The organism is Paraherbaspirillum soli (assembly GCF_042654985.1).
Taxonomy (GTDB): Bacteria; Pseudomonadota; Gammaproteobacteria; order Burkholderiales; family Burkholderiaceae_D; genus Paraherbaspirillum; species Paraherbaspirillum soli.
This window is the reverse complement of record NZ_JBHSMT010000029.1, coordinates 281609-396951: the sequence shown is the minus strand read 5'-3', so window position 1 is coordinate 396951 and position 115343 is coordinate 281609. Positions and strand designations below refer to the sequence as shown.

Annotated in this window: 104 protein-coding genes, 1 tRNA gene and 1 other RNA gene (1 of these 106 cut by a window edge); 55 read left to right on the top strand and 51 right to left on the bottom strand. The window is 58.1% G+C overall.

Features of this window, described 5'->3' with window-relative positions:
* The 8 genes from ACFPM8_RS19435 to ACFPM8_RS19400 form a co-directional block, all read left to right on the top strand.
* A protein-coding gene (locus tag ACFPM8_RS19435; protein ID WP_379000026.1) for a sugar transferase crosses the window boundary here: on the top strand, positions 1-394 show its 3' portion. It extends 167 nt beyond the left edge of the window; only the last 394 of its 561 coding nucleotides appear in the window; its start codon lies off the left edge, out of view; its stop codon occupies positions 392-394.
* Positions 395-468: 74 nt separating this feature from the next.
* Entirely contained in the window at positions 469-2403 is a 1935-nt protein-coding gene (locus tag ACFPM8_RS19430) for a polysaccharide biosynthesis protein (RefSeq protein WP_379000023.1), read from the top strand.
* 205 nt (positions 2404-2608) lie between these two features.
* Positions 2609-2929: an H-NS histone family protein gene (locus ACFPM8_RS19425; protein WP_379000021.1), complete on the top strand. Its 321-nt coding sequence runs from the start codon at positions 2609-2611 to the stop codon at positions 2927-2929.
* Between the two features lie 164 nt (positions 2930-3093).
* Entirely contained in the window at positions 3094-4482 is a 1389-nt protein-coding gene (locus ACFPM8_RS19420; protein ID WP_379000019.1) for a phosphomannomutase/phosphoglucomutase, read from the top strand.
* Between the two features lie 63 nt (positions 4483-4545).
* Positions 4546-5547 carry a lipopolysaccharide heptosyltransferase I gene (gene waaC, locus ACFPM8_RS19415; protein ID WP_379000018.1) on the top strand — a complete coding sequence of 334 codons (1002 nt, stop codon included), beginning with the start codon at positions 4546-4548 and terminating at the stop codon, positions 5545-5547.
* A gap of 78 nt (positions 5548-5625) precedes the next feature.
* Complete coding sequence (locus tag ACFPM8_RS19410; RefSeq protein ID WP_379000016.1) at positions 5626-6507, top strand: Kdo hydroxylase family protein; 882 nt, start codon at positions 5626-5628, stop codon at positions 6505-6507.
* Complete coding sequence (gene waaA, locus ACFPM8_RS19405) at positions 6504-7832, top strand: lipid IV(A) 3-deoxy-D-manno-octulosonic acid transferase (RefSeq protein ID WP_379000014.1); 1329 nt, start codon at positions 6504-6506, stop codon at positions 7830-7832. Before ACFPM8_RS19410 ends, waaA begins: the two co-directional genes overlap by 4 nt.
* A gap of 43 nt (positions 7833-7875) precedes the next feature.
* Positions 7876-8637 (top strand): YdcF family protein, encoded by a 762-nt coding sequence (locus ACFPM8_RS19400; protein ID WP_379000012.1) that lies wholly within the window; start codon positions 7876-7878, stop codon positions 8635-8637.
* Between the two features lie 63 nt (positions 8638-8700).
* Here ACFPM8_RS19400 and ACFPM8_RS19395 read toward each other — a convergent pair whose 3' ends face one another.
* Genes ACFPM8_RS19395 through ACFPM8_RS19385 form a run of 3 tightly spaced genes read right to left on the bottom strand, consistent with a single transcriptional unit; the run spans position 8701 to position 14506 of the window.
* Positions 8701-10128: an efflux transporter outer membrane subunit gene (locus ACFPM8_RS19395; protein ID WP_379000010.1), complete on the bottom strand. Its 1428-nt coding sequence runs from the start codon at positions 10126-10128 to the stop codon at positions 8701-8703.
* Positions 10121-13273: an efflux RND transporter permease subunit gene (locus ACFPM8_RS19390; protein WP_379000008.1), complete on the bottom strand. Its 3153-nt coding sequence runs from the start codon at positions 13271-13273 to the stop codon at positions 10121-10123. Before ACFPM8_RS19390 ends, ACFPM8_RS19395 begins: the two co-directional genes overlap by 8 nt.
* Before the next feature lie 12 nt (positions 13274-13285).
* Entirely contained in the window at positions 13286-14506 is a 1221-nt protein-coding gene (locus ACFPM8_RS19385; RefSeq protein WP_379000007.1) for an efflux RND transporter periplasmic adaptor subunit, read from the bottom strand.
* A gap of 364 nt (positions 14507-14870) precedes the next feature.
* On the opposite strand from ACFPM8_RS19385, the gene ACFPM8_RS19380 reads away from it, so the two are divergent.
* A complete protein-coding gene (locus ACFPM8_RS19380) occupies positions 14871-15506 on the top strand; it encodes a TetR family transcriptional regulator (RefSeq protein ID WP_379000005.1) in 636 nt (211 codons plus the stop codon).
* Between the two features lie 18 nt (positions 15507-15524).
* Here the strand turns inward: ACFPM8_RS19380 and ACFPM8_RS19375 are convergent, their stop codons facing one another.
* The 3 genes from ACFPM8_RS19375 to ACFPM8_RS19365 all read right to left on the bottom strand — a co-directional run bounded on the left by ACFPM8_RS19375 (position 15525) and on the right by ACFPM8_RS19365 (position 17894).
* Positions 15525-16832 carry a TolC family outer membrane protein gene (locus ACFPM8_RS19375; RefSeq protein WP_379000003.1) on the bottom strand — a complete coding sequence of 436 codons (1308 nt, stop codon included), beginning with the start codon at positions 16830-16832 and terminating at the stop codon, positions 15525-15527.
* Between the two features lie 73 nt (positions 16833-16905).
* Positions 16906-17229, bottom strand: coding sequence for a rhodanese-like domain-containing protein (locus ACFPM8_RS19370; RefSeq protein WP_379000001.1), 324 nt, complete (start codon positions 17227-17229; stop codon positions 16906-16908).
* Positions 17230-17234: 5 nt separating this feature from the next.
* Positions 17235-17894 (bottom strand): protein-L-isoaspartate O-methyltransferase family protein, encoded by a 660-nt coding sequence (locus ACFPM8_RS19365; RefSeq protein ID WP_378999999.1) that lies wholly within the window; start codon positions 17892-17894, stop codon positions 17235-17237.
* A 296-nt stretch (positions 17895-18190) separates the two neighbouring features.
* On the opposite strand from ACFPM8_RS19365, the gene ACFPM8_RS19360 reads away from it, so the two are divergent.
* The 4 genes from ACFPM8_RS19360 to recQ are packed head-to-tail and all read left to right on the top strand — an operon-like array spanning position 18191 to position 21873.
* On the top strand, positions 18191-18460 hold the full coding sequence (locus tag ACFPM8_RS19360) for a YkgJ family cysteine cluster protein (RefSeq protein ID WP_378999997.1): 270 nt from the start codon (positions 18191-18193) through the stop codon (positions 18458-18460).
* Between the two features lie 52 nt (positions 18461-18512).
* Complete coding sequence (locus ACFPM8_RS19355) at positions 18513-19085, top strand: DUF1439 domain-containing protein (protein WP_378999995.1); 573 nt, start codon at positions 18513-18515, stop codon at positions 19083-19085.
* A 60-nt stretch (positions 19086-19145) separates the two neighbouring features.
* Positions 19146-20018: an undecaprenyl-diphosphate phosphatase gene (locus ACFPM8_RS19350; protein ID WP_378999994.1), complete on the top strand. Its 873-nt coding sequence runs from the start codon at positions 19146-19148 to the stop codon at positions 20016-20018.
* 16 nt (positions 20019-20034) lie between these two features.
* Complete coding sequence (gene recQ, locus ACFPM8_RS19345; RefSeq protein WP_378999993.1) at positions 20035-21873, top strand: DNA helicase RecQ; 1839 nt, start codon at positions 20035-20037, stop codon at positions 21871-21873.
* A gap of 202 nt (positions 21874-22075) precedes the next feature.
* On the opposite strand, the gene ACFPM8_RS19340 is transcribed toward recQ, so the two are convergent.
* Both ACFPM8_RS19340 and ACFPM8_RS19335 read right to left on the bottom strand, forming a co-directional pair.
* Entirely contained in the window at positions 22076-22300 is a 225-nt protein-coding gene (locus ACFPM8_RS19340) for a hypothetical protein (RefSeq protein WP_378999990.1), read from the bottom strand.
* 190 nt (positions 22301-22490) lie between these two features.
* Complete coding sequence (locus tag ACFPM8_RS19335) at positions 22491-23669, bottom strand: FAD-dependent oxidoreductase (protein ID WP_378999989.1); 1179 nt, start codon at positions 23667-23669, stop codon at positions 22491-22493.
* Positions 23670-23880: 211 nt separating this feature from the next.
* Between ACFPM8_RS19335 and ACFPM8_RS19330 the strand changes: the two genes are divergently transcribed.
* Positions 23881-26199, top strand: a complete 2319-nt coding sequence (locus ACFPM8_RS19330) for an NADP-dependent malic enzyme (RefSeq protein ID WP_378999987.1) — start codon at positions 23881-23883, stop codon at positions 26197-26199.
* 166 nt (positions 26200-26365) lie between these two features.
* A complete protein-coding gene (locus ACFPM8_RS19325) occupies positions 26366-28018 on the top strand; it encodes a 3-(methylthio)propionyl-CoA ligase (RefSeq protein WP_378999986.1) in 1653 nt (550 codons plus the stop codon).
* A gap of 344 nt (positions 28019-28362) precedes the next feature.
* Here ACFPM8_RS19325 and ACFPM8_RS19320 read toward each other — a convergent pair whose 3' ends face one another.
* Positions 28363-29298, bottom strand: a complete 936-nt coding sequence (locus tag ACFPM8_RS19320) for a 5'-nucleotidase (RefSeq protein WP_378999983.1) — start codon at positions 29296-29298, stop codon at positions 28363-28365.
* A 218-nt stretch (positions 29299-29516) separates the two neighbouring features.
* On the opposite strand from ACFPM8_RS19320, the gene ACFPM8_RS19315 reads away from it, so the two are divergent.
* Positions 29517-30203 carry a DUF2968 domain-containing protein gene (locus tag ACFPM8_RS19315; protein WP_378999981.1) on the top strand — a complete coding sequence of 229 codons (687 nt, stop codon included), beginning with the start codon at positions 29517-29519 and terminating at the stop codon, positions 30201-30203.
* Between the two features lie 177 nt (positions 30204-30380).
* Here ACFPM8_RS19315 and ACFPM8_RS19310 read toward each other — a convergent pair.
* The 6 genes from ACFPM8_RS19310 to trxA form a co-directional block, all read right to left on the bottom strand.
* A tRNA-Leu gene (locus tag ACFPM8_RS19310) sits at positions 30381-30467 on the bottom strand.
* An 83-nt stretch (positions 30468-30550) separates the two neighbouring features.
* On the bottom strand, positions 30551-31870 hold the full coding sequence (locus ACFPM8_RS19305; protein WP_379000264.1) for an MATE family efflux transporter: 1320 nt from the start codon (positions 31868-31870) through the stop codon (positions 30551-30553).
* 96 nt (positions 31871-31966) lie between these two features.
* The gene (locus ACFPM8_RS19300) at positions 31967-33685 is read right to left on the bottom strand and encodes an ArnT family glycosyltransferase (RefSeq protein WP_379000262.1); all 1719 of its coding nucleotides are present in this window, start codon (positions 33683-33685) and stop codon (positions 31967-31969) included.
* A gap of 151 nt (positions 33686-33836) precedes the next feature.
* Positions 33837-34106 (bottom strand): type B 50S ribosomal protein L31, encoded by a 270-nt coding sequence (locus tag ACFPM8_RS19295; protein WP_378999979.1) that lies wholly within the window; start codon positions 34104-34106, stop codon positions 33837-33839.
* A 205-nt stretch (positions 34107-34311) separates the two neighbouring features.
* Positions 34312-35574, bottom strand: coding sequence for a transcription termination factor Rho (gene rho / locus ACFPM8_RS19290; RefSeq protein WP_378999977.1), 1263 nt, complete (start codon positions 35572-35574; stop codon positions 34312-34314).
* Between the two features lie 118 nt (positions 35575-35692).
* Positions 35693-36025 (bottom strand): thioredoxin TrxA, encoded by a 333-nt coding sequence (gene trxA, locus ACFPM8_RS19285; protein WP_378999975.1) that lies wholly within the window; start codon positions 36023-36025, stop codon positions 35693-35695.
* Between the two features lie 326 nt (positions 36026-36351).
* Here trxA and ACFPM8_RS19280 point away from each other — a divergent pair, with 326 nt between their 5' ends.
* Both ACFPM8_RS19280 and ACFPM8_RS19275 read left to right on the top strand, forming a co-directional pair.
* Positions 36352-39072 carry a PD-(D/E)XK nuclease family protein gene (locus tag ACFPM8_RS19280; RefSeq protein WP_378999973.1) on the top strand — a complete coding sequence of 907 codons (2721 nt, stop codon included), beginning with the start codon at positions 36352-36354 and terminating at the stop codon, positions 39070-39072.
* A complete protein-coding gene (locus tag ACFPM8_RS19275) occupies positions 39072-42407 on the top strand; it encodes a UvrD-helicase domain-containing protein (RefSeq protein WP_378999971.1) in 3336 nt (1111 codons plus the stop codon). The genes ACFPM8_RS19280 and ACFPM8_RS19275 overlap by 1 nt, the downstream gene beginning before the upstream one ends.
* Positions 42408-42567: 160 nt before the next feature.
* Here ACFPM8_RS19275 and ACFPM8_RS19270 read toward each other — a convergent pair whose 3' ends face one another.
* The 5 genes from ACFPM8_RS19270 to ACFPM8_RS19250 all read right to left on the bottom strand — a co-directional run bounded on the left by ACFPM8_RS19270 (position 42568) and on the right by ACFPM8_RS19250 (position 47249).
* Entirely contained in the window at positions 42568-43311 is a 744-nt protein-coding gene (locus ACFPM8_RS19270; protein ID WP_378999969.1) for an amino acid ABC transporter permease, read from the bottom strand.
* 184 nt (positions 43312-43495) lie between these two features.
* Positions 43496-44293, bottom strand: a complete 798-nt coding sequence (locus ACFPM8_RS19265; protein ID WP_378999967.1) for a basic amino acid ABC transporter substrate-binding protein — start codon at positions 44291-44293, stop codon at positions 43496-43498.
* A 115-nt stretch (positions 44294-44408) separates the two neighbouring features.
* A complete protein-coding gene (locus tag ACFPM8_RS19260) occupies positions 44409-45194 on the bottom strand; it encodes a basic amino acid ABC transporter substrate-binding protein (protein ID WP_378999965.1) in 786 nt (261 codons plus the stop codon).
* Positions 45195-45222: 28 nt separating this feature from the next.
* Positions 45223-46008 carry a basic amino acid ABC transporter substrate-binding protein gene (locus ACFPM8_RS19255; protein WP_378999964.1) on the bottom strand — a complete coding sequence of 262 codons (786 nt, stop codon included), beginning with the start codon at positions 46006-46008 and terminating at the stop codon, positions 45223-45225.
* A 164-nt stretch (positions 46009-46172) separates the two neighbouring features.
* Positions 46173-47249, bottom strand: coding sequence for a substrate-binding domain-containing protein (locus tag ACFPM8_RS19250; RefSeq protein WP_378999962.1), 1077 nt, complete (start codon positions 47247-47249; stop codon positions 46173-46175).
* A gap of 148 nt (positions 47250-47397) precedes the next feature.
* Between ACFPM8_RS19250 and ACFPM8_RS19245 the strand changes: the two genes are divergently transcribed.
* From ACFPM8_RS19245 to ACFPM8_RS19220, 6 genes are all read left to right on the top strand, one after another.
* Positions 47398-49035, top strand: a complete 1638-nt coding sequence (locus tag ACFPM8_RS19245) for an OFA family MFS transporter (protein WP_378999960.1) — start codon at positions 47398-47400, stop codon at positions 49033-49035.
* A 3-nt stretch (positions 49036-49038) separates the two neighbouring features.
* On the top strand, positions 49039-49866 hold the full coding sequence (gene fdhD, locus ACFPM8_RS19240; RefSeq protein ID WP_378999958.1) for a formate dehydrogenase accessory sulfurtransferase FdhD: 828 nt from the start codon (positions 49039-49041) through the stop codon (positions 49864-49866).
* A 138-nt stretch (positions 49867-50004) separates the two neighbouring features.
* Complete coding sequence (locus ACFPM8_RS19235; RefSeq protein WP_378999956.1) at positions 50005-50220, top strand: DUF904 domain-containing protein; 216 nt, start codon at positions 50005-50007, stop codon at positions 50218-50220.
* Positions 50217-50528, top strand: a complete 312-nt coding sequence (locus tag ACFPM8_RS19230) for a cell division protein ZapA (RefSeq protein WP_378999954.1) — start codon at positions 50217-50219, stop codon at positions 50526-50528. Before ACFPM8_RS19235 ends, ACFPM8_RS19230 begins: the two co-directional genes overlap by 4 nt.
* A 111-nt stretch (positions 50529-50639) precedes the next feature.
* Positions 50640-50820: non-coding RNA, 6S RNA (ssrS, locus tag ACFPM8_RS19225), on the top strand.
* A 90-nt stretch (positions 50821-50910) separates the two neighbouring features.
* A complete protein-coding gene (locus ACFPM8_RS19220) occupies positions 50911-51375 on the top strand; it encodes an EVE domain-containing protein (protein WP_378999952.1) in 465 nt (154 codons plus the stop codon).
* 171 nt (positions 51376-51546) lie between these two features.
* On the opposite strand, the gene ACFPM8_RS19215 is transcribed toward ACFPM8_RS19220, so the two are convergent.
* The 4 genes from ACFPM8_RS19215 to ACFPM8_RS19200 all read right to left on the bottom strand — a co-directional run bounded on the left by ACFPM8_RS19215 (position 51547) and on the right by ACFPM8_RS19200 (position 55181).
* Positions 51547-53085: a malonate--CoA ligase gene (locus tag ACFPM8_RS19215; protein ID WP_378999949.1), complete on the bottom strand. Its 1539-nt coding sequence runs from the start codon at positions 53083-53085 to the stop codon at positions 51547-51549.
* 31 nt (positions 53086-53116) lie between these two features.
* Positions 53117-53950 carry a prolipoprotein diacylglyceryl transferase gene (lgt, locus tag ACFPM8_RS19210; RefSeq protein ID WP_378999946.1) on the bottom strand — a complete coding sequence of 278 codons (834 nt, stop codon included), beginning with the start codon at positions 53948-53950 and terminating at the stop codon, positions 53117-53119.
* The gene (locus ACFPM8_RS19205) at positions 53951-54847 is read right to left on the bottom strand and encodes a LysR family transcriptional regulator (RefSeq protein ID WP_378999944.1); all 897 of its coding nucleotides are present in this window, start codon (positions 54845-54847) and stop codon (positions 53951-53953) included.
* A 97-nt stretch (positions 54848-54944) separates the two neighbouring features.
* On the bottom strand, positions 54945-55181 hold the full coding sequence (locus ACFPM8_RS19200) for a TIGR04438 family Trp-rich protein (RefSeq protein WP_378999942.1): 237 nt from the start codon (positions 55179-55181) through the stop codon (positions 54945-54947).
* Between the two features lie 171 nt (positions 55182-55352).
* Here ACFPM8_RS19200 and ACFPM8_RS19195 point away from each other — a divergent pair, with 171 nt between their 5' ends.
* On the top strand, positions 55353-55661 hold the full coding sequence (locus tag ACFPM8_RS19195) for a c-type cytochrome (protein ID WP_378999940.1): 309 nt from the start codon (positions 55353-55355) through the stop codon (positions 55659-55661).
* 158 nt (positions 55662-55819) lie between these two features.
* Here the strand turns inward: ACFPM8_RS19195 and ACFPM8_RS19190 are convergent, their stop codons facing one another.
* From ACFPM8_RS19190 to ACFPM8_RS19180, 3 genes are all read right to left on the bottom strand, one after another.
* A complete protein-coding gene (locus ACFPM8_RS19190) occupies positions 55820-56947 on the bottom strand; it encodes a branched-chain amino acid ABC transporter substrate-binding protein (RefSeq protein ID WP_379000260.1) in 1128 nt (375 codons plus the stop codon).
* 337 nt (positions 56948-57284) lie between these two features.
* A complete protein-coding gene (locus ACFPM8_RS19185) occupies positions 57285-58412 on the bottom strand; it encodes a branched-chain amino acid ABC transporter substrate-binding protein (protein WP_379000258.1) in 1128 nt (375 codons plus the stop codon).
* A gap of 272 nt (positions 58413-58684) precedes the next feature.
* Positions 58685-59836: a branched-chain amino acid ABC transporter substrate-binding protein gene (locus ACFPM8_RS19180; protein WP_378999938.1), complete on the bottom strand. Its 1152-nt coding sequence runs from the start codon at positions 59834-59836 to the stop codon at positions 58685-58687.
* Between the two features lie 151 nt (positions 59837-59987).
* Between ACFPM8_RS19180 and ACFPM8_RS19175 the strand changes: the two genes are divergently transcribed.
* Positions 59988-60497 carry an Lrp/AsnC family transcriptional regulator gene (locus ACFPM8_RS19175; RefSeq protein WP_378999936.1) on the top strand — a complete coding sequence of 170 codons (510 nt, stop codon included), beginning with the start codon at positions 59988-59990 and terminating at the stop codon, positions 60495-60497.
* 115 nt (positions 60498-60612) lie between these two features.
* Here ACFPM8_RS19175 and ACFPM8_RS19170 read toward each other — a convergent pair whose 3' ends face one another.
* From ACFPM8_RS19170 to folD, 6 genes are all read right to left on the bottom strand, one after another.
* On the bottom strand, positions 60613-61929 hold the full coding sequence (locus ACFPM8_RS19170) for a D-amino acid dehydrogenase (RefSeq protein WP_378999934.1): 1317 nt from the start codon (positions 61927-61929) through the stop codon (positions 60613-60615).
* A 144-nt stretch (positions 61930-62073) separates the two neighbouring features.
* Entirely contained in the window at positions 62074-62487 is a 414-nt protein-coding gene (locus tag ACFPM8_RS19165; RefSeq protein ID WP_378999933.1) for a hypothetical protein, read from the bottom strand.
* A 34-nt stretch (positions 62488-62521) separates the two neighbouring features.
* The gene (locus ACFPM8_RS19160) at positions 62522-62947 is read right to left on the bottom strand and encodes a DNA polymerase III subunit chi (protein ID WP_378999931.1); all 426 of its coding nucleotides are present in this window, start codon (positions 62945-62947) and stop codon (positions 62522-62524) included.
* A 195-nt stretch (positions 62948-63142) separates the two neighbouring features.
* Positions 63143-63757, bottom strand: a complete 615-nt coding sequence (locus tag ACFPM8_RS19155) for a glutaredoxin family protein (protein ID WP_378999929.1) — start codon at positions 63755-63757, stop codon at positions 63143-63145.
* A 68-nt stretch (positions 63758-63825) separates the two neighbouring features.
* Positions 63826-65910 (bottom strand): M3 family metallopeptidase, encoded by a 2085-nt coding sequence (locus ACFPM8_RS19150; RefSeq protein ID WP_378999927.1) that lies wholly within the window; start codon positions 65908-65910, stop codon positions 63826-63828.
* Between the two features lie 5 nt (positions 65911-65915).
* On the bottom strand, positions 65916-66761 hold the full coding sequence (gene folD, locus ACFPM8_RS19145; RefSeq protein WP_378999926.1) for a bifunctional methylenetetrahydrofolate dehydrogenase/methenyltetrahydrofolate cyclohydrolase FolD: 846 nt from the start codon (positions 66759-66761) through the stop codon (positions 65916-65918).
* Positions 66762-67059: 298 nt separating this feature from the next.
* Between folD and gshA the strand changes: the two genes are divergently transcribed.
* The 3 genes from gshA (at position 67060) to ACFPM8_RS19130 (ending at position 69948) form a co-directional block, all read left to right on the top strand.
* Positions 67060-68643: a glutamate--cysteine ligase gene (gshA, locus tag ACFPM8_RS19140; RefSeq protein WP_378999924.1), complete on the top strand. Its 1584-nt coding sequence runs from the start codon at positions 67060-67062 to the stop codon at positions 68641-68643.
* Positions 68644-68884: 241 nt separating this feature from the next.
* Positions 68885-69376, top strand: a complete 492-nt coding sequence (locus tag ACFPM8_RS19135) for a MarR family winged helix-turn-helix transcriptional regulator (protein ID WP_378999922.1) — start codon at positions 68885-68887, stop codon at positions 69374-69376.
* 146 nt (positions 69377-69522) lie between these two features.
* Entirely contained in the window at positions 69523-69948 is a 426-nt protein-coding gene (locus ACFPM8_RS19130; protein ID WP_378999921.1) for an organic hydroperoxide resistance protein, read from the top strand.
* A 65-nt stretch (positions 69949-70013) separates the two neighbouring features.
* Here ACFPM8_RS19130 and ACFPM8_RS19125 read toward each other — a convergent pair whose 3' ends face one another.
* Positions 70014-70232, bottom strand: coding sequence for a glycine zipper 2TM domain-containing protein (locus ACFPM8_RS19125; RefSeq protein WP_378999919.1), 219 nt, complete (start codon positions 70230-70232; stop codon positions 70014-70016).
* Positions 70233-70427: 195 nt separating this feature from the next.
* Here ACFPM8_RS19125 and ACFPM8_RS19120 point away from each other — a divergent pair, with 195 nt between their 5' ends.
* On the top strand, positions 70428-71162 hold the full coding sequence (locus ACFPM8_RS19120) for a Crp/Fnr family transcriptional regulator (RefSeq protein WP_378999918.1): 735 nt from the start codon (positions 70428-70430) through the stop codon (positions 71160-71162).
* A 200-nt stretch (positions 71163-71362) separates the two neighbouring features.
* Positions 71363-72445, top strand: a complete 1083-nt coding sequence (locus ACFPM8_RS19115; RefSeq protein ID WP_378999917.1) for an aromatic ring-hydroxylating dioxygenase subunit alpha — start codon at positions 71363-71365, stop codon at positions 72443-72445.
* Between the two features lie 60 nt (positions 72446-72505).
* Here ACFPM8_RS19115 and ACFPM8_RS19110 read toward each other — a convergent pair whose 3' ends face one another.
* Genes ACFPM8_RS19110 through ACFPM8_RS19080 form a run of 7 tightly spaced genes read right to left on the bottom strand, consistent with a single transcriptional unit; the run spans position 72506 to position 79001 of the window.
* Positions 72506-72691: a rubredoxin gene (locus ACFPM8_RS19110; RefSeq protein WP_378999915.1), complete on the bottom strand. Its 186-nt coding sequence runs from the start codon at positions 72689-72691 to the stop codon at positions 72506-72508.
* A 21-nt stretch (positions 72692-72712) separates the two neighbouring features.
* Positions 72713-73630, bottom strand: coding sequence for an alpha/beta fold hydrolase (locus tag ACFPM8_RS19105; RefSeq protein ID WP_378999912.1), 918 nt, complete (start codon positions 73628-73630; stop codon positions 72713-72715).
* A gap of 25 nt (positions 73631-73655) precedes the next feature.
* The gene (locus ACFPM8_RS19100) at positions 73656-74756 is read right to left on the bottom strand and encodes a fatty acid desaturase (RefSeq protein WP_378999910.1); all 1101 of its coding nucleotides are present in this window, start codon (positions 74754-74756) and stop codon (positions 73656-73658) included.
* Between the two features lie 32 nt (positions 74757-74788).
* Positions 74789-75130: an acyl carrier protein gene (locus ACFPM8_RS19095; RefSeq protein WP_378999909.1), complete on the bottom strand. Its 342-nt coding sequence runs from the start codon at positions 75128-75130 to the stop codon at positions 74789-74791.
* Positions 75131-75162: 32 nt separating this feature from the next.
* A complete protein-coding gene (locus ACFPM8_RS19090) occupies positions 75163-76137 on the bottom strand; it encodes an acyl-CoA desaturase (protein ID WP_378999907.1) in 975 nt (324 codons plus the stop codon).
* Positions 76138-76154: 17 nt separating this feature from the next.
* Positions 76155-77105, bottom strand: coding sequence for an acyl-CoA desaturase (locus tag ACFPM8_RS19085; protein ID WP_378999905.1), 951 nt, complete (start codon positions 77103-77105; stop codon positions 76155-76157).
* 3 nt (positions 77106-77108) lie between these two features.
* A complete protein-coding gene (locus tag ACFPM8_RS19080) occupies positions 77109-79001 on the bottom strand; it encodes a fatty acyl-AMP ligase (protein WP_378999903.1) in 1893 nt (630 codons plus the stop codon).
* A 229-nt stretch (positions 79002-79230) separates the two neighbouring features.
* Between ACFPM8_RS19080 and ACFPM8_RS19075 the strand changes: the two genes are divergently transcribed.
* Positions 79231-79683: a MarR family winged helix-turn-helix transcriptional regulator gene (locus tag ACFPM8_RS19075; RefSeq protein WP_378999900.1), complete on the top strand. Its 453-nt coding sequence runs from the start codon at positions 79231-79233 to the stop codon at positions 79681-79683.
* A gap of 142 nt (positions 79684-79825) precedes the next feature.
* On the opposite strand, the gene ACFPM8_RS19070 is transcribed toward ACFPM8_RS19075, so the two are convergent.
* The gene (locus ACFPM8_RS19070) at positions 79826-80338 is read right to left on the bottom strand and encodes a PaaI family thioesterase (protein ID WP_378999898.1); all 513 of its coding nucleotides are present in this window, start codon (positions 80336-80338) and stop codon (positions 79826-79828) included.
* Between the two features lie 677 nt (positions 80339-81015).
* On the opposite strand from ACFPM8_RS19070, the gene ACFPM8_RS19065 reads away from it, so the two are divergent.
* Entirely contained in the window at positions 81016-82425 is a 1410-nt protein-coding gene (locus ACFPM8_RS19065) for a DHA2 family efflux MFS transporter permease subunit (protein WP_378999896.1), read from the top strand.
* A gap of 58 nt (positions 82426-82483) precedes the next feature.
* Here ACFPM8_RS19065 and ACFPM8_RS19060 read toward each other — a convergent pair whose 3' ends face one another.
* Positions 82484-83623 carry a thiolase family protein gene (locus ACFPM8_RS19060; RefSeq protein ID WP_378999895.1) on the bottom strand — a complete coding sequence of 380 codons (1140 nt, stop codon included), beginning with the start codon at positions 83621-83623 and terminating at the stop codon, positions 82484-82486.
* Positions 83624-83677: 54 nt separating this feature from the next.
* On the bottom strand, positions 83678-84259 hold the full coding sequence (locus ACFPM8_RS19055) for a TetR/AcrR family transcriptional regulator (protein WP_378999894.1): 582 nt from the start codon (positions 84257-84259) through the stop codon (positions 83678-83680).
* 392 nt (positions 84260-84651) lie between these two features.
* Between ACFPM8_RS19055 and ACFPM8_RS19050 the strand changes: the two genes are divergently transcribed.
* Together ACFPM8_RS19050 and ACFPM8_RS19045 are read left to right on the top strand one after the other, a co-directional pair.
* A complete protein-coding gene (locus ACFPM8_RS19050; protein ID WP_378999892.1) occupies positions 84652-86322 on the top strand; it encodes a methyl-accepting chemotaxis protein in 1671 nt (556 codons plus the stop codon).
* Positions 86323-86585: 263 nt separating this feature from the next.
* A complete protein-coding gene (locus ACFPM8_RS19045; protein WP_378999891.1) occupies positions 86586-86750 on the top strand; it encodes a hypothetical protein in 165 nt (54 codons plus the stop codon).
* 561 nt (positions 86751-87311) lie between these two features.
* Here the strand turns inward: ACFPM8_RS19045 and ACFPM8_RS19040 are convergent.
* Positions 87312-87572: a hypothetical protein gene (locus ACFPM8_RS19040; protein WP_378999890.1), complete on the bottom strand. Its 261-nt coding sequence runs from the start codon at positions 87570-87572 to the stop codon at positions 87312-87314.
* Positions 87573-87948: 376 nt separating this feature from the next.
* Between ACFPM8_RS19040 and ACFPM8_RS19035 the strand changes: the two genes are divergently transcribed.
* The 20 genes from ACFPM8_RS19035 (at position 87949) to fliR (ending at position 107666) form a co-directional block, all read left to right on the top strand.
* Positions 87949-89751, top strand: a complete 1803-nt coding sequence (locus ACFPM8_RS19035) for a methyl-accepting chemotaxis protein (protein ID WP_378999888.1) — start codon at positions 87949-87951, stop codon at positions 89749-89751.
* A 174-nt stretch (positions 89752-89925) separates the two neighbouring features.
* Positions 89926-90810: a CheR family methyltransferase gene (locus tag ACFPM8_RS19030; protein WP_378999886.1), complete on the top strand. Its 885-nt coding sequence runs from the start codon at positions 89926-89928 to the stop codon at positions 90808-90810.
* Positions 90810-91427 carry a chemoreceptor glutamine deamidase CheD gene (gene cheD / locus ACFPM8_RS19025; protein WP_378999883.1) on the top strand — a complete coding sequence of 206 codons (618 nt, stop codon included), beginning with the start codon at positions 90810-90812 and terminating at the stop codon, positions 91425-91427. Before ACFPM8_RS19030 ends, cheD begins: the two co-directional genes overlap by 1 nt.
* Before the next feature lie 12 nt (positions 91428-91439).
* Positions 91440-92534: a protein-glutamate methylesterase/protein-glutamine glutaminase gene (locus ACFPM8_RS19020; protein ID WP_378999882.1), complete on the top strand. Its 1095-nt coding sequence runs from the start codon at positions 91440-91442 to the stop codon at positions 92532-92534.
* Positions 92535-92637: 103 nt separating this feature from the next.
* Positions 92638-93036, top strand: a complete 399-nt coding sequence (gene cheY / locus ACFPM8_RS19015) for a chemotaxis response regulator CheY (RefSeq protein ID WP_378999880.1) — start codon at positions 92638-92640, stop codon at positions 93034-93036.
* 1 nt (position 93037) lies between these two features.
* Positions 93038-93679 carry a protein phosphatase CheZ gene (gene cheZ, locus ACFPM8_RS19010; RefSeq protein WP_378999879.1) on the top strand — a complete coding sequence of 214 codons (642 nt, stop codon included), beginning with the start codon at positions 93038-93040 and terminating at the stop codon, positions 93677-93679.
* A gap of 447 nt (positions 93680-94126) precedes the next feature.
* Positions 94127-94282: a hypothetical protein gene (locus ACFPM8_RS19005; RefSeq protein ID WP_378999878.1), complete on the top strand. Its 156-nt coding sequence runs from the start codon at positions 94127-94129 to the stop codon at positions 94280-94282.
* Positions 94283-94340: 58 nt separating this feature from the next.
* Positions 94341-95225 (top strand): alpha/beta fold hydrolase, encoded by an 885-nt coding sequence (locus ACFPM8_RS19000; protein WP_378999877.1) that lies wholly within the window; start codon positions 94341-94343, stop codon positions 95223-95225.
* A gap of 205 nt (positions 95226-95430) precedes the next feature.
* Positions 95431-96573 (top strand): flagellar biosynthesis protein FlhB, encoded by a 1143-nt coding sequence (gene flhB, locus ACFPM8_RS18995; protein WP_378999875.1) that lies wholly within the window; start codon positions 95431-95433, stop codon positions 96571-96573.
* A gap of 59 nt (positions 96574-96632) precedes the next feature.
* Positions 96633-98681: a flagellar biosynthesis protein FlhA gene (gene flhA, locus ACFPM8_RS18990; RefSeq protein WP_379000256.1), complete on the top strand. Its 2049-nt coding sequence runs from the start codon at positions 96633-96635 to the stop codon at positions 98679-98681.
* Positions 98678-101173 carry a flagellar biosynthesis protein FlhF gene (gene flhF, locus ACFPM8_RS18985; protein ID WP_378999874.1) on the top strand — a complete coding sequence of 832 codons (2496 nt, stop codon included), beginning with the start codon at positions 98678-98680 and terminating at the stop codon, positions 101171-101173. Before flhA ends, flhF begins: the two co-directional genes overlap by 4 nt.
* A 5-nt stretch (positions 101174-101178) precedes the next feature.
* Positions 101179-102021 (top strand): MinD/ParA family ATP-binding protein, encoded by an 843-nt coding sequence (locus ACFPM8_RS18980; RefSeq protein WP_378999872.1) that lies wholly within the window; start codon positions 101179-101181, stop codon positions 102019-102021.
* 45 nt (positions 102022-102066) lie between these two features.
* On the top strand, positions 102067-102810 hold the full coding sequence (locus ACFPM8_RS18975; RefSeq protein WP_378999870.1) for an RNA polymerase sigma factor FliA: 744 nt from the start codon (positions 102067-102069) through the stop codon (positions 102808-102810).
* 300 nt (positions 102811-103110) lie between these two features.
* Entirely contained in the window at positions 103111-103593 is a 483-nt protein-coding gene (fliL, locus tag ACFPM8_RS18970) for a flagellar basal body-associated protein FliL (protein ID WP_378999869.1), read from the top strand.
* 30 nt (positions 103594-103623) lie between these two features.
* Entirely contained in the window at positions 103624-104628 is a 1005-nt protein-coding gene (fliM, locus tag ACFPM8_RS18965; protein WP_378999867.1) for a flagellar motor switch protein FliM, read from the top strand.
* Positions 104621-105070, top strand: coding sequence for a flagellar motor switch protein FliN (gene fliN, locus ACFPM8_RS18960; RefSeq protein ID WP_378999865.1), 450 nt, complete (start codon positions 104621-104623; stop codon positions 105068-105070). The genes fliM and fliN overlap by 8 nt, the downstream gene beginning before the upstream one ends.
* A complete protein-coding gene (gene fliO, locus ACFPM8_RS18955; protein WP_378999863.1) occupies positions 105067-105597 on the top strand; it encodes a flagellar biosynthetic protein FliO in 531 nt (176 codons plus the stop codon). Before fliN ends, fliO begins: the two co-directional genes overlap by 4 nt.
* A 105-nt stretch (positions 105598-105702) precedes the next feature.
* Positions 105703-106386, top strand: coding sequence for a flagellar type III secretion system pore protein FliP (fliP, locus tag ACFPM8_RS18950; RefSeq protein WP_379000254.1), 684 nt, complete (start codon positions 105703-105705; stop codon positions 106384-106386).
* A 216-nt stretch (positions 106387-106602) separates the two neighbouring features.
* The gene (gene fliQ, locus ACFPM8_RS18945) at positions 106603-106872 is read left to right on the top strand and encodes a flagellar biosynthesis protein FliQ (protein ID WP_378999862.1); all 270 of its coding nucleotides are present in this window, start codon (positions 106603-106605) and stop codon (positions 106870-106872) included.
* The gene (gene fliR / locus ACFPM8_RS18940) at positions 106872-107666 is read left to right on the top strand and encodes a flagellar biosynthetic protein FliR (protein ID WP_378999861.1); all 795 of its coding nucleotides are present in this window, start codon (positions 106872-106874) and stop codon (positions 107664-107666) included. Before fliQ ends, fliR begins: the two co-directional genes overlap by 1 nt.
* A gap of 179 nt (positions 107667-107845) precedes the next feature.
* On the opposite strand, the gene ACFPM8_RS18935 is transcribed toward fliR, so the two are convergent.
* From ACFPM8_RS18935 to flgK, 6 genes are all read right to left on the bottom strand, one after another.
* Positions 107846-108397: an inclusion body family protein gene (locus ACFPM8_RS18935; protein WP_378999859.1), complete on the bottom strand. Its 552-nt coding sequence runs from the start codon at positions 108395-108397 to the stop codon at positions 107846-107848.
* Positions 108398-108664: 267 nt separating this feature from the next.
* Positions 108665-109216 carry an inclusion body family protein gene (locus ACFPM8_RS18930; protein WP_378999857.1) on the bottom strand — a complete coding sequence of 184 codons (552 nt, stop codon included), beginning with the start codon at positions 109214-109216 and terminating at the stop codon, positions 108665-108667.
* A gap of 771 nt (positions 109217-109987) precedes the next feature.
* Complete coding sequence (locus ACFPM8_RS18925; RefSeq protein WP_378999855.1) at positions 109988-110869, bottom strand: DMT family transporter; 882 nt, start codon at positions 110867-110869, stop codon at positions 109988-109990.
* 146 nt (positions 110870-111015) lie between these two features.
* A complete protein-coding gene (locus tag ACFPM8_RS18920) occupies positions 111016-111360 on the bottom strand; it encodes a fucose-binding lectin II (protein WP_378999853.1) in 345 nt (114 codons plus the stop codon).
* A gap of 304 nt (positions 111361-111664) precedes the next feature.
* Positions 111665-112876 carry a flagellar hook-associated protein FlgL gene (flgL, locus tag ACFPM8_RS18915; protein ID WP_378999852.1) on the bottom strand — a complete coding sequence of 404 codons (1212 nt, stop codon included), beginning with the start codon at positions 112874-112876 and terminating at the stop codon, positions 111665-111667.
* Between the two features lie 27 nt (positions 112877-112903).
* Positions 112904-114874, bottom strand: coding sequence for a flagellar hook-associated protein FlgK (gene flgK, locus ACFPM8_RS18910; protein WP_378999850.1), 1971 nt, complete (start codon positions 114872-114874; stop codon positions 112904-112906).
* Positions 114875-115343: the final 469 nt, after the last annotated feature.

Sequence of the window (115343 nt, the reverse complement as noted above, 5' to 3'; positions counted from 1 at the left end):
TACTATGTTGACCAATACGCCTGCCGTTGCGACGCATTTATTATCCGATCCTAAAAAATTCCTGACGCCGATAGGATCTTTTTTGCGCAAATCAAGTCTTGATGAATTGCCGCAGCTATGGAGCATCCTAAAAGGCGATATGAGTTTTGTTGGTCCTAGACCTGCATTATTTAATCAAGAAGATTTGATCAAATTGCGTACAGAACATGGTGTAGATGAATTGGTACCTGGACTGACGGGATGGGCGCAAATTAACGGGAGAGATGAATTGCCAATCTCTGAAAAAGTAAAATTGGATACTGAATATCTACATAAGCAATCTTTTTTTCTCGATATTAAGATTATTTTTCTGACTTTTCTGAAGGTGATGCGAAGAGATGGGGTGACGCATTGAATGCCTTTCGGGTCGCATCTACTATCTCCAGTGGCGTTTACTTTCCGTATAATGTAAATTGATTGAATTCGTATATGACTTCATTCCTCAGCTTGTCACGGCTCTACAAACAGCTCATTGCTGCGGCATTGGATGTGTTTTTCTTGCCACTAACATTTTGCTTGGCGATTTGGTTACGTTACGATGGGTTGAATAGTTTTCTGTTGCATCAATATGCATTATTGATGATCGTGGCGCCGTTGATTTCCATCCCGATATTTATTAGATTGGGGTTGTATCGCGCTGTTATTCGCTTTATCGATCACAAGATTGTGTATGTAGTGGTATTCGGTGTGACGCTTTCTGTCGTCGCGTTGGGGGCGCTCGGTACTTTTACCCAAACAAATGGCTATTCACGTGCGGTGTTCGGCATCTATTGGGTCAGTGCGATTTTGTATGTGGCCGCCAGTCGCTTTTTAGCGCGTGGTTATTTTCTCCATATCAGTGGGGTAACTGGTGGGGTGCGCGTGGCGATCTACGGCGCTGGTCAGGCAGGCTCGCAGCTGGCAAGCGCATTGAGGTCGAGTAACGAATATGCCCCAATGGCGTTTATTGACGACAAGAAGGAGCTGCATCGGGCGACTATCGCTGGCATAAAGGTATTTCCCGCCAATGATCTTCCTGACTTGATTGCGCGGTATGACCTGAGGGAAGTGTTGTTGGCGATGCCGTCGCAAACCAAGGCTCAGCAAAAGCGCATTCTTGATCAATTGGAACCGCTTAAGGTCAAAATCAAGGTAACGCCACCAATCAAAAGTTTGATTAATGGCGAGTTGCGGGTACAGGATGTTCGAGAAGTTGAAATCGAAGATTTACTTGGGCGTGACCAGGTGGACCCCAATCCGGAGTTGATTTCGGCCTGTATCGTCAATAAGTCGGTGATGGTAACCGGTGCGGGCGGATCGATTGGTTCAGAGTTATGTCGTCAGATTATTCGTCAACATCCATCACGTTTGATTTTGCTCGAAATGTCCGAGTTTGGCTTATATTCGATAGAGCAGGAATTGCGAGAGCTGCAAAAGAGTCTGGGTTTAAATATAGAATTGCTGCCGTTCCTGGGCTCAGTGCTTGAAACCGAAAAATGCGAACGTATCATGCATACCTTTTCTATCGAAACGGTTTATCACGCAGCGGCATATAAACACGTGCCGCTGGTGGAACATAATCCAATCGAGGGTATTCGCAACAACGTGTTCGGTACCCTGAGCGTTGCCAAGGCGGCGATGGCTGCCGGGGTTAAATCGTTTGTATTGATTTCGACCGACAAAGCGGTACGGCCAACCAATGTAATGGGTTCTACCAAACGCTTCGCCGAACTGATATTGCAGGCGTTCTCACGTTTGCAAGCCAAGCAGGCATCGCGGACACGGTTCTGCATGGTGCGGTTTGGTAACGTGCTCGGCTCGTCGGGGTCGGTGGTGCCGCTGTTTCGCAAGCAGATCATGGCAGGAGGGCCGATTACATTGACCCATCCCGAGATCACGCGCTATTTCATGACGATTCCTGAAGCTGCGCAGTTGGTTTTGCAGGCGGGAGCGATGGGTGAGGGCGGCGACGTGTTCGTGCTGGATATGGGCGAGCCGGTAAAGATTGTCGATTTGGCGAAACGGATGGTGCATTTGAGCGGGCTCGAAGTGATGTCTGATATGACTCCTGACGGCACGATCGAGATTAATCATGTCGGTTTGCGCCCTGGCGAAAAATTATATGAAGAGCTATTGATTGGCGAAAATGTGGAGGGGACCGAACATCCGCTGATCATGCGCGCGCAAGAGGTCGAGATATCGTGGGCAGTTTTACAGCAGTTGCTGGCAGAACTGGACGATGCTTGCAACAGGTTCGCTTATGAAGAAGTCCGCGCGCTGCTGTTGAAGACGGTGGCGGAGTACACGCCACAGTGTGGAATCGAAGATTTTATTTGGCGCGCCAAGCGTCAAGTACCAGATGCGGGTGAGGCAACTTTGCATTGATATGTTTGGGTACCCCTAAAAATCTACTGCGCGGCCCAATCTCGGGGCTGCGATGCTCAACCGTACCTCCGTACGGCTGCGCTTCTCGCCCCGACCTTGGGCCGCTCGCTACGGTTTTTAGAGGTGCCCGTTTGGTTGCATTTGCTATAGGTTTGCATGGAGTGCCAAAGTAATATTTGGCTGAATTTACTTAAATGGGGGTGGTATGGATTTATCGGGATTATCAGTTGCGGATTTGCGTGCGTTGCAAGACGATGTCAAGCAGGCGCTGAAAGATCGTGAACAGCAGGAACTCGCCAAAGCACGCGAGCAGATCCTGGCAATTGCCCAAGGCGCTGGCATTTCCTTGAAAGATTTGCTGGGCGCGCAGTCGCGTGGCAAGAGTGGTGTCGCCAAGAATAAAGTGGCGGTGCGCTATCGCCATCCGTCGGATGCCTCCTTGCAATGGACCGGTCGTGGTCGTCAGCCAAAATGGGTTCAGGATTGGCTTGCGTCAGGTAGTTCCATGGACGCGATCCGCGTATAACGACTTCGGTTCGTCTCGCTGAACGCCGCTGCTTCGACGCGGCTTGTTTCAGCACGATATGAGGGTGTTTGAAAGTGGGCGCCTGAGCCCAACGACGTAGGGGCGCCCGTAGGTATGGCCTGCACCATGCCTACGGGCGCCTACATTTCTAGCAAGACCAAATTATGCTTCCTCTCTCGAATTCCATATTCAAAGCCTACGACATTCGCGGCATTATCGGCAAAACGCTGGATGCCGGCATTGCCCGCCAAATCGGCCTGGCGTTCGGCACCGCAGTCCGCGCCAAGGGCGAACAGGTGGTCGTTGTCGGTCGCGATGGACGCTTGTCCGGGCCGGAACTGACGGCCGCCTTGGCAACCGGTCTGCAGGATGCCGGTGTCGATGTTATCGATTTGGGAGTGGTGGTTACCCCGATGGTGTATTTCGCCACGCATGTGCTGGGCACCCAGTCGGGCATCATGGTGACCGGCAGTCACAATCCGCCCGATTACAACGGCTTCAAGATGGTGCTGGCCGGCGAGGCGATTTACGGCGAGACGATCCAGCAGTTGTATCAGGCGATCGTCAGCGGCAGTACGCAATCGACAGTAGCGGCGCCTACCGGCAGTTATCGCACGCATGACATCAAGGACGCTTACCTGCAGCGCATCCTCGGCGATGTGAAATTGGCGCGGCCGATGAAAATTGTCGTGGATTGCGGTAATGGCGTCGCCGGTGCTTTTGCCGGCGAGTTGTATCGCGCGCTGGGTTGCGAGGTGCAGGAATTGTTTTGCGAGGTGGACGGTACCTTCCCCAATCATCATCCCGACCCGGCCCATCCGGAAAATCTACAGGATGTCATCCGCGCATTGCAAACGACCGATGCTGAAATCGGCCTGGCGTTCGATGGCGACGGCGACCGCTTGGGGGTGGTCACCAAGGATGGCCAAATTATTTACCCGGATCGCCAGCTGATGCTGTTTGCGGCTGATGTGCTGACCCGCAATCCCGGCAGCGAAATTCTGTATGACGTCAAATGCACGCGGCATCTGGCGCCATGGATCGAACAGCGCGGCGGCAAGCCGTTGATGTGGAAGACCGGCCATTCGCTGGTCAAGGCCAAGATGCGCGAAACCGGCGCACCGCTGGGCGGCGAGATGAGCGGTCATGTTTTCTTCAAGGATCGCTGGTACGGCTTCGACGATGGTTTGTACGCAGGTGTCCGGTTGTTGGAATTGATGAGCCGGGAGAGCGATCCGTCGGCGGTGCTGAATGCATTGCCGCAATCAAACAGCACGCCTGAATTGCAATTAAAACTGGTCGAAGGCGAGAACTTCGCGTTAATCGCCAAGTTGCAGCAAGAAGCACGTTTCCCCGGAGCCGACGACATCATCAAGATCGACGGCTTGCGGGTCGAGTATCCCGACGGCTTCGGCCTGGCCCGTTCATCCAATACCACCCCGGTCGTGGTGATGCGCTTTGAAGCCGAGTCGCAACAAGCGCTGGAGCGCATCCAGGCCGAATTCAAACGTGTCATCCTGGCTGCCAAGCCGGATGCAATCTTGCCATTCTAAGAACCTGTTTGATGTCTAGCCGGCATCAAACAGGTTCTCACCATCAATAGAAGTGAAATCGGTTTGAATATCCTGATCGTCCGCGTTTCATCCCTGGGGGATGTGGTGCATAACATGCCAATGGTGTCGGATATCCGACGTCATTATCCAAACGCTAATATCGACTGGGTCGTCGAAGAGGGATACACCGGCTTGGTGCGCCTGAATCCCGAGGTGCGCCGGATTATTCCAATTGCCTTGCGGCGCTGGCGTAAAAGCCTGTTCGCGGTCGCCACCCGCCAGGAAATATCTGATTTTCGCCGGCAGCTGAAGCGGGATGCGTACGACATCATTTTCGATACCCAAGGTTTATTAAAGACCAGCGTCGTCATGCGCATGGCGCGACTGGCGCCAGACGGCAAGCGGGTCGGTCTGGCGAATGCGACCGAAGGCTCCGGTTACGAGCCCTTGTCACGCCTGTTTCATACGATGAGCGTGACTGTCGGCTTGCGTACGCATGCGGTCTTGCGCGCACGCCAAGTCGCGGCGCAGGCCCTGGGCTACAGCGTCGATGGTGCGGCTGATTTCAATTTGCAGATACCCAATATGACGCGGGCAGAATTGCCTGCATGGTTGCCGGACACGCCATACGCGGTCTTCTTTCACGGCACTGCACGGGCGGAAAAGGGCTGGCCGCTTTCGCATTGGGGCGAGTGCGCCAAATTGCTGGCAGACCGCGGCCTGCAGGTGCTGTTGCCATGGGGGAGCGAGGCGGAACAGCGCAGCGCAGAACTAATGGCGCGCCAAATGAGCAATGCTCGAGTACTGCCAAAATTGCCATTGATGGAAGCGGTCACGCTGGCCCAGCGCGCCGCGTTGGTGATTGGCGTCGATACCGGATTGACCCATATCGCCGCGGCCTGCAATCGCCCGACTATCGAGTTGTATTGCGATTCACCGCGCTGGAAAACCGAAGGCGACTGGTCGCCGCAGATCATTAATTTGGGCGACCTCGGCACGCCGCCGTCGGTCGCACAAGTCGCGGCCGCCATTGATGCGCTGCTTGACCCAGCGAAATGCGTTTAAGTGTCAGTTCAGCAATTCCCTCATTGCGGATCGATCCCAGCGGTTCACTCCGCCCAAGCAACGCGGCATAATACGGCGATGGAACAACAAATTATCGAGATCGACAGCGCCGACTGGCATATCGGCACGCCAAACCAAGCATGGATTTCTGCGCTCGAGGCCGGAAAAGTCCTGTATTTCCCACATCTGAGTTTTACTTTTAGCGCGGACGAGCAACACTTCCTGACGCCATCGATCCGCGATCCCAAAAGCCGCAATATCAGCCTGGATGCCAATGGCCGCTTGAAGGGCGCGCTCGGCGATGCCAGCCAGCAGGCGGCATTGGCGGCCATGATCGGCCGCTTTCGGACGCAGGCCCAGCAATTGATCGACTCCTTGCTGCCTGCGTATGGCGGTGCCGGCAGCGGTTTGCGCATGGCGCCGACCAGTTATCGGCCAATGCAAGTGGAAACACGCGCGCAATCCTGGCGTGCCGACGACCGCCGCTTGCATGTCGATGCCTTCCCGTCGCGGCCCAATTACGGCGAACGCATCCTGCGCGTGTTTGCCAACGTCAATCCGGATGGTGTGCCGCGCGTGTGGCGTGTCGGTGAGCCGTTTGAGGATGTCGCCAAGCGTTTTCTGCCCAAAGCCAAAACCTACTCGCGCTGGCAGGCGCAATTGCTGAATGCCTTGCATATCACCAAATCCTTGCGCAGCGAATACGACCATTTGATGCTGCAACTGCATGACGGCATGAAGTCGGATTTGGCATATCAAGAGCATGGCCCGCAAGTCACGCAACCATTTGCGGCCGGCTCGGTGTGGGTATGTTTTTCCGATCAAACTCCGCACGCGGTGATGTCCGGGCAGTATATGATGGAGCAGACGCTGCACTTGCCAGCGTCCAAGCAATATGATCCGAGCGCCAGCCCGCTGGCCATTTTGCAGCGCCTGACCGGCCGTGCGCTGGTCGAATGAAGCTCAATTCGGGGTTCGGCACGACGCCGGCACAGCGCCATCGCTACCTGTATTCGGCGGTGTGGTGGCTGCTGATGCCGCTGGTGTTGCTGCGTTTGTGGCGACGCGGCCGCAAAGAGCCCGGTTACCGGCAACACGTGATGGAACGGATCGGCTTTTATCCGCGCCGCGATCCGGCATCGGCATCAAGTAAATTCCTGTGGGTGCATGCGGTTTCGGTGGGAGAGACGCGGGCGGCCGAACCGCTGATCGCGGCCATGCTCGATGCCTACCCTGAGCATGCCATCCTGTTGACGCACATGACCGCGACCGGCCGCGCCACCGGCCAGTCTTTGTTCGGTCAGTCGCCAAGAGTGCTGCAGTGTTATCTGCCCTACGATACCGGCTGGATGGCGGGACGTTTCCTGCGCCATTTTGCGCCGCAGTTGTGCGTGCTGATGGAAACCGAAGTGTGGCCGAATCTGATCGCGCAATGCGTACGCTACAAGGTGCCGGTGGCGCTGGTCAATGCGCGCCTGTCGGAGCGCTCGCTGCGTAGCGGGAAAAGATTTTCGACGCTGATGACCGAAGCGGCCGGCGGCATCGCTTGCATAGGCGCGCAAACCGATGCCGATGCAGCCCGTCTGCGGCAACTCGGCGCGGTCAGCGTGCATGTGACCGGCAGCGTCAAATTCGATGTCACGCCACCCGCTGCATTATTGGCGGCGGGAGCTGCGCTGCGGCAGCAGATCGGTGTTCGCCCGGTACTGTTGTGCGCCAGTACACGCGAGGGTGAAGAGGCGCTGATTCTCGATGCGCTAGCCAAATCCACACAGCGCGATGCACTCAAAAATCTGCTGTTGGTGATTGTGCCGCGACATCCGCAACGCTTCGATGAGGTGGCAAATATGGTGGCCGCACATGGCATGCCGCTGCTGCGCCGTTCCGAACTTGGCAGCAATCCTGTGCCGCTTGAAGTGGCGGTGCTGCTGGGGGATTCGATGGGCGAGATGTTCGCTTATTACGCGCTGTGCGATGTGGCGTTTATCGGCGGTAGCCTGATGCCCTTGGGCGGGCAGAATCTGATTGAAGCTTGTGCGGTCGGCAAGCCGGTATTGATCGGTCCTCACACTTTCAATTTTGCGGTGGCGACCGAACAAGCGATTGCTGCCGGCGCGGCGCAACGCGTTACCGATGCCGACGCCATGCTGAATGCCGCCATGCATCTGTTACAGGCGGATCCGGAGCGCGACAGGATGGGTGAACAAGCCAGAAGCTTTGCGCAGCAGCATCGCGGTGCTACTGCACGCACTATGGCGCTGCTGGCGCCATTGATTTCGATCTGACCTGCGGCATCCGCCAGGCCGCCAAATATAAACACGCCCCACCATGCATGCAACCCTGATCGTTTCCAAAGTGTTAGGTGCATTACTGCTGCCGCCGGCAAGCCTTATCCTGCTGTGTGCGATCGGCATGTTGTTGCGCCGTTCTTATCCGCGTTTCGGCATGCTATTGAGTGCGGGCGCGCTGCTGATCCTGGCTGTACTGAGCACCGAGCTTGGGGCCCTATTGGTGGTGACGCCGCTTGAGCAGCGTACCGTGCCGCTGGCTTCCGCCGCCGATGCCGGCGCCCAGGCGATCGTGGTGCTGGGCGGCGGACGCTTGGCGAATGCGCCGGAGTATGGCGACCACGACATTGCAAATTACCTGACGTTGGCTCGCCTGCGCTATGGCGCAAGGCTGCAACATCAAACCGGACTGCCGCTGCTGGTTACCGGTGGTGCGCCGGATGGATCGCCTGAATCCGAGGCTGTCAGCATGGCGCGGGCCTTGCGAGAGGATTTTGCGACGCCGGTCAAATGGCTGGAACAGGGGTCCGACAACACCGCGGAGAATGCCAAGTTCTCTGCCGCCATCCTGAAGCAAGCGGGCGTGAGAAAAATCATTCTGGTTACCGATGCGATGCATATGCCACGCTCGCAGATGATGTTTGCCGAGGCCGGTCTCGAGGTAGCGGCAGCGCCGACGATATTTTTCAGTCGCGACCGGATTTCGTTGTTGAGTTTTCTGCCGTCAGGCGAGGGGCTGCGCCGCAGTCACTATGCCTTGCATGAATGGCTGGGAATCATCGCTTATCGGGTCCGTCACTAAGCAAGCGGATATCCCAATAAAAACGCCGCACGAATGCGGCGTTTTTATTGGAGCAGTAGCTTGTTACGACTTGGCTGCCTGGGTGGTTTCATTCAAACCGCCGCCCAGCGAACGATACAGGTCGATCGCGTTGTTCAAGCGCAGTTGCCGGGTCTGGATCAACGCCTGTTGCGCCGAGAACAGGTCGCGCTGCGCATCCAGCATCTCGGTCGAATTGGCGATGCCGTTCTTGTAGCGCAGGCCGGTCAATTTGACCCGCTCCTGTTGCGCATTCAGGAACGCATCCTGAGCGGCCAATTGCTCGTCCAGCGTGCCACGGGCCACCAGCGCATCGGCAACTTCGCGAAACGCGGTCTGGATGGTTTTTTCGTAGCTGGCAACCGCCAGGTTCTTGCGGACCTCGGACAGCGTCAGGTTGGCGCGATTGCGGCCGCCTTCAAAAATAGGCAGCGCCAATTGCGGGACGAATGACCAGGTGCGGCTGCCGGCCGAGAACAGGTTGCCCAGCGACGTGCTGGCATTGCCGATGCCGGCGGTCAGCGAGATGCGCGGGAAGAACGCGGCGCGGGCGGCGCCGATGTCGGCGTTGGCGGCGCGCAGTTGTTGCTCGGCGGCGCGAATGTCAGGACGCCGGTTCAGCAGATCGGACGGCACCCCGGCCGGGATGTCGGTGACGATTTGCTGATCCAGTAGCGGCGTCGAAGCCGGCAGGTCGGTCAGCGGCTTGCCGACCAGCAGCGTCAGCGCATTGCTGGCCTGGCCGCGCTGACGCGCCAAGGTCGACAGCGACACGCGCGCCGATTGCACCAGGGTGTCCGATACGCGCAGGTCGAGCGCCGACGATGCGCCGACGTCGAATCGCATTTTCCCCAGCTTGTACTCTTCCAGCCGGCTATCCAGTGTCTGTTGCGCCAGCGCCTCTTGCTCGGCAAACGACTGTTCCGCCAGATAAGCCTGGGCAACTTGCGCGATCAGGCTGATTTGCGCCGACTGGCGTGCTTCTTCGGTCGCCAGATAGCTGGCCAGTGCGGCATCCTTCAGGCTGCGCACGCGACCGAAGAAATCCAGCTCAAACGCCGTCATGTTCAGTCCGACCGCATAGCTGGTGCCGACAAACGACTGTCCCGTCGGCGATTGCACTGCCGGGGTGCGGCCGCGGCTGCGGCTGAAGTCGCCCTCAAGATGGGGCAGCGCATCGGCTGCCGTGATGTCGTACTGGGCGCGGGCCTGTTCGATGTTCAGCGCAGCGGTGCGCAGGTCGCGGTTGTTTTCAAGCGCAGCAGCAATCAGCGTTTGCAGCCGCTGGTCCGGGAAAAACTGGCGCCAGCCACGTGCGCTGGCCTCCAGTTGCGCCTGACCATCGGCAGCGGCCGGGTAGCTGCCGGCGACCGGTGCTGCCGGCCGAACATAGGTCGGCGCCATGCTGCAACCGGACAGGACGCCGGCCAGCAGCAGGGCGCTGGTCAGCTGCTTGGGTAAAGAATTAAACATGTTGATTCTCCACGTCGATATTTTTGTGGCCGGTATAGAGCTTGCGCTGACGCTCGCTGCCTTTGAATAACTTGCGCACCACCACGAAGAAGACTGGCACCAGGAATACCGCCAAGGCGGTCGCCGTGATCATCCCGCCCATGACGCCGGTACCGATGGCGCGTTGGCTGCCGGAACCGGCGCCGGTTTTGACTGCCAGCGGCAACACACCGAGAATGAAGGCCATCGACGTCATCAGAATCGGACGGAACCGCAGGTGGACCGCTTCCAGCGTCGCTTCGATCAAGCCCTTGCCTTGCGCTTGCAGGTCTTTGGCGAACTCGATGATCAGAATTGCATTTTTCGCCGACAAACCGATCACGGTAATCATCCCGACTTTGAAGTAGACGTCGTTCGGCATGCCGCGTAAGGTCACGCCCAGCAGTGCGCCGAGAATACCGAGCGGCACCACCAGCATCACCGCCAGCGGAATCGAAGTGCTCTCATACAATGCCGCCAGCACCAGGAACACGGCGATCAGCGACAGCAGATACAGCATTGGCGCTTGCGAGCCGGAGGATTTTTCTTCCAGCGACTGACCGGTCCACTCAAAGCCGAAGCCAGGAGGAAGTTTGGCTGTCAACGCTTCCATTTCGTCCATCGCTTCACCGGTGCTGTGTCCCGGAGCAGCGCCGCCGGAGATCTTCATCGCCGGATAACCGTTGTAGCGGGTCAGTTGAACCGGTCCGCTGATCCAGTGCGAGGTGGTGAAGGCCGACAGCGGCACCATGCTTCCCTTGCTGTTTTTCACATACAGCTTGGACAAGTCGTCCGGCTGCAGCCGTTGCGGCGCATCGGCTTGCACGATGACCCGCTGTTGCCGTCCCTGATTCGGGAAGTCGTTGACGTAAGCCGAACCGAGTGCCGTCGACAGCGCGCTGTTGATCGCATCGAACGACACGCCGAGCGCATTGGCCTTGTCGCGGTCGATATCGAGTTGCAACTGCGGCGAATCTTCCAGGCCTTCAGGACGAACCCCGGCCAGTACCTTGCTTTGCGATGCCATACCGAGCATTTGATTGCGTGCCGCAGTCAATGCCTGGTGCCCCAGGCCGGCGCGATCCTGCAGGCGGAAGGTAAAGCCGGTGGCATTGCCCAACTCCGGAATCGGAGGCGGGTTCAACGGGAAAATGATCGCATCCTTGATTTGCATGAATGCGCCAAAGGCTTTGCCGGCGATGGCGTCGGCAGACTGGTCTGGAGTGCGTTCGTCCCAGTCCTTCAGCGGTACAAATACGATGCCGGCATTTTGACCGTTGCCGGAGAAGCTGAAGCCGGTAACGGCGATCACGTTGGCGATGCCAGGCACTTTCTTGTAATAGTCCTCGATCTGCTCGATCACGCTCAAGGTGCGGTTAGTGCTCGCGCCCGAAGGCAGCTGGACGTTGGTGACGATATAACCCTGGTCTTCGCTCGGCAGGAACGATGCCGGCAGCCGCGCATAGAGCAAGCCGACGCAAACCAAGATCGCGCCGTACAGCAGCATGTAGCGGACGGTCTTGTTCAGCATTCTGCCGACGAGGCCCTGATAACCGGCGGTGGCTGCGGTGAATCTGCGGTTGAACCAGCCGAAGAAGCCTTTCTTTTCGTGATGATGTCCAGCCTCTACCGGTTGCAGGATGGTTGCGCACAGCGCCGGCGTCAGCGTAAATGCCATCAATACCGAGAAAGCCATCGACGCCACCATCGACAGCGAGAACTGGCGGTAAATCGCACCCACTGCGCCGCTGAAGAATGCCATCGGGATGAACACCGCGATCAGCACCAGCGTGATGCCGATCAGCGCGCCGGTAATTTGTCCCATCGCCTTGCGGGTTGCATCGCGCGGCGACAAGCCTTCTTCGCTCATGATGCGTTCGACGTTTTCGACCACCACGATCGCATCGTCAACCAGGATACCGATCGCCAGCACCATACCGAACATGGTCAGCACGTTGATCGAGAAACCGAACAGCAGCAAGGTGGCAAAAGTCCCCATCAGCGCGACCGGCACGACGATGGTTGGAATGATCGTGTAGCGGATGTTTTGCAGGAACAGATACATCACCAGGAACACCAGGACGATCGCTTCGATCAAGGTCTTGATCACTTCTTCGATCGAAATCTTGACGAACTTCGAGGTGTCGTACGGCACGGTGTAGGTGACGCCGGGCGGGAAGAACTTGGACAGTTCCGCCATCTTGGCCTTGACCGCGGTGGCGGTACCCAGTGCGTTGGCGGTTGGCGACAATTGAACGCCGATAAATGAAGTCGGCTTGCCGTCCAGGCGACCTGCTGTGGCATACGATTGGCCGCCGACTTCAACCCGCGCCACATCGCGCAGACGCACCACCGATCCATCGGGGTTGGCGCGCAGCTGGATATTGCCGAATTGTTCGGTTGTGGTCAGTTGACCGTTGACCACCACGGTGGCGGAGATTTGCTGCGTACCGGGGCTAGGCAGATCGCCGATGGTGCCGCCGGCGACCAGCGCATTTTGTGCTCGGATCGCGTTGGTTACATCGGTCGGAGTCAGGTTCAGGCCCACCAGCTTGGTCGGATCAATCCAGATCCGCATCGCCCGTTCAGAACCAAACAACTGCGTCTGGCCTACGCCGGGCACCCGTTTGACTTCATTCTGGACGTTGCGCGACAGATAGTCGCCGAGCGCGATCGGGTCGAGCTTGCCGTCGCTGGATGACAGGCCGATGAACATCAGGTAGTTGCTGCGCGACTTGGTAACCTGCACACCCTGTTGCGTGACTGCTGCAGGCAGACGTGCTTCGACCCGCTTCAAGCGGTTCTGCACATCGACCGCTGCCAGATCGGCATTGGTGCCGGTTGAAAAGGTGACAGTGATCGCGACTGCGCCGTTGGCCTGGCTTTGCGATTCGATGTATTGCAAACCATCGGCACCGTTCATTTCCTGTTCGATCAGGCTGGTGACGCTATCGTCCAGTGTTTGTGCGGTAGCACCCGGATAATTGGCGTTGATGACGATCGTTGGAGGTGCGATCGACGGATATTGCGCCACCGGTAATTGCGTGATCGCCAAGCCACCCCCGAGCAGGATGAAAATGGCGAGCACCCACGCAAAAACGGGGCGATCGATGAAAAACTTGCCCATTTTAATGGCTCCTTATTTAGCTTTTGATGTTGAATCAGCCTGCGGAGCATCTGACTTTGCGCTGCCGGACGCTGCAGGTGCAGCGTCAGTCTTGCTCCAAGGGATAGGTTTGACATCGGCGCCGGGTTTGATTTTTTGCAGGCCTTCGACGATCACCTTGTCGCCATTTTTCAAACCGTCTGTGACGATCCATTTGTCGCCTTGTGCGGTGTCTGCCGTGACCGGCCGTACCGCCACTTTATTGTCGGCACCGACCACAAACACCGAAGCGCCGTTCAGGTCGCGCAACACCGCTTGCTGCGGAACGGTGATGGCTTGCTCGTTAATTGCTTGTTCCAGCTTGGCGCGCACGTACATGCCGGGCAGCAGGGTGTGATCCGGATTGGGAAACTCGGCGCGCAGTGTCACCGCGCCGGTGTTGGCGTCCACTGTCAGGTCGGAGAACAGCAACTTGCCGGCTTGCGGATAAGGCTGGCCGTCTTCGGTTGTCAGCGTGACTTTCACCTGGCCTTGACCAGCGCTTTGCAGCTGGCCGCTCTTCATCGCCTGTTGCAATTTGAGGACTTCAGTGCTGGACTGGGTCAGGTTGACGTAGATCGGGTTGATTTGCTGCACGGTTGCCAACTGCGTCGCTTCACCCTGGCCGACCAGTGCGCCTTCGGTTACCAGCGCTTTGCCGATGCGGCCGGCAATCGGCGAGGTCACGGTGGCATAGCCGAGATTCAGGCTGGCGGTTTGACGCGCTGCCTTGGCCGAGGCAACATCCGCTGCCGCTTGTTTCTGTGCCGCGACGACGTCGTCGTAATCCTGTTTGCTGACCGCGTTGGCTTCCACCAGAGGTTTATAACGCTGCGCTTTCAGCGTGACCTGGGTCAGGTTTGCTTCGGCCTTGGCCAAAGCTGCTTGCGCACTGTCATAAGTGGCTTGCAGCGGCGCCGGGTCGATCCTGAACAGAACTTCGCCAGCCTTGACATCGCTGCCTTCGCGGAAGCTGCGTTTGAGTACAATGCCGGCGGCCCGCGCGCGGACTTCGGCGACACGCGTTGCTTCCAGCCGGCCCGGCAATTCAGTCGTCAAGGCCAGGCGCTCTGGCGCGATAGTGATGATTGAAACGCCTGCTGGCGGCGGCGCGCCATGTGCATCCGGTTTTTTGCCGCAGGCAGCAACGGCGGACAGGACGGCAACTGCCAAGGTGATACGCGTGAGGCGACTGATGGGGCTAACTGAATTCATAAAATTCTCGCACGGTAATTGAGGAAATGCAGCCATTTTCTTGGGTGTGTCAACGACGGGGAAAGGCATAGGATATATAAGTAATTACGGTATTGCATACATGGCTTTGTTTCAGGCGGATCAGAACTTGTCCATGATGTGGAAGATCGTAAACCGGCACCGAACGGTGCTTGGCGGTCCGGTCGGCGCCGGAATACAGTCGCTCGCTACGGTTTTCCAAGGTGCCCTACAGATGGTGACAGGTTTTAAGACAGCCTGATCAGTGCTATTCTACATACATTCATGAATGTATGTATGTTCTGATCTGCAAGAAATTATATTGCATTTATGCATCAATATTGCAAGGACTCGAAGGTGAGCAAAAATGGTTAGATGTACCAAGGAAGATGCACTCGAAACGCGTAGCAGCATTCTTGATGCGGCGGTCGATGTGTTTCATTCGCATGGCGTGTCGCAGACTTCGCTGGCGGATATCGCGACTGCAGCCGGTGTGACGCGGGGCGCGATTTATTGGCACTTCAAGAATAAAAGCGATTTATTCGATGCGATGTGCGAGCGCGTTCGTTTGCCGCTGGAGGCGATGATCGAAAGCAGCGCCGATGAAAATGCGCAGGATCCGCTTGGACATTTCCGCAGCTGGTGCCTGCATGCGTTGCAAGAGGCATTGCATAATCCGCTGTCGCGCAAAGTGTTTGAAATCGTGATGCACAAATGCGAATTTGTGGATCCGCAAGACCCGATTTTAATTCGCCAGCGCGAATGTTTTTTACAGGGCCGGCAGAATATCGAAAGAGTGCTGCGACTGGCTGTAGTAAAAGAGCAGTTGCCGCGCAAGCTGGATCCGGCGATGGCCGCGATCATGGTCCACGCGATGCTGTTTGGCGTGCTCGATCACTGGCTTTTCAGCCCCGATAGTTTTGATCTGGAAACGCAGTCCGGTAGGGTCGTCGACACCTGTATTCACATGCTGCAGACTGCGCCATCCTTGCAAAAAGAATGACGCTGGGGCAGCGGCGTCTTAATATGTCGCCGGGGCCAGCAGCGCATTCACCAGCTGCAAATCGTCTTCCTTCAGCGTGCCGGTCGCCGACTTCAGCTTCAAGCCGTTCATCAGCGTATCGTAGCGCGCCTTCGCCAGATCCCGGCGCGTGGAAAACAGCTGTTGCTGGGCGTTCAGCACGTCGATATTGATGCGGACGCCGACTTGATAACCGAGTCGATTCGAGTCCAGCGACGATTGGCTGGAAATCTCTGCCGCCTCAAAAGCCTTCACCTGCGCCAGGCCGTTGCTGACGCCGAGATAGGCCTGGCGCGCATTCAACGCAGCGGTTCTGCGCGCATTTTCGAGGTCGGAACGGGCCTTGTCTTCCAGTGCTACGGCCTGCCGCACGCTACTGTTGACGGCGCCACCGGCATACAGTGGGATGGTCCATTGGACGCCGATCGAGTTGCCCATGGTCGAGTTGTTGACGAAGGGATTATTGCTGCCGCTGACTTCCGAGTGGGCCCGGCTGGCAACCAGGTCGAGCGTCGGCAAATGGCCGGCGCGATTTTTCTTGATCTCGTGTCGGGCTGTATCCAGCGCGATTTGCTGGCCTACCACGCCGAAATTTTGCTGTTCGGCGCTGCTGACCCAGGATTCAATTGCCGCCGGCTGCGGCGGACTCAATTGGACGCCTGGACGTAGGGTCGCCAGCGGCGCCGGCGCCTGGCCGATAATTTGTTGCAGCGCATAGCGCGCGACTTCCAGATTGTTGCTGGCGGCAATTTCCTGTGCAATCACCAGGTCGTAGCTGGCCTGGGCTTCATTGGTATCGGTAATGGTGGCGGTGCCGACTTCGAAATTACGTTTGGCGGAAGCCAGTTGTTCGGCAATCGCGCTTTGCTGCGCCTGCAAAAAAGTCAGCACATCTTGTGCCGTCAGCACATCGAAATAGGCTTGGCTGACGCGCAGCATCAGGTCCTGTTGCGCCTGCGCGAATTTGACCTCGCTGGCGGCAACCGATAGCTTGCTTTCCTGATACTGCTCCCAAAAGGCGGGGCGGAATAAGGGCTGGGTCAGTTGCAAGCTGTAGTTATTGGTGCGGATGTTCCAGTTGTCGCCGGTGCGGCTGTAATTGCCGCCCAGCCCAACCGTCGGCAGCAAGGCGGCGCGCCCCTGGATGACGGCTTCGCTGCCGGCGCTGAGCGCATAGCGCGCACTGGTGTAGACCGGATCGTTGGAGAGAGCCTGCTGATAGGTTTGAACCAGATCAACTGCATGTACATTGGGTAACACGGATAAACAAGCAACTGCGATCAACGAGGCAATAACGGTCTTGCGCATTAAACTCTCCGGAACATTTTGTAACGAGGGGGTACGCCGCAGTAGCAATTTCGGGCTCGGGGCCCGAGCCAACTCAATAGGTCGGCATGGAGGAATCAACCTGCTGCGCCCAGGCATGGACGCCGCCGGTCAGGTTGATTACCTGGGAAAAGCCGTGGCGTTCAAGAAACGCCGCCACCGACATGCTGCGGGCGCCGTGATGGCAGATGCAGACGATCGCCTGATCCTCTTCCAGCTCATTGATGCGCTCGGGGATGGTTTGCATCGGCATCAATTGCGCTGCGGCGATATGGCAGGTTTCGTATTCCCAGGGTTCGCGCACATCCAGCAATAGCGGTGTCGGCCGCTCAGGATCGGCAATCCAGGCGGCAAGTTCTGGCGCAGTCAAGTGTTGCATTTGGTTTAGAACGTGAAGTGGGAGTGAGCCGCTGCATCGCGCAACGGTTTGATGTTGGTTTCAAACAGCTGGCGGGTGCTGAACTGGGTTTCCGAGGTGCGGGTGATGACTTGCGCGGTCATCACCGGCGCTTCGCCCAGAATCGCGACAATCCGGCCGCCGACGTTGAGCTGTTGCCGGAAAGCCTCCGGCAGTGTCTGCAGCGAACCCGAGAGCATGATCACGTCATAGGTCTTTTCCGCGCCTTCGGTCCAACCCTGCGCGCCATTGCCGAGCGCTACATCAACGTTGGTGATGCCATAGGCCGCCAGATTTTTTTCAGCCATTGCCTTCAGCTCAGGGGCGATTTCGACTGTTGTTACGTGTCTGGCCTTGTAGCACAGCAAGGCCGCCATGTAGCCGGAGCCGGCGCCGATTTCGAGTACATGCTCATGCTTTTTAATGGCGGCTTCCTGCAGCAGGCGCGCTTCGACCTTGGGCGACAGCATATTTTGGCCGCCCGGCAACGGGATTTCGGTATCGGAAAATGCCAGGCTTCGGTAGGCGGCAGGGACGAATTCTTCGCGCCGCACTACGGTCAGCAGCTCCAGAATGTCCAGATCCAGCACGTTCCAGGGGCGAATTTGCTGTTCGATCATATTGAAGCGGGCTTGTTCGATATTCATGTCAAATGCTCGGTGTTGAAATAAAAGGGCCATTCTATCAAGGCCACCTGTAAAAACCTACTGGATGAGCAACACTTAGACAATCTCGGGGCTGCAATATTCGGCTGCTATAGAAATATCAAACGATTTCTTGGCCAAGCTCTGCAGAATCGGCTGTGCAAGCAAAGTAAAACCGGCGTATCCATGCCGTGATTGCCGGTAGAATCTGGCCTTCGCATCGCCCCGCATTGTTTTCAAGTCCAGTCTGTCGTGTATGAAATGCCAACAAAAAATCCATCGTTCGCTCGGTATGTGCCATGACTGAGCAAACTTTGTCCTGCCGGCCGGGCTGCGGCGCCTGCTGTACCGCACCGTCCATTTCGTCGGCAATTCCAGGCATGCCTGGCGGCAAGCCAGCCGGAGTACGCTGCGTCCAGCTCGATCAAGCCAATCGCTGCCGGATTTTCGGCAGTCCCGAGCGGCCCGCCGTCTGCGCCAGTTTGCAGCCGGCATTGGACATGTGCGGCAGTTCGCAGCAACACGCGATGCAATATCTGACAAGGCTGGAACAGCTGACCTCCGTGTAAAATCCGTCCTTCGCGCATGCGCATCACCAATGAATCAACTCGAAAGATCCCAATGAAATCAACCTGGCTGAGCCCAAGCGCTTTAGCGTCGCTGCTGACCGCACTGTTTGCGGCCTTGCTGCTGGCATCCTGCGCGGCGCTGATCGGACCGCGCGACGTCGAGTTTCCAATAGCGAAATTGCAGCAGTCGGTGGACAAGCGCCTGCCGTTTTCCAAGCGCTACCTGGGGTTGTTCGACGTCACCGCCGAGCAGGCGCAATTGAGCTTGCCGGCAGACCAGAATCGTTTGATGGTCGATACCAATGTCACGATCGCGCTGCCGCTGCTGGGCAAATCCTGGCACGGCAAGATGGCGATCTCCGGCGTGCTGGCGCTGGACAATCCGAATAATGCGGTGGTGTTGGCCGAGCCCAAACTGGATAACTTGACGCTCGAAGGACTGGACCAGACCTACGCCGCGCAAGTCTCGCAAATCGGCGATTTGCTGGCGCGCCAACTGCTGTTGAACGTTCCTTTGTATACCTTCAAGCCGGCCGACCTGCATTTACTCGGCGTGGACTTTTTGCCGACCAAGATCGGGACCAAGCCAAACAGCGTCGTGGTAACCTTCGAGCCGGTCAAATAGGCTGTTCCGGTAGTTTTTCAACACCTTTTTCGAATCAAAAAATTAAAGCAGGAGAGCTTTGTGGCAAACATATGTTCCGCCGGTACAGATATCGGTTTCGCATCGCTGGATTATTTGCAGGTCGGTATTCTTGGCGTGATCCAGGGCATCTCCGAACTGCTGCCGATTTCTTCCACCGCGCACATGCGGATTGTGCCGGCACTGCTGGGTTGGCACGATCCCGGCTCGGCGTTTTCGGCGGCCATGCAATTGGCGGCGCTGGCAGCGGTGATCAGCTATTTCTGGAGCGATGTGCGGCAGGTGGCGGTCGGCGGCGTCACCGCATTGCGTCAACGCGATTTCAGCAATCCGTCGTTTCGGCTCGGCTTGGCGATCATCATTGCGACCATCCCGATCGGCATCGCCGGCCTGGCTTTGTCGCATGTGCTGAATGCCTGCGGCTCGCCTCTGCGCAGTTTGAGCGTGATCGGCTATGCCTGTATCGGCATGGGCTTGTTGCTGGCGGTTGCCGAACTGATTTGCAAGCATAGGCGCACGGTGGGCGAAATGCGCCTGCGCGATGCGGTGATCGTCGGACTGGCCCAGGTCGGCGCGTTGATCCCCGGCGTGTCGCGTTCCGGTTCCACCTTGACTGCGGCATTGTTCCTCAATTTCAAGCGTGAAGAAGCGGCGCGTTTTTCTTTCCTGCTCGGGCTGCCGGCGATTGCGCTGGCCGGCTTGAAGGAATTGCTGGTGCTGTTCCATCTGCATATGCCGCTGGACGTCTGGCTGCTGTTGCTGTTCGGCCTGGTGGTTGCCAGCGTCTCGGCCTTCGGCGCCATCTGGGGCTTGATGAAGTTCCTGGAAAAATTCTCAACCTGGCCGTTCATCGTGTATCGAATCGCGCTGGGCATCTTCTTGCTGGTCGCGCTCAACAACGGCTTCTTGAAATAAATAAAATATCGACCTAATGCCAAATCAAGTTGACGCATCAGTAACACCTGACCCGCAAGCGCTGCATATACTGCAAACGGTATTCGGCTATCCCTCCTTTCGCGGACAACAGGCCGAGATCGTCAGTCATGTAGCCAACGGCGGCGATGCGCTGGTACTGATGCCGACCGGCGGCGGCAAATCGCTCTGTTATCAAATCCCGGCCCTGCTGCGCGACGGCGTCGGGGTGGTGGTGTCGCCGCTGATTGCATTGATGCAGGATCAGGTCGATGCGCTGGCCGAAGTCGGCGTCCGTGCCGCCTTTCTGAACTCCACCCAGACCTACGAAGAAGCATCGCAGATCGAGCGCCGCGTGCGCAACGGCGATCTCGATCTGGTGTACGTGGCGCCGGAACGCTTGCTGACGCCGCGCTGCCTGGATTTGCTGGAAGCCTCCAAGATCGCGCTGTTTGCAATTGACGAGGCGCATTGCGTATCGCAATGGGGCCACGATTTCCGTCCCGAATACATCAAGCTGTCGATCCTGCACGAGCGCTTCCCGCAGGTGCCGCGGATCGCGTTGACGGCGACCGCCGATCAGCAGACTCGCGAAGAAATCGCGCTGCGCCTGCAGCTGGAGCAGGGCGCGCGTTTCGTCTCGTCGTTCGACCGTCCCAACATCCGCTACCAGATTGTCGAAAAGGCCAACGGCCGCAAGCAGCTGCTCGACTTCATCCAAAGCGAACACGCGGGCGATGCCGGCATCGTGTACTGCCTGTCGCGCAAAAAGGTCGAAGAAACCGCCGAATTCTTGAATCAGCAAGGCATTACCGCGCTGCCGTATCACGCCGGCATGGAGTACGCCACGCGCACCAAAAATCAGGGCCGCTTCCTGCGGGAGGATGGCATCGTGATGTGCGCCACCATCGCCTTCGGGATGGGGATCGACAAGCCCGACGTGCGCTTTGTGGCCCACCTGGATCTGCCCAAAAGCATCGAAGGCTACTATCAGGAAACCGGCCGTGCCGGCCGCGACGGCGGGCCTGCCAGCGCCTGGATGGCCTACGGTTTGCAGGATGTGGTGCAACAGCGTCGCATGATCGACGAATCGGAAGCGGACGAAACCTTCAAGCGGGTCCAGAGCGTCAAGCTGGACGCCATGCTGGGCCTGTGCGAAACGCTGCATTGCCGAAGAGTGCGCTTGCTGGATTATTTCGGTCAGGCATCCGTGCGTTGCGACAATTGCGATACCTGCATGACGCCGCCGGTTTCTTTCGATGCGACGGTCGTGGTGCAAAAACTGTTATCGACGATTTATCGCGTCGATCAACGATTCGGCGCGATGCATGTGATGGATGTGTTGCGTGGCATCGATTCCGACAAGATCAAGCAATGGCGGCACGACCAGCTCTCCACCTTCGGCATCGGCAGCGATCGCAGCGAAGCCGAGTGGCGCGCCATTTTGCGGCAGTCGATTGCGCTGGGCCTGGTGACGGTCGATTCCGAGGCGTATAGCGCGCTGAAACTGACCGACGCCGCCCGCCCGGTATTGCGCGGCGAGCAGCAAGTGCAATTGCGCGAATATCAAAAACCGGTCAAGCAGAAGCGCAGCAGCAGCAAGGCGAAGGGCTATGTCGAATCCGATTTGTCGCCGCTGGAGCAGGCGGTATTCGAGAAATTGCGCTGGTGGCGGGTGGAAACCGCGCGCAAGCACAACGTGCCTGCCTACGTGATTTTTCACGACGCCACCATGCGCGAGATCGCCAAGGCGCAACCCGCCTCGCTGGAGGATTTGCGCGGGGTGAGCGGAGTCGGAGAGAAGAAGCTGGAAACTTACGGGGCGGAGATTGTTGCGTTGATCGCGGAGTTTGCCTAATTGCGGGACAGAGTTTAAGAGCCACCGTAGCGTGGCGAATTACTCTGTCCTCAACTGATTAGATAAGACGCTGAAATACTCAAGAAAAGCATTAAGTTCGCGTAGGTTGGGCTGCAAAGCCCAACGTTTGGTCGCGATGAAAGAAATGTTGGGCTTTGCAGCCCAATCAACGCGTTCGTAAACTCCGTCCCGCAATTAATTGTTAATGCAAAGTGACCGGCCCGTCCCCCTCTTTGCGCAAGGCCTCAAGCCGTTTCAAGTGACGCTCCGCATCCGCGATGCCTTTTTTTGCCAGTTCCTGGTTGGCCGGATTGTCTTTCGACATGTCGAGAAGCATTTGCATCATGTCGCGAAGTTTTTCGAGGTTGCGCAGGTCGAGATCGATGGATTCCTCAAGCATTTCGATGTGCAAGTCGAGGTGTGGCATTGCAGACTCCTATTGATGGCAGGTCGGGAACTCCTGTGCGAAATTATTCCGTTCCCGGGCAGCCCGAAGGCGGCATCGCCATCCATAGGGAACGAAGAGGCGGATGCGCGAGGGACGGAGGCAACTATAAACTTTATCGAACATGGTGGCAATTGATGCCCCGCACCGCCCTGCACCGTTCAATCTCTTATCAGGCCGCAGTCCCCAGCGCCGCCATCAACGCCTGCCGCACTTTGGTCTCCTGCGGCGCAACCCCAAAGCCGACCATCAAGCCTTGCGCGTCAAAGAAGCGGCATATAGTGCGTTCGCCGTCCTGCTCGGTTTCCCAACGGCCGTCGGCGACCGTGTGCGGCGGCGGCGGTACCAATGCCAGCGGGTAGCTCGGGGTTTTGACGATCACCGGGGCGTCCTTCAACTCGATCTCGGTGTGCTCTCCGGTCAGGGTTTTTGCGATCGCGCGGGCTGCGGTCAAGATCGGCGCGATGTACGGCAGCGGGCTGGTGCGGCCTTCGTTGTCGAGCCGGTATTCTGCGCAATCGCCGAGCGCGTAGACATCGCTGGCGCTGGTGCGTCCGTGGGCATCGACCAGGATGCCGCGCCCGGTGAGCAGTTGCGCGCTTTGCGCCAGCGCCAGATCGGGGCGCAAGCCGACGGCCGACAGCACCACATCTGCGCTCAAGGTGTCGCCGTTGGCCAAGGTGACCTGGATCGCATCGTCGGCATGATCGATGCTGGTGGCGGTGGTGCCCAGCCGCAGATCAATGCCGCGCGCCGTCAGCGCCGCGTGCAGACCTTGCGACAACGGCGGCGCGACGAGTGCCGCCAGCGGCAATGGATTGGGGTCGATCAGCGTGACGGCATGGCCGTGTGCCGCCAGATCGTCGGCAAATTCGCAGCCGATCAGCCCGGCGCCGAGGATCGTGACGCGGGCCGATGCCTTTTGTTCCGGCAACAGTTTGTCGCGGAAGCTGGCGTAGTCGTCGATGTGGTTAACCGACAGCACGCTGGCGCTGGCGTCGCCGTCGAGCTTGAGGCGGATCGCCTGGGCGCCGACTGCAATCACCAGTTTGTCGTATTCAAACGTACCGTTGCTGGTTTCGAGCACTTTGCGCTCAATGTCCAAGTGGTTGACGCGGGTCTGGGTTGTGATCTCGGCATCGACTTGCGCGGCCATCTGGGCAGCGCTTTGCATGATCAATTGCGCGGCCAGTTTCTTTTGGGCGAAAGCGTTGGACAGCATCGGTTTCGAATAGGAATGGCCGTCGTCGGCGGTGATGATGCGCAGCGGGGTGGTTTTGTCCAGTTTGCGCAATTCGCGCGCGACGCTGTAAGCGGCCGTGCCGGCGCCGATAATGATGATGGGCTTCATTTGGAGTCCTGATGAATTAAATTGGGTGTGATGATAAAGCTGTTTGGCTAGTTTTGCTGGCCTGAGATTCTTGATAACACTCTCAAATCGGCTGGCCGCGATCACAGGTCATGCGTGAAATTGCTATTCACAATGCGAAATTTGCATAGTTGAAAGCAGCCAGTCTGATAAAATTAAAGACTTTCACTTGATACGCTGGGGACAGACGCATATGGATTCGATGATCGATAAAAAAGAAGAGCTCCGTCAACAATTGCGTCAAGCTGCGCTCGAATATCACGAGTTTCCGACCCCCGGAAAAATCAGCGTCACTCCCACCAAATTGCTGACCAACCAGCGCGACCTGGCGCTTGCCTATTCGCCCGGCGTGGCTGCCGCTTGCGAAGAAATCGTGGCCGATCCGGCCAATGCTTTCCGCTACACTGCGCGCGGCAATCTGGTCGCCGTGATTACCAACGGCACCGCGGTCCTGGGCTTGGGCAACATCGGGCCGCTGGCATCCAAGCCGGTGATGGAAGGCAAGGGCGTGCTGTTCAAGAAATTTGCCGGCATCGACGTCTTCGATATCGAAATCAACGAACACGATCCAGCCAAGCTGTGCGACATCATCGCCTCGCTGGAACCGACTTTCGGCGGCATCAACCTGGAAGACATCAAAGCGCCGGAGTGCTTTGAAATCGAGCGCAAATTGCGCGACCGGATGAAGATCCCGGTCTTTCATGACGATCAGCACGGTACCGCTATCATTGTCGGCGCCGCGATCCTGAATGGCCTCAAAGTGGTCGACAAGGACATCAAGAATTGCAAGATGGTGGTCTCCGGTGCCGGCGCCGCAGCGCTGGCCTGCCTCGACCTGATTGTCGATCTCGGCTTCCCGATCGAAAACATTTTCGTCACCGACCTGGCCGGTGTGGTTTATAAGGGCCGCACCGAATTGATGGATCCGGACAAAGCGCGTTTTGCGCGCGAGACCGAGGCCCGCACCTTGGCCGAATTGATTCCCGGCGCGGACATCTTCCTCGGCCTGTCGGCCGGCGGCGTGCTCAAGCAGGATATGGTCAAGGCCATGGCGGCGCGGCCGCTGGTGCTGGCGCTGGCCAATCCGACCCCGGAAATCCTGCCGGAAGACGTCAAGGCGGTGCGCGACGACGCGGTGATGGCGACCGGCCGCTCGGACTATCCGAACCAGGTCAACAACGTTCTGTGCTTCCCGTACATTTTTCGCGGCGCCCTCGATTGCGGCGCCACCACCATCACCCGCGAGATGGAAATCGCCGTGGTGCACGCGATCGCCGACCTGGCGCAAGCCGAACAATCGGACATCGTCGCCACCACTTACGGCATCAGCAACCTGTCGTTCGGCCCTGAATACATCATTCCAAAGCCGTTCGATCCGCGCCTGATGATCAAGATCGCACCGGCCGTCGCCAAAGCCGCCGAGGCGTCCGGCGTCGCGACTCGTCCGATCCAGGACATGGAAGCGTATGTCGATCGCCTGCAGCAATTCGTTTATCGCAGCGGAACCTTCATGCGGCCGCTGTTCCAGGTCGCCAAGAAAGCGCCGGCCGACAAGAAACGCATCGTCTACGCCGAAGGCGAAGAAGAGCGCGTCTTGCGTGCGGTGCAGGTGGTGGTCGACGAAAATCTGGCGCGGCCGATCCTGGTCGGCCGGCCGGCAGTTTTGCAACAGCGCATCGAGCGTTTCGGCCTGCGCCTGAAACCGGGTGTCGATTTTGAAGTCATCAATCCTGATTTCGACGAGCGCTATCGCGATTACTGGCAAACCTTCCTGGCGATGACCAAGCGCCAGGGCGTGACCGAGCAATACGCCAAACTGGAAATGCGCCGCCGTCATACGCTGATCGGTTCGATGGCGATTCACAAGGGCCACGCCGACGGCATGATTTGCGGCACCTACGGCACCACCAGCCTGCATCTGAATTACATCGACAAGGTGCTGGGCCGTCGCGAGGGCGTCAACGTCTACGCCGCGATGAACGCCTTGATTCTGCCGAATCGCCAATTGGTGCTGGTGGATACCCATGTCAACGAAGATCCGACTGCCGAGCAATTGGCGGAGATCACGATCCTGGCGGCGGAAGAAATGATGCGCTTCGGGATGAAGCCGCGCGCCGCTTTGCTGTCGCACTCCAACTTCGGTTCCAGCAACAGCGCCTCGGCACAAAAAATGCGCAAGGCACTGGCGATCATCAAGGAGCAGGCGCCCGATCTTGAAGTCGATGGCGAAATGCATGGCGATACGGCGCTGGATTCCGAGTTGCTGAAAAAAGTGATGCCGGACTCCTCGCTCAAAGGCGATGCCAACCTGTTGGTGATGCCGAATATCGACGCCGCCAATATCGCCTACAACCTGCTCAAGAACACCTGCGGCAACGGCGTCGCGGTCGGCCCGATCCTGCTGGGTTGCGCCAAGCCGGTGCACATCCTGACGCCATCGGCAACGGTGCGCCGGATCGTCAATATGACGGCACTGTGCGTGGGCGACGCGATCTCAGCGCGTAAGGTCTAAGGCCGCTCTAAAAACCAAGGAACGTGATTTAGGCGGGCCCGGTTTTTCTTCGCAAAGCAATCTGCGGAGGAAAACCGGGCCCGTTTGCTTTTGAGATTAATATCTCCGCTGGCAGTTCGTAAATGCGTGGTTCACGACCGAAAACGTTACAACACCAGGAGAAGCGATGTCAGAGTATCCGAAGAGCCCATTGATGGGACAAATGATGAGCCAGCCGCTGCTCATCTCCAGCATTATTCAGCACGCCGACCGCCATTTCGGCAACAACGAAATCGTCTCGCGCCGTCTCGAAGGCGACCTCCACCGCTATACCTACCGCGATTGCCATCGCCGCACGCGCCAGCTGGCCAATGCGCTGGCCGCACTCGGCGTCAAGATGGGCGACCGGATTGCGACGCTGGCCTGGAACGGCTACCGCCACCTGGAAGCGTATTACGCGGTGTCCGGCTCCGGCGCTGTGCTGCATACGATCAATCCGCGTTTGCATCCCGACCTGATCGCCTACATCGCCAACCATGCGGAAGACCAGTACCTGTTGTTCGATGCCTGCTTCCTGCCTATCGTCGAAGCGGCGGCAGCCCAGCTCAAGAGCGTCAAGGGCTACATCATGCTATGCGATCGCGGCCAGCTGCCGTCAGACAGCAAGCTGCCCACGCTGCTGTGCTACGAAGAGTTGATCGACGCCAGTTCCGATGACTATGCGTGGCCGATCTTTGACGAGAATTCGGCTTCCAGCTTGTGCTACACCTCGGGCACCACCGGCAATCCCAAAGGGGTGTTGTACTCGCATCGTTCGACCGTGCTGCATTCGTATGCGTCGGCCATGCCGGACTCGCTGAATGTCTCGGGACGCGATACCGTGCTGCCGGTGGTGCCGATGTTCCATGTCAACGCCTGGGGCTTGCCGTATTCGGTACTGCTGACGGGCGCCAAAATGGTGTTTCCCGGAGCCGCGCTGGATGGCAAATCACTGTACGAATTATTCGAACAGGAACAAGTCACTTTCTCCGCCGGCGTGCCGACTGTCTGGCTCGGATTGCTGACGTATCTGGCACAAAATAATCTGAAGTTTTCAACCTTCAAGCGCACCATCATCGGCGGCGCCGCATGCCCGCCGGCGATGATGAAAACCCTGCGCAATCAATACGGCATCGAGGTGGTGCATGCCTGGGGCATGACGGAAATGTCGCCGCTAGGGACCACCGGCACATTGCAGACCAAGCATTTGTCGCAATCGGTCCAGGAGCAGGAATTGCGATTGCAAAAGCAGGGGCATGCGATCTATGGCGTCGATATGAAAATCGTCGACGACGATGGCCGGGAGCTGCCGTGGGATGGCGCCACCTACGGCAACCTGCTGGTCAAGGGGCAGTGGATAGTCGACGCCTATTTCAAGAATGAAGGCGGCGACGTGTTGCAGGATGGCTGGTTCCCGACCGGCGACGTGGCAACCATCGATGCCGACGGCTACATGCAAATTACCGATCGCAGCAAGGACGTGATCAAATCGGGCGGGGAGTGGATCGGCACCATCGTTCTGGAAAACATCGCAATGGAACATCCGGCGGTGCAAATCGCCGCCTGTATCGGCGTCTGTCATCCGAAGTGGGACGAGCGGCCGTTGCTGGTCGTGGTGAAAAAGCCGGGAGCGGATGTCTGCAGGGAAGACCTGCTCAAATTTTACGAAGGCAGAATCGCCAAGTGGTGGACCCCGGACGATGTCGTGTTTGTCGAGTCCCTGCCGCTTGGCGCTACCGGAAAAATGTTGAAGAACAAATTGCGAGAGCAGTTTAAAGATTACACATTGCCGACTGTCTGAGAAGTTGCGGAAGACCTGATCGTCCTGGAGTAGGGCGGAAAAGCGTAGCGCCTTCCGCCGTAGCGAACGTCAAATAGCCAAGGGCTTGGCCAGATGATGAGATGCGCCATGTCGGAAGGCGCTACGCTTTTCCGACCTACGCATCAATTACTTTCGTCCCCTTCACCGATCTGCTTGACGGGCACCCGGCCGGTTTGATGAGAAGTTGTGGAAGACTTCATCGTCTTGGAGTAGGGCGGAAAAGCGCAGCGCCTTCCGCCGTAGCGAACGTCAAATAACCAAGGGCTTGACCAGATGATGAGATGCGCCATGTCGGAAGGCGCTACGCTTTTCCGACCTACGCATCAATTGCTTTCATCCCCTTCACCGATCTGCTTGACAGGCACCCGGCCGGTTTGCACGCGACTGGCGGCACGGTCGCAATGGCCGGGTTGATCGTCGAAGAACATATGCGGCCTGAAGGCGGCCAGCACATCGGATTTGACCACACCGCCCATGAAGAAGGTTTCGTCGATCGCCACGTTCCATGCGCGCAGCGTGCGTATCACGCGTTCATGCGCAGGCGACGAGCGGGCGGTGACCAGCGCGGTGCGGATCGGTGCGGCGCGGCCGTCGGCATTCTTAAAATTATTCTGAATGAACGACAATGCGCGCAGCAGCCGTGCGAACGGGCCTTCCGGCAACGGTTTCATGGCATTGACGCGCTCGTGGTCGGCAAATGCTTCGATCCCCTCGCTCTGGAAAATACGTTCCGATTCATCCGAAAAAATCACCGCGTCGCCGTCGAAAGCAATGCGGATCTGATCCAGTTCTTCCTTGACGCACGCGGTGTCGCCCGGCTTTTGGTATAGCAAGGCCGCCGCTGTGCCGGAATTGATCGCCGCCTGCACATCGTCTTCATGCAGCGATAAAAACAGGCTGACATTGAACGCCTGCAGGTACGGCGCCAGAAATGCGCCGCCGGACAACACGGCGCGCGTGATGTCGAGTTCGTAGTGCTTGATCGAGTTGAAAATGCGCAGCGATGTTTCGGTCGAATTGCGCGACATGATGACCACCTCGACGAAGCGCCTGCCTGGCGTCAGGTGGTTCAGCTTCAGCAGCGCTTTGACCAAGGCGAAACCGGCTCCGGGTTTGAGGATCTGGTTTTCGTTGGCGAGCTGATGGCGGCGATATTCTTCCAGGCCCTGTGTGCGAAAAATCGCTTCCTCGGCTTCAAGGTCGAATAGTGCGCGGGATGAAATGCCGACGACCAGCAGATTATCAAGAGAAACAGGCATGGTGGGTGGTTTTCAGGTCTATGCGGAGAGCGCTCATTATAGGGCAGCTCTAAAAACCTACTGCGCCGGCTCCGGGAGCGTCGGATAAAAGACAAAATCGGCAACAAAGTCCGGAATTTGCATACAACAATGTTCAGCAACTACGGAAATCCGGGAAAAATTAACTATAATCCAATGTTTCGTAAGACAAATTAAATTACCAGTGAAGGATGCAGGGGATGAGAGTGAATGTACGCAATGCTGCGCACGGCGTGGTGCTGGGATTGTTCATGACCGGCTTGTCGGTCAATGCGCTGGCGCAGTCCGCCGCCAGTCCTGCTGCAAGCAACCCTGTGTCCGCGCTCAATGCGCCAGCCAATGCCGCGACTACCGCCAACAGCACCATCAGCGAGCTGCAGCAATTGATGCAAAGTCAGGGTGTCAGCGAGCTGCGCACCACGTATAACGGCAACTACGGTTCCAGCTTGCTGTTCAAGCCTGATAGCCGCACTTATTACGTGGCGTTGTTTCAGCAAAAGAATTTCTGGCGCGTGGTCAAAACCATGTCGGATGGGCAGGCCGAGCAGACCTACAAGAATTTTGTCGGCCAGACCGAAAAGCTGGCGGAAGTCGATATTCGCCGCATCAAACTGGAAGCCGACAAGCACTACACCGAACAATTGATCGCCAAGCAGGAGTCGCGTTTGCTTGCGCTGCAAAACGATTTGACCGTGCAGCAGCAACAAGAGCAAAGCGTCAGCGCACAACAGGAGCAGGCACGTCAGCAAGCGCAGGCATTGAGCGGCAAACAGCAATCCGCGAACAACCAGCTGGCGGCATTGCAAGATCGTATTCGGGCCCTGGAAGCGCAGCAGCTGACGCTGGACGATGCCAAGACGGCTGGCGGCAAGAAGCGGTTGAAATAAAAAGGGGAAATAAAGGGACGCCGATTCCGGCTTCCTTCTTCAGTAAAAAAAGACTGGGTTTCATCCAGTCTTTTTTTATTTCAGGCATGCCGATCTTGTCTTTGACGAGCTGCGCAAAAATTGCCGCACAAAAGAAAACGGCCGCCATTTCTGGAAGCCGTTTATCTATAACTCTGTTGGTGCCGAGAGCCGGAATCGAACCGGCACGCTGTCTCCAGCGCGGGATTTTGAGTCCCGTGCGTCTACCTATTCCGCCATCTCGGCAACGCGTCCGCTATTATGGCCGATTTTCTCGGCGCGATCAATAGTTTTACTAATCAGCGCTTGGACAATCACGCAAATCTATTTCATACCGTCAGTTGCCGTTGTGCCTGCCGCTGCACCACACGCAAATAAAACATCAGGCTGACGGCCACCAGCGCAATGCTGGCGCTGTTGCCCATCCAGAAACCGGCGGCGCCGTGCAGCGCTCGCGGACTGATGCCGCAAGGGTCGAGTCCCAGGATGTAGCCGCCGACCAAGCCGACTCCCCACAGCGCCACGGCGTAGATCACAGTCGGGATGACCGCGACCTTATAAGCGCGCAGCACATAGGCAGTGGTGACCTGGATGGCATCGAATAATTGATAAAACCCGATGAACAGAAACAGCGGCAGGGCCGCCGTGATGATCGCTTCGTTCGGCGTGTAGGCGCGGATGATGGCTTCGCGTCCCAGCCAGATTGCCAGGCCGAGCGTAGCGGACGAAAGTGCCGCCAGGCGAATCCCGGCCAAGCCGATGCGGCGTGCGTGGTCGAGGTCGCGGGCGCCGATGGCTTGCGCCACCAGCGTGCCGGTGGCGCTGGCGATCGACCAGGGAAGCATGTACAGCACGGTGCCGAAATTGGCGGTGATCTGATGGCCGGAAACCACGGTCTCGCCAAGTCGCGCAATAAAAATCGCCATAAAAGTGAAGGCGGTCACTTCAATGAAGTAACTCAAGCCCATCGGGATGCCCAGTTTCAGCAACTCGCGTTGCGCCTGCCAGCGCGGTTTGACGAAGCCGGTATGAAACAGGCCGAACTGTTGGTAAAACGGATTCCAGCGCAGGATGCTAACGCCGATCAACAACATCAGCCAGGCAATCACGCTGGTGGCGATCGCACAGCCAGGACCGCCGAATGCCGGCAAGCCAAGTCCGCCGAAAATAAACAGCGCATTCAGCGGCAGTTTCAACAGCAGCGCGACGATTTGAATCGCCATCACCATCTTGGGGCGGGCAATCGCGGTGTTCAATGCCGAGTAGACGCGAAATGCCAGCGTCGCCGGCAGCGCCAGCGCCAGAATCCGCAGGTATGAACTGGCTTTGGCCGTCAATTCCGGCGAGGCGTGCGCGACTGACAGAAACGGCGCCGGGAACATCAGGATGACGCTGCCGATCGCAGACAGGATCAGGGCCAGCCAAGTGCCTTGCTTGACCTCAAAGCCGATGTCGCTCAGTCGTTGTGCGCCAAACAGCTGGCCGATGACCGGCGACAGTGCCTGCAACACGCCGCTCAGTCCGACAAAAACGCTGACGTAAATCGCGCCGCCGAGCGCCAGTGCGGCCAGGTCGGTGGCGGAAAAACGCGAGGTCATTGCGGTGTCGATGACGCCGTTGGCAATCAGCGCCAACTGGCCGATCAGCATCGGCCAGGCCAGCGCGGCAATGCGTACCGTGTACGAGTGTGTGTTGGGGCGTGGCGTTAATCGAGGCAAGAGAGTGGTGCTTATCTGTTTAATGAATTATTTACCTGTGCGTTGATACAGGCGGAAGCGTTCGTCACGATCGGATGGCCGGCGCCCGGTCCACAGCAACTTCCAGTCGCCTTTGAACTGGCGCCAGATTGCGTCGTCTGTTTTGACCGAGACATTGTCCTGATACAGCAGGAAGTCGCAGCGTTGCTGGCCGAATTCGGCAAACGGGATGCCGCCGAAATAAGCGAACGAAGCGCGTTGCGCCGGACCGACGTTGGTATCCACGCATTGCTTGACCGTGGGGAGATTCTTATCGATTTGCAGGGCTACGCCGGCATAACTTTTACTGTAATTGATCCATGGCAGCCATAGCGTCGTCAGCAACAGCCAGCACAGAATCACGCCGCCCGACGACAGCACCACAGCGCGCCACAGCACCGACGGCCGGCGCGACAAACGCCAATGCACCAGCAGCACCCAGAAAACGGTGCCGAGCAACGCGATGACCAGGGCCAGCAAGTTGAACTCCGGCATAAAGCCGGGCGCCAGCCGGTAGACATTCTTCGCTATTTGCGACGGCCAGCCGCTTTCCTTGGCGATCCAGGCCAGCCAGATAAAGCCAGCGCAGGCGCTCAAGGTCATCACCGAGAACCAGTCCACCGCATTGATGGCGCCGCGCTTCATGGTCGGCAGGCCGAATGCGGCAAGAATCGCCAGCGCCGGCAGCAGCGGCAGCAAAATACCTTCTTCGGGATGCCGGTTCAATAACATCGCGGCTGTCAGGCTGATAAAGAATGTCAGCGGCAGTGCGATATGCAGCGCCGTGCGTTGCTGGCGCCAGGCATACACGGCCCAGCCGGCGAACGGCCATGCCGGCCAGGCAAACCAGATGCCGTATTTGAAGTAATACGCTAGCGCCGTCCAGGATGGCCAGCCCAGTTGCCGCAGATTGAGTTTCTCCCACACGGCGAAGTGGGCCGCACTGTCGGGCAGCAAGGCATAACTTGCGATAAACCAGGCGCCAGCAACGATGGCGGTCAGCGGCAAACCGACCAGCAGCAAATGTGCGGCGACGATTTTTTCTCTCAGCATTGCCAGCATCAGCAGGCCCAGCAGCAAGCTCAGCGGGATCACCCAACCGCGGGTCAGGATCAGCAGCCCGAGGGTGACGCCGAGCAGAGCCGCATTGCGTAAGCTGCGTGACTCGAACAAACGTACCGCGACATAGAGCGCAACCGCGACCAGCGAAATTTGCAAACCTTTGGCCGAGGTTTCGTGGCTATGCGACAGCAGTCCCAGGCAGCCGAGATAAATCAGGAATGCGCCATCGGCCAGGGTCCGGCCAAAATCCTTGGGTTCCGGCTGGCCGCCAAATGCCAGTCGTAACGGTTGCGCTTCGCTGCGGCGGCCGAGCAGGTAGGTGGCGTACCAGACCGAGAGCGAGCCGGCTAAAAAAATCAGGATGGTGGACAGCCGCGACGCCAGTGGATCGCCCAGCAGCCAACCGAACAGTTTGATGCAGAGGGCGCCGATCCAGTACGTCAGCGGACTTTCGCCCGGCATCGGCAAGCCGACGATATGCGGCGCCAGCCAGTCGCTGATGCCACCGTGCGCCATGGTCCACATGATGCCGAAGCTGGCGGCGTCGTCGTTTTTCCACGGATCGCGTCCGAACAGGCCTGGCAGGATATAGAGCAGGCCAAGTGCCCATATACCCCAGCGTGGCAGTGCGCTGGTGGCGGAGGCGGGGAGACGGACGGGCTTCATCACGATGGGTGTCGGGCTAAATTTTGAAGAGGAAGGTATTGTGCCGCATAGCGCTGTGCTGCGCTATTGCCGAGCACCAATGCGGATTGCGCAGAATTCCCGATAAATAAAAAAGGCAGCCGTAGCTGCCTTTTTGCATGATGCGACCGAATTATTGATTCGCGATGGCGGTTTTGGAACCGACAGTGCCGAATTTCTTACGGAATTTGTCGACGCGGCCAGCGGTGTCGACGATTTTGTGTTGGCCGGTGTAGAACGGATGCGATTCCGACGAAACTTCAATCTTCACCAGCGGGTATTCCTTACCTTCGTGGGTAATGGTTTCGCGGGTTTGGATGGTCGAGCGAGTAACGAATTTGAAGTCGTTCGAAACGTCGTGGAACAAAACTTCGCGATAATTTGGGTGAATGCCGTCTTTCATTATTGCCTCAATAAGTAGGTAGCCAATCGCCACTTCGTCGGTCGTCTTGCTTCTTGACCCGATTGTCGATCACTTGCCGGGGTGGAAAACCGGGGATTATACAATAAAACTCCGGCGGAATCCGTGGTTTTCCAGAAAATACGAATGAAATCAGTGGTTTGCATAGGGCGGCTCCGGTCCGCCCTATTCGGTAATCAACGTCCCGTCAATTCCCGCGCCGCATCATGTCGAAGAATTCGGCATTGTTTTTGGTCGACTTCATCTTGTCGAGGATGAACTCCATCGCCTCGATTTCATCCATGCTGTACAGCAGCTTGCGCAGCACCCAGATTTTTTGCAGTTGATCCGGCTTGATCAGCAATTCTTCGCGGCGGGTGCCGGATTTGTTGAGGTTGATTGCCGGATAGACGCGCTTCTCGGCGAGGCGGCGTTCCAGGTGGACTTCCATGTTGCCGGTGCCCTTGAATTCTTCGTAGATCACGTCATCCATGCGGCTGCCGGTTTCGATCAGTGCGGTCGCGATGATGGTCAGCGAGCCGCCTTCTTCGATGTTGCGGGCGGCGCCGAAGAAACGCTTCGGACGCTGCAGCGCATTGGCGTCGACACCGCCGGTCAGCACCTTGCCGGAGGCCGGGATCACAGTGTTGTAGGCACGGGCCAGGCGGGTGATCGAGTCCAGCAGGATCACCACGTCTTTTTTCATTTCAACCAGGCGCTTGGCTTTTTCCAGCACCATTTCGGCGACCTGGACGTGACGCGTGGCGGGTTCGTCGAAAGTCGATGCGACCACTTCACCGCGTACAGAACGCTGCATTTCGGTCACTTCTTCCGGCCGTTCGTCGATCAGCAGCACGATCATCACGGTGTCCGGATGATTGGTGGTAATCGCATGCGCGATGTGTTGCAGCATGACCGATTTGCCGGACTTCGGCGATGCCACCAGCAAGCCGCGCTGGCCTTTGCCGATCGGCGCGATCATGTCGATGATGCGGCCGGTGATGTTTTCTTCGCCGCGCATGTCGCGCTCCAGCGGCAGCGGCTTGTTCGGGTGCAGCGGCGTCAGGTTTTCAAACAGGATACGGTGCTTCGAAGCTTCCGGCGATTCGCCGTTGACCTTGTCGACCTTGACCAGCGCGAAATAGCGTTCGCCGTCTTTCGGCGTGCGCACTTCGCCTTCGATCGAGTCGCCGGTGTGCAGGTTGAAGCGGCGGATTTGCGACGGCGAAATGTAAATGTCGTCGGTCGATGCCATATAGCTGGCATCCGGCGAGCGCAGGAAGCCGAAGCCGTCGGGCAGGACTTCGAGGGCGCCATCGCCAAAAATCTGTTCTCCTGATTTTGCGCGTTTCTTGAGGATCGCGAACATCAGTTCTTGTTTGCGCAAGCGCGCCGCGTTATCGATGTCCAGGCCGATTGCCATTTCTAGCAGGGCGGAGACGTGTAACGCCTTTAATTCGGATAAATGCATAAATGTGAGTGTCCCGAGACGGGAAGTGTTGGATGGGGGAGGGGACTGCGTGGTGTGTGGTTAGAAGACACTGAAGGCGGTGCGGGCGCACCGCCGCGATTACTCGCTGTTTTTATTATTAAATATTGCTGTCGATGAACGAGGTCAATTGACCTTTGGCCAGTGCGCCGACCTTTTGTGCAGCGGCGACGCCGTTCTTGAACAGGATCAGGGTTGGAATGCCGCGAATGCCGAATTTGGCAGGTATTGCCTGATTGGCGTCCACATCAAGTTTGACGATTTGCAGCTTATCGCTGTAGTCCGCGTCCGCGGCGATTTCTTCCAGGATAGGCGCAATCATCTTGCACGGACCGCACCATTCGGCCCAGAAATCGACCAGTACGGGTTTGTCGGATTTGAGTACATCTGCTTCGAAAGATGCGTCGGTAATATGTTTAATGTTTGCGCTCATGGTTTCCTCAATGTGAGGGAAAAAGAATCAATGTTTGCTTGGACGACTTACCATTTTTGCCTGGTGCTTGCCATCGGCGGTTCCGTATTCTAATGCTTATAGGAAAATGGGGTTGCCGTAGGCGAATTCAAGTTTTTTGTGGGTGTGATAAGAGGTATTGCGGCGGGATAGTCGGTGAATCATAACTGATTTTCATAAAAAGTGTAGATTGCGCGCTTGTTTTTTAGGCGGCTCGCATAAAATACCCAACGATTGTTGCAAAAAAGGAGGCAACCCGGCCTTCATCCGCAGCAGACCGCCCCGCGCCCCGCCATCCTGTGAGTTCCATGCCGCATAAGCCCTTATTGATTTCTCCGTCCGCCGCCTTCTGGTCCGATGCCGCGCGCGCTGTGCTGGCAGCATGCGATCGCGGCGGCGATTGCAGCCGCGATTTTGCCGACTGGCGCGTGGTGGTGCCGACCTTCGGCCACGCGCAGCAGTTGAAGGCGGCGTTGAGCGAGGAACTGGGCGGCGTGTTCGTGCCACCGCAAATCGGCACGCTGACGGCATGGCTGGCGAGCTTGCCGCCCACATCACAGGCAGCGACGGCCGGCGCCGCCAGCGAACGCCTGATGCGGCTATATGCCGAATTGCGCCAGCATGGCTGGCTAAAGAAAATATTCAGCGCGCGTCGCAATACCGATCTGATGCCGCTGGCGCAAACGCTGCTGTCGCTTTCCGACGAGTTGACGCAAGCGCAATTGCCGGCCATGCATGCGTCGGTCGATCCCGAGCAGTGCTGGCAAAAGGCGCTCGAACAACTGTCGCCGGATGCGCGCCAATTGCTGTCGGATGAAACCCAGCTGGTGTGGTCGATCTGGAAGAGTCAGCTGGACGCCGATGACGCGATTGCCGCGCGTTTTGCGCAAATGCTGCAACTGGCCGAGCAGGCTAGCCAACCATTGATATGGATCAGCTCGGTCGCGCCCGACCCGCTGGAGCAGGCTTTCCTGGAGGCCTACGCCAGCCGTCAGCCACTATTGTCGATCACGCTCGACTGGCGCGCCGAGGCATTGCTGCCGACCTATGCGCAGGCATGGCCTGAGTTATGCGATGCAGCCGATGATGCCGAGCCTGCCGCCGGCGCGATTGCAGCGCCCGGCGGCATTGCCTTGTGTCCGACCCAGAGTGTCGAGGACGAAGCGATACAGGGCGCGCAACTGGTGATCGACTGGCTGCAGTCAGGGCTGTCCAGCGTCGCGATCGTGGCGCAAGACCGGGTGGTGGCGCGCCGGATCCGCGCCTTGCTGGAGCGCGCGCAGATCCATGTGGCCGATGAAACCGGCTGGAAATTATCCACCACCCGCGCCGCCTCCGCGCTGGCGGCCTGGTTCGACGTCGTCACTGCGCGCGGCGAGACCACGGCCTTACTCGATCTGCTGAAGTCGCCGTTCGTGCTGGATAACGGCCAGGACGATTTGCTGCATGGCGCGCAAAACAATGCCGCCAACAAGTCAGCGCTGGTAATGAAGATCGAGCTCGCGCTGCGCCGTGCCAATGTCTCGGGCGAGTGGCGCAGCGTCATCAACGCGCTGGCGCAGGCGCCTGCGGAGCAGAAAGTGGTCGCCTTGCTGGCGCAGCAAGCCGGCTTGTTCGGCGGCCGCAAAACGCTGAGCGACTGGATCGCCGTCACCCTGGCGGCGCTGGATGCGCTGGGCATGGCGACGCCGTTGAATGCCGACCCTGCCGGTCGGCAAATCGTGCAGTTGCTCGAAAATATTGCGCCGGCAGAAAATGCGTTTGCCGCCGTATTTTCATTTTCGGAATGGCGCGCGCTGGTCAATTTGCAGCTTGACGAGACCAGCTTCATCAGCCGCGCCAGCGATCGCCGGGTGGTGATGCTGCCGTTGAACGGCGCTCGCTTGCGCAGTTTCGACGCGGTGCTGGTGGTCGGCGCCGATGCCGATCATTTGCCTTCGCAACCGCATGAAACGCTGTTTTTTGCCAACACCGTGCGGCGCGAGCTGGGACTGGCGACCAGGGAAAGCCGGCAGCGTCAGCAATTGCGCGATCTGGTCGAACTGCTGGCGATGAATCCGCAAGTGGTGTTGTCCTGGCAAGCGCATAAGGACGGCGAACCGAATCCGGTCAGCCCTTGGATCGAACGCCTGCAACTGAGCCTGGCGCGGGCTGCGGTGCCGGCGCTGCCGCAGCGGCGGGCGACGATTGCCGAGCAGAGCTTGCAAGCCATGCCGTCAGCCATGCCGGCGCCGGCCGCCGCGCCGCTGACGCCGACCCGCTTGACGGCCAGCGCCTACAACAGTTTCATCGCTTGCCCGTATCAATTTTTTGCCAGGCGGATGCTGGGTCTGGCATCGCTGGACGAATTGTCCGACCTGCCGGAAAAGCGCGATTACGGCGGCTGGCTGCATCAAATCCTGGAGACCTATCACGAATCCCTGCGCGACCAGCCGTGTGCGCCAGAGCGGCGCGAAGCCTTGCTGATCGATATTTCAAAAAAAGTGTTCGACGACATCATCGGCAAAAATGCCGCGGCATTGGGCTATTACGTGCGCTGGCAAAAAGTGATCGCGGCGTACGTGGTCTGGGCCAACGAACGGGAGGCGCAAGGCTGGCGCTTCGTGTTCGGCGAGCAGGCGTATGAAAGAATGCTGCCGCTGCCGGAGCGCCAACTGACATTGCATGGCCGGATCGACCGGATCGACGAAAACGAAGCCGGCGAACGGGCGGTGCTCGACTACAAGACCAATAACCTGGTCGCCCTCAACAAGAAGCTGAAGGATCACGAAGATCAGCAGCTGGCGTTTTACGGCCTGCTGTCGGACCGGCCGGTGGCGGCGGCGCATTACGTCGCGCTGGAAACCACCAAGGACAAGATCGGCGACGTCGCGGCCGCGGATTATGAGCAGGCGCAACCGGCGCTGGCGAGCCGGATCACGGTCCACATGCAAGCCATCGCGGACGGCGTTGGCTTGCCTGCGAACGGGGTCGAATCGGTTTGCCAATATTGCGATGTGCGCGGCCTGTGCCGCAAGGGAGCGTGGTGATGGATGAACTGATAGCTGAGACAGGCATGCCGCCGCGCGCCTATCAAATGAACGGCGCCGCAGTCGATGCACAAAGTTTCACCAACGCCGCCTGCAATCCGCGTCATTCGGTGGTGGTCGAGGCCTGTGCCGGCAGCGGCAAGACTTGGCTGCTGGTGGCGCGCATGTTGCGGCTGTTGCTGGCCGGGGCTGCGCCGTCTGAATTGCTGGCGATTACCTTTACCCGCAAAGCGGCCCAGGAAATGCGCGAGCGCTTGCTGGAACTGCTGCACGATCTGGCGTTGCAGCCGGACGACAAAGTGCGCGGCCTGCTGCTGGAGCGCGGCATCTTGCCGCAGGATGTGGCGCAAGTATTGCCGGCGGCGCGTCAGTTATACGAGCGGGTACTGGCCAGTCCGCAGAGTTTGTCGATCGACACTTTTCACAGTTGGTTTGCGCGCTTGTTGCAGATTGCACCGCTGAGTTCTGGTGTGCCGCACGGCTATGCGCTGACCGAAAAAACCGGCGAGTTGCTGGCCGACGCTTATCTGACTTTCATGCGCTCGCTGAACGATGACGGCAATCGCCAGATCCGGCAAGACTTGCTGGCGCTGTATCAGTTGGTGGGCGATTTCAGCACCCGCAAGTTGTTGACCGCGTTTGTCGACAAGCGCGCCGAATGGTGGGCGGTGGTCCAGGACGATGCGGACGCGCCGCTGACCTGGCTGCGCGAACTGTGCGGCGATGACGCCGAGTTCGATGCCAGATTGTCGCTCTGGGACGACGATAAATTGACGGCCCAGATCAAGACCATTGCCTGGCTATTGGGGCATGGCACCGCGACCAACCAGAAGCGCGCGACCGCGATTGAGATGGCATTGAGTGCCGGCGCCGCAGTGGAAAATTTCGACGCCTTGTGCCATCAGTTTTTCGACGACAACGGCAAGGCCCGCGGCAATACCAAGACCAAGGACTTGAAAAAGGCGCTGGAAAACAATCTGGGCGGCGACGCGGAGAATGCGTTCGACGACCAGTTCGCGGCGGTCGGCGAAGCGCTCAAGTTATTGCGCCGCCGCAGCCACGAGCGCACCGTGCTGACACTGAATCAACATCTGTTCAGCGTCGGCAAAGCGCTGGTGGATTGCTATCAGACGCTGAAGGCCGAACAGCGCGTATTCGATTTTGCGGACCTGGAATGGCATGCCTACCGCTTGCTGACCAATCCCGACAGCGCCGCCTATTTGCAGAGCCGGCTGGACACGCGCTACAAGCATATTTTGCTGGATGAGTTCCAGGATACCAACCCGCTGCAATGGAGCATCGTGCGCGCCTGGCTCAGCGCTTACGGCGAGGATGCCGGTCAGCCCAGCGTGTTCGTGGTGGGCGACCCGAAGCAATCCATCTACCGCTTCCGGCGCGCCGAACCGCGCGTGTTTGAAGCTGCGCGCACGCTGTTGCAGCAGCAAGGCGCGACCGTGCTGCAAGCGAATCAGACCAGGCGCAATGCGACCGCGATCGTCGAGGTGTTGAATACCGGGTTCGATGCCAATCCGCTGTTCTCGGCGCAAACCACTTTGGGCCAGGCGGGCGGCGATGTATGGCGCCTGCCGCTGGTGCAGCAGGCCGCTGCGGCCGACGCAGAACAGCCGCAGGGCTGGCGCAATCCATTGACCACGCCGCGTGAAGAGTCCGAGGATGCGCGCCGCCGCGACGAGGGCCGCCTGGTCGCGCAGGCGCTGTTGCGGGCCCGCCGCGAACTGCGGATTGGGCATCAAGATGGCGCCCGCGGCATGCGCTGGTCGGATGTGATGCTGCTGGTGAAAAAGCGCAGTCATCTGGGAGCTTACGAAAGCGCCTTGCGTGCCGCCGGCATTCCGTTCATGTCGGACAAGCGCGGCGGCTTGCTGGAGTCGCTGGAAATTTCCGACCTGATTGCGCTGCTGACTTTCTTGATTACGCCGGACGATGCGCGCGCTCTGGGCCATGTGTTGAAGTCGCCGATTTTCGCTGCCGGCGACGACGACCTGATTGCGTTGGCGCAGCGCGGCGAACGCGGCTGGTGGTCGCGTTTGCTGGCGGCAGCCGCGACGCCTTCCGCGTCGCCGGCTTTGCAGCGTGCGGCGACCTTGCTGGGGCAATGGCTGGAGGTCGCGCCGCGCTTGCCGGTGCATGACTTGCTGGATGTGATTTTGCATCAGGGGCAATTGCTGGCGCGTTATGCGCAAGCTGCCAGCCCGCTGTCGCGTAGCCAGGCGATCGGCAACATTGAAACCTTTGTCGAGCTGGCGCTGAACATGGATGCCGGCCGTTATCCAAGCTTGCCAAAATTTATCGACGCCCTGCGCTCCTTGCAAAACAGTGCGGCCAGCGACGCGCCGGATGAGGCCAGCATCGACGCCGCCACCGACGCGGTGCGGATTTTGACGGTGCATAGCGCCAAAGGATTGGAGGCGCCGGTGGTGGTGGTGCTGGATGCCAACCACAGCAAACCGGCGCGCGACGATAGCGGCATCCTGTGCGATTGGCCGCAAGATGCGGACGCGCCGGTGCATTTTTCGGCGTTCGGCAGCTTCGCGGAGCGCGGCGTTGCACGCGACCCGTTGTTTGCCGCGGAAGAGGGTTTTAAAGAACAGGAAGACTGGAACCTGCTGTACGTCGCCGCCACCCGAGCCAAGCAGTTGCTGATCGTCAGCGGGGTGGAGGGCACGCGCGGCGGAGTGACTGAACATAGCTGGTATGCGCGCATGCTGCATGTGCCGGAAGTCGCGCCTGAAGCAGTGGCCGACGGGGGGGTGACCGCTTCTGGCGAAGGGAGATTTAGTCTGGCGGTGTTCGATCCGCCGCAATTGCCGCATGCGGCAGAGACGATCCAGGCACCGGCTTTCAGCAACGATGCCATCGACGAAGGAATTGCCTTACATGGACTGCTGGAGAGAATCACCCAGCGCGCCCACTGGCCGATTGTGGTGCCGGATGCGGCGACGATTGCGCACTGGCTGCCATGTTCGCTGACGCTGGCGCAGATGGTCCGGCAGCAGGCGCAGACCATCCTGGCGCAACCGGCACTTGAGCACTTTTTCAATCCCGACTTGCACCTCGCTGCCCGCAACGAGATGGAAATCGTGACCGATGCCGCACTGCTGCGCTTTGATCGGGTCGTGATGTTTGACGATGAAGTGTGGATTCTGGATTACAAACGCAACCTGCTCGACAGCGAGCGTGCCGCGTACAGCGCCCAGCTGGCCAGCTATCGGCTGGCAGCGCAGGCGGTGTTTGGCGGTAAATTATTGCGCACGGCGCTGGTGACGGTGGATGGCCGTTTGTGGGAAATGACGGGCGACGCTGACAGCAAGTAGCAAGTAGGGCGGAAAAGCGCAGCGTCTTCCGCCGTTTTGGATGCGTCAAACACTTGTGACACATCCAGCGGCGGATAACGCTGCGCTCATCCGCCCTACGGTCCATCTAAGCCAGAGTGTAGGGCGGAAAAGCGAAGCGCTTTCCGCCATGATGTTTGAATCAATGACGATGCGGCGCCGCGTATTTCCGCTCCAGCCGCCCGACCAGCATCGCCAGGCACATGGTCATCGCGAAATAGACGACTGAAATCGTGATGTACGGTTCCCAGTAACGCGAATAAGCGCCCGCCACGGTCCTGGCGGCATAGGCCAGCTCGGCCAGGCCGATCGCCGATACCAGCGAAGAATCCTTCAGCAAGGTGATCGCTTCGTTGCCCAGCGGCGGCAACATGCGGCGAAATGCTTGCGGCAGGATCACATAGCGCATCGTCAATTTATAGCCCATGCCCAGGCTGGAAGCGGCATAGGTTTGGCCGCGCTCGATTGACTGGATGCCGGCACGGAAAATTTCGGAGATATAAGCGCCGGCGTTCAGCGACAAGGCGACGATGCCGGAAATGAATGCGCCGTAATCCTGCTTGATGGTGCGCGCCAGGTCGCCGGAAATTAGCAGGCCGTTGTCTTGATGAATCAATACCGGCATCACCGCGAAATGGATCAGCAGAATCTGCACAAACAGCGGGGTGCCGCGAAAAAACGCAACGTAGAAATTGGCCAGCCCTTTGGCGATGCGCACCGGATATTTCCACGGCCCGTGTTTGATGTCCGCCAGCCGCAGCATGCCCAGCATCAGGCCCAGTATGGTGCCGATGATGATACTGATCACGGCGACCTGGAGCGTCATGAAGAAGCCTTTGACGAATAGCGGCGCGTAGCCTTGTATGATGCTCCAGCGAAAATCCATAGATGATTGAAAAGAAACAGTGTGACAACGTGAAAGAAAGAAGCGCAATCGACTGACGAATTGCCAGGGTTGCGCAATGAGGTGCTAAAAAAATAGCCGAAAATTATACTGCAGTTGCGTAGCGCGGTGCTCTGCGATTGACGCGGCACTATGCCGGGGCGCCAACATGTGACGCCCCGATTGCTTATTTTTTATCGCTGCCGAAATATTTTTCGTTGAGCTTGGCAAAGCTGCCGTCGGCCTTGATGTCGGCCAGCCCTTGGTTGATTTTTGCCAGCAGTTCGGTATTGCCCTTGCGTACCGCGATGCCGTAATACTCTTTCGGGAAGCTGGCATCCGCTACCACGCGGAAGCTGGCGGATGGATTGTTGGTGATGTAGTTCTTGACCACCGGATCATCGGCCACCACGGCATCGACGCCGCCGGTTTCGAGTTCTTTCAATGCCAGCGGCGTGGAGTCGAAACGCTTGATGCTCGGGTTGTTTTTCCCTACCAGGTTCTGTACCACTTCATCGCCGGTAGTGGCGCTTTGGACGCCGATCTTCAATGATTTCAGGTCGCTGAACTGTTTCACGGTGGTGTTGTTTTGCGGTACAGCGATCAACTGGCTTGCTTCGAAGTAGGGCGTGGAAAAATCGACGGTCTGTTTCCGTTCATCGGTAATCGTGATCGCTGAAATCAGCAAGTCGCGGTCGCCCTGGGCCAGGAAGTTGAAAAAGCCTTCGAACGGGGTCGGGATGAATTTGACCTCGATGCCGGTTTTTTTAGCGATGGCCTGCATCACTTCGATATCGAAGCCGACCACTTCCTTCTTTTCGTTTTCGGAAGAAAACGGCGCATAGGCCGACTCGACGCCGACCATATAGATGCTCGGCTTGGCGGCCGCGACTGGCGCCTCTTCTTTTTTACTGCATGCGGTGACGGCCATCAAGCCAAAAGCCAGGGCGCAGACTGGTGCATAGCGTCGTAGGAATTGTTTCATGCGTGTTCTCGCAAAAATGTGCTGCCGAGCTGTTCCCGATGCGAAGCTGAAAACGGCGAAACGGGTCGGCAGTCCTGGTTAAAGTTCGGATCAAATGGATCGAAAACGATGCCGTTTATTGCTTTTGATCGGCAAAGTAGTGCGCGTAAATCCGGTCTTCGGTGCCATCGGCCTTGATTTGCGCCAGAGCCTGATTGAGTTTGGTCAGCAAGGCCTGATTGCCTTTTTTGACGGCGATGCCGTAATACTCTTTAGGAAACGCAGGATCGCTGACGATGTGGAAATTCTTGGTCGGATTGTTTTTGACGTAATTGGTCACTACGCCGTTGTCGCCAACCACCGCATCGACGCCGCCGCCTTCCAGCTCCTGGAAAGCCAGGGGCATGGATTCGAAACGCTTGACGCTAGGGCTGTTTTTCCCGACCAGATTTTGCGCTGCTTCGTCCGCCGTGGTGGCGCTCTGGACGCCGATTTTCATCGGTTTCAGATCCTCGAATTTTGCGACCTTCGAGTCTTGCGGCACCACGATCAATTGGTTCGCCACAAAGTAGGGCTCGGAGAAATCCATGGTTTGGCGGCGTTGGTCGGTGATCGTGATGGTTGAAATCAGGATGTCGCGATCGCCTTGGGTCAGGGCGTTGAACAGGCCGTCGAACGGGGTGTTGATGATCTTGATCTTGATGCCGGCCTTGTCCGCGACCGCCTTCATGATGTCGATGTCGAAGCCGACCAGTTCTTTTTGCTCGTTTTCGGAAGCGAAAGGAGCATAAGCGCCATCGGCCCCGACCACGTATTCCACGCGGCTTTCGGCTGCGGCCGGCGTGGCGTCTTTCTTGCTGCATGCTGTAAATGCGATGAACGAGCAAGCCAGAATCAGCGCTGGCAGATAACGTTGTTTCATTTCGTCTCCTAGGCGAGCAGTTCTGGTTTTATTTGGCGCTGTCGGCAAAATATTGGGCGTAGATGCGGTCGTAGGTGCCGTCGGCTTTGATAGCGGCCAGTCCTTTGTTGACCTTGGCTAGCAAATCCGCATTGCCTTTTTTGATCGCGATGCCGTAATACTCTTTAGGAAAAGCCGGATCGGAGATCAGGCGGAAGCCTTCCGACGGATTGTGTTTGATGTAGTTTTTGACGACGCCGTTATCGGCCACCACCGCTTCAACGCCGCCGGCTTCCAGTTCCTTGATGACCAAGGTGGCCGATTCCAGGCGTTTGATGTTGGGATTGCTTTTGCCCAGCATTTTTTGCACGATTTCATCGCCGGTGGTGGCGCTTTGCACGCCCACCTTCATGTTTTTCAAATCGTCGAATTTGGTGACCTTGGAATCCTTCGGCACCACGATCAGTTGATTGGCTTCGAAGTAGGGCTCGGAAAAGTCGACTGTCTGTTTGCGCTCGTCGGTAATCGTGATGGCGGAGGCCAGCAAATCGCGGTCGCCTTGAGCCAGGAAATTGAAGATGCCTTCAAACGGCGTATTGACGAATTTGACCTTGAAGCCGCCCTTGTCTGCGATCGCATGCATGATGTCGACGTCGAAGCCGACAATTTCCTTTTGCTCGTTCTGATATTCGAATGGGGCGAAGGTCGCTTCAGCGCCGACCAGGTATTCAGTTTGCGCAGGTGCTTCGGCTGTCTTGGTCTCATGTTTGCCGCAGGCTGTCAGCAGCAAGGCGCTCGACAGCAGGCACAGACCCATATTCAAAAATCGTTTCATGCAAGCTCTCCTGTAGTTATGTCATCCGCGAATAAGGCGCTATTTTAAATTCAATTCATGCTTGTAAAGTGCAATGATTCAGACAAATATCATCATGTGATAGGAATGCTAACAAGTGACGTTGTGCCAGGCGAAGGATAACCTGCGCTGCAGCCGGGGCCAGTTTAATCCAGGCTTTCGAAAGCCTCGGGCAGCGTCAGGATAGTGCCGGTGGCGCTGCCGTCATAGCCTGGCAGCAGATTGACGGTGTCGCGAAAAGCGGTGGATTGCAGGACCGTGATGACCTGTTGCATCAGTGGGTCCTGCATCGCGGAGATCGGCAGTGCGAAGAAATAACGTTCGCGAATCAACGGAATAAAGTGCAGGCCAAATCGATCTGCTGCCGTCTGCACCCCAAAGCCGACATCCGCCATGCCGCTGGCAATATATGCGGCAATCGCCGAATGGGTAAATTCAGCGTTTTCGAAACCGTCGATGCTTGCCGGCGACAGCGCTGCCTTGGTCAGCATCAGTTCCAGCAGCATGCGGGTGCCGGAGCCGGTTTGACGATTGACGAAAAGGACATCTTTCCGATGCAGGTCTGACAGGGCGACAATATTTTTAGGATTGCCCGCTGCTACGATCAATCCTTGATTGCGTACCGCCAGATGGATCAGGCAATGTTTTTTATTGCTTAGCCAGTGGCTGTAGCAAGCGACTGCGGCGGCTTCAAATTCTCCCAGCGGCACGTGAAAACCGGCCAGGTCGCACTCGCGCCGCGATAACGCTGCGACCGCATCGGTACTGTTGCGGTAACGCAGTTCTACCGGCACTTGCATGCTATTGAGTTGATGCAGCAAGGCGGCCACCGCGAAGCCGTGGCTGGCGCTCAGGCGAATGCTTGGGGGGCGGTCGACGATAGTCTTGCCAAGTTCGCCTTCCAGTTCGGAGGCCAGCGTTTCCAGCGTCGGCGACAAGCGGGCCGCGATGCGGCGGTCGGCCCAGATTAACTTCTCGGCCAGCGGCAGCAAACTGCTGCCCCGTCCGCGCCCGGTCTGGAGCAACGGGTGACCGAACAGGCTTTCGGCGTCGCGCAGCAGGCCCCAGGCATTGCGGTAGGAGATGTTAACTTTTTTGGCGGCATTGGCGATCGAGCCGGTTTCCTGGACGGCGCTCAGTAATGCCAGCAGCACAGCCGTATCCATAGTCAACCCTACGCCATGCGAGATTTCCCAGTGTGGTTTGATTGTAACTTTAAACATTATGCATAACGTAACCTATTGAGTATCCCTGGTCGGGATGATATTTTGTCATAGCTAAAAAATAAAATGAATATACGCCTCTTATCCGGCTATATGTATTTCATTGCCTATGTGCATGTTGTGTTTTTTATTATTTCCAGGGGGGAATATGGGGTTGTTGGATAAGGAACGGACCATTGCCGGTCCAGGTTTCAATCGGTGGCTGGTGCCGCCGGCGGCATTGGCGATTCACTTGTGTATCGGTATGGCGTATGGCTTTTCGGTGTTTTGGCTGCCGTTGTCAAAAGCGATCGGAATCAAGGAGTCGGTTGCCTGCGGCAAGGAGTTGGGATTTTTTGCAGAAATATTCGCGACGCATTGCGATTGGAAGATTTCGATGCTGGGCTGGATTTACACGATGTTCTTCGTGTTATTGGGCACCTCGGCAGCTATCTGGGGCGGTTGGCTGGAACACGTCGGTCCGCGTAAAGCCGGTTTTGTGTCGGCCTTGTGCTGGTGCGGCGGCTTGCTGATTTCGGCGTTCGGGGTGTACCACCACCAGATCTGGCTGATGTGGCTGGGCTCCGGAGTCATTGGCGGCGTCGGCCTGGGGCTGGGTTATATCTCGCCGGTATCGACCCTGATCAAATGGTTTCCCGATCGGCGCGGCATGGCGACTGGCATGGCGATCATGGGTTTTGGCGGCGGTGCACTGATCGGCAGTCCGTTGGCGGACAAGTTGATGAAGCACTTCGCCTCCGATGTCTCGGTCGGCGTCTGGCAGACGTTTGTCGTGATGGCGCTGATTTATTTTGTGTTCATGATGGCCGGCGCGTTTGCTTATCGGATTCCGCCGACGGGTTGGAAGCCGGCCGGCTGGACGCCGCCGGCAGCCAGCAACAACACCATGATTACCCAGAACCACGTACACGTCAGCAAGGTCTGGGGCATTCCGCAATTCTGGCTGGTGTGGCTGGTACTGTGCCTGAACGTCTCGGCCGGCATCGGCGTGATCGGCATGGCATCGCCGATGTTGCAAGAAGTATTCGGCGGCCATTTACTGGGCATCAATGTCAAGTTCACCGAATTGTCGCCGGAACAAAAGGGCGCGATTGCGGCGATCGCGGCAGGTTTCACCGGCCTGATCAGCCTGTTCAACATCGGCGGTCGCTTCGTGTGGGCATCGTGCTCCGATTACCTCGGACGCAAGAGCACGTATGTGGTTTTCTTCGTGCTCGGTTTTGTGCTGTACGTGAGTCTATCCTGGTCCGGCGCGGCCGGTAGCGTGGCCTTGTTCGTGGCAGCGGTCTGCCTGATTCTGTCGATGTACGGCGGCGGCTTTGCGACGGTGCCGGCTTATCTGGCGGATTTGTTCGGCACCCAGATGGTGGGCGCGATCCATGGCCGCTTGTTGACCGCGTGGGCGACCGCCGGGATTCTCGGGCCGGTGGTGGTCAATTACATGCGCGAATATCAACTCGGACTGGGCATGCCGCGCGAGTCGGTGTACAGCACCACGATGTACATCCTGGCCGGGATGCTGGTCCTTGGCCTGCTGTGCAACCTGATGGTGCGGCCGATCGCTGCAAAACACTTCATGACGCCGGAAGAATTGGCCCGTGAAAAGCAACTGGCGCACGAAAAGACGGCTGCCAACGGCAGCGTGACGATTGCGGCAGAAGATATGGCGCGCATCGGCAGCGGCGGCAATCCATTGCTGCTGGTGCTGTCTTGGGCGGCGGTGATCATCCCATTGGTCTGGGGCATCTCGATCACTCTGCAAAAATCAGCTGTATTGTTTAAGTAAAAAATGAGCGCCGCCATCCCGCCCGAATACGCAAGCACAGCCGATGTCGGCGTTGAACAGTGGCGCGACGGTCATGTGACCAAGAGCCGCGATGTGGTCGCTGAAGAGGTGCCGGTGGCGCTCGAATACAACGGCATTTCGCACGCGGTGATGATGGCGTCGCCGGCCGACCTGGAAGACTTCGCGCTCGGCTTTTCATTGACCGAGGGGATTCTGGCGGACCCCAGTGAATTGTTCGATTGCGAAATCGTCACAGCGTCGGATGGGATTCAGGTGCAGATGCGGATTGCGTCGCAACGTTTTGCGGCGCTGAAGGAAAAGCGGCGCAATCTGATCGGACGCACCGGTTGCGGTTTATGCGGTGCCGAGACACTGCAGCAAGCAGTGCGCAAACCGCCGCCGGTGGTGTGCGATGCGCATTTTTCCGCAGCGGTGCTTTACGCTGCGATGGAAAGCATGCAACAGCAGCAGCAGTTGCAGCATGCTACCGGCGCGACGCATGCGGCTGCGTGGTTGCGGCCGGATGGCGCGGTTGGCCTGGTACGTGAAGACGTCGGTCGGCATAACGCGCTGGATAAGTTGATCGGTGCGTTGGCGGCAGCCGATCGCAAGCATGATTTTTCCAGCGGTGCGGTCATCATCACCAGTCGCGCCAGTTATGAAATGGTGCAAAAAGCCGCCACCATGGGAATCGGCATTGTCGCCGCGGTCTCGGCCCCGACCGCGCTGGCGATTCGGCTGGCGGAACAGGCCGATGTGACCTTGCTGGGTTTTGTGCGGCAGCGTGGGCATGTGGTTTACGCCAATCCGCAGCGGCTGCTGGCGGAATAAAAATCTACTCAAGCTGTTGCCAGGGCTTCGTCGAATGTCGTGGGTGATTGCTGTTCTCGGATAGAATGACGACCGACGCGGAAAACGCTTAGCTCGAATCTATAGACGTAAATTCCTTCGCAACACTAGAGTGACAAAATGATTTCAGAATTCCACCAACTGTTTGAAAAGATTCGGCAACTGGCCGAATTGACCCAGTCGTTACGGCGTGAAAATGCCGACCTGCGTCTGAACGCGGCCGCGCTGCTGAGAGAAAATGCGGAGCTGACGCAGCGCATGAACGAGGCGCACCAAAGGGTCGCCGCCTTACTCGAAAAAATCCCGGCATTGCCGCAAGATCAGGAGGCCGTATGAGCCAATTAAGCGTCAACATCATGGGCCAGCCATACACGCTGGCTTGCAAAACAGGCGAGGAAGCCGCTCTGCAGGAAGCGGTCGCTTACCTGGATGGCAAAATGTGCGTCATCCGGGACACCGGCAAAATTCGCGGCAATGATCGGATTGCCGTCATTGCCGCACTCGGCATTGCCGCTGAATTGTTGGGGACCAAATCCCCGGGAGGACCATTGTCGGACCTGACAATGTCAGAAGTGAAACAGAAAATAGAGGCAATGCATACGGTGCTGGATCAGGCATTGGCTCCGCAAGAGGCACTCTTTTAAGGCGCGTCGTATAGCATGTTCTTAGCGGCTGCAGCTACTCGTTAACGATATGGAAAGCCCTATAAAATTTCGCCAAAATGTTTGACACGAAGCTCGTTTAGAGTAGACTAATTACTCCTGCCGTGTTCGCGATTGCCATAAAATCCTAGAACCATTTTTGCGCAACGGCTGCGGGATTTTGTTTGACAGGTGTGAGCGTCGCTAGTCCGATGAGCCCGAAGTTGAACTAACTGCGGCCAACTTGAATCTTCTTGGTTCAGGATGCCGGCAAAGCGGCACAGGCGGGGCTTTATTCGGAAGCGGTTGCATTTACGTGCAGCCGCTTTTTTTTTATTCCTAAAATTTGATTAGCCATTCTTCCTTTATTCCACACGGATCAGAAATGAAATATTGGTTGATGAAATCCGAGCCGGCAGATGCCAGCATCGACGATGTGTTGGCGCTACCCGGGCAAACCATTGCCTGGTATGGCGTGCGTAACTATCAGGCGCGCAATTTCATGCGCGATGCAATGCATGTCGGCGACGGCGTTTTGTTTTATCACTCCGGTTGTGCCGAGCCCGGCATTGCTGGCTTAGCCGAAGTCGCCAGCACCAGCTATCCCGACGAAACCCAGTTCGATGCGGGCAGCAAATACTTCGATCCCAAAGCCGATCGTGAAAATCCGCGCTGGATGCTGGTCGATGTGCGCGCTCTCAAAAAGACGCGCTTGATCGGCTTGCCGGAATTGCGTCAGCAGCCGCTGTTGGAGGATATGCAGGTTTTACGGCGTGGTAACCGGCTGTCAATTACACCGGTGACGCCGGCTGAGTGGCAATATATTACGCATCAACTGTTGGGCACCTAGCAAAACCTACTGCAGGGTTTGGCAAGCCCGCCAATCTCGGGGCTGTAGGGGTGACATATTCGTCGCCGTTCAGCCGTACGACTCCGCTTCTCGCCCCGACCTTGGGCCGCTCGCTACGGTTTTTCGAGGTGCCCTGTTGATGGCGGGGGCGACGCTCAAGCGCTTGCCTGATCAACCGGCATAACGTTCGCGCAGCACATTTTTCTGCACCTTTCCCATCGTATTTCTCGGCAATTCATCGGCGAAGAAAATCCGCTTGGGCACTTTGAAATTGGCGATCGCCGCTTTCAATGATGCGATCACCAGGTCCGCCGTCAGCTTCGCATCGGGACGGCTGACAATCACCGCGGTCACCGCTTCACCGAAGTCGGCATCCGGCACGCCGATCACTGCCGATTCAAGCACGCCATCGAGCTCGTCGATGACCATTTCGATTTCCTTCGGATAGACGTTGTAGCCGCCGGAAATAATCAAATCCTTGCTGCGGCCGACGATGGCTAGGTAGCCGTCGCCATCGAACTTGCCGACGTCGCCGGTTTTGAAATAGCCGTCGGCGGTGAATTCTTCCGCGGTCTTTTGCGGCATGCGCCAGTAGCCCTGGAATACATTCGGACCCTTGACCTGGATCTCGCCGATTTCATTCGCCGCGCAGTTAGCGCTGCAACCGTCGGCGTCGGTCTTGATGATGCGCACCGATACTCCCGGCAAGGGTAGCCCGACCGTGCCACCGCGCCGCTCGCTTGCATACGGATTGGAAGTCAGCATCGCGGTCTCGCTCATGCCGTAGCGTTCCAGGATGGTATGGCCGGTACGTTCGGCAAACGCGGCGAAAGTGTCGCTCAGCAGAGGTGCTGAACCGGAGACAAACAGGCGGATATTGCCGCACGCATGACGGTCAAAATCGACGTCAGCCAGTAGCCGCACATAATAAGTCGGCACGCCCATGAAGACGGTGCTGCGCGGTAAATGGCGTCGTACTTCGGCGGCATCGAATTTCGGCAGGAAAATCATCTTGCTGCCGTTCAGCAGGGCGCCGTTGACGGCTACAAACAAGCCATGAATGTGGAACAGCGGCAGCGCATGCAGCAGCACATCGCCGGCTTGCCACTGCCAATATTCCTGCAGCACTTTTGCGTTCGATGCGATATTGCCATGCGATAGCATCGCGCCCTTGCTGCGACCGGTCGTGCCGGAGGTGTACAGGATGACGGCGAGATCATCGGCTTGTGTTTCTACGGTTTCAAACTGGTCTGAATGATGGACCGCACGCGCCAACAGCGAGCCGGAATTCTTGCCGCCGCTGCCGCTGTTGATTTCGTCCAGCGTGAATAAGTGCTGGACGCCAGCCTTGAATGCAATCTGCGCTACCCAGCCGAAATTTTTCGGTGAGCAGACGACCACCGCCGGCTCCGCATCGCCGATGAAATAGGTGATTTCGGCAGCACGGTAAGCGGTATTCAGCGGCAGGTAGACAAAACCGGCACGCAGGGTTGCCAGATACAGGATCAATGCCTCCGGCGATTTTTCTACTTGCACCGCGATGCGCGCACCGGCCGGCAATTGCAGGCTGCTCAGCAGGTTGGCGATCTTGGCAGATGCACGCTCGATGTCGCTCCACGAATAGTACAGAGCGTCATGGGTTTCGATGCAGCAGGCAGACTTATCTGCCGGGAAGCGAGACGCAAAAAGAGCGTAAAGATTGGCTGTCATGGTGATCTACGGAATGCGGATTTCGAAATGCTTAAGTTGTCGAGCGGGCCGAAGAGCTTGTCGTTTCCGCTCTGCCAGGACGACGATAGGCGATCACCAGCAGCACAATGCCCAGCACGATCATCGGCAGCGACAACATCTGTCCGGCGGAAATGGTGATGCCGCCAAACGTCACGTTGTAGTCCGGCACGCGGAAATATTCCGTGAAGAATCGGGCGCAACCATACAGCAGCGAGAACATGCCCGACACCGCCATCCGTGGCCGCGGCTTGCGGGAGAAAAGCCAGAGGATGATGAACAGCAGCACGCCATCCACCAGCATCTGGTAAATCGGCGACGGGTGACGCGGCAGCTTGTCGACGTTGGGCCAGACCATCGCCCACGGCAGCGACGGATCGGCCAGACGGCCCGGCAACTCGGCATTGATGAAATTGCCGAGACGGCCGGCGGCATAGCCGAGCGGTACCATCGGCGCGATGAAGTCCATCACATCCATCAGGTTGCGGCCGACCTTGCGGCCCCACCAGGCCATGGCCAGCATGACGCCGAGGAAGCCGCCATGGAATGACATGCCGCCCTTCCAGACCGCGATGATTTCAGCCGGATGCGCAAAATAATAGGCTGGATCGTAAAACAGCACTTGTCCGAGACGACCGCCGACGACGACCCCAAGCACGCCGTAAAACAGCATGTCATCGAGGTCTTCTTTTTTCCAGCCGACGGCGGCGATATGCGGCTGCCGTATCCTGATTCTGCCGATCCAGATAAATTGCACAAATGCCAGCAGGTACATCAAGCCGTACCAGCGTACATGCAGCGGGCCTAAAGAAAAGGCGATCGGATCGGGCATCGGATGAATCAGCATTTATTGTTTCTTTCGTAGTAATTCCAAGAAGGCTTTTAGAACCGGTGAAGCATTGTCGCGGCGCCAGGCCAGACCGGTTTCGACCATCGGCGTATTGTCTTGCAGTTCGCGATAGTCGACGCCGGGACGCTTCAGGTTGGACACCGATTGTGGCACAAGCGCGATCCCCATGCCAGCCGACACCAGGCCGACGATGGTTTGCATCTGGATGGCTTCCTGACCGATATGTGGCGTCACGCCGGCGGCGCGAAAACAGGCCAGGATGGTATCGTGAAAGCCGGGCGCGATACGTCGCGGAAAAATAATCAAGGGCATCTCGGACAAGGAACTCAAGGCGATTTTTCCTTTGGCCCGGAGCGCTTTGAGCCCGGTCGGCGCCGCCAGAATCAGTGGCTCGGACAACACCGGCAGATAGTCCAACGCACTTTTTGCCTTGTCCGACAGCGGTGGAATAAGCAAGCCGGCGTCAATGCTGCCCTGTACTAATTGTTCTAACTGGAGGTCGGTAGTGGCTTCCCGCAATTCGATTTGAACCTGCGGATAGGTTTCGCGAAACTCGCGCAGCAACGGCGGCAAAATGCTGTAATCGGCGGTCGATACAAAAGACAAGCTCAGCAGACCTGATTCGCCGGAAGCCGCGCGCCGCGCCAGGTCGGGCAAGGTACTGGCTTGTTGCAGGATGCGTCGTGCCTCGGGTAGCAGGGCGAGTCCGGCGGGCGTCAGCGCGACGCTGCGCTTGGTGCGTGCAAACAGCAGTGTGCCTATGCTGGCTTCCAATGCCTGGATGGTTTGCGACAAAGGCGGTTGCGTCATATGCAGCCGCAGCGCAGCACGGCCAAAGTGCTTTTCTTCGGCCACTGCAACGAAATATCGGAGTTGGCGCAGCTCTATATTCATCTGCCACTCATTCATGCGACGGTTGCTGCAAATAATAAAAAAGCCGGCTTCGCTCCGGCTTTTTTAATTTGATAAAACACCTTGCGACCTGAACGACTTATCGGCGCGGACGCTTATGTTTATCGAAGGTCTTGTTGACTCGCTCTTTCTGAATTTTTTCCATCTCATCGTGGGCTCGCCGCTTGTCCAGGCCGAGCATAGGCTCAAGAAATTCAAAAAAGATAAAAGCGACTGTCATCAAGCCAGAAATCCACCACCACGAGATATCGGCGAATGGTCCAATCGCAAAGTATTTCAAGGCTAGTAGCAAAACGATAATGATAATTAACGGCATCGTGTTCCCTTTCTTTCGTTCGGTGAAGGATAGGGGGAAAGACCCGCGCGGTCAACGCGTGATGATCTGATATGCCAACAGGTCCTGGATGAGCATTGTTAATTCCCGGATATGAGACAATGGCGCGCGCCAAATAAAATGGCTGCATATTAAATTGACCTGGAGATAAGCATGAAACGTTGTTTGTTAATCTGCGCAATATTGGGTGCGATGGCATCGGGTTCGGCGATGGCGAATGCCGATCTGGCAAAATCCAAGAATTGCATGGCCTGTCACTCGGTGGACAACAAAGTGGTTGGCCCGGCGTATAAAGATGTGGCGAAAAAATATGCAGGTCAGAAAGATGCTGAAGACAAATTGGTGCAGAAAGTATTGAAGGGCGGCGCCGGTGTTTGGGGGCCGGTCCCGATGCCTGCCAATGCGCAAGTGAGCGAGGCGGAAGCGCATACGCTGGTGAAATGGATATTGTCTTTGAAGTAAAAATAACGGAATAACGATGCTGGAGAAGGGCGCTCATTTGAGCGCCTTTTTTTACGGCTATCGTTATGCCAGCTTGGTGAGCATTTTCTGAGCGGGCAGAAAAAAAAAGCGTCCCGGCAATCAAGCCGGAACGCTTTCAGAACTGAAGTACAGGAAGCTTAGTGGGATACGTTCAGCAGCGTCCGTTTGCCGTCTTTGTACGTGTACAAGGTCACTGCACCGTTTTTGATATCGCCTTTATTGTCAAACCCGATCATGCCGGTTACGCCCTTGTGCTGGATCTTGGCCAATGCCGGCAGATATTTCTTCGGATCGGCAGAGCCGGCCTTTTGCATCGCATCAACCATCGTCATCACCGCATCGTAAGTATACGGAGCGTAGATCACGACTTCCTTGTCAAACCGTTTCTTGAAAGCGGCCTTGAAATCGTCCAGTCCTTTTTTCTCGGATTCGTCTATGCCGCCGGCTTCTGCGCAATACACTTGATCGTTGCTGAGGCCGTCAGCTGCCAGCTTCGGCAAGTCAGAGGTGCAGATCGCGTCGCCGCCCATGTACTTGGTTTTAATGCCGAGCGCTTTCATTTGTTTCAGCATCGGACCCGCACCAGTATCGAGTCCGCCAAAGAATACGACGTCAGGCTTTTTATCTTTGATCTTGGTCAGGATCGCATTGAAGTCAGTCGCCTTGTCATTGGTATATTCGGTTGCGACGACGGCTATGCCGTTAGCTTTGGCAATCTTGGCAAATTCCTCGGCCAGGCCCTGACCGTAGGCGGTGCGATCGTCGATCACGGCCGCATTTTTTAGATGCAGTGTTTTTGCAGCATAGCCAGCCAAGGCGCCACCCAGCTGGTTGTCGTTGGCGACTACCCGGAAGGTCGTGTTGAAGCCTTGCTGGGTGTATTTCGCGCTGGTGGTCGACGGCGAGATTTGCGGGATGCCTGCATCGTTATAAATCTTTGATGCAGGAATGGATGTACCTGAGTTGACGTGGCCAATCACGCCATTGACTTTGGCGTCGACCAGTTTTTGCGCTACTGCGGTGCCTTGTTTCGGATCGGATGCATCGTCCTCCGCCATCAATTCGAATTTAACTTTTTTGCCGCCGATCATGGTGCCTTTGGCATTCAATTCTTCGATCGCCATTCTGGCGCCGTTTTCGTTGTCCTTGCCAATGTGTGCGATGGGGCCGGTGATTGGACCGACGTGGGCGATCTTGACGATTTGCTCCTGGGCGTAAGCCGAACCTGCCAAGGCCAATGCGATTGCTCCAGCGAGTGGAATCATTTTGGTTTTGATCTGCACTACATTTCCTCCTAAGGATTTACAAAAAAATAATACGTGTCTTCGTCTTTTAGGTATTCAACTTCTGCAAGTTGCTCAGTGAATCTGAGTAGTCAAACGGTACAACATAACAAACAGTTCGCAAAGTGGTTTTGTGTGTTTTTTCCTGATAAATCCGGCAGCTTGATATACGTAAATCTGAAACGCGGCACAAGCTCCCGGTGCGGGCAGTAGTTCGGCAAGTGCAATCGATCAATGTGCGCTTGATATGGGAATGGGTTAAAAAAAAAGCGTCCCGACAATTTAGCCGGAACGCTTTTTAATTACGTTATCAAACCGATTATTTGGTGACGGCCAGGATCGTCCGTTTGCCGCCCTTGTAGGTGTACAAGGTCAATGTGCCTTCATTGATGTCGCCTTTGGCATCAAATGAAATGTCCCCGGTCACGCCCTTGTGATGAATCTTGGTCAGTTCAGGCAAGTATTTCTTCGGGTCGGAAGACTTGGCTTTTTGCATCGCATCAACCATGGTCATCACGGCATCGTAGGAGTACGGTGCATAGAGCTTGACTTCGGTTCCGTATTGTTTCTGGAACTTGGCCTTGAAATCGTCCAGGCCTTTTTTGTCTTTCTCTACGACGCCACCGGCTTCCGCACACACCACGTGATCGTCGATCAAGCCATCGCCGGCCAACTTGCCCAGTTCAGCTGTACAGAGGCCGTCGCCGCCCATGAATTTGGCATCGATGCCGAGCGCTTTCATTTGGCGCAGCATCGGGCCGCCAACTGCGTCCATGCCGCCAAAGAAAATCACGTCCGGCTTCTTGGCCTTGATCGAGGTCAGGATCGCGTTGAAGTCGGTTGCCTTGTCATTGGTGAATTGCTCGGCGACGATAGTCGCGCCGGCACCTTTGGCGCCCTTGCTGAATTCCTGGGCAACGCCTTGGCCGTAGGCCGTGCGGTCATCGATCACTGCAATATTCTTTGCGTGCGAGGTTTTTACCGCATAACGTCCCAGTGTGCCGCCTAGCTGGCCATCATTGGCAACGATGCGGAACGCGCTGTTAAAACCTTGTTGCGTGTATTTCGGGTTGGTTGCGGCTGGCGAAATTTGCGGGATGCCGGCTTCGAAGTAAATTTTTGAAGCAGGGATCGTGGTGCCGGAATTCAGGTGGCCGATCACGCCGTTGACTTTTGCATCAACCAGTTTTTGCGCCGCTGCGGTGCCTTGTTTTGGATCGGATGCATCGTCTTCCGCCAACAGCACGAATTTGACTTTTTTGCCATCGAGCATGACACCTTTGGCATTCAATTCTTCGATCGCCATTTTGGCGCCGTTTTCCATGTCTTTTCCGAGATGGGCGGAAGGGCCGGTAACGGGACCGACATGGCCGATTTTGACGATTTGTTCTTCCGCGTAAGCGGAGCCGGCGAAGGCCAATGCGATTGCGCCAGCCAATGGAATCATTGCGTTCTTGATCTGCACTACGTTTCTCCTAAGGATTATTTTTGATTGGTACTGCACTTGCCAATTCAATGTCTCATTCAGTTGCCCGAACCCGCAAACGGTACAGCATAAAAAATGGTTCGCAAAGGGGTTTTATGTCTTTTTTTTGCGCGGCGACAATGGCATCCGGGATGGTCTGAGCGTGAAGCGCTGAATCGCCGGCGGCATATTGCAGATAATAAAAAAGCGTTCCGGCAAATACCGGAACGCTTTTGGCTTGCAGCGCAAAACGATTATTTCGTCACTTCCAGCAGGGTGCGTTTGCCGTCCCTGTAGGTATACAAAGTCAAAGTGCCGTCCTTGATGTCGCCTTTGGCATCAAACGCAATCATGCCGGTCACGCCCTTGTGGTGGATCTTGGCCAGTTCGGGCAGATATTTTTTCGGATCGGCCGAGCCGGCTTTTTGCATTGCGTCAACCATCGTCATTAAAGCGTCATAGGTGTACGGCGCATAGATCACGACTTCCTGGCCGAACTTTTTCTGATAAGCAGCCTTGAAGTCTTCCAGCGCTTTTTTACCTTCCGCCGTTACACCGCCCGCTTCGGCGCAGACTACTTCATTGTCTTTCAGTCCGCTACCCGCCAGCTTGGCCAACTCTGTCGTGCAGAGGCCGTCGCCGCCCATGAACTTGGCTTTGAAGCCGAGCTGGTCCATTTGACGCAACATCGGACCGCCAACCGCATCCATGCCGCCGAAGAACACCAGGTCCGGTTTTTTGGCCTTGATCGAAGTCAGGATCGCATTGAAGTCGGTCGCCTTGTCGTTGGTGTACTGGCTTGCGACGATTTTGGCCCCGGCTTTCTGCGCGCCCTTGGTGAATTCTTCGGCAACCCCCTGACCGTAGGCAGTGCGGTCATCGATCACCGCAACAGTCTTTGCCTTCAGTTCTTTTGCCGCATATTTGCCCAGCGTGCCGCCCAGTTGACCATCGTTGGCGACCACGCGGAACGCCGTATTAAAGCCTTGCAGGGTGTATTTGGGGTTGGTGGCGGATGGGGAGATTTGCGGGATGCCGGCATCGAAGTAAATTTTCGACGCAGGGATCGTGGTGCCGGAATTCATGTGGCCGATCACGCCATTGACCTTGGCGTCGACCAGCTTTTGGGCCACCGCGGTTGCCTGCTTCGGATCGGATGCATCGTCCTCTGCCAGCATTTCGAATTTCACTTTTTTACCGCCGATCATGGTTCCTTTGGCATTCAATTCATCGATCGCCATCCTGGCGCCGTTTTCATTGTCTTTGCCGATGTGAGCGTTGGCGCCGGTGATAGGAGCTACGTGGCCGATTTTGACAACTTCCTCTTGCGCGTAAGCTGAGCCGGCAACAGCGAATACCGTTGCGACAGCGCCAACCAACGGAATCAATTTGGTCTTGATTTGCATGAGTTTTCTCCTGACGATTTAAAATAAAACAAAGCAATACATTTTCATCATCCGCTGTTTATTCAGTCACCCTGAACGTATTAACGTTACAACATAAAAAACGCTTCGCAAGAAGTTTCTGCGTTTACTTACAACATTCAATCACCCCGGCATGAGCAAAAACCACACACTAGATAAAGTCGACCGCAAGCTCTTGAATTTGCTGCAGCGCGACAACCAAATGCCGACCCGGACGCTGGCTGACAAAGCGCACATTTCCCAGCCAACCTGCTTGCGCCGCCTGCGCGACTTGCGCGAGGCCGGAGTCATCAGTGCCGATGTCTCGCTGGTCGATCCGTTCGCGCTGGGTTACGGCATGCTGGCCTTCCTGGAAATCTCGCTGAATAACCAATCCGACGAGCAGATGCAGGAATTCGAACTGCGCATGAACAAGGAAGTGGAGGTGATGCAGTGTTATTTCGTCTCGGGCGATTACGATTATTTTTTAGTCGTGCATGTGATTGATATGGATGCCTATTACCAGTTTGTGCGGCGGGTGATTTCCGGCTCCGGCAATGTGCGTCATTTTCAATCCCGCTTTCCAATGAAGCGTGCAAAATTCGTTACCAGGGTCGCGTTCGACGAAAAGGCCGCGGCGATCCAGGTGCGGGTAGCCAAATGATCTAACAGGTTCCTGAAAAACTCCTGCGCGATATCCTTGATGGATAAAAAAAAGACTGGTGCTGTTGTCAGCACCAGTCTTTTTATTTGACTGCTTTGTAACGGAAAGAAAGCTTTTAAGCTTTTGCGGTACGCGGCACCAATACTTGTCCGGGAGCCCTGCGCGGCACGCCGGTAAATGCAAAGTCGACTTCCGGCTGGCGTCCGGCGATGATCTCGGAGATGGCACGGCCGGAGCCGCAACCCATGGTCCAGCCGAGCGTGCCGTGGCCGGTGTTCAGGAACAGATTGCTGAACTTGGTTTTGCCGATATACGGGACGTTGGACGGGGTCAGTGGACGCAAGCCGGTCCAGTACACCGGGTTTTCGTAGTCGCAGGCGTCCGGGAACAACTCGCGGGTGCGGCGGGTAATGGCTTCGCAGCGGGTGGTGTTGAGTTCGCGGGTGTAGCCGTTGAGTTCGCAAGTGCCGGCCACGCGCAGTCGGTCTCCCAGGCGCGATACCACCAGTTTGTAACCGTCGTCGGTCAGCGATACGGTCGGCGCGGCGTCGGAATTGGTGACGCGGTAGGTGGCGGAGTAGCCCTTGCCCGGATAAATCATCAGGTCGATGCCGAGCGGCTTCAGCAGCGGTACCGAGAAACTGCCCATCGCGACCACGAAAGCGTCGGCGCGCAGCACTTGATGACGGCCGTCCGGATTGATGATTTCGACCCCGGTGATTTTGGCGCTGGCGCCGCTGCCTTCGGTAATCAGGCGTGTGATGCTGGTGTTGTACTGGAACTTGACGCCGGCTTCGGCTGCTTTGTTGGCCAGGCCAGAAGTGAATTTGTAGACATCGCCGGATTCATCGGTAGCGGTATAGTCGCCGCCGACAATCTTGTCGCGGATGCGCGCCAGCGCCGGCTCGATCTTGACCACTTCATCGGCGCTGATCGAGTCGCGCGGGCAACCGAGGTCGCGCATCAGTTTGGCGGCCGGTAACGAAGTGTCGAATTCTTTTTGATCGGTGTAGAAATGCAGGATGCCGCGCGTCAGGCAATCGTAATCGACCCCGGTTTCAGCGCGCACCGCTTGCAGGGTCTGACGGCTGTATTCGCAGATGGCGACGATTTGACGGATATTGTCGTTGGTGCGTGAAGGTGTGCATTCGCGCAGGAAATTCATTGCCCAGCGCCATTGCAGCCATTCCGGGCGGAAGCGGTACAGCAAGGGTGCATCTTCCTGTCCCAGCCATTTCAATACCTTCATTGGGGCTTGCGGGTTGGCCCACGGTTCGGCATGCGACACCGAGATTTGGCAACCGTTGGCAAAGCTGGTTTCTTGTGCCGCCCCTGGCTGGCGGTCGATCACGGTGACATCGTGACCTTCCTTGTTCAAGAACCAGGCAGAACTGGTTCCGATAATTCCAGCACCCAATACTATGACTTTCATTCGTCTCTCCAAATACACCGCAATTGTTAATTAATGGCGATATTGTAAGAAGATCCGTATTTTTTAGGCGATCAAATTGGGGCTTGGATTTTTTTGTTTTGACTATGGTGCTTATGTTTTTGATTGGAGATCAAAAAATAATTCCTAAATATTCGTTTTTTGCAATTTGGTCAGTTCCAGCGATATAGCCCGGCAAATAACTTCGTCCAAAGTGTGGTGCAAGCCGGTTCTTATCTGTTCCGCCATGCTTTCCACTGCAGTTTGCAAAACATCCGCCAAGCCGTCGCGAACCCGCTGTTCGATGACAAAATCGATCCGGTCGTGCAACTGTTGCAGTACTTTCTCTCTTACTTCAAGTTCAAGCCGCTCCCAATCGCGTTTGCTCAGCGTGATCTCGGCTTGTGGTTCGGCAATTTCTAATTCGCCGGCAGCAGCAGGGGCGCTGGGTACTGGCTGCACGGGGTTGTCCAAAAGGGGGATGTCGACCGGCTCGGGCACGGTCGGTTCGATGACCTCGGTCAGCAATGGAATGCTGGCGTCAAGCTTGCTGTTGGTCATGGCTGCTTCCAATTTCTATTTTTCGTGCCGGTTTTCATACATTCTCCGCAACAAAATGCGTCAGCGGATAACCGCGTTGCTGGTAAAAGCGGTAGCGCTCGCGACCGCCGGATTTATCGGTTTCATCCAGCGAGATAATTTCGAACATGCGTTCGAAGCGGGCGAAATGCGCCGGCACTCTCGCCGATAAGTTGATCAATACATGGTGATGCGGCAAGTCCGCCGCATCGTCGTCGGTCAGGACCACTGGCGTCTGCGCTGCCAGCGGATCGCCTGCTCTGACATGCGGTAGGAAATCAAGCTCGGAAAAAGTCCACAGCGCCCGATCCAGCGCTGCCAGCTCGTCCGGGTTGTCGCCCAATATGACGATCTGGCATTGCGCCGCACGCGCTTTGCGTACCAGACGGCAGGTGTACAGGACTTTATCCGCAATGTTGGTGTGGAAATCGATTTGCGTCATTGGGAGTCTCTAAAAACCTACTGCAGGGTTTGGCAAACCCGCCAATCTCGGGGCTGCAGGGGGGCATATTCGTCACCGTACATTCGTACGGCTCCGCTTCTCGCCCCGACTTTGGGCCGCTCGCTACGGTTTTTAGAGGCGCCCATCGGTCAGGTCTGCCTGCGAAGGCTGCAAAGCGGGTCATGAGAACGTGAATTAGAACCGGAATCCGGGTGGGGCGTTGCCTGCGGCGGGTAGCGGCTCGCTGTGGCCGGTATGGGCGCTGCTTGCTTCAGTCGCGGCTTTCTTGGCCGAGCTGGCGCTTGGGGCGGCTGCCGCAGCCGGGGCGTTCTTATAATTCTTGGGCAGCTGATTGCTCTTTGGATAGCCCGCTGCGCTCAGTGCGGTGTTCCAGGCACCCGCCTCGAAACTGCTTTCCTTGCTGCGCCCAACCATCAGCACCGGCAAATGATTTTCGCCGGTGGTTTTCTGCAGCATGGCGATATCGTCATTGGTTTTGATGGTTTTTTCGCTGAACGGAATGCCGCGGCTGCTGAGCAGCTTGCGGCCATCGTCGCAAGGAATGCATTTGTCGCCGGTATATAAGATGACTGGACTATTCTTGACCGCTTGCGCCAGTTCATACGGCAGACCGTCGCTGTCGTCGCTGCCGCCATTGGCGGTCTTCTTCTGGACCACGTTGCCGGTTGCGGGCGGGGTGTCGCTGTAGGTGACTTTGCCGTCCGGGCCGGTCGATTTGTAAAGTTGCGCCTGCGCGCTTGTTGCCATCAATAGACAAACCAGTGAAAGAATCGGTGCAGCCAATTTCATCTTTTTTCCCTTTTCAGTATGACTCGCCGCGTGTGCGGCGAAAATGATGTGCGTGTTGCCTGATATTTTTAAGCAGCAACCATGCCACTATGCCGCAGCAGCGCGTCGATGCTGGGCTCGCGTCCGCGGAATGCCTTGAACGATTCGAGCGCCGGGCGCGAGCCGCCGACGGCCAGGATTTCATCCTGGAATTTCTTGCCGGTTGCCGCCGAGACCACATTGCCGCTGCCGGCCGCGGCTTCTTCGAACGCGCTGTAGGCATCGGCCGACAATACTTCGGCCCATTTGTAGCTGTAGTAGCCGGCCGCATAGCCGCCGGCGAAGATATGGCTGAACGCGTGCTGGAAGCGATTGAACGATGGCGGATGGATGACGGCGATCTTGGCCCGGACCTGGTCGATCAGTTGCTGCACTGTCTGGCTGCCATACGGATCGTAGTCATCATGCAGGCGCATGTCGAACAGTGAAAATTCCACCTGGCGCAGGGTTTGCAGGCCCGACTGGAAATTCTTGGCGGCGATCATCTTGTCGAACAGCGCGCGCGGCAACGGCTGGCCGGACTCCGCCTCGGCCGTCAGGTATTGCAGCACGTCCCATTCCCAGCAAAAATTTTCCATGAATTGCGACGGCAGCTCGACCGCATCCCATTCGACGCCGGAAATGCCGGACACGCCGATCTCGTCGACCTGGGTCAGCATGTGGTGCAAGCCATGCCCGAATTCGTGAAACAGGGTGATCACTTCATCGTGCGTAAACAGGGCTGGCTTGGTCTTGCCGTCGACCACCGAAGGCGCAGTGAAATTGCAGGTCAGATAGGCGATCGGCGTTTGTATTTGATCGCCGAGGCGGCGCCGGGCACGAGCGTCGTCCATCCAGGCGCCGCCGCGCTTGCCATTGCGCGCATACAGGTCGAGATAGAACTGGCCGATCAGCTTGCCGTCTTTTTGAATCCGGAAAAATTTGACGTCCGGATGCCAGACCGGCGCTTGGTCGGCGGTGATGTCGACTGAAAACAGTTGCTGCACCAGGTGGAACAAGCCATTCACGACCTTGGGTTCAGGGAAGTATTGTTTGACTTCCTGTTCCGAGAAGGCGTAACGCTGTTCGCGCAGTTTTTCCGCAACGTAAGCGAAGTCCCATGCTTCAAGCGCTTCTAACCCGAGATGTTGTTTGGCGAAGGCACGCAATTCGGCCAGATCCTGCTCCGCGAACGGACGCGCGCGGCGGCCCAGATCTTCCAGGAATCCGATCACTTCTTGCGGTGTTTGCGCCATTTTCGGCACCAGCGACAACTCGGCGTAATTATGGAAATCGAGCAGTTTCGCTTCTTCATTGCGCAGGCGCAGAATCTCGACGATGTTGCCGCTATTGTCCCATTCCGGCTTCTCGCCCAGATCGGATGCCTTGGTCGTATTGGCGCGATACACGGTTTCGCGCAACGCACGGTTGTCGGCGTACTGCAGGATCGGGAAGTAGGAAGGGAAGTGCAGCGTAAATTTGAATCCCGGCTTATCGTCCCGCTCGGCTGCGGCCCGCGCCGCCTGTTTGACATCGTCCGGCAGCCCGGCCAGTTCCGCTTCGTCGCTGATCCACAAGCCGTAGGCGTTGGTGGCGTCCAGGATGTTTTCGGAAAACTTGGTGGTCAGTGCCGCATGCTGTTCCTGGATCTCGGCAAAGCGCGCTTTGGGCGCATCCGCCAACTCGGCCCCGCCCAGCCTGAAATCGCGCAAGGCGTTGTCGACGATCTTCTGGCGCGCTGCTGACAGCGTCGAAAAGTCGGCGCTGTTCTTGATCGCCTTGTATTTGTCGAACAGCGCCAGGTTTTGCGCCAGCGCGGTCCAGAATTCGATCAGTTTCGGTTGGTTCTCGTTATACGCGGCACGCAGCTCCGGCGTATCCACCACCGCATTCAAATGACTGACGATGCCCCAGGCGCGGCCCAGTTTTTCGGTCGCGCTTTCGAGCGGATCGACGAAATTCTGCCAAGTCACCGGCGCCAGCGGCGCTTCCAGTTGGGTGACCACCGCCTGTGCCTGTTCCAGCAAAGTCTGGACCGCGGGCGTGATATGGGCCGGCTTGATGACGTCGAATTGCGCCAGACCGGAAAAATCGAGCAGGGGATTGGCAGATGCAGCGCTGGTGGTGGATGTCATTGTGATTAGTTTCTTTCTGCGGCTTCAATCGTATTGACCAGCAACATGGTGATGGTCATCGGCCCGACGCCGCCTGGCACCGGGGTGATATAACCAGCGACTTCCTTGGCATTGGCAAAATCGACATCGCCGCACAGCTTGCCGTGATCGTCGCGGTTCATGCCGACGTCAATCACTGCGGCGCCCGGTTTGATCATGTCGGCGGTGACGATATTGCGCTTGCCGGTAGCCACCACCAGGATGTCGGCCTGGCGCGTGTGCTGTCCGAGGTCGCGGGTCTTGGAGTTGCAAATGGTGACGGTGGCGCCGGCTTGCAAGAGCAGCATGGCCTGCGGTTTGCCGACGATATTGGAGGCGCCGACGATAACGGCATGGGCGCCGCGCACCGGATAGTTGACCGATTCCAGCATCTTCATCACGCCGTACGGGGTGCAGGGACGGAACAGAGGTTGACCGGTCATCAGCAGACCGGCGTTGCTGATGTGGAAACCGTCCACGTCTTTTTCCGGCGCGATGGCCTCGATCACCTTGTGCGCATCGATGTGCGCTGGCAGCGGCAATTGCACCAGGATGCCGTTGATCTTCGGATCGTGATTCAGCGCATCGATGCGGGCCAGCAAGGCCTCTTCCGTCAACTCGGCATCGTATTTTTCAAATACCGAATGCAAGCCGTTGTCTTGACAGGCCTTGACCTTGTTGCGGACATAAACCTGCGATGCCGGACTGTCGCCGACCAGGATCACTGCCAAGCCGGGCTGTTTGCCCTGTGCGGTCAGTGCGGCAGCGCGTTGGGCGACGTCGGCGCGCAGTTGTTGTGAAAGGAGGTTTCCGTCGATAAGTTGGGCTGGCATGGTGGTGGCGAGAGAAAGCTGTTCAAAACAGGATTATAAAGGGTGAGCGCATCATATTTCGGTGCTTGTAGCGAGATCCTTGCGGTTTCCTGTCAAATTGTCGGCCCTTGTTGATTTGCCAAGCGGCGCGCTGGCAAGCTGTGATTTTTGCGAGCTGGGGCGGATGTCAAATGCTGTTAAGGGGCGGCTCAACGCAATTTTTTGTTTTCGGCTATTCTCGCGTTCTACGACCTGCCGGACCTTTGGTTTTAATAAGAAAAACAACCTGAACTGACGAATTTGAAAAAGGGATGCCGAATTGAACCATCACTACCTGCGCCGCCTGGCGCTACTGGGAGAGCCTCAGCATCGCGCGCTGCTTGGTCAGGGACTGCGCGGCATAGAGCGGGAAACTTTGCGCGTCGATGCCGACGGCAAGCTGGCGCTGACACCGCATTCGCGGACGCTCGGTTCGGCTCTGACGCATCCGCAGATTACGACCGATTATTCGGAATCGCTGCTCGAGTTCATCACCCCCGCCGAGCATGACATCGCGACCGCATTGACCGAGCTGGATGCGGTGCATCGCTTTGTATATTCCAAACTGGGCGACGAACTGTTGTGGAGCCAGTCGATGCCGGCGTATCTGCCGGCGGAGGAACAGATTCCGATCGCCTGGTACGGGACTTCGCACATCGGCATGCTGAAGCATGTCTACCGGCGCGGCCTGGCGCTGCGCTACGGCAAGCGGATGCAGTGCATCGCCGGTATTCATTACAACTATTCCCTGGCCGGAGGGTTGTGGCAGGTCTTGCAACAGGACGAGGGCGACAGCACCACGGCGGTCAATTTTCAGTCGGAAAAATATTTTGCGCTGATTCGCAATTTCCGCCGTTACAGCTGGCTGCTGATGTATCTGTTCGGCGCCTCGCCGGCCTTGTCCACCTGTTTCCTGAACGGTCGCGAGCATCGCCTCGACACGCTGGACCAGGACACGCTGTATCTGCCGTATGCCACCAGCTTGCGGATGAGCGACCTGGGCTACCAGAGCAAGGCGCAAGAGCGCCTGACGCCGCACTTCAACTGCCTCGACAGCTATATCAAAAGCCTGTCATGCGCGGTCAGCCAGCCGTATCCGCCGTATGCCGAGATCGGCACCCACCGCAACGGCGAATGGATCCAGATCAATACCAACATCTTGCAGATCGAGAACGAGTATTACTCGACGATTCGTCCGAAGCGGGTGATCAACACCGGCGAACGTCCGATCCAGGCCTTGTCGGCGCGCGGGGTTCAATACATTGAAGTGCGCTGCATGGATATCGATCCGTTCGAACCGATGGGCATCAACCTCGAAACCTCGCGCTTCCTGGATGCGTTCTTGCTGTTTTGCGCGCTCGACGACAGTCCGCTGACCAGCGACGAAGAGAGCCTGGAAAATACCGAGAATTTCGCGCGTGCGGTCAAGGAAGGGCGGCGTCCCGGCCTGCAATTGCAACGCAATGGCGTGCCGATCACGCTGCAGGACTGGGGCCTGGAATTGCTGGACCGGATCGCGCCCGCTGCCGCGCTGCTCGACGACCAGCGCAGCGACGCCGTGCATGCCGCATCGCTGGCGCAGCAACGGCGCAAGCTGGAACAGGTCGAACTGACGCCATCGGCACGGGTGCTGGCGATTTTGCAACAGAATCAAGAGTCGTTTGCCAGCTTTGCGCTGCGTCAGACCAAGGCGCATGCAGCGCATTTCCGCGCGCAACCGCCCAGCGCCGAAGAGCTTGCGTATTTCGAAGGTTTGGCGACGACCTCGCTGGCCGAGCAGGACAGCCTGGAGCGTAGTCAGACCGGTGATTTCGATACCTTTGTGGCGGCTTATAGGGCCAGTACCCTCTGTATGAGCGTTTAAATGCCACCTCTAAAAACCTACTGCGCGGCCCAATCTCGGGGCTGCGATGCTCACCCGCTCCGTACGGCTGCAGGTGTTGCAACTTCGTCGCCCCGACCTTGGGCCGCTCGCTACGGTTTTTAGAGGTGGCTGGAAGCAAGCGGCTGTCGGGGAGATGCATATCAACGCAAATCCCCGGCGGCTTTAAAAATCTCAACTAGATTGCTTGCAATTTAATTTGTGACGACATATTATTCAGCACATGGAAACCAAGCGATCCCACCAGCCAGTCAGTCAGATCCCGCCGGAGCTGTTCGGTCCGGACAGTTTGCTGCTGGATAACCAGTTGTGCTTTGCGCTGTATTCGGCATCGTTGACGATGACCAAGATTTATAAGCCGCTGCTGCAAAAGATGGGACTGACTTACCCGCAGTACCTGGTGTTGCTGACTTTGTGGGAGCGCGATGGCGTGACCGTGTCGGATGTCGGCGAGCGCTTGTTTCTCGATTCCGGCACCCTGACGCCGCTGTTGAAGCGGCTTGAGGCCAGCGGTCTGGTGCGGCGGCAACGTGCCAGCCGGGACGAGCGGCAAGTGATCGTCAGCCTGACCGATGCCGGCAAAGAATTGCGGCAGCAGGCGCAGGACATACCGCAGCAGGTCAGTTGCGCGGCGCAATGCTCATTGGATGAGTTGATGGCGCTTACCAAGCAATTACAACGGCTGCGCGCCGAGATGGCGGACAATATCGGCTAGCGGCACAATGCCGATTTTTTGATGTGATTTAAGTTGTGCACAATTTAATTGTGAGATTTATTGTTACCCTTTTTTATCCGGATCGTCAGTGCGGCCGGCTGATTCGATCCAACGGATCTTCCATACGGCCATTAAAGGAAATCATCATGACAGTCGAAAAAGTTCTGTATCAAGCAAAAGCCACCGCAACCGGCGGCCGCGATGGCCGCGCTGTGTCGTCCGACAGCGTGCTGGATGTCAAACTGACCACCCCGAAAGAATTGGGCGGCGCCGGCGGCGTAGGCACCAATCCAGAGCAATTGTTTGCGGCCGGTTATTCCGCCTGCTTTATCGGCGCCATGAAGTTTGTCGCGTCGCAGGAAAAAATCGCATTGCCAGCCGACCTTTCCATCACCGGCCTGGTCGGCATCGGCCAGATTCCCGGCGGTTTCGGGATTGAAGTCGAGCTGCAAATTGCATTGCCGGGCATGGACGCCGGCGCGGCCCGGGCGCTGGTCGACAAGGCGCACAAGGTTTGCCCGTATTCGAATGCCACCCGCGGCAATGTCGATGTGACGCTGACGCTGGTCTGATAGATCAAGCCTGGATGCTGCGGCCGTCAGAGCCGCAGCGTGTCTTTCACCGAAGTGCCCAAAGATTACTTCTTGTTGATCTCGTGGCCTATGACGCCGCCGACTACCGCGCCGCCGACAGTTCCGGCAGTACTGCCGCCGGTCAGGACCGCGCCGCCGACTGCACCTACGCCGGCGCCAACCGCCGTATTCTGGCCGGTTCTAGACATCCCGGCACAAGCGCCTAAACTGACTAGCATTGCTACGGTAACGACGCTGGTGGTCAATCTTTGTGTCGTTTTCATTGGAGCACCTCTTTGGAAACGTTGAGTGACGGGAATTTGTGCCATATCGAGCAAGGGCACGCAGCAGTCCGCTATCCCGATTGATTTAACCCTACCGCGCGCGCACTCCGGCGTCTGTACGCTATCGCACAAAGCGGCGGCCGGACTGCAACGCACCGAAAATCGTGCAAATGCGACATAAATTTGAGGCGCATTATGTCCAACCAGCATCCTTCCATTCAAAACCATCTGCTGGCTGCCTTGCCCGAAGTGGATTTCGAGCGACTGACTTCGGATCTGGAACCGGTGTCGATGGCGCTCGGCGAAATCCTCAACGAACCCGGTGACCAGTTGCAGCACGTCTACTTCCCCACAACCGCCATCGTGTCCCTGCTGTACGTCATGCAGGACGGCGCACTGGCGGAAATCGCGATGGTCGGCAATGAGGGCATCGTCGGCGCCTCGCTGTTCATGGGCGGTCAGCCTTCGCCCAGCCGGGCCGTCGTGCAAAGCGAGGGCAGCGCTTATCGGCTGCCGGCGCAACTGCTGATGGACGAATTCAATCGCGGCGGGTCGCTATCGCATCTGCTGCTGCGCTATACCCAAGCCTTGATCACCCAAATCTCCCAAACCGCGGCATGCAATCGGCATCATTCGGTGGAACAGCAACTATGCCGCTGGTTGTTATCAAGCCTCGATCGCCTGACGTCGAATGAATTGGCGATGACCCAGGAAGTGATTGCCAACATGCTCGGGGTGCGGCGCGAAGGCGTCACCGAGGCCGCCGGAAAATTACAGCAACTTGGTTTGATCCGCTACAGCCGCGGCCACATCGAAGTGCTCGATCGACAGGGATTGGAAGCCCGGGTTTGCGAGTGCTACGAGGTACTCAAGAAAGAATCCGATCACCTGCTTTCCGATATACAGAATTCTCAGGCGATTGATTCCTGATCCGTCGATGTCTAGCGGCGCGAACCTGTAAAAACTACCTGCTTACGAACCTGCTTGCATTAATGCAATATCCCCGTAGGTTCGCCAATTATGTGCGCGCGCACATAATTTTCCGGCCCATGTTTACCGGTCTGTAAAAATTGGCAGTCATACATATTGCTGCAATTGAAATCCACTTGTCATTATTCGAAGGAGTAGAAATGCTAGTTAAGAATAGTTGGTACATCGCGGCTTACAGTAACGAGATCAAACGGGAGTTATTCGCGCGCACGCTGGTGGGGGAGCCGGTTCTGATGTATCGCAAGCTGGATGGCAGCATTGCCGCAATCGCCGATCGTTGCAGTCACCGCCGGGTCTCGCTGTCCAGGGGCAAGTTGATCGACGACCGGGTGCAGTGCACCTATCACGGATTGGAATTCAATCACGCAGGGGAATGCGTGCGGATCCCGGGGCAGGACGCGATTCCGCAAAGAGCTTGCATCAGGTCCTATCCGGTGGCTGAAAAAGACGGTTTCGTCTGGCTCTGGCCGGGCGATGCCAGCCTGGCCGCGGATCACCCTGTGCCGGATTATTTCATGCGCTCGTCGCCGCGTTATGAAGGCAAGACATTTTTCACGCCGGTCAAAGGCGACTATTTGCTGGCGATCGAGAACCTGCTCGACCTGACCCATTTGCCGCACGTGCATCCGCAAGCTTTCGAGGCCGACATCAGTAATTTCCACCCGAAGGTGAAGGTCGAAGAAAACCTGATCACCGCGACCCGCACGTTGTCCGATGTGCCGAATCTGCCGATGTACATTCCGGCCATGGGCATTGACCGGGTCGACCGGATCCAGGTGGCGACGTTCGCGCCGGGCGGCAATTTGCGGGTCGATTCGATTATCCGGCCGGTCGGTTCCGACGATCTGTCGAAAGCGCTGACCGTCTACATCTTTGTCCAGGTAACGCCGGAAACCGACACCACCCACTTCGCCTACACCGGCCTGTACCGCGATTTCGCGCTCGGCAATCCGGCGCTGACCGACAAGCTGCACGAGGAATTCATCGAAGTGGTATTGCAAGACACCAGCATCATCGAGCACCAGCAGAGAAACCACGAGCAGGACGGCTCCGACGTGAAGGTGATTGATATCCTGGTCGACCATGCATCTCTGGCGGCACGCAGGATAGTGCGCAGAATGTATGAGCAGGAACAGGCGCAAGCCGCGCCGGCGGCATTACAAAAGAAGGCGCTTGCCATCTTGACGCCGGAGCAGGCGGCGGCGGGGACGCGTTTGCAATAAACGGCGTGTGATTTGAGCTTCGGAATGCCGGGCCTGCGTGGCCCGGCAAATCGGTTTCGGTTAGATTTCCACCATCGTAAAATCGATTTTTCCAACGCCGCATTCGGGACAGACCCATGAATCAGGAATATCGTCCCAGCGGGTTCCCGGCGCGAGTCCTTCGTCCGGCTCGCCGTCCTTTTCCGAATAAATCCAACCGCAGACCAGGCACATCAGCGTTTTATACGCGACTGGAGTGTCGAGCATCACATTTCCCTCCGAACTAATTTAAGTTGAAATAGCATCTGTAACAAATTCCGCAACACGCTGTTTGACCGATGCTGCCGACAGGATCCTGCTGTGCCCCAATGCCGGCGCCTGTTCCAGCAATACATTGTGCAAGCTGCCCGCCAGCCGCTCCGCTTCGCAAAAGGGAACCACCGGGTCCTGCGGGTCATGCAGCACCAGCACCGGAATTTGCATGCCGGCGCCAAGCACGGCGATATCCCAGTGACTCAGCGGCACCCCGTTGTCCGCGTGCAGATGTCGATACACCTGCTGCACGATGCGCGGCGCCAGCTGCAAATGATCCTTTGACCAGCGTTCCAGCACGTTCGACAAGGCACTGGGCGCGGCCAGCAAGACCAGGCACTTTACCGATCGGGCAAAGCCGGCCTGAGACAGTGCGGCGACGGTAGCGATCGACCCCAGCGAATGTGCGATCACCACCTGTACATTGTCCAGCGAGTCGATGGTGGCGCCGACCGCGTTGACGAACCTGGTCATGGTGGTTTTATGGCCGGCAGCGGCCCCATGTGCCGGCGCGTCAAACGAAGCGACCTGGAACCCCAGGGTTTGCATCGGTTTGACGAAGCCGTACATGCTGCTGCTGTCCGAGCCCCAGCCGTGCACCAGCAGCGCAGTGGGGCCGTTTTTTTTCCACACATAGCCCTGCTGCACATCCTGGTTGCCGACGATGCCGAACGCTTCAGCCCCAAGCGGCAGCTTGAAACTGGTGCGCGCCCCCTTCATCCGGGAGCGGCCGAAGGCATCCGCGGCGAAACGGCCGGCGGTGGCCGGCGCCAGCATGCCGCCCAGCCGGTAGCCGAGCCGCGCCAGCCTCAGCTTTAAGGGCAACTGCACCGGCGCGGCAGCCGCAGGCGCGCTGGCCTGGTGTTGTAGCGCGGCCATGGTCATGTCTTCCATAGGAGTCCTCGCGACGGGTCTGGCATCAGACGTTGGTGACCGGGGCGGTGCTGGAATGATCGCCTGCGCGCCGCTCCGCCAGATCCTTGTAATAGCCCGAATCCGGATCGTAAAAATGGCAGGTCTTCACCACTTTCCAGAAGTCGCCAAAGGTGAACGGTTTCTCGCGAATCATGCCGGGATAGGCTTCCTTCAGTGCAAGCTGTGCCTTTTGCAAATTGTAGAAAGGCACCACCGGTATCACATGATGCGCGGTATGGATCGAGATATTGTGGGTCAGGAACAGCAGCCATTTCGGATAGCGGTAATCGGTGGTCACCAGCATCCGGCTGGCATTCGCGGTCCAGTGCTCGGACGTCAGGAACGGGATGTCGCTCGCGGTATGGTGCATCAATGTGGTGATGCTGAACCAGGTATGCGTGGCGATCCAGGGCGCAAAGAAAAACAGCAGAAAGCCGCGTACCCCGGTGAAATAGACCAGCGCCGAAAAATACACGATCGTCACGATGGTCACGAAGGCCAGCGAGCGTCTGGCATCCCTGCGCATATCTTTTTTCGGGAAGAAGCCAGGCCGCACGCCGGACGCCAGCCAGTAATTGATCGTGCCGGCCCAGCACAGCCAGGTCCGGGTGCCGCGATAGACCGCCCGTTCCCACAGCGACATCCTGGTGTACATCGCTTTCGGGATCGGCCGCCAATCGGTGTCCAGTTCCAGGTTGTTGGTGTTGAAGTGATGCAGGTTATGCACGTGCTTCCAGGCGTAGAACGGATACAGCAGCGGCAGCAGCGCCAGATGCCCGATCGTCACATTGAGCGTCTTGTTGCGCGAAAAAGAGTTGTGCCCGCAGTCATGCGCAATGCAGTGCAGACCCCAGCCGCCCAATCCCGCCACGATCCACAGCGGCAGGTAGAGCGACCAGTGCGGCGCGTAGGCGACGCCGACGATGGCGCCGATGTACAAGGCATAACTGATCACGAATCCGGCCAGGCCGCGCCCGGCCTTGGGTTCGAGCAGAGACTTGGGAATGACCTCGGCCAGACGCGCTCCCTCGAGTCGCTTGGACTTCTCGAGGAAGGTCGCGAACTCCGGGCCGGGAGAAGAAGGAAAGCTGTTCACGGGCGGCATTAGATTTCTCCTGTTTATGCGGATAAGGCGGATTAAACGGATTCAGCGGTTTCTGTCAGCCCCAGCTCGCGGGCCAGATGGGTGCTCAATTCTTCGATGCTTGGGTGTTCGAACAGCAACGCCGGCGACAAACGCTGTTCCACCAGTTTTTCCAGATCGCCCGAGACCTGCACCGCGACGATCGAATCCAGACCGTAAGACTCGAATTTGCGGGTGGTGTCGATGCTGCGTGGGTCCAGCTTCAATTGTTTGGCCAGGCGCTTGACCAGCCACTGACGAATCACATCCTCGCTCAGGGGACCGTCAAAATCCGTGCTGCTGCCGGATTTCCGGAACAGCCCGAATAAGCCGCCGCTTTTCTTTTCTTGTGACATGTTTGCTCCTTGTTGAGTCGTTGAATAAATAATTAAGAACGGTCCAGCGAGAGTTTGCGTATGGTTTTTTCATCCGGGAAACGCAAGTCCCACACCACGCCCAGCGCGCCCAGGGCGGTCAGGATCCAGCCGCTCAGGTCCGGCTCCCACCATTTGATGCCGTGCCGGTACGAGCCCGGGAAAGCGTGGTGGTTGTTTTGCAATCCCTCGCCCATGGTGAGGATCGCCACGGTCCAGTTATTGGCGCTTTTGTCGTCGGTCTTGAACGCTTTGCTGCCTATCATGTGGCTGACCGAGCCGACGCACCAGGCTGCCTGGTTGGCCAGGAAAATCCGCGCTAGGCCGCCGAACAGGAAACCGTTGAACGCTGCCGACAGGCTGCCGCCGACCAGTCCGCCGATGACGGCCGGGATCACCAGGCCGAGCACGATCCAGAGCGCGTAACTGCGGTGGTAGAAAAACAGCTTGCGGTTGGCCAGGATGTCGGGCGCGAAGAAATTCCAGCCGGAGATGTCTTTCGCCAGCATCCACGGCATGTGGGCGTACCACAAGCCTTTGATTTTGGCGCCCAGGCTTTTGCCGTACAGATTGGGTGAATGCGGATCGCCCGGCTGGTCGCTATACGTGTGATGCCGTCTATGAGTCGTGACCCAAAACATGATCGGACCCTGCGCCGCCATCGAGCCGCAGATCAGCAACAGGCCCTCGAAAAAACGCGAAGTGTTGAAGGTCTTGTGCGCCAGGTAGCGGTGAAAACCCATCGTGATGCCGCCCATGTGCAAAAAATACATGACCGCAAACAGCACTACATCGGTGGTCGAAAAAGTGCCGGCGATGACCCTTTGCAAGGCCAGCAGGAACCCGGCAAACGGCACCAGCATCACGGCTAGCGCCGTCAGCTGCTTGACCGTGGCGCCGACTCCGGTCAGCGGTGCGATGCCGGGGCGCAGCTTGTCGCGGGCCTCGGCGGATAAACCGGGGGTGGAATATTTGACGCGTGTGTCCATCGTAATTCTCCTGACTTTTAATCGTGATTTACAGAGGCTTCGCTGATTTCTTCAGGGGCATCGCGCCGACGCCTGACGTCCCACGCCAGCCCCACCATTGCTAAAAAACGGATGACCCAGGCGGCAATGTCGATTTGCCAGAAATGCAGATCGTTGTGCGCCAGCGACGGGTTGGCATGATGGTTGTTGTGCCATGAACCGCCGGCGGTAAACAGCGCAAGGAACGCGACATTGCCGCTCTTGTCGCGCGTCACATGTGGCCTGCTGCCTATCGTATGCGCCAGCGAATTGACCGCCCAGGTCGCCTGGTCGAGTAAAAATATCCGCGCCAATCCGCCCCACAGGAAACCGCGCAGCGCACCATCCAGACCGCCGACCGCGGCTCCGATCGCAGCCGGAATCACCAGGCCCAGCAACACCCAGCGCATGTAGCGTTGATTGACCCACAGCACGCGGCGGTCGGCCAACAGATCCGGCACGTAGCTGCTCCAGTTGGCGCGCCTGACCGAAAACAGCCAGCCGACGTGGCCATGCCACAGCGCTTTGACGTGGTTCACGAATCCCGGCTCCTGCGGCACCGGCGAATGCGGATCGCCGTCGCGGTCGGTGAACACATGGTGCATGCGGTGCGTTGCCGCCCAAAACAGGATAGGACCTTGCGCCGCCATGCAGCCGAGAATCCCGATCAGCATCGTCACCAGCGGACCGGCCTTGAACGCCCGATGGGAGAAGAAGCGATGCAGCCCGCCTTCGACCCCGAACGAGGTGAGGAAATACATGCCGCCCAGCAGCGCCATTTCCAGCCAGCCCACACCATAGGCAACCGCGTAAGCGATCGCCGCCACGAAGCCGAAGGCAGGCACGAAGACCGTCAGATAAGCCAGCCGCCGCGCCTTCGCATCGCCGTCGGCGACGGCGCTCGGCTGGAGTTTGTGGGCGGCAAGCGAGACATCTTTAGTTGGCAGCATGGGTCACTCCTGATTGACGGTGCTGGCGGCGAGGCGCTCGGCACGCGGTTTGACCGCCGCCAGCGCACCCTGCACGAACGCTTCGCGGCAGGCATTTCTGCGCACCTTGCCGCTGGTGGTCAGCGGAATCGTGCTGACCGGAGCAAGATGGATTTCCGAAGGACAGACGCCGTGATCCCTGGTGACCGCGGTGGTGATCGCCTCGCCGACCTCCTGCAATCCCAGCTCGTCGAGCTTGGCGCTGCGCGCAATCTCGGCCACCACCACCAGCTTTTCGGAAGAGTCGGAATGGACTGAAAAAGCCGCCACGCCATTGGTCCGGATCGCCGGGTGGCTCAGCTGCACCGACGCCTCGATATCTTGCGGATACAGATTACGGCCGCCGAAAATGATCACGTCCTTGATGCGGCCGGAGATGAACAATTCGCCGCACAACATAAAGCCGAGATCGCCGGTGCGCAGATAGGTGCGGTCGGAACAAGCGCCGGCGAGCGTCGCCTTGAAAATCCCCAGACTGGCTTCCTTCTTATTCAAATAGCCGAGCGCGACGCTGGCGCCGCTGAACCAGATTTCGCCCACCTCGTTCTCCGCCACCGGCTCGCGCGTGTCCGGATCGACGATCAGCATCTCGTGCTCCGCCGCTATCGTGCCGCAGCTGACCACCGCATGAGCATTTGCATCGGATGCCGCCGTCACCTGGATCGCACCGCGCGCCAGTTCTTCCTTGTCGATGTGGATCGTGCGCGGCTCACCGGCGGCGTGCGGCTTGCCGGAAATGAACAGGGTGGCTTCTGCCAGCCCGTAGCACGGCACATAGGCCGAGGCGGAAAAGCCGCGTGGCCCGAACTTCTGCGTGAAGCGCTCCAGTGTCGACATCCTGACCGGCTCAGCACCGCAGAACAGCATTGTCAATTTACTCAGGTCGAGCGTGGCCAGTTCTTCGTCAGTCACCGATTCGACGCACAGGTCGAGCGCAAAATTCGGCGCCACCGAGGTCGTCACCCCGTGCTTGCTCATCGCCTTCAACCAACGCAGCGGACGTTGGACAAAATGCGCCGGCGACATCATCAGCAGCGGAAAACCGCCGTACACCGACAGCAGCAACGCTCCCATCAATCCCATGTCGTGGTAAGGCGGCAACCAGGTGAATCCGACGTGCCGTTCGGGTTGGCCCAGGCGATCCGCCAGCACCTTGCAATTGCTGATCAGGTTGGCGTGCGACAGCATCACCCCCTTGGGTTCGCCGGTGGAACCCGAGGTGTATTGCAGCAGGGCAGGGAAGTGGAGCGGGTCCCGCTTTGGTGCAGAAATGTAATGTGTATATACATTTTCTTGTGCGATGCTATAATGTGTATATGCATATTCGTGCATAAGAAAATCATCGTCAACGAACAGCCACTGCGGGTGCGAGCCGTCAGGCGCGAGGGCGGCGTTCAGTCGGTCCTCTGCGGCGCGGAAGGAGGCGTCAGCGATAATCAGGTCGGCGTCGCAGTCGGCATAAATGCTCGCCAGCCGGGAAACAGCGCGGCTGCCGGCCGGTGGAAAGGAAGGTATCGCGGTAGCGCCAGCCTGGAATATGCCAAAAAGAGCGGCGATATATTCAAGACCAGGCTCAAGCACCAGCAACACCCGGGTCGGGGTTGGATTCTGCTGCGTCAGCTTGGCAGCAATGTTACTTGCATGTTTGCTCAATTGGCCGTAAGTCCATTCGACGATATCATCGTCGCCATTGCTCAAAAAGCGGAAGGCGACTTCATCGGGAGTGGTGGCGGCACGATGCAGCAGGACGGATGACATGCTGTCGGCATCGGCAAGATCGAAAAAGTTGGTCGCTGGTGTGTGACTCGCGCTGATCTGAGTCGCTAGTGCTTCGCTGCTGGTTGAATTTAACGTCATGTCGCCGCTCCATTGGTTGCTTTGAGTCAACTTTGTTACATATTATCAAATAAAACGATCGTGCGTTTATAGGGCCAAGAAAATAGTTTTTCCATATCCAATAGCAAGTCCGCTCGGTGTCTTCGAGTGGAAAACGACGCCTGAAATAGAGGTGGCAGTCGTCAATTTGAAGCTGTCTGACAATTCACAAAATCTTTTCAACTGCCTGTTTCTATAAGAGAGAACACACATGTCTACTGCACCAATGAAGCTCTCCTGTCACTGTGGAACGATACGCCAGGCCGCAAGAGGCATTACTGCGCTCTACGACGAGTTTCTCCTGCCGCACGGCATCAAGGTCACGCAATTCACCCTGCTGATGACGATCAAGACCCGCAAAGAGTCGAGCACCGGCGATCTTGCCAGCGCTTTGCTGCTGGATTCAACCACGCTGAGCCGCACCCTCGCCACGCTGAAAAAAATGGAGCTGGTGGATGTCCGGCCAGGCGCCGATCTTCGGGTTCGGCTGTGGTGTTTGACCGACGGAGGAAAGTCACTGCTAGCCGCCTGCGAGAAAGATTGGAAAAAAGCGCAGGACAAGGTGAGCAGGATTTTCGGTCGACAGAGCATCGAACAACTGGACCGGAACATCTACGAACTGAGCACGAAGATTGCTGCAGACGGCATCGTTCTTTCAAGCTGAGGATAAGCGCAGGTTGCGATCGCATCATTTCCCGGTCATGCTTATTCAATCTGCCTCCCGATGCAGTTCTTACTGTTCGAGCCATGAAAAAACTTCGCCTGTCGTTTCGGTTTTCGATCGCAGCCATTTGCTCGCCTCCATCTCAGTTAATCGGCATGTCGAACAATGAGAAGGTCGCGGTGGCATGGACGAATAACTTCCCGGCACGGTCCCGCAAAGAGCCTTCCGCCAAGACCGTCTGGCGCGACACGTTGAGAACCCGGCCTTCGCCGATCATGTCGTCGCCATTGATGTGAATCGGCCGCACGTAATTCAGCTTCAGTTCGAGCGTGGCGAAACCGCGCTCCACCGGCAGCAGGGTATGCACCGCGCAGCCCATTGCCGTATCGAGCAAGGTCGCCGCCGCACCGCCGTGGATCGTCCCCATCGGATTGGCCAGGCTTGGATGCGGCGTAAGCGTCATGACCACTCTTCCTTCCGCCACCTCTTGGATCTGAAAACCGATCAGCGCCGCCATCGGCGGTGCCGGGTGTTTTCCGGTCCGGATCCGTTCCAGGATTTCTCGACCGCTGACGCCGCGCACCGCAGCCGCAGCCGCAGCCGCATCGGTCCACCGCACAATGCGTTCGCACTCAGAAGTATCGAAATTGCCCATGTTCATTCCTTTTACACGAATCCGATTTCACGTCGTTGAACATCGTTAATAGGTCGCTCGCCCCCAGTCGTACAACTGGTAGGCAATAGGGCGCCTCGCAAAACCTACTGCGCGGCCCAATCTCGGGCCTGTGATGCTCGCCCGCTCCGTACGGCTGCAGGTGTTGCAACTTCGTCGACCCGACCTTGGGCCGCTCGCTACGGTTTTTCGAGGTGCCCAATAGGCTTGGTACGGTAAAGCTATGGGATTTGCGCAATTGATTGGTTGCTGCAATGCAATAATAATATGTATGCGCATATTAAATGTCAATGGATGTAAATTTATTTTTTGAGCCTCGGCTAACCATCCATGTTTGATATCGCAACCGCAAAAAAAAGCTGCTGCACATAGACCGCCGACGCCTGCGAATAGGGATTTACGACGTCCGGATTCGGGGGCGAACAGCCAAAATTCTGTGGTACCGGGACGACAACCTGCTAGCTTTTACATCTTGCGAATCGGCCTAAAAACTTCCTGGGAATCTGATCTGATCAAGCATTCCCGATAGCGATCCCAATCAGCCCGCATTGCCTGTCCCTTTTGTTGAGGCTATACTTTTGCGCGTGTTCGCAACTCCCCTCAAGGAGCTGCGATTTTTTTATGTGCGAATATGTGCATATACATCTTAAGGGGAAATCATGCTGGCCAGTTCTTCGCAAAATACGAGCAGTCCGTGGAAAGTTTTTTGGCTCACCAGCGTAGCGGTGTTCCTGGTTTCCATCGACGCCACCATTCTGTTCATCTCTTTCGGTGCAATACAAAAGACCTTTCCGCATGCGACCAGCGCCCATCTTTCCTGGGTGCTGAATGCCTACAGCATCATGTACGCAGCGTTATTGGTGCCGGCCGGACGGTTGGCCGATATGCATGGCGATCGCAAGATTTTCCTGTTTGGCGTGACGATCTTCATATTCGCCTCGGCGCTGTGCGGTCTGTCGCCGTCGTCCGAGATGTTGATTGCCGCCAGAGCACTGCAGGCGGTGGGGGCGGCGTTGTTAACCCCATCTTCTTTGTCGCTGGTGCTGGCGGCATTTCCCCCGGCCAAGCGACCGGTGGCGGTGGCGCTCTGGGGTGCGGTAGCAGCGTTGGCCGGTGCGGTCGGACCCAGTACCGGCGCCTTCATTGTCGATCACTTCGGCTGGCAATACGCGTTCTACGTCAACGTGCCGATCGGCCTGATTTCCATCGTTCGCGGGCTGTCCGCGTTGCGCGAACATCGCACCGGAGAACCCGCGGTTGCGCCGGATATCTTCGGCATTTTTTTGCTGATCAGCGGCGTCGGTTTATTGTCGCTGGGCGTGGTGCAATCGGGCGAGTGGGGCGCGCTCGACATGAAAACCGTCTCTGCGGTACTGACCGGCGCGCTGCTGTTGCTGGCCTTTATTTCCTGGTCCGGAAAATCGAAGGCGCCGGCTTTGGATCTCACCTTGTTCCGCAGCGCCAACTTCTCCTACGTCAACCTGGCCACCTTTTGTTTCGGCATCACCTTCACCACGATGTTCTTCGGCTTCTTCTTTTTCCTGACCAAAATCTGGGGCTACTCGCTGTCACTGTCAGGGCTGGCGGTCAGTCCGGGGCCGCTGCTGGTGATACCGGTTGCCATCATCTCGGGCAAATTTGCCGCCCGTCTTGGTCATCGCGTATCGCTGGTGCTGGGCGGCTTTGTATTTGCCGGCGGCGCCATGTGGCTCTTCATCGGCGCCGGCCCCAGCCCGCAATTCTTGAGCGTCTGGCTGCCCGGCATGCTGTTGACTGGACTCGGCGTCGGCTTGACCTTGCCGTCCCTGTCGGGCGCTGCGGTGCATGGACTTCCCGGCAATCGGCTGGGCGTCGGCATCGCTGTCAATACCGCGATCCGCCAAATGGGATCGGTGTTCGGCGTCGCTGCCACGGTGCTGATGGTCGGCGGCAAGAACGTCGATCTGCCGCATTTCCAAACACTGTTTGCCTTGCTGGTGCTGGGCGGCGTGCTCACTTCCGTGTGCTGCCTGGCGGTTGACACGCGGCCGGCGGCAAGAACAGCTGGAGCACAACCGAGCCGGGCATAGTGTTCGCCTGATACCGATCGGGCGGTCAGCCCCGACTGCCCGATCAACAAAATCATTTCTACACACTTTCCAATATCGTTGCGATTCCCTGACCGCCGCCGATGCACTGCGTCGCCAGCGCATAGCGCCCGCCTTGACGTTTGAGAATATCGGCCGCCTTGCCGGTGATGCGGGCGCCGGTCGCACCCAGCGGATGTCCGAGCGCGATCGCACCGCCATCCACATTGACCCGGCTGGCATCCATGCCCAACTCGCGGATGCACGCCACGGCTTGGCTGGCGAAGGCCTCGTTGAGCTCGATCACGTCGATGTCCGCCATGCTCAAACCGGCGCGCTGCAAGGCTTTGCGGGTCGCATAAACCGGCCCCATGCCCATGATTTCGGGCGGGCAGCCGGCCACGGCGACCGCCTTGATGCGGGCAAAAATGTCGAGCTTGTGACGCTGCGCGAATTGCTCGCTGCATACCAGCAGCGCTGTTGCACCATCGGTCAACGGTGATGAGGTGCCGGCGGTGACGCTGCCGGTGGGGTCGAACGCCGGCTTCAAATTGGCCAGGATCTCGGGTGTCGTATTGGCCCGGATGCAACCGTCGCGCGTGACGATGCCGTCGGCGGTCTTGATCGGCACGATCTCGCGCTCGAAATGGCCGATGTCCTGCGCCGTGGCGGCCTTGCGGTGCGACTCGGCCGCCAGCAACTCCTGATCGGCGCGGCTGATGCGGTATTGCGTGGCCACATTTTCCGCGGTCTGGCCCATCGTCACGTAAGCCTGCGTGCGGCTCTCCAGCAACGTCAAATTGGGTGCCGGATGAAAACCGCCGTTCGGCACCCGCGTCATCGACTCCACCCCGATGCATAGAAAAGCCTCGCCCGCACCCATCTGCATCGAAGCCGCCGCCATGTGGACCGCGGACATCGACGAACCGCAAAAGCGATTGATCGTCATCCCCGCCACCGACTGCGGCAAGCCGGCCAAGAGGCCGACGATGCGCGCGATATTGTCGCCCTGTTCGCCTTCCGGATAGGCGCAACCTGCAATCACATCCTCGATCAGCGCCGGATCGACATCAAGCCGCTCGATCAATCCCTTGACCACCTGGGCCGCAATATCATCCGGCCGCATGCCGATCAGCGCGCCTTTACGGGCGAAATGAAACGGCGAGCGGGCAAAACCAGCGATAACGGGTGAAACCAACATTTCATTTCTCCTTTAACGTGAAAAACGACGTGCTTGCGAGGTTGGGCTTGGGATTCAGGTTTGGTTAGTCGCTATGCATGCCTGCACCGCGCGTAGACCGGATTCAAGAAAAGAGGCCGACAGCACCGGATCATCGACCGAGCGCGCCAGGATCATGGAGCCGGTCATGGCGCTGACTATGCTGGCGGGATTCGCGCTCAAACCGTCTTCCTGCAATATCTCGCCGATCAACGCAATCCACTCATTGAGCTGGCTCGCGAACAGCGCGCGCGTCTCGGGCGGGCGACGAGCGATCTCGGCACCGTTGGCCGCGATCACGCAGCCGTAACCAGGCGCATCGCGATGGCGCGGCGACAGATAAGCATCCGCCAGCGCAGACAGGCGCTGACCCGGCGGATGGTAGTTCACGTACTCGCGCAGCTGCGCGATGGTGATCGCCAGACCGTCGTTGCAAGCCTCGGCAACCAGCGCTTCCTTCGATTCGAAGTGGGCGTAGAAGCCGCCGGCCGTCAGCCCGATATCCGCCATCAGGCTGGCGATGCCGACCGTGTCCACTCCCTCCTCGCGAAAGCGGCGGCTCGCGGTTTCCACAATGTCGCGGCGGGTTTCGCTTTTATGATGCTTGGCGTAGCGCATGAAGATAGTCCGTTTTTATATGACGATCATAATATTACGGTCAATATATAACAAAATTGCCGAACGTGCTGCGAGCATGTGGAAGTCGGCCAGTCGGAGTTGACGTCGCTTGGCTGTCAGAGATGTCAGTTGTGGCATACAGAACGTAGGTTGGGCTGGAAAGCCCAACGTTTGATTGCGATTAAAGAAACGTTGGGCTTTCCAGCCCAACCTACGCGGCAATAAAAAGTTCCGTCTATTTTCAGGAAACCCCTAAAAAAATCCAAATCGCTGCCGTTAACACCATCAAGCTCGGAAATTTGACGCCAGGCTGCTCGCAAAAATGCCTGGCGGGGTCGCGCTCACATTTTTTGCGTGTATCTGAAACCACCATCTGAAAAGTAAACAACATCATGACCTGGTTCTATAACTTGAAAATTGCGACCAAGCTGTTGCTGTCGTTCGCGTTGATCTCGACGCTGACAGTGGTGCTCGGCGTGATCTCCATCATGCAACTGTCGCAAGTCAACGCGACCGCCACCGAGATCAACACCAATTGGTTGCCAAGTATACGGACCATCCTGGTGCTCAAAGGCGGCTTGGCGCGTCTGCGCAATATCGAGATGCAGCACATCATGTCGAACGACGCCGCCGACATGGACAACACAGCCAAGAGCATCGCCGATGCCCAAGCCGACCTGCAAAAAAATATCGCCCTATACGGCACCCTGGTGTCCGAGCCGGAAGAAAAAGCCGTGTACGAGCAGCTCAAGACCCAGTTCGCCAGCTATCTGACGGTAGGCGGCAAGATCGTCGCGCTGTCGCGTTCTTTCAAAAAGGATGAGGCGCTGAAAGAAAGCCGCGGCGAATCGCTGGCGCTCATCATCCAGCTCGACAACGATGTCGAACGCCTGGTGCAGATCAACAGCGACGGCAGCGTCCGCGCTAGCAAGAAGGGTGAAGACATCTACGCCCAGGCACGAAACTGGATCATGGGCCTGATGGTGCTCATGGTGCTGCTCGGTTTCGGCCTGGCCGTATGGATCGCGCGCATCGTCTCGACGCCGCTCGGTTTTGCCGTTAACGTGGCGCGCAGAGTCGCCGCCGGCGACCTGACCGCGGACATCGAAGTCCGCTCCAGCGACGAAACCGGCCAGCTGATGCACGCATTGAAAGACATGAATCAAAGCCTGCTAAGAATCGTCGGCGAAGTCCGCAGCGGCACCGACACCATCGCCACCGCCTCCGGCCAGATCGCTGCCGGGAATCTTAATTTGTCGTCGCGCACCGAGCAGCAAGCCAGCTCGCTGCAAGAAACCGCCGCCTCGATGGAGCAGCTGACCTCGACCGTCAAGCAGAACGCCGACAATGCCAGTCAAGCCAATCAGCTGGCGGTATCCGCATCCGAAGTAGCGATCCACGGCGGCTCGGTGGTGACCCAGGTGGTCAACACCATGGGCTCGATCAATGCCTCGTCAAAAAAAATCGTCGACATCATCGGCGTGATTGACGGCATCGCTTTCCAGACCAATATCCTGGCGTTGAACGCCGCGGTGGAGGCGGCCCGGGCCGGCGAGCAGGGGCGCGGTTTTGCGGTCGTGGCAGCCGAAGTCAGGAGCCTGGCTCAGCGCTCCGCCGCTGCCGCCAAGGAAATCAAATCGCTGATTGACGACTCGGTAGAAAAGGTCGGGGTCGGCACCCGGCTGGTCGATCAAGCCGGTTCGACCATGGATGAAATCGTCGCCAGCGTCAAACGGGTGACCGACATCATGGGCGAGATCAGCGCCGCCAGCAACGAGCAAACCACCGGCATCGAACAAGTCAATCAAGCCATCAGTCAGATGGATCAAGTCACCCAGCAGAACGCCGCGCTGGTGGAAGAAGCGTCGGCTGCCGCCGCCAGCCTGCAGGATCAGTCCGCTGCCTTGGCGCAGGTGGTCAGCGCCTTCAAATTGGACGGCGGCGAAGTGGTTGTCCCGCCGCCGTCCCAGCCGCAAGTTCGGCCCCAGGGTAAGCGCATGATCGACATCACGCCAAAGGCGCAGCAGCTGCAAGGGCGTAAGATGCGGTCGCTGTCGCAATAGCATCAATTACGAGACACGTAGTTAAATGGGGTCAGAGTTTTTTTCGTCGGGTGTTTGACGAAAATTACTCTGACCCCTTTTAATGGGCCACGGAGTTTGGGCGGTTGCATGCGTTCGGTCTTTGGGTAGCTAATACATTTGCTACTCCGTGGAAGCCCGCCGGGGGTAGCCCGGCAGCTAGTCACTTTTCTTGCTTCGCCAAGAAAAGTAACCAAAAGAAGGCGACCGCAAAGCCACTGCCTTCCCTTCGGTCAGGTCCCCAAATGTGTCGTCTATCAGTCGGGTGTGAAGGCAAACTCGCTGCGCTCAAACATGCCTTCCCACAATTCCCGACTGACAGCCACCACATTTGGCAGCGTCCCAATGCGGAATTCAAGATCAACGTCAACGGCAACGGCAACGGCAAAACCCACAGCCTCTGTAGTTAATCGGGGACATAGTTTAAGAGGCGTCGTAGGTTGTGGTTGAGCCGAAGGCGAAGCCCAACATTTTCACCGCCGTCGCGTCAAACGTTGGGCTTTGCAGCCCAACCTACCCCCGCTTAGCGGCCTACGGAGCGCCGAGGGGGTGGGGGTGTTTTTGACGTTGCCGTTGACGTGCATTCCGCATTGAGACGCTGCCAAATGGGACGACTGTTAGCCGGGAATTGTGGGAAGACATGTTTGAGCCGAAGGCGAGTTTGTCTTCACACCCGGCTAATAGTTGGCACATTTGGGGACCCGCCTACGGCGGGCAGTGGCTTGCGGTCGCCTTCTTTTGGTTCCTTTTCTTGGCGAAGCAAGAAAAGGGACTGGCTGCCGGGCCACCCCCGGCGAGCATCCACGGAGTGGTGACCGTATTAGCTACGCGACGACCGAACGACCGAATGCAAACGTATCTACTCCGTGGCTCGCTAAAAGGGGTCAGAGTAATTTTCGTCAAACAGCCGACGAAAAAAAACTCTGACCCCATTTAGCTCTGTTGCAGCGTAAGCCTCGCAAACCCGAGTCCTACGGCTTGCCAGCCTTCTCGCGCTCCAATTCTCCACGCTCGGCATCGAACATATTGAAGTGGTCGTCGGCCAGTTTGATGCCGGTCAGCGCCAGCCCCTGCATCACTTCATTGTTTTTGGAAAGGTCACGCATCGCCTTGAAGACGCGCAGCACGTCGGTGGCGCTGTGCATGCCGAGACAGGCGTTGTCGATGGCGCGATTGAGATACACGATTGCGGGGGAAGCTGGGGATGGTTGCGACGGATTGTTGCCATGCATGCTGATCTCCTCGTACGGTGAATTTCCGCCCTTCGTCGGGCGACGAAGGTGGCGGGCACAAGGTAAGGTGTAAGCGGTTCTGACGCCGCATCGCGTACTTTCTGCGCGACGTGGGCACGATAGCGCAGATTGTTGCGGACCACAAGAGCGTAGGTTGGGCTGGAAAGCCCAACATTTTCATCTCCGTCGCCACCAAACGTTGGGCTTTCCAGCCCAACCTACGACCATAGCTTAAGAAGCTGGCTGTTTAGGCCGTTTTTCTGGGCATCAGCAGAGGCCGCGCCTGCTTATATTGCAGTGTGGGCCAAGGTGGGGGCTGCACGACGATGACTGCGCCATTGAAGCGCGGCTGTAAAAATCTCTTAGGCGGGCGGAAATGAACAACTTAAGTTTAAAAAGGAAGCTATTAGCGGCGCTGGCATGCATGTGGGTCGGCTTGCTGGTGTTGGGCGGCTGGTCGGCGATGAACACTCGCGACACCATGCTGAAAGAGCGCAAGGAAGCGGTCAAAAACCTGGTCGAGACCGCGGACACCTTGGTCAAAAGCTACGCCGCCGATGTCGCCGCGAACAAGATGAAGAAGGAAGACGCGCAGCGCGAAGCGTTGAAACGCATCACCGCGATGCGCTTCGGCGACGGCAATTATTTTTTCATCAATGATTCGCAGCCGGTGGTGCTGGAGCATCCAATCAAGCTGGAATTGATCGGCAAGAACGTCGCCGAAAAGAAAGACCCCAACGGCAAGCACTACTTCACTGAGCTGGTCAAAGTCGGCAAGGAGCAGGGGGCGGGCTATGTCGACTACTACACCGAACTGCCAAGCAAGGAAGAAGTGCCGAAGGTCAGCTACGTCAAGTATTTCCAACCGTGGGATTGGCATATCGCCGCCGGCGTGTTCCTGAACGACGTCAGCACCGAGTTCTACGCCAACCTGCGCAAAGAACTGATGATCCTGTTCGCCATCGGCGCTGCCGTCTCGGCATTGATGCTGCTGGTGATTAACAGCGTCACCCGCAGCCTGGGCGGCGAGCCGGTGTACGCGACCGAAATCGCAAGCAGGATTGCCGACGGCGATCTCAACTTGCAAGTAGAGGTCGGCGCCAAAGACACCAGCAGCCTGTTGCACGCGATGCAGCAGATGCAGCAGCGACTGGCGGCGACGGTCAAGGAGATCCGCCAGGGCAGCAGCTCGATCACCGTAGCCACCCGCGAAATCGCGGCCGGCAACAGCGATTTGTCGGCCCGCACCGAACAGCAAGCCGCATCGCTGGAGCAAACCGCCGCCAGCATGGAACAGCTGACCGCCACCGTGCGCCAGAACGCCGACAATGCGCGGCAAGCCGGACAGCTGGCGCAAACCGCCTCCGACATCGCCGCCAAGGGCGGCACCGTGGTCGGTCAGGTGGTCGACACCATGCAGGGCATCACCGACAGCTCCAGAAAGATTGCCGACATCATCGGCGTGATCGACGGCATCGCTTTCCAGACCAATATCCTGGCCCTGAACGCCGCGGTGGAAGCTGCCCGCGCTGGCGAACAAGGCCGCGGTTTTGCCGTGGTGGCCGGCGAAGTGCGGACCCTGGCGCAGCGCAGCGCGCAGGCGGCCAAGGAAATCAAGGGCTTGATCGACGACTCGGTGGCGCGCGTCGATTCCGGCTCGGTGCTGGTGGACCGCGCCGGCGAAACCATGAACGAAGTGGTGCAAGCGGTCAAACGCGTCACCCACATCATGGGCGAAATCACCGAAGCCTCGGAAGAACAAAGCAGCGGCATCGAACAAGTCAACCAAGCCGTGATCCAGATGGACCGCGTGACGCAGCAAAATGCGGCACTGGTCGAGCAAGCCGCCGCCGCGGCCGGCGCGCTGGAAGAGCAAGCCCAGCGCCTGCACGAAGCGGTGTCGGTATTCCGCTTGCAGGACAGCCCGGGGCAGGGCACGCAATCGCACCTGGCGGCCGCCGCGGCCAGCAGCAAGCCGGTCAGCCGGCCGGCACCGGCAGCGGTGCGGGCCGGCTCTGCCGCCAAGCCGATCCTGAAGTCAGCCAAAGCCAAGGCCGCCGGCAGCGCGGCCCAGAAGCCTTACCTGAAATTGACGCCGACCTCGGCTGCAGCGCCGGCGCCGGCAGCGGCTCCCGCTTCGGCCAAAGTGCCGGCGGACGACGACTGGGAAACCTTTTGATTGATCATCACTTGTACGAGTGCACCTCGAAAAACCGTAGCGAGCGGCTCAAGGTCGGGACGACGAAGTTGCAACACCTGCAGCCGTACGGAGCGGGCGAGCATCGCAGGCCCGAGATTGAGACGCGCAGTAGGTTTTTCGAAGTGCCCATAACTTACCAACCATGTTGAAACGATGCGTATAACCAGCAACCAGACACCCCGTTCCAGCTCAGGCGCAGCGCGCGACTTCCTGCTGACCGACAGCGATTTTGCGCGGGTCCGCACCCTGATTCATCAGCGTGCGGGGATCTCGCTCAGCGAACAAAAGCGCGAGATGGTGTATAGCCGCTTGTCGCGCCGCCTGCGCGAGCTGGGCCTGACCGAGTTCACCTCTTATCTGGCGGCGCTGGAAGCCGATAACGACAGCGAGGAATGGCAGGCGTTTACCAATGCGCTGACGACCAACCTGACGGCTTTTTTCCGCGAGGCGCACCATTTCCCGTTGCTGGCGGAGCATGCCGTCAAATGCCCTCAGCCGCTCAGCGTCTGGTGCTCGGCCGCTTCCACCGGCGAAGAGCCGTATTCGATCGCGATGACCTTGATCGAAGCGCTGGGCAGCCGCGCCAGTTCCGCCACCATCATCGCCACCGACATCGACACCCAGGTTTTGGAAAAAGCGGCGATCGGCGTCTACACCATGGAGCAGGTCAGCAAAATCTCGCCCGAACGGCTCAAGCGATTCTTCTTGAAGGGCTCCGGCGCTCAAGCCGGCAAAGTGCGGATCCGGCCTGAAGTGGCGGCGATGGTGCAGTTCGCGCAACTGAACCTGCTCGATCCAAGGTGGGATTTGAAGGAGCCGTTCGACGCCATCTTTTGCCGCAACGTGATGATCTATTTCGACAAGCCGACCCAGGGCCGCATCTTGCAGCGCTTCGCGCCGTTGATGAAGCCGCACGGCTTGTTGTTTGCCGGCCATTCGGAGAATTTTTCCTACGTCAACCAACCGTTCAAGCTGCGCGGACAAACCGTGTACGAACTGAGCGCGTTGGGCGCGCATCGCGCCAAAGGCAATGCGTAATGGCGGCAAGCGGAGAGGCGGTCGCAACGCATCATTATTTCGATCGCGAATTTAATATTCCCGCGGTCAAGTTGCTGCCCAACGAATATTTCGTCACCTCGTCCGACATGGTGCTCAGCACGGTGCTGGGCTCGTGCGTGTCGGCCTGCGTGCGCGACAGCACCGCCGGGGTCGGCGGCATGAACCATTTCATGTTGCCGGACGACGGCAGCAGCGCGTCGAAAGAAGCCTCGTCGTCGATGCGCTACGGCGCGTATGCGATGGAAGTTTTGCTCAACGAATTGCTGAAAGCCGGCGCCAAGCGCGAGCGGCTGGAGGCCAAGGTGTTTGGCGGCGGCGCGGTGCTGGCCAATATGACGACGCTCAATATCGGCGACCGCAATGCCGATTTTGTGCTGCGTTATCTGCAGATGGAACAAGTGCGGGTCACCGCCCAGGATCTGCGCGGCAGCTGGCCGCGTCGGATCAGTTACTTCCCCGGCACCGGCAAGGTCATGGTGCGCAAATTGCGGCGTGAGAACGATGCGGCGCAGGTACAGCGCGAAGAACAGGTATTGGCGCAAAGGCTGGCAAAACCGCCGGTACGCAACAGCAGCAGTGTGGAATTATTCAAATAACAGGAGCAGCGTGTGAGCGCAACTAAAATCAAAGTTCTGTGTGTCGACGACTCGGCCCTGATACGCAGCCTGATGACGGAAATCATCAATAGCCAGCCCGACATGACGGTGGTGGCGACCGCGCCCGACCCGCTGGTGGCGCGCGATTTGATCAAGCAATTCAATCCCGACGTGCTGACGCTGGACGTCGAAATGCCGCGCATGGACGGCTTGGATTTTCTGGAAAAACTGATGCGCCTGCGGCCGATGCCGGTGGTGATGGTGTCGTCGCTGACCGAACGCGGATCGGAAATCACGATGCGCGCGCTGGAACTGGGCGCGGTCGATTTCGTCACCAAGCCGCGGCTGGGCATCCGCGACGGTTTGCTGGAATATACCGACCTGATCGCCGACAAGATTCGCGCCGCGTCCAATGCCCGCCTGCAGCCGTCGCGCCGTCCAGCCGCAGTTGCCGACGCCGCTGCCGGCAATGCCGCAGCGCAGGCGCCGATGCTGCGCAGCCCGCTGCTGAGTACCGAAAAACTGATCATCATCGGCGCCTCCACCGGCGGCACCGAGGCGATCAAGGAAGTGCTGCAGCCGCTGCCGCCGGATAGTCCCGGCATCATGATTGCGCAGCACATGCCGCCCGGTTTTACCAATTCTTTCGCGCAGCGCCTCAACGGCATTTGCCGCATCACCGTCAAGGAAGCCGAGCACGGCGAGCGGGTCTTGCCGGGTCACGCCTACATCGCGCCGGGCGGATTCCATATGTCGCTGGCGCGCAGCGGCGCCAACTATGTCGCCCAGCTGGACCAGGAGCCGCCGGTCAACCGCCATCGGCCCTCGATCGACGTGCTGTTCGACTCGGTCGCCAAACACGCCGGCAAAAATGCAATCGGCGTGATCCTGACCGGCATGGGCAAGGACGGCGCCGCCGGCTTGCTGCGCATGCGCCAGGCCGGTGCTTACACGCTGGCGCAGGACGAAGCGAGCTGCGTCGTGTTCGGCATGCCGCGCGAAGCGATCGCGATGGGCGCCGCCAACGAAGTGGCCGGATTGTCGGAAATGAGCCAGCGCCTGATGGCGCGCCTGATGTCGTTCGGCGGCAGCGGCAACCGGGTATAGGAACGTAGGTCGGCGATAGAAGGAAAAAGGGATTAAGAATTAAGTTGGCCCAGTCGCAGCGAGTGCGAGTGGGCTGTCATGGTAAACATTGTCTGGAGTAATCATGGTTGATAAAAACATCAAAATTCTGGTCGTGGACGATTTCCCGACCATGCGTCGGATTGTCCGCAACCTGCTGAAGGAACTGGATTTCGTCAACGTCGACGAAGCTGAAGACGGCGCGGCCGGCTTGCAAAAGCTACGCGACGGCAATTTCGGTTTTGTCGTGTCGGACTGGAACATGCCCAATATGGATGGGCTGACCATGCTGCAATCGATCCGCGCCGATCCGCGCATGGCAAAAATGCCGGTGCTGATGGTGACCGCGGAAGCCAAGAAAGAAAACATCATTGCCGCCGCCCAGGCCGGCGCCAACGGTTATGTGGTGAAGCCTTTCACCGCCGCCACGCTGGAAGAAAAGATCACCAAGATCTTCGAGAAGATCGAGAAAGAGGGAGCCTGACATGACGCAGGACACACCTCATATGCCGGTTGCAGTCGACTCCGCCGAGCAGCTGGTCAATCGTATCGGCCACCTGACCCGGCTGCTGCGCGAAAGCATGCGCGAGCTGGGACTGGACCAGGAAATCGCGAAGGCGGCGCAAGCCATTCCCGACGCCCGCGACCGTTTGAATTATGTGGCGGCGATGACCGAGCGCGCGGCCGAACGGGCGTTGAACGCGATCGACGTCGCCCAGCCGATCCAGGAGCAGCTGGCCAAGCAAGCCAAGGGACTGGGCAAGCGCTGGGATGAATGGTTCGCCAGCCCGGTCGAACTGGACGATGCCCGCGTGCTGGTGCAGGACACCCGCGCCTTTCTCGCCGACGTGCCGCCGCAAGCCAGCGCAATCAATGCGCAGCTGATGGAAATCATGATGGCGCAAGACTTCCAGGATCTGACCGGCCAGGTCATCAAGAAGATGATGGAAGTGGTGCATGAAATGGAGAAGCAACTGCTGCAAGTGCTGATCGATAACACCCCGGTTGAAAAACGGCAGGAAAGCAACAGCCTGCTGAACGGCCCGCAGATGCGGGCGGAAGAGAATCCGGATGCGGTTTCGGATCAGGGGCAGGTGGATGATTTGTTGTCGAGTTTGGGATTTTAAAAATTGTGGGACAGAGTTTAAGAGCCGCCGCAGCGCGGCGAATTACTCTGTCCTCAACAAGCCACAACAATTGCGGGACAGAGTTTAAGAGCCACCGCAGCGTGGCGAATTACTCTGTCCCCAACTGACTAAGATACAACGCATAAACTCCCAAGAAAAGCATTACGGGACAGAGAGAAAAAAAACCACAGCACACCGAATCACCGAGCGTCCGACCCCCATCACCCCAACAACGCCCCAGCGTTGCCCACCTCCCACCCCCACCGCATCGCCCACACGGCATCAGAATTTGGCGTCTCATGACTCCTCTTTCACTCACCACGCCTTATGAAATTTCTGGTTCTCAGCCACTTTCCTTGACGTAAGAAAGCTCTCTTACTACCTTGAATATGCCAACTCGGTGGCGATCAATGGGTTCTTATCATGGAATGAAGGAGGGAAATAATTATGGCTTATGCATGGATATTTAACGTAAACGAAATCGTTTCTACGAAACAGGCGGAAGCGTTTCCGGACTTGGTGGTGGAGATTGAAAAACGCCATCTGACTGAGGCCGAACAAGCCGAACTGAAATCAGAAGAGTCAGAGGAATCAGCGGAATAGAAGCAGAGGAATGGAACCGGTGGGGATTTCAATTTTGCGTACTCAAGCGTGGAGACAGATGACACAGTGCGAACGCAGCGGCTTTTACGAGACCAGCGATGGACACCGGCTTTATTGGGAGCGTCACGGCAAGATAGGCGGGCGCCCCATTTTTTTTCTGCACGGCGGTCCCGGCGGTTATAGCAGCGCGCAGCATCTTGTTTTCTTCGACCTGAATCGCTTCGACGTGATTCTGTTCGACCAGCGCGGCTGCGGGCGATCGCAACCGCACGGCCGGCTCCTGCACAACAATACGTCGCTGCTGGTCGACGATATCGAGGCATTGCGCCGCTATTTTGGATTTACCGGCATCAGCCTGCTCGGCATCTCCTGGGGCAGCTGGCTGTCGCTGCTGTATCAAAATCGCTTCCCCGAATCGGTTGCGCAAATCACATTGGCATCTGTTTTCGTTCCAACCAAAGATTACGTATCCGCTTACGAGCAGGCGCTGACGCTTTGCTTGCACAAGATGCGCCAAGCGCCGGAAATGCTGACGCTGGAAGATTTATTTTGCGCGCTGCACTCGGCCGATTCGCAACAACGGCGCGCAGCGGCAAGGCTATGGCTAGGCGCGTCACTCATGCTGGATGGCAAAACAATGGACCTGTCCTGGTGCGATGCGGATATCGACGAACAGGCAATCCGCGCTATCAATCTGGAACTGTATTACCACCTCAACGACTATTTCGTTACTGCGCAAGACCTGGACCTGGTATTCCGGAGCGCGGAGCCGCTGGTGGTATTGCAGGGGGTGCGCGATGTGTTCGGATTGCAAAGTCTGTGCTGGTTGCGTCGACGCGGATCGTTGAAAAGCCGGCTGTTCCAGGTCGGGCACGATGCCTTTGAACCCATCTTTCAGCACGCGATCCGGAATGCGGCATGCGGCGACTTGCGTCCGCGTTAGCAAGGGTTGGAGGCGCACTTATGTGAATCGATTCACAAGATAATTCGCTCTTGTTAAAAGATTACGAATGGCCTGTTCTCCCCATTCCCCCACCGATTGCGCAAGCAGCAGGTCAATCCCCACCCTGTTTGGCCGATCGCATTCTTGTCGGTGCATCAATAATCGCTCCTGATGGGACGCTGTTCGTCCCTCGTTCGGAGCATGCATGTCGGAAGAAAGCGATCTCGAAAAAACTGAACCTGGCTCTCCCCGGCGACTGGAAAAGGCGCGCGAAGAAGGCCAGGTTGCGCGTTCGCGTGAATTAAGCACGTTCGTATTGCTGACCACCGGCATCGGCGGGCTGTGGCTGACGGCCGTGCCGATGACCGAGCATGTGGCGCATGCGTTGCGCCACACATTGCAGTTCGAACGCGCCGCCGCTTTCGAGCCGGCGCACATGATGGAGCAGGCCGGCAGCGTGGTGGTGGACGGGCTGCTGGCGCTGTTGCCGTTGCTGGCCATGATGGCGCTGGCGGCGCTGGTGGCGCCGCTGATGCTGGGCGGCTGGCTGTTTTCGACGCAGACGCTGGCGCCCAAATTTTCCAAACTTAATCCGATCGCCGGCATCGGCCGCCTGATGTCGACCCAGGCCCTGGTCGAACTGGGCAAGGCGCTGGCCAAGTCTGTGCTGGTGGGCGGCATCGCCTACTGGGTGATTTCCGGCAATCTGGAAACCATCATGGGCTTGCTGACCGAGCCTATGCATGCCGCGCTGTCGCATACGGTGCGGCTGGTGGCGCATTGCTGCTGGCTGATCATTGCCTCGCTGCTGCTGGTGGCGGCGATTGATGTGCCGTACCAGTTGTGGAACCACTACCGCAAGCTGCGCATGTCGCGCGAGGATTTGCGCCAGGAACACAAGGAAAGCGAAGGCGATCCGCAGATCAAAGCCAAGATCCGCCGTCAGCAGCAACTGATGGCGCGGCGCCGCATGATGTCCGAAGTGGCCGGGGCCGATGTCGTCGTGACCAATCCGACCCACTTCGCGGTCGCCCTCAAATATAGCGACAAAGACATGCGCGCGCCGCGCGTGGTGGCCAAGGGCAGCGACCTGATCGCGCTGCGCATCCGCGCCATCGGCGCCGAACACAAAATCCCTATCCTGGAAGCGCCGCCGCTGACGCGCGCGCTGTACCGCCATACCAATCTGGGCGAGGAAATCCCGGCCGCCTTGTACACCGCCGTGGCCGAAGTGCTGGCCTGGGTTTATCAGCTAAAGCGCTGGCGCGACGAAGGCGGCATCGCACCACGGGCGCCGCAGGATTTGCCGGTGCCCGCATCACTTGATCCATTAGGGAGTCCGACATGAAGTCGCCCGGTTCCACCTCAAGTTTTTCCTTGAGCGCATTCCCCAAGTTGCAGGCGCTGATGGCCGGCAGCCAGGTCAAGGGCTTGGCCGGCCCGATCCTGGTCATCATGATCCTCGGCATGATGATTTTGCCGTTGCCGCCGTTTGTGCTCGACCTGCTGTTCACTTTTAATATCGCGCTGTCGGTGATGGTGCTGCTGGTCAGCATGTACACCATGAAGGCGCTCGATTTCGCCGCCTTCCCGGCGGTCTTGCTGTTCTCGACCTTGTTGCGCCTGTCGCTGAACGTGGCCTCGACCCGCATCGTGCTGATGGAAGGTCATACCGGCCCGGACGCCGCCGGCAAGGTGATCGAAGCTTTCGGTCATTTCCTGGTGGGCGGCAATTTCGCGGTCGGGATCGTGGTCTTCATCATCCTGGTGGTGATCAACTTCATGGTGATTACCAAAGGCGCGGGACGGATTGCCGAAGTCGGCGCCCGCTTCACGCTGGATGCGATGCCGGGTAAACAAATGGCGATCGACGCCGACCTTAACGCCGGCCTGATCGGCGAAGACGTGGCGCGCAAACGGCGAGCCGAAGTTTCGCAGGAAGCCGACTTTTACGGCTCGATGGACGGCGCCAGCAAGTTCGTGCGCGGCGACGCCGTGGCCGGCTTGCTGATCATGGTGATCAACGTGGTCGGCGGCCTGATCGTCGGCGTCGCCCAGCATGGCCTGGACATCTCGGTCGCGGCCAAGAATTACACTCTGCTGACCATTGGCGACGGCCTGGTGGCGCAGATTCCGGCACTGGTGATCTCGACCGCGGCCGGCGTCATCGTCTCGCGCGTGACCACCGATGAAGACGTCGGCCAGCAATTGATGGGGCAGTTGTTCGCCAATCCGCAGGTGCTGTTCCTGACCGGCGGCATCATCGGCTTGATGGGTCTGATTCCGGGCATGCCGCACATCGCGTTTTTGATTATCGCGGGTGGCCTGGTATGGCTGGCGCGGCGTCAAATGCAAAAGACGGCGCAGGCCGCCCATGTGGCCAAGATGCCGCCGACGGTTGCCGCGGCTTCCGCCGAACCGGCCGAAGCGAGCTGGGACGACGTGGCGCTGGTCGATCCGCTTGGGCTGGAAGTCGGCTATCGCCTGATCTCGCTGGTGGATCGCAACCAGAACGGCGAACTGCTGGGACGGATCAAGAGCATCCGTAAAAAATTCGCACAGGACATCGGCTTCCTGGTGCCGGTGGTGCATATCCGCGACAACCTGGAACTGAAGCCGAACACGTATGTGATTACCCTCAAAGGGGTGGAAGTCGGGCACGGCGAAGCCTGGCCCGGGCAATGGATGGCGATCAATCCGGGGCAGGTCAGCGCCTCGCTGCCGGGGACCCCGACCACCGATCCGGCGTTTGGCTTGCCGGCGGTCTGGATCGAGAGCCAGTTGCGCGAACAGGCGCAGATTTACGGCTACACCGTGGTCGACGCCAGCACCGTGATCGCGACCCATTTGAATCACCTGATCCATATCCACTCGGGCGAATTGCTGGGCCGCCAGGAAGTGCAGCAACTGCTGGACCGGATCGCCAAGGAATCGCCGAAGCTGACCGAAGACCTGGTGCCCAAGGTGCTGCCGCTGACCACCTTGCAAAAGGTGCTGCAAAACCTGCTCGACGAAAGCGTCCCGATCCGCGACATGCGCACCATTCTGGATGTGCTGGCCGAGCACGGCGCCAGCGTCAGCGACGCCGGCGATTTGACTTCATTGGTGCGGCTGGCACTGGGTCGCGCGATCACCCAGCAACTGTTCCCCGGCGTCGGTGAACTGCAGGTGATCGGCCTCGACAGCTCGCTCGACCGCGTATTGCTGCAGGCCTTGACCAACGGCAGCGGGCTGGAGCCCGGCCTGGCCGACAGCCTGCTGCTGCAAACCCAGTCCGCGATCCACCGTCAGGAACAAATGGGGCTGGTGCCGGTACTGGTGGTGCAGCATCCGCTGCGCGCCTTGCTGGCGCGCTTCCTGCGGCGCAGCCTGCCGCAGCTGAAAGTCATGTCGCACGCCGAGATTCCCGATACCCGCACCATCAAAGTCACCGCCACCATTGGAGGTAAAGCTTGAGTACCAACGCCACAACCATCGTCGCCCCGTCCAGCCGTGAAGCGTTGCGCCTGGTGCGCGAACAACTTGGTCCGGACGCCATCATCCTGTCGAACCGGGTAGTCGACGGCGGAGTGGAAATCATCGCCATGCTGGATCAGGAAGACGTGCCGCAACCGCAGGCCACGGTGCCGCCGCCGGTTGAATCGGTGGCGCCGCTGCTGCCTGTCGCCGCAGCACCGGCACCAACACCGGTACCAGCACCTGTCGCCGCGGTGCAAGCGGTAGCGCCCATATCTACACCTGCCGCACCCGCCGCACCCATCGCCGGCAGCAACAACAGCGTCATCAGCGAAATCCATTCGATGCGCGGCATGATCGAAGAGCAATTGGCCGGCCTGGTCTGGAACGACAAGCAGCGGCGCGATCCGGTGCGCGGCCATTTGTTGCGGACCTTGCTCGGCGCTGGCTTTAGCGCACGGCTGGCGAAAGCGATGCTGGACCATTTGCCGACCGGCCAGAATTTCGCCACCGGCATGGCCTGGGTCAAGGCCGAACTGGCGCGCAACCTGCCGCTGCTGGAAAACGAAGACGCGCTGATGGACGCCGGCGGCGTGTACGCCTTGATGGGCCCGACCGGAGTCGGCAAGACCACCACCACCGCCAAACTGGCGGCCCGCTGCGTGCTGCGCTTCGGCCCGGAAAAACTGGCGCTGCTGACCACCGACAGCTACCGTATCGGCGCTTTCGAGCAGCTGCGCATCTACGGCCAGATTCTGGGCGTGTCGGTACATGCGGTCAAAGACGCCGCCGACTTGCGGCTGGCGCTGGACGATTTGCGCGACAAGCACATGGTGTTGATCGACACCGTCGGCAAAAGCCAGCGCGACCGCACCGTGTCCGAACAGGTCGCCATGCTGTGCGGCGCCGGCCGTCCGGTCAAACGTCTGTTGTTGCTGAACGCCGCCAGCCACGGCGACACGCTGAATGAAGTGGTGCACGCTTACAAGCACGGCGCCGGCGGCAACGAACTGGCCGGCTGCATCTTTACCAAGGTGGACGAGGCGACTCATCCGGGCGCATTGCTGGACACCGTGATCCGTCACCGGCTGCCGGTGCATTACGTTTCGACCGGCCAGAAAGTGCCGGAAAACCTGCTGCTGGCCGACCGTACGCAACTGGTCGACAGCGTGTTCCAGGCCGCCAGCCGCAGTTCCCTATTCGTGCCCGGCGAGGCCGATCTGGCAGAGCGTCCGGCACCGTTGAACAACGATGCCGAAGTGGCAGCGGCGGCAGCGCAAGCGGCGGCCCAGGCCGAAACCACCGAACGCCTGCGGGCCCAATGCCAGCAGCTGATCCGGGCGCTGGCGCACGATGCCGAGGAATTGGCCGCCAACGCCGCCGCACTCGCCAACGGCCAGATCGGCTTCGACGGCACCCGCGACCTGTGGCGCGACTTGGCCGACGACAACGTCAGCAGCAAGGTGCTGACGCAGAAATTGCTGAGCCAGGCACGCACCGAAATCGCATCCGCCTGTAGCGATGTCGTGCTGGCCATGGGCGGCAAGGTTGAACTCAATGCAGAACAAAGCGGCGACGCCTATATCCTGCACGGCAGCTTGCTGCTGTCGGATCGCGGCGGCATGCCGTTGGCAGCCCCGCATCAAGTGTTGAGCACGGCCGCAACAGCGATCACCACCGCGGCGATGGCGGCGGTGCCCGGACAGCGGCAACGCGATTGGCTGCAGCAACAGGATTTCGGCAAACCGCTGGTGCATCTGCTGGAGTGCATGCCGCTGCCGGAAGCGATGCAGGACTGGTCGACCGACGGCGTGCAGTGGCTGGCACGGGCCCGCGCCGCCACTCCGGTGCTGGACGGCGGCGACAGCACGACCTTGGCCAAGCTGGCCTATCAGCTGGATTTCACGCCGCAGCAAGCCGTCATTTACAAGGGCAAGGCAGCACTGCAATCGCTGGCGGAGACCACAGTCGCCCTGCGCCTCGGCAGCAAAGGCGATGCCGGCGCATTGCCTGCGCCCGCGCTGCGCTGCGTGGTGGTGCGGATCGCCGACCGCCACAGCGGCAAGCAGCTGGCGCAATGGTATTTGTTAAGCAATCTGGGACCGCAATTGGCGGCGTCGCAATTGGCCGAATGGACTCGCTGGCGCCTGGCGGCTGATCCTTATTTCCGCTTGCTCAAGCAAGCCGTCCAGCAACTCGGCGGCTGCGGCCAGCCGGGCGATGCCGACATGCTGAAGCGCTTGCTGATTGCAGCACAGGCCAGCACCACGGTGTGGCGCTTGCTGCATGCGCAGGACAGCTGGGCGCCGGCGGCGCGCAGCTTGCTGGCGCAACTGGCCGGGCGTCAGATCCGGCCCGGCGCCAGCCGGCCGGCATCGGCGGCAGTGTTGTTTGAAGGCTTCGGCAAATTGATCGTGTTGCTGGATGCGCTGGATGCAGAGGGCGCGACGAGCCCGCGCCAGCTGTCCGGCATCGCTGCGGTGCAGGGTTGATAGGCATGAGCAAGGTAGTCAGCGACCAGGCCGACGGTTTGCGGCGCTTGATGGCGCAGCACGCCGGCGCCAACCCGGTGCGCGTGTTCGCGCTGGTCGGCAGCACGCCGGCGGTCGGCGCCACCAGCGTCGCATTGAACCTGGCGGCCGCCTTGGCGCAGCAGGGCCAGGACGTGCTGCTGCTGGAAGAAAAAAGCGGGCCGCAGTCGGCCAGCGCGGTCTGGCAGATCAATACCGGCGGCAGCTGGTCCGACGTCGCCGCGCAACGCCTGCCGCTGCAAGCGGCGGCCGGACGCGCCGCCTGCGGCGTGTGGGTGTTGCCGGCAGCCGGCAGCGCCGACCAGACCGATGTGCGCAGCGTGTTCCAGGGCCAGATCGTCCTGATCGACGCCAGCCTGGACCGCAACGGCGCCTTGTCGCCGTTGGCGGCGCAGGCCGACGAAGTGATCGTGGTGCTGCGGCCGCAAGCGGCGTCGATCACCGCCGGCTATGCCTGCATCAAGCAGCTGCACTATGCGCATGCGTTGCAGCAGCTGCGCATCATGCTCAATCTCGCCACCGATGCCAACGAGGCGCAACGCGTATTGAACAACCTGGTCGGCACCGGCAGCCGCTACCTGGCGCTGGCGCTGGAACCGGCCGGCTGCGTGGTGGACGACCCGCGACTGGCGCATGCGCAGCGGCTGGGCTTGAGCGTGGTGGAAGCGTTCCAGACCAGCCCGGCGGCGATCGACTTCCGCCGCATTGCGGCCGATTTGCTGCAATGGCCGTGGCGTGCCCGCGTGCCCAACAAGCAAGCTTCGCCAGTCGGCGTCAGTCAGCCGCAGCGCGTGCTGCAACCGAGTTAATGCAACCACCGAAATTTGATCGTCTAAGTCAGTAAGGATGTCTCCATGTATACCGCGCAGGGAAAAATCGACAAGTCCGACACGCTGGCCAAGCACGCGCCGCTGGTGCGGCGTCTGGCCTTGCAACTGATTGCCAAATTGCCCGCCAGCGTCGAGCTGGACGACATGATTCAAGCCGGCATGCTGGGCTTGCTGGACGCCGCCAATCGCTATCAGGAAAACCAGGGCGCGCAATTTGAAACCTACGCCAGCCAGCGGATTCGCGGCGCCATGCTGGACGAGCTGCGCGCCAACGACTGGCTATCGCGTGGCTTGCGGCAATCGTCGCGCAGCGTGGATGTGGCGGTGCAGGCGCTGGAACAAAAGCTGGCGCGGCCGCCGACCGAACGCGAGATCGCCCAGGCCATGCAATTGTCGCTGGAAGAGTATCAGCAGCTATTGCAGGAGATACACGGTTCGCAGCTGGTGTATTACGAAGATTTCGACACCGGCAGCAACGAGAATGCGTTTCTCGATTCGCAAATCGGATTGGGCGAGCAGGGCGGTCATGGCGATCCGCTGGAGCGCATGCTGGAAAGCGGCATGCGGCACATGTTGGTCGAAGCGATTGCGGCGATGCCGGAGCGCGAGCGGCTGTTGCTCAGTTTGTATTACGAGCAGGAGCTCAATCTGCGGGAAATCGGCGCGGTGCTGGAAGTCAGCCAGTCGCGGGTGTGCCAATTGCATAGCCAGGCCATCAGCCGGTTGCGGGCGCGCTTGCATGAGACTAGCTCTAGCGAGGCGGCGTGAGGTGTTGATCGCTGCATTCTGATCCCGGTGAGCTGCTATCTGGATCGCCGTCAGCGCGGAAAACCGACATCGCCAAGCCCAACACAATTCAACGCAACCCTCGATGCTCCTGGCTCGTCAATCGAGGGGCAAAGTAACACTAACAGTTTCCAAATAGTTTTTTCAGAATGGCAAGTCAAGCAACTGCTAAATAAAAATTTAGCAAACGCTAAAGTTGAAGCGGTTTATCCCTTTAAATCAACAAATGGCGCGACACGCTTATAGCCAAGAATACAGACTGAAATTTTATGCAGGAAAACCATGGCCAAAACTACCGACAAAACAGTGGAAACTCCCAAGAAGAAAGGCAAGCTTGGTCTGATCATGATCGTGCTGGTAGCCGCCGCAGCAGCAGCCGGGGCAGCTTATTACTTCGGCATCAATCACATGAGCGCACAGGCAGCGACGCCCGCCGCCGCGCCGCCGGAAACTCCGATCTTCGTCGCGCTGGAACCGTTTACGGTCAACCTGCGGCCGGACGATCGCGACCGCTATTTGCACATCGGCGTCACGCTCAAGGTGGCCGATGCCAAATCGCAGGCGCAGTTTGCGCAATATCTGCCGGAAGCACGCAGCCGCATCCTGACCCTGTTGTCCAATCGCGAACCGGCCTCATTGGTCACCTCCGACGACAAGAACAAGCTGGCCGATGAGATCCGCGACGCGCTGAACCTGCCTTTGGTCGCCAATCAGCCTGCGCAGCATGTCAGCAACGTGCTGTTTACCGCCTTCGTCGTGCAGTAACACCCACCGACACATCAATGAGACCCATCAATGTCGTATGAACAGATACTGTCTCAGGACGAGGTAGATGCACTGCTGCAGGGCGTAACCGGCGAAGCCGATCACGCCGCTGCCGCGCCGCCTTCGCAAGATGGGGTGCAGGCGTACAACCTGGGCACCCAGGAACGCATCGTGCGCGGCCGTATGCATACGCTGGAGATCATCAACGAGCGTTTTGCCCGCCACTTGCGCAGCACCCTGTTTACCTTCATGCGCCGCACTGCCGACATTTCGGTCGGTGCGGTCAATATCCAGAAGTACGGCGATTTCATGCGCCACCTGCCGGTCCCGGCCAACATCAATCTGCTGCACATGAAGCCGCTGCGCGGCACCGCGCTGTTCGTGTTCGATCCGAACCTGGTGTTCCTGGTGGTGGACAATCTGTTCGGCGGCGACGGCCGGTTTCATATGCGGGTCGAGGGGCGCGATTTTACCCAGACCGAGCAGCGCATCATTCACCGTTTGCTGAACCTGGCGCTGGAAAGCTACGGCAATGCCTGGAAGCCGATTTATCCGCTCGAGTTCGAATACCTGCGGGCCGAGATGCATACCAAGTTCGCCAATATCGCGACCCCCAACGAGGTCGTGGTGAACACCACTTTCCATATCGAGTTCGGCCCGATCGGCGGCGCGCTGCATGTGTGCATCCCGTATTCGATGATCGAGCCGATCCGCGCTCTGCTGTCCAATCCGGTGCAGGATGAAGTCGAAATCGACAAGCGCTGGGTGACCCAGTTGTCGCAACAGGTGCAAAGCGCCGATGTCCAGTTGAAGGCGGAGTTCCAGACCATCCCATCCACCATCGGCCAGTTGTTGAAATTAAAAGCCGGCGACGTGCTGCCGATAGAAATGCCGGAATCCATCATTGCCAAAGTCGACGGCATACCGGTATTGGAATGCGGTTATGGCATTTCGAACGGCCGTTATGCGCTGCGAGTAGAGCAAATGATCAATCACCGGGACGGTGATTTAAGCAAGGGAAACGAGAATGAATGACGACAACAAGCCGGATCAAGCGGTAGACGAGATGGACGATTGGGCCAGCGCGCTGGCGGAACAAACCTCGGCCTCGCAGCCGGAGCCTGCGCCGGCACCGGCCTTTGCGCCACCGCCGGTGGCGGCCAGCACCGCCAATGTGTTCCAGTCGCTCAACGGCAGCAGTGCCGGCGTCGCCAAAACCGACATCGACATGATCCTGGATATCCCGGTGCAGCTGACGGCTGAACTGGGCCACACCCGGATCACCATCAAGAACCTGCTGCAGCTGGCGCAGGGTTCGGTGGTCGAGCTGGACGGCCTGGCCGGGGAACCGATGGACGTGCTGATCAACGGCTACCTGATCGCCCAGGGCGAGGTGGTGGTGGTAAACGACAAGTTCGGGATTCGCCTGACCGACATCATCACGCCGTCCGAACGCATTCACAAATTGAATCGATGAAGCAGAACATGCTGTCGCGGCTGGCAAGCTGTTGGCTGACCGTTGGTCTGGGATGGGCGGCGCTGCCTGCTGCGGCGCTGCCGATGAACTCGGCGTTGATCTCGGGCTCGGCGCCGGCGCAGCCGGTCGCCGTGAGCACCGCTGCCGCCGTCCCGTCATGGGGCGCGGCCGGTTTGCTGCAAGCCGGTCTCGGCCTGGCGGTGGTGGTGGCGCTGATTTTCTTGTGCGCCTGGGTGGCGCGCCGCCTGGGTTTGCAACGGCATGGCAACGGCCAACTGGTCAAAGTGGTGGCCAGCACCATGATCGGCCAGCGCGAGCGGGTGGTGGTGGTCGAGATCGGCTCATCCTGGCTGGTGCTGGGAGTCGCGCCGGGCCAGATCCAGTCGCTGCACAGTATGCCGGCCGAAGCGCTGCCGGCGGCGGACGCAGCGCCAGTCAATTTTGCCTCGCTGACGGCTAGCAATGCGGCCAACCTGTTTGCCCAAAAATTGCGGGATGCGCTAGGCAACAAACGCGCCGCTGAATAATTGAAACCTGCATCAACCATGGCAACCATGCGCCCTTTCTCTTTCCTGGCTCAACGCCGCACGCTGTTGGCAGCGCTATTGCTGACGCTGGCTCCGGCCTTGGCCATGGCACAAGGTCTGCCGGGCATCACCAGCACCCCCGGCCCGGGCGGCGGCCAGACCTGGTCGCTCAGCGTCCAGACCATGCTGCTGCTGACCTCGCTGTCGTTCCTGCCGGCGCTGTTGCTGACGATGACCAGCTTCACCCGCATCATCATCGTGCTGGGCTTGCTGCGCACCGCGATCGGCGCGCAATCGTCGCCGCCCAATCAAGTGCTGGTCGGGCTGGCTTTGTTCCTGACTTTCTTCGTGATGTCGCCGGTGTTCGACAAGGTCTACAGCGACGCTTACAAACCTTTTTCGGATAACAAGATCAGCGCCGAAGTGGCGCTCGATCGCGGCGTGCAGCCGTTCAAGCAATTCATGCTGAAGCAAACCCGCGAAGCCGATCTGGCGCTGTTTGCCAGACTGGCCCACACGCCGCAGATGCAGGGACCGGAGGACGTGCCGCTGCGGATTCTGGTGCCGTCGTTTGTGATCAGCGAACTGAAAACCGCGTTCCAGATCGGCTTCACCATCTTCATCCCGTTCCTGATCGTCGACCTGGTGGTGGCCAGCGTGTTGATGTCGATGGGGATGATGATGGTGCCGCCGGCCTCGATTTCCTTGCCGTTCAAGCTGATGTTGTTTGTGCTGGTGGATGGCTGGCAATTGCTGGTCGGGGCGTTGGCGCAGAGTTTTTATACGTAGCGGCTGAAAAAGTGTCGTAGGTCGGAAAAGCGCAGCGCCTTCCGACGTTTTGCGTACCGCCGAAAAAGGCCAAGGGCTTGACCGGCTGATGCGATTCTCGCCGTCGGAAGGCGCTACGCTTTTCCGACCTACGGTCCTTCTGTTTTACGTAGGTTGGGCTTGCCAGCCCAACCTACGTCCTCTCCATTTATTCTTTTCTCGCAGTTAGAAAATAAAATGACTCCTGAAGCAGTAATGGCCCTCGGCTACCAAGCCATGAAATTGACTCTGCTGCTGGGTGCGCCGCTGTTGCTGGTGGCGTTGATTACCGGCTTGATCGTCAGCCTGTTCCAGGCCGCGACCCAGATCAATGAAATGACGCTGTCGTTCATTCCCAAGTTGCTGGCGGTGTTTGCGACCATGGTTATCGCCGGCCCGTGGCTGCTGAGCCTGATGCTCGATTACATGCATCAATTGTTCTCCGGCATTCCGCAATTGGTCGGCTAATGTCGCCGGTCCTCTCGGTCACTTCGGCCCAACTGAGCGCCTGGATGGTGGCCTTCCTGTGGCCTTTCATACGCATGCTGGCGCTGATCAGCACCGCGCCGATATTCGGCGAAACGCTGGTCCAGCGGCCGGTCAAGGTCGGGCTGGCGGCGCTGCTGGCGATTGCGATCGGTCCTACGCTGGATCCGATGCCGGCGATCCCGGTGATTTCGGCTGGAGGGGTCTGGATCATCATGCAGCAGCTGCTGATCGGGGTCGCGATGGGCTTTTCGATGCGGCTGGTATTTACCGCGGTACAGATGGCGGGCGATTTCGCCGGCTTGCAAATGGGATTGTCGTTCGCCTCCTTCTTCGATCCCACCAGCGGCGGCAACACGATGGTGCTGGCGAGCATGTTGAACATGCTGGCGATGTTGATTTTCCTGGCGGTCGACGGTCATCTGATGGTGATCGCGACGTTGGCGGAGAGCTTCCACACTTTGCCGATTGCAGATGCGCCGCTGGCGGCCAGCGGCTGGCAATTCCTGGTGCTGGCCGGCGGTCATGTCTTTGCGGCCGGGCTGATGCTGGCGCTGCCGCTGGTGGCGGCCTTGCTGACGCTCAACCTGGCGATGGGCATCTTGAACCGCGCCTCGCCGCAATTGAGTATTTTCGCGGTCGGCTTTCCGTTGACGCTGCTGGGCGGGATGCTGATCCTGCAACAGATGATGCCGCACCTGGCGCCGTTCCTGGAGCAGGAGTTCGCGTTCGGCCTGGCCAACATGCTGCATCTGACGCAAGCGCTGCGGCCGTAAGAGTTTATGCGTAGGGCGGATGAGCGCAGCGTTATCCGCCATGATGTGCCGCTTGCGTTGGATTCGAACGGACTATCGGTGGAAAACGTCACGCTTTTTCGCCCGAATTCAAGGCCCCCTTCAAAAAACCTTCTGCGGGATTTGGCAAATTCGATACGGTTTGCCGAGGCTCCCTCGCATCAATATATTGTGATGCTGGGATCCCAGGAAAAATATCCAAATAAATCCTGGCTTTGTCCATCGTCGGAAAGTGCATAAAGCGCAAACTTGATTTCGAGGTCTTCCGTTCCGCTATTTCTCACTTTGGCATCGCAATGAGAAAAAACGCGTTTGATGTGAACCGGGGGCATGCCATCTTGCGTCTCCTCATTTGGCATCACCGCATTCCTTCTTGTTACTACATTCGCGGCAAATCGATTGAATATATTATCTTTTTTCCAGTGTTGAATATCATAAATGATTACCGCATCGTCCGAATTATCATGGGATCCTCTCGCTGAGAAAGATACCATATCCCCTGGATTTGCCCTGAAATTCAGGCTGCCGCTTCCTTGGCCGGCAATAATCCCTCGCGATCCGGTGCAAATCAGGTACAGGCCGTAATGGATAATGTTAGTCGGCGCTTCCTTAATTTGACTGGGGTTCGGGTAGTATTTTTTTACAAATTCGGTGTCAATTACGACGAGTATATTGATTTCCTGCGAACTCGCTGCCAGTACTGAATCCGTCATGATATTCCTCCAGCGTTTCCTGATAATCCGGTCTTATCAAGTTGACCCCGTTTTTGAAGTGGAATCTGGTCTCCACTATTATTTACAAAACTCGAATTTCCGAAATAAGAGTGATTGATACATTTATATCAAAAACATATTCAAAACCATGATTTTTTGATTTTCTATAAAAAGAAAGCCTGGACCGCGTCAAACGTTATCCAGGCTTATTTTCAACGCCTAATCAGTGCTTTAATTGCAGATGGATCAGGCGCTGATTATTGTTCATCAAGATACCGTGATGGTAGGATCCCAGTAGTAATATCCATGTAATTCCTGGTCTTGTCCGTTGGGGGCAAGCGTATAAAGCGCAATGAGGACGTAGAAATCTTCTGTTCCGCTGGATCTCACTTTTGAATCGAAACTGGAGAAATTGAATTTGGTTTTCTTGGCAGGCAAGCCATCATCCGTCTCCGTGTTTGGCTCGACCGCACCGGTTCTTGTTACCAAATTCGGCACAAAGCGGTTAAATACTTGATCCCCTTTCCAATATTGAATGCCGTAGACAATCACAGCATCGTCCGCATTGTCGTAGAACGAAGTACCCGTGAATGACACTGTGTCCCCGGCATTCGCCCTGAAATTCAAGTCGGCAGTCCCTTGTCCACTAATGACTTGCCTTGCGCCGGTAACGAGCATGTACTGACTATCATGCCGAATACCAACTGGTTTTGTTTTGTCTTTGCTAACGGGGTAGCCACCGTTCTTGATCTTTTCGGTATCAATTACTACGAATACATTAATTGCCTGGGAACTCGCTGCTAATGTGATCTCTGACATAGTATTCCTCCAACATTTATGTAATCCCGGCTTATCAACTAAACCCCGTTTTTTAAAGTGGGTTCTGGCCTCCACTATTTTCTTACTTGCTAAGGTTTTTCGGCGCGCCCAACTATCACGACATACTTACCCGGCAATGCCGCAACTGAGAGTCCGGCAAAGGTGGATATCACTTTAGTCATTGATATTTGCAGCGATAGCTGTGCAAGTTCGCAGCTAGGTATTGGATTTGATGTTCTTAGGAAGCGTGAATAAGCCTTGTTGAGCCATGATGAAATTCTCCCATTGAGATAACTCTCTGCACGCCACAGGGAGCTGCACGTTGATCAACGATGCAACTCAGGACGGATCGGCAGACGTACGACGCCGTCGCAGCGCTTTGCTTGCGCAAGGCGTTCCTAGAAGCACTAAAGTAGTGCGATGCGTTACCAAGGAGTAGCTGCGACTATTCGCAGCTGCAGCAATTACCAGCAGTCGCGCTTGCAGTTTGGATGCCTGCGCGCCGCATGGCACTTTGGGAAAAATCCTTGCCCCGTCGCGCACCGTTTCCGATGGCGACCTTGGCCGAGAGCTTCCACACCTTGCCGATGCACCGCTGGCGGCCAGAGGCTGGCAACAGGAGTTCGCGTTCGGTCTGGCCAATATGCTGCACCTGACGCAGGCACTGCGGCCGTAAGGGCTTATTCGTAGGGCGGATGAGCGCAGCGTTATCCGCCATGATGTGCCGCCTGCCAGCGAATACGCACCCTGGAAGGGCTGCGCTTTTCCGCCCTACCTCCTTAACAAAATTTCCTTGGTCCGATTGAATAGCCTGCCGGTTTGCTCCTGCCTATGCGTAATGCAAATACCGGCCAGAATCACCGCCGCACCGAACAGCATCTGCGCGTTCGGCAGTTCGCGGAAGAACAAGCCAGCCAGGACCAGCACAAACACCGGTTCGCTCAATTCCAGGATTTGCACTTGCGACGGCGTCAGGATCTGGATCGCGCGCGTGGTGCAATAAAAACCGCCGATCGACGGCAGCAGCGCCAGCCCGGCCAGCAGGCCGAGCGCGCTCAGCGGCGGCACTGACAAGCCGCCATGCATGGCCGGGATCAGCAGGTAGCAAGCGCCAAAGCCGAGCAGGCCGCGGGTGACGGCCAGGCCGCTGCCGAGTTGCATTTTTTTGGCAGCGACCGAAAACGCGCCGTAACCTAGCCCGGCGATGCCGGCGAACAAAAGCCCCAGCAGCCGCGTCGGCTGTGAAATGTCGAGCAGTAAAGCGAGCCCAAGCAGGCAGGTCAAAAAGCCGATCCAGCTGGCTGACGGAATCGCTTCTTTCAAGATCAGGCGACTGAGCAAAATGGAACTCAAGGCCGCCGTCGCCATCATCGCGAACACCACGTTGGCGGCCAGTTCATAGGCGTAGGCTTTGGTTTCGAAGAAAAACAAAACGAAGATGCCTAAAAAGGCACAGACGATCGCGGCCCCTATCGGCGGCTGTTGAAAACGGCGCAACGGCAAGCACCATAAAATCCCGGCGGCGATCACCGACTTATATAAAGCGATGAGTTCGGGACTCAAGCCGTAGCCGAATAATTTTTTGCTGAAGATGGCAATCGATGCGTTGAGCAGCGCCGCCGTCAGTGCGAAAAGAATCCCCGTCATATTCATTGCGTCGCCTCGATAAAAAGCAAAGGCTAGCATTGTACATAGCGCACGCATGGACGGAGTGCGCGCAAACCACCTGCCTGTCGGACAAGTGGTTTGCGACTATTTCAAAGCAGCTGAAGCCACCGTGGAGTGGCGAGCAAACCCGATCAGCCCAAAGGCCAGTTGAGGAACACGATGCTGTCGTTGTAATCGTTATCGGTGCTGTCTTCGGAGCCGATCACGACGAAGTTCGGTTTGTTGGCGAGGATGACATGGGTCGATACCAGATCTGAATTCTTGCCGTTGGCAGATATCGCTACCCGGACGTTGCCCTTGCCTGAGTTGACGACTTTCGTACCCAGGTTTCTGTCGTCGCTGCCGCTACCGCTGAATTCGGCTTGAGGTACTTCGTCCACATAGACGGTGATCTTCTGGGTATAGCCTGCGTTAACCCATGCGGTGATGCCAAACCGTGTGTTGGCAGGAAGTGTAAAGCGGTCTTGCTGAGCCATGATGAATTTCTCCAAATGAGACAACGCTCTGCACTCCACAAGGTCTGCCTGTTCGCTAACGATGCGACCGGGGACGGCTCCGCAGAGTTGTGATGCCGTCATGGCGCTTGGATAAAGCGCCGCTGGAGACATAAAAATAATGCGCTCCGACACCAAGGAATAGCTGCCATAACTACCAGCCGCCGCAGCCGCATATCGTTATGAGAAATTCGCGTTTTACGAGATGCCGTCCCCCAACAACAAAGGCCCGCACAATGTGCGGGCCCTTTCTGTTTGATGCGGTCGTCTATCGACTAAACAGCTCTTACAAATAATTCATCAGCGAAATCTTCTTCATCTGGACAAAGGTTTGCTGGGTTGCCTGCAACGCAGTCTGGCGCTGGTACAGCTCGGAAATCGTGCTGGTGTAGTTCAGGTCCTGCAAATCGGACAGATAGCTTTTGTCCGACAGGTCGCGCGTGTCGCCGGTGTTTTTCAGTGCGTCCAGTTCCTGCAAACGGGAGCCGACCGAAGAGCGGATCGTCAGTACGTTATTGAGCGCATTGTCCATCTTGACGTTGCCGGTGCTTAGGGAGTTCAGCATCTGCGCGCGCGCCGCCGGGGTGGCGTTGTCGAACGGCGTCTTGAGCGCGGTGATGATGTTGTCGAGGGATGCGAACATGTCGGTGCCGGCATTTTTGGCGGTGCTGACGCTGATGGTGTCGCCGGCGGCCGGTACGCCGCTCAAGGTGACTTGCAAACCGCCGAACTGGATCGGCGTGCCGGAAGTGTAGGCAGCAGTCGCGACCGTGACCGGCGGCACATCGGTGGTGGCCACCGTGTAATTGCCGCCGCCAAAACTGATGGTGAAGTCCTTGCCGTAGTTGGGATTGGCGGCATTGATCACCGAGGTGGCGCTGAATGTGACGTTACCGGCATTGGCGGCGTTGGAAGAAGTGATATAGCCGGCGCCGCCCTGCACCGATTGGAAAATGCTGCGGCCGTCGTCGCTGCCGGCCATCTGGCGCGACACATCGACCTGCACCAGCCGCTGTCCCTGGTCGCCGGCGTACTGCACGCTGCCGTTGGCCTGCTGCACGAACGGCGCGCTGGCGCTCTTGAAACCGGCAAACAGGAACTGGCCATTGCCGTCATCCGAATTGGCCAGACCCAGCAACTGGTCGCGGCTGCTTTGCAAGGTGGTGGCGATCGAGGCGCGATCGGCATCCGACAAGGTGCCGTTACCGGCCTGCACAACCAGGCCCTTGATGTTTTGCAGGATCTCGGAGGTGTTTTGCAGCGCGTTTTCTTCCAGCGAAAGGGTTTGCCCGGCTGCCGCGCGGCTGGCCGAATATTGCGCGTTCAGCGAGATGGATTGCGATATCGCGAGGGCGCGGGTGGAGCCGAGCGGATCGTCCGACGGCGTCAAAATCTTGCTGCCGGCGCCGATCTGCTGTTGCACGCGCAACAGGCTGGTTTGCTGCGAGTTCATGGCCGACTGGCTCTGCTCATAAAACGACTGGGTACTGATACGCATCTTGCTCTCCTGAATAGCGATTCTTTTTTAGATCGCCAAAATCGCTTCAAACATGGTCGACGCAGTTTGAATTACCTTGGCATTGGCTTGGTACATTTGCTGGTACATCAGCAGGTTCGCGGTTTCTTCATCCTGGTTGACGCCGGACACCGATTGTTGCGAAGCCTTGATTTGTGCGGTCAGGCTGGTCTGCGCGGCATTCGAGATATTCAACTGGCTGGCCTGGTTGCCTATGGTACTGACCAGCTGCGAATAAGCGTCGTTAAAACTGGCGGTGCCGCCGGCCAGGGTTTTGGTTTTTTGCAAAGCCCCCAGCAGCAAGGCATTGCGGCCGTCGGAAACGCCGTTGGTATTTTGCGCGATGGTGAAAGTATCGTTATTGGCCGGCGCGCCGCTGACTGTCGCCGTGATGCCATTGAACGTGTACGCCGCGCCGGCGGTGTAAGTGACCGCTGCACCCGCCGGATAGTTGACCACCGTGCCGTTCGGGTTGGTCACCGTGACCGGCGCCGCCGGCGGGAAGCCGGACAGGACATTCGGCATCACGGTGTTGTCGAATTTGAGCGTGACCGGCGCTGCCAGCGGCGTCGCCAGATAGTTCTTGTCGACCGAGCCGGCACTGATCGCACCGCTGCCCTTGTTGCCGACGGTATTGTTGGTGACGATAGGCGCTGCTGCCGCGACTTTGGCGGGATCGGTCAGCACTACATTCAGGTCGCGCGCACCGGTGCGGGTCGGCTGGATCAGGAACGAGTCGCCGGCATTGGCGGCGCCGGCCGGGGCCGACAGCGTGACGCCGTCGAAGCTGACCGGGAAGGTCGGCGAGTTCGCCACCTGCGTGTTGTCCGACAAGCGCGTCACCGAATACTGCAAAACGCCGGCGACGTTGGCCACATCCATCCGGTAGTCGCTGGTGGTCAATTGGCTGGTGTTGGAAAAAGACGGCGTCACTGTCAGCGTGCCGGTGTTCTTGGCGCTGGGAATAATGCCGGGGCTGGCTTGGGTAAAGAAATTTTGTCCCAATGCGCCGTTCAGGTCGACGCCCAGGTTTTGCTGCGCATTGAAATTATCGGACAAGCCGATCGCGATCCGGCCCAGCGAGTTTTGGGCGCTGCCCAGGGTTTGATCGCGGAACTGCATCAAGCCGCCCAGCGAGCCGCCGCTGAACACGCTGTCTTGCTGTTCGACCGCGACCCCGGCGGCATTGACCAGTCCGATCGCCATGTGGCTGGGGTCCGCTGCCGAGCCGAGCGCCTTCAGCGCGGTGGCCTTGTCGCCCAGCACCAGGGTCTGGCCGTTGCCGATGAAAACATTGTATTGACCGCCGTCCTGCACCACTACCTTGGTGCCGACCAGCTGGCCCAGGTTGCTGACCAGCTGATCGCGCTGGTCGAGCAAATCGTTGGGCGCCTGGTTGCCGGTGGAAGCGTTGGTCATCAAGGCGATCTGCTTGTTGATGCTGGCGATCTGGGTGGCGTAAGTATTGATCTGGTCGACCGAACCGGAAATCTGGTCGTTGACGTTGGCGTTGAGGCCGGTCAGTTGCTGATCCATCGACCGGAACTGATTCGCCAGCGCCTGTCCCGAGCTGATCAGTTGCTGGCGCGCGGCCGGATCGGCCGGCGTATTGGCGACCGCCTGGACGCCGGTAAACAGCGTTTGCAGCATCGGCGCCAGGCCGGATGTTTTATTGGCCAGCATGTCGTCGATCTGGTTGATCTGGGTCGAATACGTGGTCAGCGCCTGGTTGCTGGTCTGTGCCTGGTTCAGTTGCGATGTCAGGTATTGGTCGTAGCTGCGGGCGACGCCGATGACTTGCGCGCCGCTGCCGAAAAAGCCGACGCCGGGCTGGTAGATGCCGCCGCTGGAGGCGATCTGCGCCGATTGCCGGCTGTAGCCCGGTGTATTGACGTTGGCAGTATTGTGACCGGTCGTCACCAACGCCGCCTGCGCCGCGGTCAGGCCGCTAAGGCCGGTAAAAAACATGCTGTTCGCCATACATTCGTCCTTTAAGAGGGCTAGCGCCCGACACTGCTTATGCAGCTCACCTCGGATATAACGGCAGGCTTGGCGAAAACTTGAGGGGGATTTGCTTTAATTATTTAATTTTTGCGAGGTGGCGGCAGAGTTAAATGGGACACGGAGTGCTACGGGTTGTTTTTATGTGTTGCTCTGTCCTGACGATTTCAGATTTCCGCCTTGACCGCGACCGCAAAGCGTAGCTCACCGGGGGCGGAGTTTTTTTACGCAGGGTTATCGCGTAAATTACTCTGACCCCTTTTAGCGGGCTACGGAGTGCGGGCGGTTGCATTCGTTTGGTCTTTCGGTAGCTAACACGGTCACCACTCCGTGGATGCTCGCCGGGGGTGGCCCGGCAGCCAGTCCCTTTTCTTGCTTCGCCAAGAAAAGGAACCAAAAGAAGGCGACCGCAAGCCACTGCCCTCCCGCTGGTCGGGTCCCCAAATGG

Coding starts and splice junctions, on each gene's coding strand:
- ACFPM8_RS19430 (WP_379000023.1), top strand. CDS start 469: ATGACTTCATTCCTCAGCTTGTCACGGCTCTACAAACAGCTCATTGCT.
- ACFPM8_RS19425 (WP_379000021.1), top strand. CDS start 2,609: ATGGATTTATCGGGATTATCAGTTGCGGATTTGCGTGCGTTGCAAGAC.
- ACFPM8_RS19420 (WP_379000019.1), top strand. CDS start 3,094: ATGCTTCCTCTCTCGAATTCCATATTCAAAGCCTACGACATTCGCGGC.
- ACFPM8_RS19410 (WP_379000016.1), top strand. CDS start 5,626: ATGGAACAACAAATTATCGAGATCGACAGCGCCGACTGGCATATCGGC.
- waaA (WP_379000014.1), top strand. CDS start 6,504: ATGAAGCTCAATTCGGGGTTCGGCACGACGCCGGCACAGCGCCATCGC.
- ACFPM8_RS19400 (WP_379000012.1), top strand. CDS start 7,876: ATGCATGCAACCCTGATCGTTTCCAAAGTGTTAGGTGCATTACTGCTG.
- ACFPM8_RS19395 (WP_379000010.1), bottom strand. CDS start 10,128: ATGTTTAATTCTTTACCCAAGCAGCTGACCAGCGCCCTGCTGCTGGCC.
- ACFPM8_RS19390 (WP_379000008.1), bottom strand. CDS start 13,273: ATGGGCAAGTTTTTCATCGATCGCCCCGTTTTTGCGTGGGTGCTCGCC.
- ACFPM8_RS19385 (WP_379000007.1), bottom strand. CDS start 14,506: ATGAATTCAGTTAGCCCCATCAGTCGCCTCACGCGTATCACCTTGGCA.
- ACFPM8_RS19380 (WP_379000005.1), top strand. CDS start 14,871: ATGGTTAGATGTACCAAGGAAGATGCACTCGAAACGCGTAGCAGCATT.
- ACFPM8_RS19375 (WP_379000003.1), bottom strand. CDS start 16,832: ATGCGCAAGACCGTTATTGCCTCGTTGATCGCAGTTGCTTGTTTATCC.
- ACFPM8_RS19370 (WP_379000001.1), bottom strand. CDS start 17,229: ATGCAACACTTGACTGCGCCAGAACTTGCCGCCTGGATTGCCGATCCT.
- ACFPM8_RS19365 (WP_378999999.1), bottom strand. CDS start 17,894: ATGAATATCGAACAAGCCCGCTTCAATATGATCGAACAGCAAATTCGC.
- ACFPM8_RS19360 (WP_378999997.1), top strand. CDS start 18,191: ATGACTGAGCAAACTTTGTCCTGCCGGCCGGGCTGCGGCGCCTGCTGT.
- ACFPM8_RS19355 (WP_378999995.1), top strand. CDS start 18,513: ATGAAATCAACCTGGCTGAGCCCAAGCGCTTTAGCGTCGCTGCTGACC.
- recQ (WP_378999993.1), top strand. CDS start 20,035: ATGCCAAATCAAGTTGACGCATCAGTAACACCTGACCCGCAAGCGCTG.
- ACFPM8_RS19340 (WP_378999990.1), bottom strand. CDS start 22,300: ATGCCACACCTCGACTTGCACATCGAAATGCTTGAGGAATCCATCGAT.
- ACFPM8_RS19335 (WP_378999989.1), bottom strand. CDS start 23,669: ATGAAGCCCATCATCATTATCGGCGCCGGCACGGCCGCTTACAGCGTC.
- ACFPM8_RS19330 (WP_378999987.1), top strand. CDS start 23,881: ATGGATTCGATGATCGATAAAAAAGAAGAGCTCCGTCAACAATTGCGT.
- ACFPM8_RS19325 (WP_378999986.1), top strand. CDS start 26,366: ATGTCAGAGTATCCGAAGAGCCCATTGATGGGACAAATGATGAGCCAG.
- ACFPM8_RS19320 (WP_378999983.1), bottom strand. CDS start 29,298: ATGCCTGTTTCTCTTGATAATCTGCTGGTCGTCGGCATTTCATCCCGC.
- ACFPM8_RS19315 (WP_378999981.1), top strand. CDS start 29,517: ATGAGAGTGAATGTACGCAATGCTGCGCACGGCGTGGTGCTGGGATTG.
- ACFPM8_RS19305 (WP_379000264.1), bottom strand. CDS start 31,870: ATGCTGATCGGCCAGTTGGCGCTGATTGCCAACGGCGTCATCGACACC.
- ACFPM8_RS19300 (WP_379000262.1), bottom strand. CDS start 33,685: ATGAAGCCCGTCCGTCTCCCCGCCTCCGCCACCAGCGCACTGCCACGC.
- ACFPM8_RS19295 (WP_378999979.1), bottom strand. CDS start 34,106: ATGAAAGACGGCATTCACCCAAATTATCGCGAAGTTTTGTTCCACGAC.
- rho (WP_378999977.1), bottom strand. CDS start 35,574: ATGCATTTATCCGAATTAAAGGCGTTACACGTCTCCGCCCTGCTAGAA.
- trxA (WP_378999975.1), bottom strand. CDS start 36,025: ATGAGCGCAAACATTAAACATATTACCGACGCATCTTTCGAAGCAGAT.
- ACFPM8_RS19280 (WP_378999973.1), top strand. CDS start 36,352: ATGCCGCATAAGCCCTTATTGATTTCTCCGTCCGCCGCCTTCTGGTCC.
- ACFPM8_RS19275 (WP_378999971.1), top strand. CDS start 39,072: ATGGATGAACTGATAGCTGAGACAGGCATGCCGCCGCGCGCCTATCAA.
- ACFPM8_RS19270 (WP_378999969.1), bottom strand. CDS start 43,311: ATGGATTTTCGCTGGAGCATCATACAAGGCTACGCGCCGCTATTCGTC.
- ACFPM8_RS19265 (WP_378999967.1), bottom strand. CDS start 44,293: ATGAAACAATTCCTACGACGCTATGCACCAGTCTGCGCCCTGGCTTTT.
- ACFPM8_RS19260 (WP_378999965.1), bottom strand. CDS start 45,194: ATGAAACAACGTTATCTGCCAGCGCTGATTCTGGCTTGCTCGTTCATC.
- ACFPM8_RS19255 (WP_378999964.1), bottom strand. CDS start 46,008: ATGAAACGATTTTTGAATATGGGTCTGTGCCTGCTGTCGAGCGCCTTG.
- ACFPM8_RS19250 (WP_378999962.1), bottom strand. CDS start 47,249: ATGTTTAAAGTTACAATCAAACCACACTGGGAAATCTCGCATGGCGTA.
- ACFPM8_RS19245 (WP_378999960.1), top strand. CDS start 47,398: ATGGGGTTGTTGGATAAGGAACGGACCATTGCCGGTCCAGGTTTCAAT.
- fdhD (WP_378999958.1), top strand. CDS start 49,039: ATGAGCGCCGCCATCCCGCCCGAATACGCAAGCACAGCCGATGTCGGC.
- ACFPM8_RS19235 (WP_378999956.1), top strand. CDS start 50,005: ATGATTTCAGAATTCCACCAACTGTTTGAAAAGATTCGGCAACTGGCC.
- ACFPM8_RS19230 (WP_378999954.1), top strand. CDS start 50,217: ATGAGCCAATTAAGCGTCAACATCATGGGCCAGCCATACACGCTGGCT.
- ACFPM8_RS19220 (WP_378999952.1), top strand. CDS start 50,911: ATGAAATATTGGTTGATGAAATCCGAGCCGGCAGATGCCAGCATCGAC.
- ACFPM8_RS19215 (WP_378999949.1), bottom strand. CDS start 53,085: ATGACAGCCAATCTTTACGCTCTTTTTGCGTCTCGCTTCCCGGCAGAT.
- lgt (WP_378999946.1), bottom strand. CDS start 53,950: ATGCTGATTCATCCGATGCCCGATCCGATCGCCTTTTCTTTAGGCCCG.
- ACFPM8_RS19205 (WP_378999944.1), bottom strand. CDS start 54,847: ATGAATATAGAGCTGCGCCAACTCCGATATTTCGTTGCAGTGGCCGAA.
- ACFPM8_RS19200 (WP_378999942.1), bottom strand. CDS start 55,181: ATGCCGTTAATTATCATTATCGTTTTGCTACTAGCCTTGAAATACTTT.
- ACFPM8_RS19195 (WP_378999940.1), top strand. CDS start 55,353: ATGAAACGTTGTTTGTTAATCTGCGCAATATTGGGTGCGATGGCATCG.
- ACFPM8_RS19190 (WP_379000260.1), bottom strand. CDS start 56,947: ATGATTCCACTCGCTGGAGCAATCGCATTGGCCTTGGCAGGTTCGGCT.
- ACFPM8_RS19185 (WP_379000258.1), bottom strand. CDS start 58,412: ATGATTCCATTGGCTGGCGCAATCGCATTGGCCTTCGCCGGCTCCGCT.
- ACFPM8_RS19180 (WP_378999938.1), bottom strand. CDS start 59,836: ATGCAAATCAAGACCAAATTGATTCCGTTGGTTGGCGCTGTCGCAACG.
- ACFPM8_RS19175 (WP_378999936.1), top strand. CDS start 59,988: ATGAGCAAAAACCACACACTAGATAAAGTCGACCGCAAGCTCTTGAAT.
- ACFPM8_RS19170 (WP_378999934.1), bottom strand. CDS start 61,929: ATGAAAGTCATAGTATTGGGTGCTGGAATTATCGGAACCAGTTCTGCC.
- ACFPM8_RS19165 (WP_378999933.1), bottom strand. CDS start 62,487: ATGACCAACAGCAAGCTTGACGCCAGCATTCCATTGCTGACCGAGGTC.
- ACFPM8_RS19160 (WP_378999931.1), bottom strand. CDS start 62,947: ATGACGCAAATCGATTTCCACACCAACATTGCGGATAAAGTCCTGTAC.
- ACFPM8_RS19155 (WP_378999929.1), bottom strand. CDS start 63,757: ATGAAATTGGCTGCACCGATTCTTTCACTGGTTTGTCTATTGATGGCA.
- ACFPM8_RS19150 (WP_378999927.1), bottom strand. CDS start 65,910: ATGACATCCACCACCAGCGCTGCATCTGCCAATCCCCTGCTCGATTTT.
- folD (WP_378999926.1), bottom strand. CDS start 66,761: ATGCCAGCCCAACTTATCGACGGAAACCTCCTTTCACAACAACTGCGC.
- ACFPM8_RS19135 (WP_378999922.1), top strand. CDS start 68,885: ATGGAAACCAAGCGATCCCACCAGCCAGTCAGTCAGATCCCGCCGGAG.
- ACFPM8_RS19130 (WP_378999921.1), top strand. CDS start 69,523: ATGACAGTCGAAAAAGTTCTGTATCAAGCAAAAGCCACCGCAACCGGC.
- ACFPM8_RS19125 (WP_378999919.1), bottom strand. CDS start 70,232: ATGAAAACGACACAAAGATTGACCACCAGCGTCGTTACCGTAGCAATG.
- ACFPM8_RS19120 (WP_378999918.1), top strand. CDS start 70,428: ATGTCCAACCAGCATCCTTCCATTCAAAACCATCTGCTGGCTGCCTTG.
- ACFPM8_RS19115 (WP_378999917.1), top strand. CDS start 71,363: ATGCTAGTTAAGAATAGTTGGTACATCGCGGCTTACAGTAACGAGATC.
- ACFPM8_RS19110 (WP_378999915.1), bottom strand. CDS start 72,691: ATGCTCGACACTCCAGTCGCGTATAAAACGCTGATGTGCCTGGTCTGC.
- ACFPM8_RS19105 (WP_378999912.1), bottom strand. CDS start 73,630: ATGGAAGACATGACCATGGCCGCGCTACAACACCAGGCCAGCGCGCCT.
- ACFPM8_RS19100 (WP_378999910.1), bottom strand. CDS start 74,756: ATGCCGCCCGTGAACAGCTTTCCTTCTTCTCCCGGCCCGGAGTTCGCG.
- ACFPM8_RS19095 (WP_378999909.1), bottom strand. CDS start 75,130: ATGTCACAAGAAAAGAAAAGCGGCGGCTTATTCGGGCTGTTCCGGAAA.
- ACFPM8_RS19090 (WP_378999907.1), bottom strand. CDS start 76,137: ATGGACACACGCGTCAAATATTCCACCCCCGGTTTATCCGCCGAGGCC.
- ACFPM8_RS19085 (WP_378999905.1), bottom strand. CDS start 77,105: ATGCTGCCAACTAAAGATGTCTCGCTTGCCGCCCACAAACTCCAGCCG.
- ACFPM8_RS19080 (WP_378999903.1), bottom strand. CDS start 79,001: ATGACGTTAAATTCAACCAGCAGCGAAGCACTAGCGACTCAGATCAGC.
- ACFPM8_RS19075 (WP_378999900.1), top strand. CDS start 79,231: ATGTCTACTGCACCAATGAAGCTCTCCTGTCACTGTGGAACGATACGC.
- ACFPM8_RS19070 (WP_378999898.1), bottom strand. CDS start 80,338: ATGGGCAATTTCGATACTTCTGAGTGCGAACGCATTGTGCGGTGGACC.
- ACFPM8_RS19065 (WP_378999896.1), top strand. CDS start 81,016: ATGCTGGCCAGTTCTTCGCAAAATACGAGCAGTCCGTGGAAAGTTTTT.
- ACFPM8_RS19060 (WP_378999895.1), bottom strand. CDS start 83,623: ATGTTGGTTTCACCCGTTATCGCTGGTTTTGCCCGCTCGCCGTTTCAT.
- ACFPM8_RS19055 (WP_378999894.1), bottom strand. CDS start 84,259: ATGCGCTACGCCAAGCATCATAAAAGCGAAACCCGCCGCGACATTGTG.
- ACFPM8_RS19050 (WP_378999892.1), top strand. CDS start 84,652: ATGACCTGGTTCTATAACTTGAAAATTGCGACCAAGCTGTTGCTGTCG.
- ACFPM8_RS19045 (WP_378999891.1), top strand. CDS start 86,586: ATGTGTCGTCTATCAGTCGGGTGTGAAGGCAAACTCGCTGCGCTCAAA.
- ACFPM8_RS19040 (WP_378999890.1), bottom strand. CDS start 87,572: ATGCATGGCAACAATCCGTCGCAACCATCCCCAGCTTCCCCCGCAATC.
- ACFPM8_RS19035 (WP_378999888.1), top strand. CDS start 87,949: ATGAACAACTTAAGTTTAAAAAGGAAGCTATTAGCGGCGCTGGCATGC.
- ACFPM8_RS19030 (WP_378999886.1), top strand. CDS start 89,926: ATGCGTATAACCAGCAACCAGACACCCCGTTCCAGCTCAGGCGCAGCG.
- cheD (WP_378999883.1), top strand. CDS start 90,810: ATGGCGGCAAGCGGAGAGGCGGTCGCAACGCATCATTATTTCGATCGC.
- cheY (WP_378999880.1), top strand. CDS start 92,638: ATGGTTGATAAAAACATCAAAATTCTGGTCGTGGACGATTTCCCGACC.
- cheZ (WP_378999879.1), top strand. CDS start 93,038: ATGACGCAGGACACACCTCATATGCCGGTTGCAGTCGACTCCGCCGAG.
- ACFPM8_RS19005 (WP_378999878.1), top strand. CDS start 94,127: ATGGCTTATGCATGGATATTTAACGTAAACGAAATCGTTTCTACGAAA.
- ACFPM8_RS19000 (WP_378999877.1), top strand. CDS start 94,341: ATGACACAGTGCGAACGCAGCGGCTTTTACGAGACCAGCGATGGACAC.
- flhB (WP_378999875.1), top strand. CDS start 95,431: ATGTCGGAAGAAAGCGATCTCGAAAAAACTGAACCTGGCTCTCCCCGG.
- flhA (WP_379000256.1), top strand. CDS start 96,633: ATGGCCGGCAGCCAGGTCAAGGGCTTGGCCGGCCCGATCCTGGTCATC.
- ACFPM8_RS18980 (WP_378999872.1), top strand. CDS start 101,179: ATGAGCAAGGTAGTCAGCGACCAGGCCGACGGTTTGCGGCGCTTGATG.
- ACFPM8_RS18975 (WP_378999870.1), top strand. CDS start 102,067: ATGTATACCGCGCAGGGAAAAATCGACAAGTCCGACACGCTGGCCAAG.
- fliL (WP_378999869.1), top strand. CDS start 103,111: ATGGCCAAAACTACCGACAAAACAGTGGAAACTCCCAAGAAGAAAGGC.
- fliM (WP_378999867.1), top strand. CDS start 103,624: ATGTCGTATGAACAGATACTGTCTCAGGACGAGGTAGATGCACTGCTG.
- fliN (WP_378999865.1), top strand. CDS start 104,621: ATGAATGACGACAACAAGCCGGATCAAGCGGTAGACGAGATGGACGAT.
- fliO (WP_378999863.1), top strand. CDS start 105,067: ATGAAGCAGAACATGCTGTCGCGGCTGGCAAGCTGTTGGCTGACCGTT.
- fliP (WP_379000254.1), top strand. CDS start 105,703: ATGGCACAAGGTCTGCCGGGCATCACCAGCACCCCCGGCCCGGGCGGC.
- fliQ (WP_378999862.1), top strand. CDS start 106,603: ATGACTCCTGAAGCAGTAATGGCCCTCGGCTACCAAGCCATGAAATTG.
- fliR (WP_378999861.1), top strand. CDS start 106,872: ATGTCGCCGGTCCTCTCGGTCACTTCGGCCCAACTGAGCGCCTGGATG.
- ACFPM8_RS18935 (WP_378999859.1), bottom strand. CDS start 108,397: ATGACGGATTCAGTACTGGCAGCGAGTTCGCAGGAAATCAATATACTC.
- ACFPM8_RS18930 (WP_378999857.1), bottom strand. CDS start 109,216: ATGTCAGAGATCACATTAGCAGCGAGTTCCCAGGCAATTAATGTATTC.
- ACFPM8_RS18925 (WP_378999855.1), bottom strand. CDS start 110,869: ATGAATATGACGGGGATTCTTTTCGCACTGACGGCGGCGCTGCTCAAC.
- ACFPM8_RS18920 (WP_378999853.1), bottom strand. CDS start 111,360: ATGGCTCAGCAAGACCGCTTTACACTTCCTGCCAACACACGGTTTGGC.
- flgL (WP_378999852.1), bottom strand. CDS start 112,876: ATGCGTATCAGTACCCAGTCGTTTTATGAGCAGAGCCAGTCGGCCATG.
- flgK (WP_378999850.1), bottom strand. CDS start 114,874: ATGGCGAACAGCATGTTTTTTACCGGCCTTAGCGGCCTGACCGCGGCG.